Source organism: Actinoallomurus liliacearum (genome assembly GCF_039542035.1).
GTDB classification, from domain to species: Bacteria; Actinomycetota; Actinomycetes; order Streptosporangiales; family Streptosporangiaceae; genus Actinoallomurus; species Actinoallomurus liliacearum.
In genome coordinates this window covers 54,034-166,270 of the sequence record NZ_BAABHJ010000020.1, presented here as the reverse complement: position 1 = coordinate 166,270, position 112,237 = coordinate 54,034, and the positions used below count along the sequence as shown (strand labels likewise).

At 71.0% G+C, this 112,237-nt stretch carries 116 protein-coding genes, 1 tRNA gene and 1 pseudogene (1 of these 118 cut by a window edge); 69 read left to right on the top strand and 49 right to left on the bottom strand.

Translation table 11 applies throughout. From position 1 onward, the window contains the following. Positions 1-258, top strand: the final stretch of a protein-coding gene (locus ABD978_RS26615) for a PucR family transcriptional regulator (protein ID WP_345360137.1). It extends 1,317 nt beyond the left edge of the window; 258 of the gene's 1,575 nt are visible here — the last part of the coding sequence; the start codon falls outside the window, past its left edge; the stop codon is at positions 256-258. Positions 259-336: 78 nt separating this feature from the next. Here ABD978_RS26615 and ABD978_RS26610 read toward each other — a convergent pair whose 3' ends face one another. From ABD978_RS26610 to ABD978_RS26595, 4 genes are all read right to left on the bottom strand, one after another. Then, complete coding sequence (locus ABD978_RS26610) at positions 337-1,209, bottom strand: polysaccharide deacetylase family protein (RefSeq protein WP_345360134.1); 873 nt, start codon at positions 1,207-1,209, stop codon at positions 337-339. 35 nt (positions 1,210-1,244) lie between these two features. Beyond that, on the bottom strand, positions 1,245-2,387 hold the full coding sequence (locus ABD978_RS26605) for an oxidoreductase (RefSeq protein ID WP_345360131.1): 1,143 nt from the start codon (positions 2,385-2,387) through the stop codon (positions 1,245-1,247). Continuing rightward, a complete protein-coding gene (locus tag ABD978_RS26600) occupies positions 2,384-3,043 on the bottom strand; it encodes a DUF1989 domain-containing protein (protein WP_345360128.1) in 660 nt (219 codons plus the stop codon). Before ABD978_RS26600 ends, ABD978_RS26605 begins: the two co-directional genes overlap by 4 nt. 87 nt (positions 3,044-3,130) lie before the next feature. After that, complete coding sequence (locus ABD978_RS26595) at positions 3,131-4,078, bottom strand: RNA polymerase sigma-70 factor (RefSeq protein WP_345360125.1); 948 nt, start codon at positions 4,076-4,078, stop codon at positions 3,131-3,133. A 175-nt stretch (positions 4,079-4,253) separates the two neighbouring features. Here ABD978_RS26595 and ABD978_RS26590 point away from each other — a divergent pair, with 175 nt between their 5' ends. The 4 genes from ABD978_RS26590 to ABD978_RS26575 all read left to right on the top strand — a co-directional run bounded on the left by ABD978_RS26590 (position 4,254) and on the right by ABD978_RS26575 (position 9,909). Beyond that, entirely contained in the window at positions 4,254-5,306 is a 1,053-nt protein-coding gene (locus ABD978_RS26590) for a hypothetical protein (RefSeq protein ID WP_345360122.1), read from the top strand. 232 nt (positions 5,307-5,538) lie between these two features. Beyond that, complete coding sequence (locus ABD978_RS26585; RefSeq protein ID WP_345360119.1) at positions 5,539-5,910, top strand: effector-associated constant component EACC1; 372 nt, start codon at positions 5,539-5,541, stop codon at positions 5,908-5,910. Positions 5,911-5,916: 6 nt separating this feature from the next. After that, on the top strand, positions 5,917-7,872 hold the full coding sequence (locus ABD978_RS26580) for a caspase family protein (protein WP_345360116.1): 1,956 nt from the start codon (positions 5,917-5,919) through the stop codon (positions 7,870-7,872). Positions 7,873-7,881: 9 nt separating this feature from the next. Further along, complete coding sequence (locus tag ABD978_RS26575; protein WP_345360113.1) at positions 7,882-9,909, top strand: outer membrane protein assembly factor BamB family protein; 2,028 nt, start codon at positions 7,882-7,884, stop codon at positions 9,907-9,909. A 51-nt stretch (positions 9,910-9,960) separates the two neighbouring features. On the opposite strand, the gene rpsD is transcribed toward ABD978_RS26575, so the two are convergent. Next, the gene (gene rpsD, locus ABD978_RS26570) at positions 9,961-10,569 is read right to left on the bottom strand and encodes a 30S ribosomal protein S4 (RefSeq protein WP_345360110.1); all 609 of its coding nucleotides are present in this window, start codon (positions 10,567-10,569) and stop codon (positions 9,961-9,963) included. A 51-nt stretch (positions 10,570-10,620) separates the two neighbouring features. Between rpsD and ABD978_RS26565 the strand changes: the two genes are divergently transcribed. Beyond that, a complete protein-coding gene (locus ABD978_RS26565) occupies positions 10,621-11,343 on the top strand; it encodes a DUF2470 domain-containing protein (RefSeq protein WP_345360106.1) in 723 nt (240 codons plus the stop codon). A gap of 73 nt (positions 11,344-11,416) precedes the next feature. Here the strand turns inward: ABD978_RS26565 and ABD978_RS26560 are convergent, their stop codons facing one another. After that, positions 11,417-11,908, bottom strand: a complete 492-nt coding sequence (locus tag ABD978_RS26560) for an NUDIX hydrolase (RefSeq protein WP_345360103.1) — start codon at positions 11,906-11,908, stop codon at positions 11,417-11,419. Between the two features lie 208 nt (positions 11,909-12,116). Between ABD978_RS26560 and ABD978_RS26555 the strand changes: the two genes are divergently transcribed. Further along, on the top strand, positions 12,117-12,290 hold the full coding sequence (locus ABD978_RS26555; RefSeq protein ID WP_345360559.1) for a hypothetical protein: 174 nt from the start codon (positions 12,117-12,119) through the stop codon (positions 12,288-12,290). On the opposite strand, the pseudogene ABD978_RS26550 reads toward ABD978_RS26555, so the two are convergent. Next, positions 12,239-12,465: pseudogene (locus ABD978_RS26550) on the bottom strand (CoA transferase); the annotation flags it as partial. The gene ABD978_RS26555 and the pseudogene ABD978_RS26550 sit on opposite strands and share 52 nt — an antisense overlap. Positions 12,466-12,590: 125 nt before the next feature. Continuing rightward, a complete protein-coding gene (locus ABD978_RS26545) occupies positions 12,591-14,216 on the bottom strand; it encodes an APC family permease (protein ID WP_345360100.1) in 1,626 nt (541 codons plus the stop codon). A 202-nt stretch (positions 14,217-14,418) separates the two neighbouring features. On the opposite strand from ABD978_RS26545, the gene ABD978_RS26540 reads away from it, so the two are divergent. Both ABD978_RS26540 and ABD978_RS26535 read left to right on the top strand, forming a co-directional pair. After that, positions 14,419-15,186: a FadR/GntR family transcriptional regulator gene (locus ABD978_RS26540; protein ID WP_345360097.1), complete on the top strand. Its 768-nt coding sequence runs from the start codon at positions 14,419-14,421 to the stop codon at positions 15,184-15,186. After that, positions 15,183-15,896, top strand: coding sequence for a cache domain-containing protein (locus ABD978_RS26535; RefSeq protein ID WP_345360094.1), 714 nt, complete (start codon positions 15,183-15,185; stop codon positions 15,894-15,896). The genes ABD978_RS26540 and ABD978_RS26535 overlap by 4 nt, the downstream gene beginning before the upstream one ends. A 203-nt stretch (positions 15,897-16,099) precedes the next feature. Here ABD978_RS26535 and ABD978_RS26530 read toward each other — a convergent pair whose 3' ends face one another. After that, on the bottom strand, positions 16,100-16,693 hold the full coding sequence (locus ABD978_RS26530) for a dihydrofolate reductase family protein (protein WP_345360091.1): 594 nt from the start codon (positions 16,691-16,693) through the stop codon (positions 16,100-16,102). A 151-nt stretch (positions 16,694-16,844) separates the two neighbouring features. Between ABD978_RS26530 and ABD978_RS26525 the strand changes: the two genes are divergently transcribed. Further along, the gene (locus tag ABD978_RS26525) at positions 16,845-17,852 is read left to right on the top strand and encodes a sigma-70 family RNA polymerase sigma factor (protein ID WP_345360088.1); all 1,008 of its coding nucleotides are present in this window, start codon (positions 16,845-16,847) and stop codon (positions 17,850-17,852) included. A gap of 375 nt (positions 17,853-18,227) precedes the next feature. On the opposite strand, the gene ABD978_RS26520 is transcribed toward ABD978_RS26525, so the two are convergent. Further along, positions 18,228-18,302, bottom strand: a tRNA-Arg gene (locus ABD978_RS26520). 212 nt (positions 18,303-18,514) lie between these two features. Here ABD978_RS26520 and ABD978_RS26515 point away from each other — a divergent pair. The 5 genes from ABD978_RS26515 (at position 18,515) to ABD978_RS26495 (ending at position 23,788) form a co-directional block, all read left to right on the top strand. Further along, positions 18,515-18,892, top strand: a complete 378-nt coding sequence (locus ABD978_RS26515) for a response regulator transcription factor (RefSeq protein ID WP_345360544.1) — start codon at positions 18,515-18,517, stop codon at positions 18,890-18,892. Positions 18,893-19,001: 109 nt separating this feature from the next. Next, entirely contained in the window at positions 19,002-19,733 is a 732-nt protein-coding gene (locus ABD978_RS26510) for a DALR anticodon-binding domain-containing protein (RefSeq protein WP_345360085.1), read from the top strand. 22 nt (positions 19,734-19,755) lie between these two features. Further along, positions 19,756-21,135 carry a diaminopimelate decarboxylase gene (gene lysA / locus ABD978_RS26505; RefSeq protein WP_345360082.1) on the top strand — a complete coding sequence of 460 codons (1,380 nt, stop codon included), beginning with the start codon at positions 19,756-19,758 and terminating at the stop codon, positions 21,133-21,135. Between the two features lie 32 nt (positions 21,136-21,167). Then, on the top strand, positions 21,168-22,454 hold the full coding sequence (locus ABD978_RS26500) for a homoserine dehydrogenase (RefSeq protein ID WP_345360541.1): 1,287 nt from the start codon (positions 21,168-21,170) through the stop codon (positions 22,452-22,454). Positions 22,455-22,537: 83 nt separating this feature from the next. After that, positions 22,538-23,788, top strand: coding sequence for a hypothetical protein (locus ABD978_RS26495; RefSeq protein WP_345360079.1), 1,251 nt, complete (start codon positions 22,538-22,540; stop codon positions 23,786-23,788). On the opposite strand, the gene ABD978_RS26490 is transcribed toward ABD978_RS26495, so the two are convergent. Genes ABD978_RS26490 through ABD978_RS26480 form a run of 3 tightly spaced genes read right to left on the bottom strand, consistent with a single transcriptional unit; the run spans position 23,721 to position 25,608 of the window. Beyond that, the gene (locus ABD978_RS26490; protein ID WP_345360076.1) at positions 23,721-24,338 is read right to left on the bottom strand and encodes a hypothetical protein; all 618 of its coding nucleotides are present in this window, start codon (positions 24,336-24,338) and stop codon (positions 23,721-23,723) included. The genes ABD978_RS26495 and ABD978_RS26490 overlap by 68 nt on opposite strands. Next, positions 24,335-24,973 (bottom strand): hypothetical protein, encoded by a 639-nt coding sequence (locus ABD978_RS26485; protein WP_345360073.1) that lies wholly within the window; start codon positions 24,971-24,973, stop codon positions 24,335-24,337. Before ABD978_RS26485 ends, ABD978_RS26490 begins: the two co-directional genes overlap by 4 nt. Further along, positions 24,970-25,608: a hypothetical protein gene (locus tag ABD978_RS26480; protein WP_345360070.1), complete on the bottom strand. Its 639-nt coding sequence runs from the start codon at positions 25,606-25,608 to the stop codon at positions 24,970-24,972. The genes ABD978_RS26485 and ABD978_RS26480 overlap by 4 nt, the downstream gene beginning before the upstream one ends. A 110-nt stretch (positions 25,609-25,718) precedes the next feature. Between ABD978_RS26480 and thrC the strand changes: the two genes are divergently transcribed. From thrC to ABD978_RS26450, 6 genes are all read left to right on the top strand, one after another. Then, the gene (gene thrC, locus ABD978_RS26475) at positions 25,719-26,759 is read left to right on the top strand and encodes a threonine synthase (protein ID WP_345360067.1); all 1,041 of its coding nucleotides are present in this window, start codon (positions 25,719-25,721) and stop codon (positions 26,757-26,759) included. 64 nt (positions 26,760-26,823) lie between these two features. Further along, entirely contained in the window at positions 26,824-27,762 is a 939-nt protein-coding gene (thrB, locus tag ABD978_RS26470) for a homoserine kinase (RefSeq protein ID WP_345360064.1), read from the top strand. 336 nt (positions 27,763-28,098) lie between these two features. Continuing rightward, positions 28,099-30,054 carry a transcription termination factor Rho gene (gene rho, locus ABD978_RS26465; protein ID WP_345360061.1) on the top strand — a complete coding sequence of 652 codons (1,956 nt, stop codon included), beginning with the start codon at positions 28,099-28,101 and terminating at the stop codon, positions 30,052-30,054. A 166-nt stretch (positions 30,055-30,220) separates the two neighbouring features. Further along, a complete protein-coding gene (locus tag ABD978_RS26460) occupies positions 30,221-31,519 on the top strand; it encodes a sensor histidine kinase (RefSeq protein ID WP_345360058.1) in 1,299 nt (432 codons plus the stop codon). Between the two features lie 92 nt (positions 31,520-31,611). Beyond that, on the top strand, positions 31,612-32,259 hold the full coding sequence (locus ABD978_RS26455) for a response regulator (protein WP_345360055.1): 648 nt from the start codon (positions 31,612-31,614) through the stop codon (positions 32,257-32,259). 67 nt (positions 32,260-32,326) lie between these two features. Further along, positions 32,327-35,185, top strand: coding sequence for a DUF4429 domain-containing protein (locus tag ABD978_RS26450; protein WP_345360052.1), 2,859 nt, complete (start codon positions 32,327-32,329; stop codon positions 35,183-35,185). Between the two features lie 18 nt (positions 35,186-35,203). On the opposite strand, the gene ABD978_RS26445 is transcribed toward ABD978_RS26450, so the two are convergent. Together ABD978_RS26445 and ABD978_RS26440 are read right to left on the bottom strand one after the other, a co-directional pair. Next, entirely contained in the window at positions 35,204-35,851 is a 648-nt protein-coding gene (locus ABD978_RS26445; protein WP_345360049.1) for a LuxR C-terminal-related transcriptional regulator, read from the bottom strand. Between the two features lie 19 nt (positions 35,852-35,870). After that, positions 35,871-37,130 carry a sensor histidine kinase gene (locus ABD978_RS26440; protein ID WP_345360047.1) on the bottom strand — a complete coding sequence of 420 codons (1,260 nt, stop codon included), beginning with the start codon at positions 37,128-37,130 and terminating at the stop codon, positions 35,871-35,873. A gap of 224 nt (positions 37,131-37,354) precedes the next feature. Between ABD978_RS26440 and ABD978_RS26435 the strand changes: the two genes are divergently transcribed. From ABD978_RS26435 to ABD978_RS26415, 5 genes are all read left to right on the top strand, one after another. Then, complete coding sequence (locus ABD978_RS26435; protein WP_345360045.1) at positions 37,355-38,389, top strand: fatty acid desaturase family protein; 1,035 nt, start codon at positions 37,355-37,357, stop codon at positions 38,387-38,389. 140 nt (positions 38,390-38,529) lie between these two features. Further along, the gene (gene rpmE / locus ABD978_RS26430; protein ID WP_345360043.1) at positions 38,530-38,757 is read left to right on the top strand and encodes a 50S ribosomal protein L31; all 228 of its coding nucleotides are present in this window, start codon (positions 38,530-38,532) and stop codon (positions 38,755-38,757) included. 87 nt (positions 38,758-38,844) lie between these two features. After that, positions 38,845-39,900, top strand: a complete 1,056-nt coding sequence (prfA, locus tag ABD978_RS26425; protein WP_345360040.1) for a peptide chain release factor 1 — start codon at positions 38,845-38,847, stop codon at positions 39,898-39,900. Beyond that, positions 39,897-40,760 (top strand): peptide chain release factor N(5)-glutamine methyltransferase, encoded by an 864-nt coding sequence (prmC, locus tag ABD978_RS26420; RefSeq protein ID WP_345360037.1) that lies wholly within the window; start codon positions 39,897-39,899, stop codon positions 40,758-40,760. The genes prfA and prmC overlap by 4 nt, the downstream gene beginning before the upstream one ends. Positions 40,761-40,819: 59 nt before the next feature. After that, a complete protein-coding gene (locus ABD978_RS26415; RefSeq protein ID WP_345360034.1) occupies positions 40,820-41,629 on the top strand; it encodes an L-threonylcarbamoyladenylate synthase in 810 nt (269 codons plus the stop codon). A gap of 118 nt (positions 41,630-41,747) precedes the next feature. Here ABD978_RS26415 and ABD978_RS26410 read toward each other — a convergent pair whose 3' ends face one another. After that, entirely contained in the window at positions 41,748-42,158 is a 411-nt protein-coding gene (locus ABD978_RS26410) for a hypothetical protein (RefSeq protein ID WP_345360031.1), read from the bottom strand. 134 nt (positions 42,159-42,292) lie between these two features. Beyond that, positions 42,293-42,814 (bottom strand): hypothetical protein, encoded by a 522-nt coding sequence (locus ABD978_RS26405; RefSeq protein ID WP_345360028.1) that lies wholly within the window; start codon positions 42,812-42,814, stop codon positions 42,293-42,295. Between the two features lie 518 nt (positions 42,815-43,332). Here ABD978_RS26405 and ABD978_RS26400 point away from each other — a divergent pair. The 12 genes from ABD978_RS26400 (at position 43,333) to ABD978_RS26345 (ending at position 52,813) form a co-directional block, all read left to right on the top strand. After that, positions 43,333-44,481 carry a glycosyltransferase family 4 protein gene (locus ABD978_RS26400; protein WP_345360025.1) on the top strand — a complete coding sequence of 383 codons (1,149 nt, stop codon included), beginning with the start codon at positions 43,333-43,335 and terminating at the stop codon, positions 44,479-44,481. 107 nt (positions 44,482-44,588) lie between these two features. Further along, complete coding sequence (locus ABD978_RS26395) at positions 44,589-45,017, top strand: Cg1360 family ATP-synthase-associated protein (RefSeq protein ID WP_345360022.1); 429 nt, start codon at positions 44,589-44,591, stop codon at positions 45,015-45,017. Between the two features lie 117 nt (positions 45,018-45,134). Then, positions 45,135-45,296, top strand: a complete 162-nt coding sequence (locus tag ABD978_RS26390) for a hypothetical protein (RefSeq protein WP_345360019.1) — start codon at positions 45,135-45,137, stop codon at positions 45,294-45,296. Between the two features lie 82 nt (positions 45,297-45,378). Then, positions 45,379-46,173 carry a F0F1 ATP synthase subunit A gene (gene atpB / locus ABD978_RS26385; protein ID WP_345360016.1) on the top strand — a complete coding sequence of 265 codons (795 nt, stop codon included), beginning with the start codon at positions 45,379-45,381 and terminating at the stop codon, positions 46,171-46,173. A 68-nt stretch (positions 46,174-46,241) separates the two neighbouring features. After that, positions 46,242-46,475 carry an ATP synthase F0 subunit C gene (gene atpE, locus ABD978_RS26380; protein ID WP_345360013.1) on the top strand — a complete coding sequence of 78 codons (234 nt, stop codon included), beginning with the start codon at positions 46,242-46,244 and terminating at the stop codon, positions 46,473-46,475. Positions 46,476-46,506: 31 nt separating this feature from the next. Beyond that, positions 46,507-47,064, top strand: coding sequence for a F0F1 ATP synthase subunit B (locus tag ABD978_RS26375; protein ID WP_345360010.1), 558 nt, complete (start codon positions 46,507-46,509; stop codon positions 47,062-47,064). A 3-nt stretch (positions 47,065-47,067) separates the two neighbouring features. Continuing rightward, on the top strand, positions 47,068-47,886 hold the full coding sequence (locus ABD978_RS26370; RefSeq protein WP_345360007.1) for a F0F1 ATP synthase subunit delta: 819 nt from the start codon (positions 47,068-47,070) through the stop codon (positions 47,884-47,886). A gap of 37 nt (positions 47,887-47,923) precedes the next feature. Next, the gene (atpA, locus tag ABD978_RS26365) at positions 47,924-49,561 is read left to right on the top strand and encodes a F0F1 ATP synthase subunit alpha (RefSeq protein WP_345360004.1); all 1,638 of its coding nucleotides are present in this window, start codon (positions 47,924-47,926) and stop codon (positions 49,559-49,561) included. Positions 49,562-49,564: 3 nt separating this feature from the next. Next, a complete protein-coding gene (locus ABD978_RS26360) occupies positions 49,565-50,485 on the top strand; it encodes a F0F1 ATP synthase subunit gamma (RefSeq protein ID WP_345360001.1) in 921 nt (306 codons plus the stop codon). An 8-nt stretch (positions 50,486-50,493) separates the two neighbouring features. Continuing rightward, positions 50,494-51,924 carry a F0F1 ATP synthase subunit beta gene (gene atpD, locus ABD978_RS26355; RefSeq protein ID WP_345359998.1) on the top strand — a complete coding sequence of 477 codons (1,431 nt, stop codon included), beginning with the start codon at positions 50,494-50,496 and terminating at the stop codon, positions 51,922-51,924. A gap of 26 nt (positions 51,925-51,950) precedes the next feature. Continuing rightward, on the top strand, positions 51,951-52,340 hold the full coding sequence (locus ABD978_RS26350) for a F0F1 ATP synthase subunit epsilon (RefSeq protein ID WP_345359995.1): 390 nt from the start codon (positions 51,951-51,953) through the stop codon (positions 52,338-52,340). Positions 52,341-52,375: 35 nt separating this feature from the next. Then, positions 52,376-52,813: a DUF2550 domain-containing protein gene (locus ABD978_RS26345; protein WP_345359992.1), complete on the top strand. Its 438-nt coding sequence runs from the start codon at positions 52,376-52,378 to the stop codon at positions 52,811-52,813. An 84-nt stretch (positions 52,814-52,897) separates the two neighbouring features. Here the strand turns inward: ABD978_RS26345 and ABD978_RS26340 are convergent, their stop codons facing one another. After that, positions 52,898-53,491, bottom strand: a complete 594-nt coding sequence (locus tag ABD978_RS26340; protein ID WP_345359989.1) for a cob(I)yrinic acid a,c-diamide adenosyltransferase — start codon at positions 53,489-53,491, stop codon at positions 52,898-52,900. 87 nt (positions 53,492-53,578) lie between these two features. Next, positions 53,579-55,078 carry a M20/M25/M40 family metallo-hydrolase gene (locus ABD978_RS26335; RefSeq protein WP_345359986.1) on the bottom strand — a complete coding sequence of 500 codons (1,500 nt, stop codon included), beginning with the start codon at positions 55,076-55,078 and terminating at the stop codon, positions 53,579-53,581. A gap of 195 nt (positions 55,079-55,273) precedes the next feature. Here ABD978_RS26335 and ABD978_RS26330 point away from each other — a divergent pair, with 195 nt between their 5' ends. Then, positions 55,274-56,860: a GMC family oxidoreductase gene (locus ABD978_RS26330; RefSeq protein ID WP_425550769.1), complete on the top strand. Its 1,587-nt coding sequence runs from the start codon at positions 55,274-55,276 to the stop codon at positions 56,858-56,860. 467 nt (positions 56,861-57,327) lie between these two features. Continuing rightward, entirely contained in the window at positions 57,328-58,536 is a 1,209-nt protein-coding gene (manD, locus tag ABD978_RS26325; protein WP_345359980.1) for a D-mannonate dehydratase ManD, read from the top strand. Positions 58,537-58,593: 57 nt separating this feature from the next. On the opposite strand, the gene ABD978_RS26320 is transcribed toward manD, so the two are convergent. From ABD978_RS26320 to ABD978_RS26290, 7 genes are all read right to left on the bottom strand, one after another. Next, the gene (locus ABD978_RS26320; RefSeq protein ID WP_345359977.1) at positions 58,594-60,096 is read right to left on the bottom strand and encodes an aldehyde dehydrogenase family protein; all 1,503 of its coding nucleotides are present in this window, start codon (positions 60,094-60,096) and stop codon (positions 58,594-58,596) included. A gap of 50 nt (positions 60,097-60,146) precedes the next feature. Further along, positions 60,147-60,773, bottom strand: coding sequence for a response regulator (locus ABD978_RS26315; RefSeq protein WP_345359974.1), 627 nt, complete (start codon positions 60,771-60,773; stop codon positions 60,147-60,149). Then, the gene (locus ABD978_RS26310; RefSeq protein WP_345359971.1) at positions 60,770-61,969 is read right to left on the bottom strand and encodes a sensor histidine kinase; all 1,200 of its coding nucleotides are present in this window, start codon (positions 61,967-61,969) and stop codon (positions 60,770-60,772) included. Before ABD978_RS26310 ends, ABD978_RS26315 begins: the two co-directional genes overlap by 4 nt. Continuing rightward, positions 61,927-62,739 (bottom strand): ABC transporter permease, encoded by an 813-nt coding sequence (locus ABD978_RS26305; RefSeq protein WP_345359968.1) that lies wholly within the window; start codon positions 62,737-62,739, stop codon positions 61,927-61,929. The genes ABD978_RS26310 and ABD978_RS26305 overlap by 43 nt, the downstream gene beginning before the upstream one ends. Next, positions 62,736-63,581, bottom strand: coding sequence for an ABC transporter ATP-binding protein (locus ABD978_RS26300; RefSeq protein WP_345359965.1), 846 nt, complete (start codon positions 63,579-63,581; stop codon positions 62,736-62,738). The genes ABD978_RS26305 and ABD978_RS26300 overlap by 4 nt, the downstream gene beginning before the upstream one ends. A 92-nt stretch (positions 63,582-63,673) precedes the next feature. Further along, entirely contained in the window at positions 63,674-64,471 is a 798-nt protein-coding gene (locus ABD978_RS26295; protein ID WP_345359962.1) for a site-2 protease family protein, read from the bottom strand. A 3-nt stretch (positions 64,472-64,474) separates the two neighbouring features. Beyond that, complete coding sequence (locus ABD978_RS26290) at positions 64,475-65,050, bottom strand: TetR/AcrR family transcriptional regulator (RefSeq protein WP_345359959.1); 576 nt, start codon at positions 65,048-65,050, stop codon at positions 64,475-64,477. 106 nt (positions 65,051-65,156) lie between these two features. Here ABD978_RS26290 and ABD978_RS26285 point away from each other — a divergent pair, with 106 nt between their 5' ends. Both ABD978_RS26285 and ABD978_RS26280 read left to right on the top strand, forming a co-directional pair. Next, on the top strand, positions 65,157-66,041 hold the full coding sequence (locus ABD978_RS26285) for an oxygenase MpaB family protein (RefSeq protein WP_345359956.1): 885 nt from the start codon (positions 65,157-65,159) through the stop codon (positions 66,039-66,041). A 17-nt stretch (positions 66,042-66,058) separates the two neighbouring features. Beyond that, positions 66,059-66,850 (top strand): SDR family NAD(P)-dependent oxidoreductase, encoded by a 792-nt coding sequence (locus tag ABD978_RS26280; protein ID WP_345359953.1) that lies wholly within the window; start codon positions 66,059-66,061, stop codon positions 66,848-66,850. 9 nt (positions 66,851-66,859) lie between these two features. Here the strand turns inward: ABD978_RS26280 and ABD978_RS26275 are convergent, their stop codons facing one another. The 3 genes from ABD978_RS26275 to ABD978_RS26265 all read right to left on the bottom strand — a co-directional run bounded on the left by ABD978_RS26275 (position 66,860) and on the right by ABD978_RS26265 (position 69,400). After that, positions 66,860-67,258: a DUF3224 domain-containing protein gene (locus ABD978_RS26275; protein WP_345359950.1), complete on the bottom strand. Its 399-nt coding sequence runs from the start codon at positions 67,256-67,258 to the stop codon at positions 66,860-66,862. 43 nt (positions 67,259-67,301) lie between these two features. Further along, on the bottom strand, positions 67,302-67,961 hold the full coding sequence (nucS, locus tag ABD978_RS26270; RefSeq protein ID WP_345359947.1) for an endonuclease NucS: 660 nt from the start codon (positions 67,959-67,961) through the stop codon (positions 67,302-67,304). A gap of 71 nt (positions 67,962-68,032) precedes the next feature. Further along, positions 68,033-69,400: an aminotransferase class I/II-fold pyridoxal phosphate-dependent enzyme gene (locus ABD978_RS26265; RefSeq protein ID WP_345359944.1), complete on the bottom strand. Its 1,368-nt coding sequence runs from the start codon at positions 69,398-69,400 to the stop codon at positions 68,033-68,035. A gap of 188 nt (positions 69,401-69,588) precedes the next feature. Here ABD978_RS26265 and ABD978_RS26260 point away from each other — a divergent pair, with 188 nt between their 5' ends. The 5 genes from ABD978_RS26260 to ABD978_RS26240 are packed head-to-tail and all read left to right on the top strand — an operon-like array spanning position 69,589 to position 73,956. Then, positions 69,589-70,476, top strand: coding sequence for a TAXI family TRAP transporter solute-binding subunit (locus ABD978_RS26260; protein WP_345359941.1), 888 nt, complete (start codon positions 69,589-69,591; stop codon positions 70,474-70,476). After that, a complete protein-coding gene (locus ABD978_RS26255; protein ID WP_345359938.1) occupies positions 70,473-71,264 on the top strand; it encodes a nitrilase-related carbon-nitrogen hydrolase in 792 nt (263 codons plus the stop codon). Before ABD978_RS26260 ends, ABD978_RS26255 begins: the two co-directional genes overlap by 4 nt. A gap of 10 nt (positions 71,265-71,274) precedes the next feature. Further along, positions 71,275-72,216 (top strand): ABC transporter substrate-binding protein, encoded by a 942-nt coding sequence (locus ABD978_RS26250; protein WP_345359935.1) that lies wholly within the window; start codon positions 71,275-71,277, stop codon positions 72,214-72,216. Positions 72,217-72,223: 7 nt separating this feature from the next. Next, positions 72,224-73,174 (top strand): amino acid ABC transporter permease, encoded by a 951-nt coding sequence (locus ABD978_RS26245; RefSeq protein ID WP_345359932.1) that lies wholly within the window; start codon positions 72,224-72,226, stop codon positions 73,172-73,174. Between the two features lie 29 nt (positions 73,175-73,203). After that, positions 73,204-73,956, top strand: a complete 753-nt coding sequence (locus ABD978_RS26240) for an amino acid ABC transporter ATP-binding protein (protein ID WP_345360538.1) — start codon at positions 73,204-73,206, stop codon at positions 73,954-73,956. Here the strand turns inward: ABD978_RS26240 and ABD978_RS26235 are convergent. Both ABD978_RS26235 and ABD978_RS26230 read right to left on the bottom strand, forming a co-directional pair. Beyond that, entirely contained in the window at positions 73,940-75,190 is a 1,251-nt protein-coding gene (locus ABD978_RS26235) for an RNA polymerase sigma factor (protein ID WP_345359929.1), read from the bottom strand. The two genes, ABD978_RS26240 and ABD978_RS26235, sit on opposite strands and share 17 nt — an antisense overlap. A gap of 1 nt (position 75,191) precedes the next feature. Then, the gene (locus ABD978_RS26230; RefSeq protein WP_345359926.1) at positions 75,192-75,539 is read right to left on the bottom strand and encodes a YciI family protein; all 348 of its coding nucleotides are present in this window, start codon (positions 75,537-75,539) and stop codon (positions 75,192-75,194) included. Positions 75,540-75,739: 200 nt separating this feature from the next. On the opposite strand from ABD978_RS26230, the gene ABD978_RS26225 reads away from it, so the two are divergent. Further along, a complete protein-coding gene (locus ABD978_RS26225) occupies positions 75,740-76,630 on the top strand; it encodes an intradiol ring-cleavage dioxygenase (RefSeq protein ID WP_345359923.1) in 891 nt (296 codons plus the stop codon). A 170-nt stretch (positions 76,631-76,800) separates the two neighbouring features. Here ABD978_RS26225 and ABD978_RS26220 read toward each other — a convergent pair whose 3' ends face one another. Then, on the bottom strand, positions 76,801-77,550 hold the full coding sequence (locus ABD978_RS26220; RefSeq protein ID WP_345359920.1) for an SAM-dependent methyltransferase: 750 nt from the start codon (positions 77,548-77,550) through the stop codon (positions 76,801-76,803). 47 nt (positions 77,551-77,597) lie between these two features. Further along, positions 77,598-77,927, bottom strand: coding sequence for a putative quinol monooxygenase (locus ABD978_RS26215; RefSeq protein WP_345359917.1), 330 nt, complete (start codon positions 77,925-77,927; stop codon positions 77,598-77,600). 64 nt (positions 77,928-77,991) lie between these two features. Here ABD978_RS26215 and ABD978_RS26210 point away from each other — a divergent pair, with 64 nt between their 5' ends. Beyond that, entirely contained in the window at positions 77,992-78,345 is a 354-nt protein-coding gene (locus ABD978_RS26210) for a MerR family transcriptional regulator (protein ID WP_345359914.1), read from the top strand. Between the two features lie 61 nt (positions 78,346-78,406). Beyond that, positions 78,407-78,922, top strand: coding sequence for a hypothetical protein (locus ABD978_RS26205; protein ID WP_345359911.1), 516 nt, complete (start codon positions 78,407-78,409; stop codon positions 78,920-78,922). A 135-nt stretch (positions 78,923-79,057) separates the two neighbouring features. On the opposite strand, the gene sigJ is transcribed toward ABD978_RS26205, so the two are convergent. The 4 genes from sigJ to ABD978_RS26185 all read right to left on the bottom strand — a co-directional run bounded on the left by sigJ (position 79,058) and on the right by ABD978_RS26185 (position 83,250). Next, positions 79,058-79,993 (bottom strand): RNA polymerase sigma factor SigJ, encoded by a 936-nt coding sequence (gene sigJ, locus ABD978_RS26200; RefSeq protein WP_345359908.1) that lies wholly within the window; start codon positions 79,991-79,993, stop codon positions 79,058-79,060. 463 nt (positions 79,994-80,456) lie between these two features. Further along, positions 80,457-81,698: an MFS transporter gene (locus ABD978_RS26195; protein ID WP_345359905.1), complete on the bottom strand. Its 1,242-nt coding sequence runs from the start codon at positions 81,696-81,698 to the stop codon at positions 80,457-80,459. Positions 81,699-82,225: 527 nt separating this feature from the next. After that, complete coding sequence (locus tag ABD978_RS26190) at positions 82,226-82,399, bottom strand: DUF397 domain-containing protein (protein ID WP_345359902.1); 174 nt, start codon at positions 82,397-82,399, stop codon at positions 82,226-82,228. Beyond that, positions 82,396-83,250, bottom strand: coding sequence for a helix-turn-helix domain-containing protein (locus tag ABD978_RS26185; protein WP_345359899.1), 855 nt, complete (start codon positions 83,248-83,250; stop codon positions 82,396-82,398). The genes ABD978_RS26190 and ABD978_RS26185 overlap by 4 nt, the downstream gene beginning before the upstream one ends. 151 nt (positions 83,251-83,401) lie before the next feature. On the opposite strand from ABD978_RS26185, the gene ABD978_RS26180 reads away from it, so the two are divergent. From ABD978_RS26180 to ABD978_RS26165, 4 genes are all read left to right on the top strand, one after another. Next, positions 83,402-83,791, top strand: coding sequence for an ATP-binding protein (locus ABD978_RS26180; RefSeq protein ID WP_345359896.1), 390 nt, complete (start codon positions 83,402-83,404; stop codon positions 83,789-83,791). Positions 83,792-83,989: 198 nt separating this feature from the next. Then, entirely contained in the window at positions 83,990-84,571 is a 582-nt protein-coding gene (locus tag ABD978_RS26175) for an AAA family ATPase (RefSeq protein ID WP_345359893.1), read from the top strand. Continuing rightward, the gene (locus ABD978_RS26170) at positions 84,568-84,777 is read left to right on the top strand and encodes a hypothetical protein (protein WP_345359890.1); all 210 of its coding nucleotides are present in this window, start codon (positions 84,568-84,570) and stop codon (positions 84,775-84,777) included. Before ABD978_RS26175 ends, ABD978_RS26170 begins: the two co-directional genes overlap by 4 nt. Before the next feature lie 54 nt (positions 84,778-84,831). Then, positions 84,832-86,469, top strand: a complete 1,638-nt coding sequence (locus tag ABD978_RS26165; protein WP_345359887.1) for a 3-hydroxyacyl-CoA dehydrogenase family protein — start codon at positions 84,832-84,834, stop codon at positions 86,467-86,469. 139 nt (positions 86,470-86,608) lie between these two features. Here ABD978_RS26165 and ABD978_RS26160 read toward each other — a convergent pair whose 3' ends face one another. Then, positions 86,609-86,770 carry a hypothetical protein gene (locus tag ABD978_RS26160; protein ID WP_345359884.1) on the bottom strand — a complete coding sequence of 54 codons (162 nt, stop codon included), beginning with the start codon at positions 86,768-86,770 and terminating at the stop codon, positions 86,609-86,611. Between the two features lie 190 nt (positions 86,771-86,960). Between ABD978_RS26160 and ABD978_RS26155 the strand changes: the two genes are divergently transcribed. From ABD978_RS26155 to ABD978_RS26145, 3 genes are all read left to right on the top strand, one after another. Next, positions 86,961-87,272, top strand: a complete 312-nt coding sequence (locus ABD978_RS26155; protein ID WP_345359881.1) for an ATP/GTP-binding protein — start codon at positions 86,961-86,963, stop codon at positions 87,270-87,272. A gap of 12 nt (positions 87,273-87,284) precedes the next feature. Further along, a complete protein-coding gene (locus tag ABD978_RS26150; RefSeq protein ID WP_345359878.1) occupies positions 87,285-87,995 on the top strand; it encodes an alpha/beta hydrolase in 711 nt (236 codons plus the stop codon). 128 nt (positions 87,996-88,123) lie between these two features. After that, the gene (locus ABD978_RS26145; protein WP_345359875.1) at positions 88,124-88,909 is read left to right on the top strand and encodes an alpha/beta fold hydrolase; all 786 of its coding nucleotides are present in this window, start codon (positions 88,124-88,126) and stop codon (positions 88,907-88,909) included. A 16-nt stretch (positions 88,910-88,925) separates the two neighbouring features. On the opposite strand, the gene ABD978_RS26140 is transcribed toward ABD978_RS26145, so the two are convergent. From ABD978_RS26140 to mce, 3 genes are all read right to left on the bottom strand, one after another. Next, positions 88,926-90,137: an AI-2E family transporter gene (locus tag ABD978_RS26140; RefSeq protein ID WP_345359872.1), complete on the bottom strand. Its 1,212-nt coding sequence runs from the start codon at positions 90,135-90,137 to the stop codon at positions 88,926-88,928. Positions 90,138-90,230: 93 nt separating this feature from the next. Next, positions 90,231-91,535, bottom strand: coding sequence for a DivIVA domain-containing protein (locus tag ABD978_RS26135; protein WP_345359869.1), 1,305 nt, complete (start codon positions 91,533-91,535; stop codon positions 90,231-90,233). 238 nt (positions 91,536-91,773) lie between these two features. Continuing rightward, complete coding sequence (mce, locus tag ABD978_RS26130; RefSeq protein ID WP_345360535.1) at positions 91,774-92,202, bottom strand: methylmalonyl-CoA epimerase; 429 nt, start codon at positions 92,200-92,202, stop codon at positions 91,774-91,776. An 85-nt stretch (positions 92,203-92,287) separates the two neighbouring features. Here mce and ABD978_RS26125 point away from each other — a divergent pair, with 85 nt between their 5' ends. From ABD978_RS26125 to ABD978_RS26115, 3 genes are read left to right on the top strand one after another with little or no spacing between them, the layout of a single operon-like run. After that, positions 92,288-93,502 carry an acetyl-CoA C-acetyltransferase gene (locus ABD978_RS26125; RefSeq protein WP_345359866.1) on the top strand — a complete coding sequence of 405 codons (1,215 nt, stop codon included), beginning with the start codon at positions 92,288-92,290 and terminating at the stop codon, positions 93,500-93,502. Positions 93,503-93,511: 9 nt separating this feature from the next. After that, the gene (gene meaB, locus ABD978_RS26120; RefSeq protein ID WP_345359863.1) at positions 93,512-94,468 is read left to right on the top strand and encodes a methylmalonyl Co-A mutase-associated GTPase MeaB; all 957 of its coding nucleotides are present in this window, start codon (positions 93,512-93,514) and stop codon (positions 94,466-94,468) included. Between the two features lie 41 nt (positions 94,469-94,509). Next, complete coding sequence (locus ABD978_RS26115) at positions 94,510-94,692, top strand: type II toxin-antitoxin system VapB family antitoxin (RefSeq protein WP_345359860.1); 183 nt, start codon at positions 94,510-94,512, stop codon at positions 94,690-94,692. On the opposite strand, the gene ABD978_RS26110 is transcribed toward ABD978_RS26115, so the two are convergent. From ABD978_RS26110 to ABD978_RS26090, 5 genes are all read right to left on the bottom strand, one after another. After that, complete coding sequence (locus ABD978_RS26110) at positions 94,659-96,365, bottom strand: bifunctional lysylphosphatidylglycerol flippase/synthetase MprF (RefSeq protein WP_345359857.1); 1,707 nt, start codon at positions 96,363-96,365, stop codon at positions 94,659-94,661. The genes ABD978_RS26115 and ABD978_RS26110 overlap by 34 nt on opposite strands. Positions 96,366-96,468: 103 nt before the next feature. Continuing rightward, a complete protein-coding gene (locus ABD978_RS26105) occupies positions 96,469-97,155 on the bottom strand; it encodes a DUF4230 domain-containing protein (RefSeq protein ID WP_345359854.1) in 687 nt (228 codons plus the stop codon). A 122-nt stretch (positions 97,156-97,277) separates the two neighbouring features. Next, a complete protein-coding gene (locus ABD978_RS26100; protein WP_345359851.1) occupies positions 97,278-98,051 on the bottom strand; it encodes a DUF2127 domain-containing protein in 774 nt (257 codons plus the stop codon). Between the two features lie 55 nt (positions 98,052-98,106). Then, complete coding sequence (locus ABD978_RS26095) at positions 98,107-99,357, bottom strand: hypothetical protein (protein WP_345359848.1); 1,251 nt, start codon at positions 99,355-99,357, stop codon at positions 98,107-98,109. Beyond that, on the bottom strand, positions 99,350-99,946 hold the full coding sequence (locus ABD978_RS26090) for an ATP-binding cassette domain-containing protein (protein ID WP_425550764.1): 597 nt from the start codon (positions 99,944-99,946) through the stop codon (positions 99,350-99,352). Before ABD978_RS26090 ends, ABD978_RS26095 begins: the two co-directional genes overlap by 8 nt. Before the next feature lie 338 nt (positions 99,947-100,284). On the opposite strand from ABD978_RS26090, the gene ABD978_RS26085 reads away from it, so the two are divergent. The 5 genes from ABD978_RS26085 to ABD978_RS26065 all read left to right on the top strand — a co-directional run bounded on the left by ABD978_RS26085 (position 100,285) and on the right by ABD978_RS26065 (position 105,762). Beyond that, complete coding sequence (locus ABD978_RS26085) at positions 100,285-100,791, top strand: MarR family winged helix-turn-helix transcriptional regulator (protein ID WP_345359842.1); 507 nt, start codon at positions 100,285-100,287, stop codon at positions 100,789-100,791. Between the two features lie 94 nt (positions 100,792-100,885). Continuing rightward, complete coding sequence (icmA, locus tag ABD978_RS26080) at positions 100,886-102,589, top strand: coenzyme B12-dependent isobutyryl-CoA mutase large subunit (RefSeq protein WP_345359839.1); 1,704 nt, start codon at positions 100,886-100,888, stop codon at positions 102,587-102,589. A 122-nt stretch (positions 102,590-102,711) separates the two neighbouring features. Beyond that, on the top strand, positions 102,712-103,635 hold the full coding sequence (locus tag ABD978_RS26075) for a tetratricopeptide repeat protein (RefSeq protein ID WP_345359836.1): 924 nt from the start codon (positions 102,712-102,714) through the stop codon (positions 103,633-103,635). A gap of 25 nt (positions 103,636-103,660) precedes the next feature. Then, positions 103,661-104,296 carry a cytidylate kinase-like family protein gene (locus ABD978_RS26070; protein ID WP_345359833.1) on the top strand — a complete coding sequence of 212 codons (636 nt, stop codon included), beginning with the start codon at positions 103,661-103,663 and terminating at the stop codon, positions 104,294-104,296. Positions 104,297-104,370: 74 nt separating this feature from the next. Then, complete coding sequence (locus ABD978_RS26065) at positions 104,371-105,762, top strand: NAD-dependent malic enzyme (RefSeq protein ID WP_345359830.1); 1,392 nt, start codon at positions 104,371-104,373, stop codon at positions 105,760-105,762. Between the two features lie 146 nt (positions 105,763-105,908). Here the strand turns inward: ABD978_RS26065 and ABD978_RS26060 are convergent, their stop codons facing one another. Beyond that, entirely contained in the window at positions 105,909-106,598 is a 690-nt protein-coding gene (locus ABD978_RS26060) for a hypothetical protein (protein ID WP_345359827.1), read from the bottom strand. 125 nt (positions 106,599-106,723) lie between these two features. Between ABD978_RS26060 and ABD978_RS26055 the strand changes: the two genes are divergently transcribed. The 4 genes from ABD978_RS26055 to ABD978_RS26040 all read left to right on the top strand — a co-directional run bounded on the left by ABD978_RS26055 (position 106,724) and on the right by ABD978_RS26040 (position 110,723). Then, positions 106,724-107,299, top strand: coding sequence for a YqgE/AlgH family protein (locus ABD978_RS26055; RefSeq protein ID WP_345359824.1), 576 nt, complete (start codon positions 106,724-106,726; stop codon positions 107,297-107,299). Positions 107,300-107,303: 4 nt separating this feature from the next. Further along, positions 107,304-107,549 carry a DUF3039 domain-containing protein gene (locus ABD978_RS26050; RefSeq protein ID WP_345359821.1) on the top strand — a complete coding sequence of 82 codons (246 nt, stop codon included), beginning with the start codon at positions 107,304-107,306 and terminating at the stop codon, positions 107,547-107,549. Positions 107,550-107,919: 370 nt separating this feature from the next. Further along, positions 107,920-108,831, top strand: a complete 912-nt coding sequence (locus ABD978_RS26045; protein WP_345359818.1) for a zinc metalloprotease — start codon at positions 107,920-107,922, stop codon at positions 108,829-108,831. 122 nt (positions 108,832-108,953) lie between these two features. Then, positions 108,954-110,723, top strand: coding sequence for a DEAD/DEAH box helicase (locus tag ABD978_RS26040; protein WP_345359815.1), 1,770 nt, complete (start codon positions 108,954-108,956; stop codon positions 110,721-110,723). Between the two features lie 174 nt (positions 110,724-110,897). Here the strand turns inward: ABD978_RS26040 and ABD978_RS26035 are convergent, their stop codons facing one another. Together ABD978_RS26035 and ABD978_RS26030 are read right to left on the bottom strand one after the other, a co-directional pair. Next, on the bottom strand, positions 110,898-111,413 hold the full coding sequence (locus tag ABD978_RS26035) for a gluconokinase (protein WP_345359812.1): 516 nt from the start codon (positions 111,411-111,413) through the stop codon (positions 110,898-110,900). Positions 111,414-111,465: 52 nt separating this feature from the next. Beyond that, entirely contained in the window at positions 111,466-112,041 is a 576-nt protein-coding gene (locus tag ABD978_RS26030) for an isochorismatase family protein (RefSeq protein WP_345359809.1), read from the bottom strand. Positions 112,042-112,237 lie beyond the last annotated feature (196 nt).

The window sequence follows — 112,237 nt, the reverse complement described above, 5'->3', positions numbered from 1 at the left end:
TTCTCCTCGGCCGTACTGGGCCCGCTGCGGGCCCACGACGGCGCGCGCGGCGGGGGGCTCGAGACCAGTCTGCGAGCGTTCCTGGACAACGACCGCCACTGGGCGGCCACCGCCGCGGCGCTGCACGTGCACGTCAACACGCTGCGGAACCGCATGGCGCGGATCGCCGAGCTGACCGGACGGGACGTCAACCGGACCGAGGACATGGTCGACCTGTTCCTCGCACTACGGGCCGACACGCTCCGGCAGCTCCCCTGACCGGGGCGGCGAGCCGCGCCGAAAGCCCCAGGTGAAGAGCCACGGCGAAGGTCCCGCCGCCCCGGCCTGGATCCGGAGTCAGTCGACCGGGTAGACCGCCGGGTCGACGACGGGCGGCTCCGGGCCGCGGCGGGGCAGCGTCCGGTCCGCGCGAACGCGCTCGGCGACGTCCCGGCACCGGTCGAACCGGACGTCGCCGCACTCCAGCGCGTACTCCACCAGCGTGCGCAGCGCGACGGCCCGGCCGGGCCGGCCGGTCAGGAACGGGTGGTTGGTGAGGTTGAACAGGCACCCGTAGTGCCGCATGGCGTCCAGCTCCGCACGCCACATCTCCAGCGCCTTCGCCGGGGACTCGATGACCGAGCCGACGTGCGGGTCGGGCAGGAAGGCGTACTGCTCCCAGTCGTCCAGCGACCAGTGCACGGGCAGTTCCACGACGTCGGCGCCGGACGTCGTCAGCAGGTACGGACGGTCATCGCCCATCAGCGAGGAGTCGTACCGCAGCCCGTGCTCGGCGATCAGTTCGGGAGTGCGCCATGTCGCCTCCCAGCCTGCGGCGCGGTGCCCGGCGATCTCGATGCCCTGGTCGGCGAAGACCTCCAGCGCCCGCTCGAAGTCGGCGCGTTCCTCGGCCGCGCTCATTCCGGTCGGCGGACGGTGACTGTACGAGTGGTGCGCGACCTCGTGCCCGGCCTCCGCGATGACGGCCGCCAGGCCGGGCCGCCGCTCGGCGACCCAGCCCGGCACGAAGAACGTCGCCGGCACGCCGAGGTCGGCCAGCAGTTCCAGCAGCCGTGGCACGCCGACCTCCGGGCCGTACGCCTGGTGCGACATCGTCATCGCGTGGTCGGCGAACCGCCGTCCGTGCGCGAGGACGGCCGCCTCGGCGTCCACGTCGAACGTCAGGGTGAACACGCACCGGGCCCCGGCCCGCCAGCCCGACTCGTCCATCGCGTCATCCCCGTCCACTCCGGCCGGAGCCGGACTCACGACGCCGCGCCGGCCCGCTCACGGCGGTGGCGCTCGGCGTTGTCCAGCGTCGCCATCGGCTCCAGCAGCCGGCGGTCGAATTCTGCCAGCGCGGCTCCGCTCTCCAGCCGCCGGGGCAGGTCGGGGTTGGCGAGGGCGCCGTGCCCGAGGGACAGCAGGTCGGCGTGCCCGTCCTCGAGCACCTCCGCTGCCTGGGCGGGGTCGTGCATGCCGCCGTTGGCGATGACGGGGAGACCGGTCACCCTGCGCGCGAGCGCCGTGATGGTGGCCCCGCCGTCGAGCGTGGCGCTCTCGATCCAGGCGCGCCCCTCGCTCGCGATGTGCAGGTACGACGCCCCGGCCTCGGCGAGCGCACCGAAGACGACCTCGGCGTCGCGCGCGCCGCCGGGCCAGCGGTAGGTGAAGTCGTTCACCTTGCCCTGGGACAGGCGCACGCCGATGACCGCGTCCGGGCCCAGGCCGGCGCGGATGGCCGTGACCACGTCGGCGGTCAGCCGCAGACGGTCGATGAGCGCGCCGCCGTACCCGTCGGTCCGCCGGTTGGTGTAGTCGGTCAGGAACTGGTCGAGCAGGTAGCCGTTGGCGGCGTGAACCTCCACCCCGTCGAACCCGGCGCGCAGGGAGTTCCCGGCGGCGGCGACGAACCCGGCCACGGCCTCGTCGATGTCGGCGGCGGTCATCTCACGGGGGACGGGCCACGGCCCGCTCCCGCCGTACTCGGGCATCATCTCGCGCAGTGGCGCGACCGCCGACGGGCCGACGGTCCCCGGTCGGTACGGGTTGCCCTGGGACAGCGCTCCGGCGTGCATCAACTGCTGCACGGTGACCGCGCCGGCCGCGTGCACCCGTTCGGTGACCTCCCGCCAGGCCGCCACGTGCCCGTCCGTCACGATGCCCGGCTGGTTGAAGTACCCCTGGCTGTACCGGTCGTCGGTGTAGGTGCCCTCCGTGATCACGAGGCCGAAGCCGCCGCGGGCGAACGCGGCGTAGTACTCGGCCATCTGCCGGGTCGGCGTGCCGTCGGGCGCGGCGGAGACACGCGTCATCGGCGCGACCGCGAGCCGGTTCCGCAGGTCCAACCCGGCGGCGTGCAGGGGTTTCAGAGCCGGGTGGGCGGCTCCGGAGTCGATGGTGGTCACTGCTCATCTCCTGTGTCATGAAGAGCGGGGACCCGCTCGGCGGGCTCATGGGCGGGCAACAGGTCGAGGGCGAGTGCCGTCGGCTCGTTCCCCCCGTTGATGCCGACGACGTCCTGCGGGCAGGCGGAGACCACCAGCACGCAGTCCATCGCCGCCTCGAAGGTCACGCTGTCTCCTGGCAGGCTCAGCGCGGGCAGCCAGGTCAGACCGCCGTCCTCCTCGATCGAGATCCGCATGAAGACGTTGACCGGCTGGGGAACGACGGCGGTCCGCAGGCCCACCTCCCCGAGGGCACGGTGCAGGTTCTCCGCGCATGAGGCGTGCCGGCCCTCGACGCCGAGGGCCTGGTAGCGCGCCGGATCGCAGGCGGCGATGAGCATGTCGTGCACGCCGGGGGAGGTGTCGTCCACCAGCGTCAGGATCGGCCGCCGCCGGTCGGTGACGAACGACTCCCACAGCGCCGGGAACAGCCGGCCGAGCTGGGTCCGGGTATGCGCGGCGCTGAGGGCTTCGGATGGGTCCTCGGCGGCGAAGCAGAACACATCGCCCACCTGCCGGCCCTCGAGGTCGACCACACGGACACGGTCACCGGCCGCGAGCCGGACCGCGCGTGCGTCTCGGGCGGGCACCACGGTACGACGCCTCGTCGAATTCATGGGCGTCAGTCAACCCCGGTGGCGGCTCACCCTGCCATGGACCTTCGCACAGTGCTTCGGCGTCGGCACTGGATGATCCGCCAAGGTTCAGGGTCGAGGAGGATCCTCCGACGGGATGTCGCCGGCGCTCAGGCGGCCACGCGAGCGTGCGAACGCCTCGAGCTTCGCCGGGTTCATCACCCACAGCAGCGTGTTGATGCCCTGGGGCAGGGCGTCGATGCTCAGCAGTGCGACGACGGTGCCGCCGTGGGAGATCAGAAGGCCCGGGCGCCCGTTCGTCTGTACCCATTCCAGGTCCGCGCCCGGCCAGAAACGCGGACCGAAGGCGACGATGAATCTCGCCACGCGGGTGCGGCCGGCCACGGGGAATCTCGACGCGCCCCTGATGCCGTTGCCGTCGGTGTAGCTGACGACGTCCGTGGCGAAGAGGTCCTCGAGGGCGGCGACGTCGCCCGCCCGGGCGGCGGCGAGGAACGCGTCGAGGAGCCGCCGGTGCTGGGCGCTGTCGACGGGGCCGCGCCGCTCGGCGGACAGGCGCTTGCGGGCGCGGCTGACGATCTGGCGGGTGTTGACCGCGCTGAGCTGGAGAATGCCGGCGATCTCGCCGTAGGGGTAGTCGAAGGCCTCGCGGAGGATGTACGCCGCGCGTTCGGCCGGGCTGAGCTTCTCCAGGAGGAACAGGAGGGCCAACTCCAGTGCCTCTCCGCGTTCCGCGCCCACGGCCGGGTCGACGCTGGTGTCGACGGGTTCGGGCAGCCAGGGCCCGATGTACGTCTCACGTCGTGCTCTGGCGGACTGGGCGACGTTGATGGCCAAGCGGGTGGTGATCTGGGCGAGGAACGCGGGCGGGTCGACGACGACGGTGCGGTCGGTCCGCTGCCAGCGCAGCCAGACCTCCTGGAGGACGTCCTCGGCCTCGGCCACGCTTCCGAGCATGCGGTACGCGATGCCGAACAGACGCGGGCGTGACTCCAGGAAGGCGGACATCGCCTGCTCGAGCCCGCCGTCCGTTCCTGACCTTCGCTCCGCGTGCATGTACCGCCCGCCGACACCGTCCACTGCTGCGTGCCAGCCTACCGAGGGCGTGTTCAACGGTCCGAGGCGCGGCCTGCCCCGCTGCGAAGTGCACGTGGCTCCCGGAGCCGTGTGATCACCGCTGGTTCCCGGGCCGTTAACCGCCCGGCCGGGCCGGACTCCTACGGTGCCACGCATGAGCAACGAAAAACGATCACACGCCGCCGCGGTGTCGCGCCGGGCCGTGCTCGGAGGCATCGCCGGTGTCGGTGCCGCGGGGGTGGTCGGCCTGGGCGGCCCGGCGTGGGCCTCGCCACGGCCACGCCCGCTCCGCGTGCTGATCGCGACGAACGAACCGTGGGGGACCTATCACGTCAAACCGCTGCTGGCCGAGACCGCGCGGCGCGGCTGGCGGCTGACCCAACTGGTGCCGGACTTGTCGCAGATCGCGGCGGGCGACCCGGTGCCGGTCGCGACACCGGCCGACGCGCCGCCCGCCGACCTGCTCGTGGTGACCGGCGCGGGCGACTGGCCGCTGGAGTGCGCGGCGCGTTTCCGGCGGCTGCCGGCGGTCGCGAGTTCGCTGGCCTACCTCGGTCCCGCCGAGGCTCCCGGAGCCCGGCGGCTCCGAGGGCGGCTGCGCGCCATCACCTCGTCGTCTCCGGCGGAGGGCCGCGCGTTCGCCGGCTATCTCGGAACCCGGCGTCCCGTACGCGTCGTCGGCTCGCCGCAGACCGACGCGCTGCCGGTGCGCAGGCCGGAGCCGGGACTGGTGCTGGTCGTCACCAGCGTGACCCACCCCGACGGAACCGGCGGCGCGGCGCCCGGCACCGAGCTGCTGCTGGCGGCCGCGGAACGGCTGAAGGCGTCGGGGAAGTCGATCCTGGTCGGCCTCCACCCCCGGGAGGACCGCGGCCTCTGGGCGCAGTACGAGATCAGCGCGGTGCCGACGCTGGAGGCCTCGGCACGCGCCGAGGCGGCCGTCGGGATCCCCGGGACGGTGTTCCCGCTGATCACCGCCGTCGGGACCCCGGTCGTCGGGTGCGTCGATCCCGCGCTGACCGTGCCCGACTACCTGCTCTCGGTGTGCTCGTCCACGATCGAGGACGCCGCGGACGCGGTACCGGCGATCGAGGCGGCGCGTCTCCCGGACGCGGCCACCCTGGCCGACGCCGTCGGCCCGATCGGCGGTTCCACGGGCCGGCTGCTGGACGTCTGGGCCCACGCCGCACACGTGCGGGCTCACTAACGACCCGGGCCGCACAACTCCGACCACGGCGCCCCCGCGCGGCGCGACTTCATCCCCGAGCCCGAGACTCCGCCGGTGGTGTTCGGACCAACCGGAATCAGCGGACGTCGCGGGCTCGGGTCGTTTTCGGTGATGCTTTTCCTGCGCTTTATTCCGGGCCCGGAGTGGCCGCTCCTGGCCAGATGTCCCACAAGGTGACCGTGGTATTACTGATCCGACCTTAGGGGGCGAAGTGGATTTCGCGATCACGGCCCACTCTGAGCGGTTCGACGAGCAGGACAGGGTGTGGCTGAAGCACGAGGCCGAGCTGTTCGCGGCGCTCCGCGAGCGCGGTATCCCGCTGTGGAGCGGAAACGCCTTCGGATCCGGCGACAAGGGGCTGCCCGAGACCATCGTCATGGCCCTGACCTCGGCGGCGACGTTGAAGTCCGCCGTCGAGTGCTGGAAGCTCTGGCTCGAACGCGACCGCACCCGCCGCATGGAGATCACTCGCACGCATGACGGCGTCGACGAATCCCTCACCATTTCCGGACGGGATATCGAGGAAGGGCGATTCGATCGGATCGTCGACGAGTTCGCCGAGCGCTTCGAGAAGGATCTCTGACCCGCGATGGCAGGCCGCAACAGGGCACTGCTGATCGGCAACGGTTTCTATCCGAAGGATCCGATCACGCTGCCGCCCCTCAACGGTCCGCCGAACGACCTGAGCCATCTGAGCGGCGTTCTCACCCATCCGGCTTTCGGGGTCTTCCTGCCCGAGGACGTGACGCAACTGCCGGAGCGCGAGTCGCATGAGATTCTCGACGCGCTGCGCGCTCTCTGCGCTGGTACGGGCAACGACGACCTGCTGCTGATCTACTACAGCGGCCACGGCTACCGCGAACCCGGCACCGACTCCCTGCTCCTGTGCGCCCGCGACACCGTCGCGGCCGACGCCGCCACCGCCGTGAGCTTCGCCCAGATCAGCGAGATTCTGGACGACTGCCCGGCCGGTGCGCTGGTCATCATCCTGGACTGCTGCTACAGCGGTCTGGCCAAGGCCGTGCCCAGCGGGGAAGAGGTACGCGAGCTGGCAGGCCGGGGGCGCTTCATCCTCTCCGCCACGCGCACCCGCGGAGTCGCGCGCGACGCGGACGTCGTGGGAGGGCTCAGCGAGTTCACCGACCTGATCGTCGACGGCCTGTACGGGAAGGCCGTGCCGCCGAACGCGCCGGACGCCGAAGAGATCACCGTCGAGGACCTCTACTCCTACCTCGCGCGGCGGATGCGTGCGGGGAAGGGAACGGTGCCGCCCCGGAAGTTCGACGGGTACGGCTACCCGGTTCTCGCACGGTTTCCGGACTTCGTGCGTGAGAAGCAGCCGTCACCCGCTCGCACGACGACGGCGCCCGCGCCGCGAGCCGCCAAGGCGATCGGCCGATGGTCGCTGACACTCCTGCTGGGCGTGCTGCTCGTGGCGGGCTCCGGCGGTTTCGCGGTCGCCGTGGACGAGCTGGCCTACCGGGCGCAGTGGCGCCTGGCCGAGGCGGTCGAGAAACCCGTTGCCCTCGGCTCGCTCGGGCCCGCCTTCACCGAGGTCGCGATCCTCGTCTTCGGCCTGGCCACCGGGCTCTTCGTCTGCGCGGCGTTCCTGAGCCGCGCGCTGGGCGCGTGGTGGTGGATACCGCCGTCACTGCTCACGCTGTGGGCGGCGTCCGGTGCCTTCGACGGGCTGCTCTCCTACGGTTCGAACCGGGCGGTCGTGCTGGTGCCCGCCATGATCATGCTCCTGAGTGCCACGAGGCTCAGGACGCCCCATCGGGATCCCGGCAAGACCCGTGAGCTCGTCGTCGGCACGGCTCTCATCGCGTTGCCGTGCACCTATCTGGCCTACCGGTTCGGCGACTATGAGAGCAATCAGTGGACCGCGACGGGGTTTCGGACGTTCGCCGCACTGAAGAAGGGCATGGCGGTCGACCGTACGTTCTGGGTGACGGCGACAGAGGCCCTGGGGTTCGCGCTCGGCGCGCTGGCCGTGCACTGGACGATCCGCTGGATACCGGTGCTCGGCCGGGCTCGCGACCGGCGCCGCGTCAACCGCCCGTGGCTGAGGCGGACCATCCTGTGGTCGGTTCTGCTGACCCTGATACCGGGAGCGGTCACGCTCGGCGCGTTCGACTACATCGGGCGCCTCGACTACCGGTTCGGCGACCCGGGTGTCCGCGCGCTCGTACGGCCCTGGCTCCCCTATGCCGACCGGTGCGACGACACCGGCGAGTGCGTGCTCAACTACCTCGGCGGAACCTCGCGGGAGATCTCCCTGAGCGTCCTGCGATTCCGGTCCGGCACCGACGAGGCGGCGGACATCAGGCAGCTCTACTTCGACAGGCCGGCCCTCCAGAAGGGGACCGTCGGCGGATACACCTACTTCGTGAGCAGGTACGACGGCCACGACGGGGTCGCCGTCTGGACGCATTCGATGTGCAGCTGTCAGCTCGCGCTCAGCGTTCACAACAATCAGGACGCGTACCACTTCTTCCTCGAACGGTTCCGCGACTTCACCGGCATCCGGATATCCGGCATCTGATTCGTCCCGATGAGAGATCTGGCGGAGGACGACCCGGCGCGGATAGGGCCGTACCAGGTCGGCGCGCTGCTGGGCGAGAGCCCACGGGCGAAGACCTATCTCGGCTTCTCCCCACGGTGCCGGGCGGTCGCGATCAAGGTGGTGCGCATCGAGCACGCCGACGACGAGGAGCTCCGGCGCCGCCTGGTCGAGGCAGCGGACGGTCCGGCCTCCGAGGCGCGGCCGTTCACCACCGAGGTCGTCGGCGCCGGACCGCTGGATCCGGCGCCCTGGGTGGCCACCGGTTTCGAGCCCGGGATGACACTGGCGGAGATGGCCCGGCGGGGCTGGACGCTGCCCGAACCGGCGGTTCCGCTGCTCGCCGCCGCCCTGGCGACGGCGCTCGCCTCGGCGCACCGGACCGGCCTGGTACACGGCGCGCTACGGCCGTCCAACCTCCTGCTGACGGCCACGGGGCCGCGCGTCATGGACTTCGGAACCTCCTTCACCGGCGCCTCCGACCCGCCGCGGCGCGCCGACGACGTCCACGACCTGGGCGGCCTCGTGGCGCTGGCCGCGACCGGGAACGCCGAGGCGGCGGACGGCCTCCCGCCACCGTTGCGGGAACCGATTGCCAGGTGCCTGCAGCCGCGCCCGGAGAATCGCCCGCCCATCAGGGTCCTGGCCATGGAACTCGGTCTGCCCGAACCGAGCCCGGAGTCGTTCCACGGCTGGCTGTCCGCGGATCTCCTGTCGATCGTGCTCGACCGTGCGGCGAGCGCGCTCGCCGTGGAGACGAAGCCCGCGTGGCGCGCGCCGCCGGCCGCTCCGCGCACGCCGCCGGTCGTTCCTCCGCCGCAGCACCAGACGCCGCTGCCGGCCGCGTTGCGTTACCGCCTCCTCCGGCCTGAGCCGGAACCGGCGGGCGAGCCCGAGCCGTCCCGCCCGAGGATCACCCGGCGGGCGGCACTGGCCGCCGGAGCCGGAACGGCGGCGCTCGCCGCCGGCGCCGCGGCGAGCGCGGCGCTCCTCCACCATTCGCCCCGACCAGATCAGGCCCGATGGAGTTTCAAGACGACGTGGATCGTCGACTCGGCGCTGCTCGTCGTACCCGAGGCGGGCGTCGTGCTCGTCCCGGTGACGGAGAGCCACTACCCGGCGAGCGGCCGCCTCATCGCACTGGATCTCCGTTCGGGCGCCGTGCGCTGGCAGCGGGCGGTGAAGGGCGTCGTGAGCGAATGGCTCGCTCTCACCGGCGGGCGGGTCCTCGCCTGCATGGGCGAGTCGCTGCAGATGCTGGACTGCCGGACCGGGACTCCGCTGTGGAGCGTGCCCGGCCTCGGCCCGGGCACGGTGGCGACGGACGGGCGGACCGCGTACGTCGTGGGGAACCAGGTGCTGACGGCCGTCGACCTGGCGACCCGCGAGATCCGGTGGCGGTTGCGCGGCAGCCTGTCGCGCTCGGCCACCTACGCCGGCGGGCGCCTGCTGATCAGCATCGACGGTCAGATCAGCAGCGTTGATCCCCGCCGTGGCACGGTGCGGTGGAGCCACGAATCCGGCCAGTATCTCGGCGCCGCCCCGGTCCTGGGTGGGGGACTCGTCTGGGTCGGCAGCCGGGTCGGCGATCTGTTCGCGCTGGACGCGCGTACCGGTGCGCTCCGCCATCGGATCCTGACCTCGGGCGACGGCCAGGGCGACGCGAGCTCGAGGGTGGCCCTCGCCGATGGCCTCGCCGTCGTGGCGACCGCCGACTTCGACGCCTTCTGCGTCGACGTGTCCACGGGACGGGTCCGCTGGAAGTACCGGACCACCAGCGCGGATCCCACCGGGACGGATGGCCTCGACTCCTCGCCCGTCATCGACGCGGGAACCGTCTACATCGGCAGCGGCGTCGAGTACTTCCTGGCTCTGGATCTGGCGTCCGGCCGTCTCAAGTGGCGTTTCCGAACCGGCGGTGACGTCGACTCGTCGCCCGCCGTTCATGAGGATCTCGTGTACTTCGGCAGCGCGGATCGCCGCGTCTACGCGGTGAACAAGCACACCGGCCGGGCATGAGGGGGCCTGGGCGGCCGCCGCCCTCGGCGCCCTCGTGCCCGAGGTGCTCCGTCAGCGTGAGTAGTACTCGACCACGAGTTGGACGTCGCACCGGACCGGGATCTCGTGTCGCTGCGGCGGCCGTACGAGCCGCGCCACCAGGCCGGCGTGGTCGGCCCGCAGGTACTCCGGGACGCGCTCCGGCGCGTGCCCGCCGGCCGCGGCCTCGAGGAAGGGCGGCATCGTCCGGCTGCGCTCGGCGACGCTGATCACCGACCCCGGCCGTACACGGTAGGAGGGGACGTTGACGCGCGCGCCGTTCACCAGGATGTGCCGGTGGGAGACGAACTGGCGGGCCTGGTAGATCGTGCGGGCGAACCCGGCCCGCAGCACCAGGGCGTCCAGTCGCGTCTCCAGGTCGGCCAGCAGCGTGTCTCCGGTCCGGCCCTCGCCGCGCGTGGACCGTTCGAAGGCGCGGCGCAGCTGCTTCTCGCTCACGTTGTACTGGGCGCGCAGGCGCTGCTTCTCCAGCAGCCGCGTCTTGTAGTCCGACGTCTGCCTGCGTGCCCGTCCGTGTGGGCCGGGCGGGTACGGGCGGCGTTCGAAGTAGCGGACGCACTTGGGGGTGAGCGGGATCCCCAGGGCACGGGAGCGTTTGGCTTTCGGGCGCGAGCTGTTCACGAACATCCTCTCAGTGGCTAAGGTTAGCCTTACCTTACTTAGGGAGGCTGGATGTCCGCCACCGATCACCCCACGGCGCCGATCGCAGAACCGACCCCCGCCGAGCTCGTCCGTTCCGTACTCGTGGCGGCCCGGTCCCTGACCCTGAACACCGACGTGCACCGCGTCGACCTCGTCGGCCTGCACTCGCCGGAGGGGGCCGGCCGCCTGCTGCTCACGGTCCCGGCCGGCAGCCACGTGGGCGCGGAGGTGGCCTGGGCGCCGGGCGGCGATCTCGCGGCCTCGCTGGAGTTCACCGACGTCGCCCCGGTGCCGGTGCCCGACCGGGTCCGCGCCCGCGTCCTGCTGGGCGGCTGGCTGAGCTTCGACCGTCAGGGTGCGAGCGCGGAGGACCTGTCCTTCGAAACGGTGACCGCCGAGCTCCAGCACGAGGGGCGGTGGTTCGAGCTGGAGGTGGACGAGCTGGCCGCCGTCGAGCCCGATCCGCTCGCGGCGACCGAGGCGGAGCTGCTCACCCACCTGGCCGGCGCCCACGGGGACGCCGTCGAGCTGCTGGCCCAGCTGGTCGACCGCCGGATCCTGCTCGGCGTGACCCGCGTGGACCCGCTACGGCTGGACCGCTACGGCGTCGTCCTGCGCCTCCGCCGGCAGAGCGGATACCACGACGTACGCCTGCCCTTCGCGACCCCGCCGCGGAACCCGGCCCACGCCGTGCTGCAGATGCGCGCCCTGCTGGCGCGGGCGAAGGCCTGCCCCCGCCGCTCCCGGCGCTGACGTCCCGACAGATGTCCGACCGAACCATGGCTGCGCGGACCACAACCCGCTCTTGCCCCGACCGGTGGATGCGCTACCACGGTTCGGCGGCTCCGAACGTCTCTCCGTTGAGCAGGTTCGTCATCACGATGCCCACACGGCGCATCCGGTGATCGATCAACTCCCGAGGATAGGCCGCGGCCCCCGCGTCGTTGAGGATCGGCATGTCGGTCGGGTGCGGTTCGACGGCGTTCCACGGAACCTGCCGGACGCCGGTCACATGATGCCCCTGGAAGTCCCTCGGCACCTGGAGGACGTGCTTGCTGCGATGGGCCCAGACCACGAAGTGGTGATCCGGCCCGAGGATCTCGTACGCCCCGGTCAGCGAGAGATCCGTGACGCGGCAACCGGACTCCTCGAGGGCCTCACGCCGTGCCGCCTCGGAGATGGGCTCACCGAACTCCACTTTGCCGCCCGGCAGCAGCCAGAAGTCCGCGTACGGGCCGTGTTCCTGCCGAACGAACGTCACCGTCTCTCCCGGCCCCGGAATCACGACCAGCGCCGCGGTCACCACCTGTTCCGGCATCCCGACCCGTCCCGTCTCGGTTCCGCCCCCGCCGTGGCGCTTCAGCCTACGAGTACAGCGCACGGCCTCGCCGTGCAAAAGACTCGGTGAACGCCATGGCTCTCGCCTGAGAGAGGGGACGAAGCGGGACAGGCCGGGCCTCGCCGGGGCCGTTTCCCGAGACTTGCGCGCTCGCCCCGGTCATCGGCGTGAGGGCGGCCGCTGGTCGGTGCTGCTACCGGTGATCATCAGCCCGTTCGGGAACTACCTGAGCCGGGTGTACGCCGCCGCCGCGATCCCCACCGAGATGCTCGACGCCGCCCGGGTCGACGGCGCCGGTGAGACCAAGATCTTTAGGTCGAGCGCGACCAATCGCTTGTTGCGGTTGACGGAAAGGAAGTAGGTGGCCTCGCCGTGGGCGTGCGGCGGCCCCCACACGCGGGTGTCGTCCCCATGCTCCGGCGCTCGACCTTGATCACGTCGGCGCCGAGATCGGCGAGGAGCATGGTGGCGTACGGCGCGGCCAGCACCCGCCCGAAGTCGGCGACCAGGACCCCGGACAGCGGTAGCTCGGTCATCAGTACCGTCCTCCCCAGCGGAACCTCTGCCGGACCCGCGGGCGGAGACCTGGTGTCCGCGGGTCCGGCACGGCGGCGTCAGTCGCCGGAATCCGGCGTGCCGTCGATGACGGTCCGTACCGTCGTCACTGGGCGCCATCCCCGACCTGGGCGGCCTCGTCGGTCGCAGGGGCGCCGGACTGCCCGGTGACCGCCAGGCGCTGGTAGGGACGCGCGAGCACGAAGTACACCGCGCCGATGACCAGGAGCACGACGATCACCATCAGGGTGATCCAGTCGAAGTTGAACAGGCTGCCGCGCGGGCTGGACAGGCCGGACGGCCAGACGATGTTGACCAGCATCAGCGCCAGGTACGCCGCGGCCAGGATGCTGACCGGCCAGCCCCAGCGTCCGAGCCGGAACGTCCCGGCCGGCTGCCAGCCCCGGGCCCTGGCGATGATCGAACCCACCACGGTCAGCAGGAAGGACAGGTAGATGCCCGACACGCCGAAGGAGACGAGCAGGGTCAGCGCGTTGACGCCGGCGGGCAGCTCGAACCACAGGATGTGGACGTTGTGCGCCGGGTTGACATTGACCAGCAGGGTGAACAGCACAGGGACGACGCCGGCGACCAGCAGCGCGTTGACCGGGGTGTGGAACCGCGGGGACACCACGCTGAGCTTGTGGCTGAACGGGACGGCCTTGTCCCGGGCGTAGGAGTACATCAGCCGCGAGCCCGCGCCCTGGACCGCGGTGCCGCAGGAGAAGAAGGCGACGCACACGACCACCAGGAACAGGTTCTGCGACCAGGACGGGAGCTGGCCGAGGATGGCGGGCACCCCGCCGTCGAACGACGCGGCGTTGGCGTAGCCCTGCGGGTCGGACGGCATGGCCAGCAGCAGGCCGACGACGAGGACGGCCGAGGCCACCCCGCCGTACAGCAGCGCCGAGCGCATTGCCCGGGGCACGATACGCGACGCCGACTTGGTCTCCTCGGCGATGTCTCCGGCGGACTCGAAGCCGTAGAAGATGTAGGCGTGCGCGAGCACGGCGACGAGCGCGGCGCCGGTGAGCCAGTGGCCGCCGAAGTCGACCTTGAGCGGGTTGGCCGACGCGTGCTCGGCGCCCTTGCTGGAGAACAGGAAGCCGAACCCGTGGTGGAACCCGGCGATGCCCAGCGCGATGGCGACCCCGAAGGTACCGATGGTCTCGACGAACACGCCGAGCTGGGAGATCCGCCCCATCAGCTTGGCGCCCACCGTGTTCATCAGGGTCTGAATCGCGATGAGCAGCACCGTGACCACCAGGATGGTGCTGTGCGAGGTGCCGTTCAGATGCGTCCCGAACAGATTGTTCAGCAGCGCGGTCAGGTAGCTGACGATGCCGGTGTCGACGCTGGCGACGGTGACGAGCAGGGCGAGGCCGTAGATCCAGCCGATCCACCAGCCGTACCGCGGGCCGACACTCCATTTCCCGTACTGGTACAGCGCGCCGGCGATCGGGTAGTGGCTGGCCAGTTCCCCGAAGACCAGTGCCACCAGCAGCATGAAGCCGACCACCGGCACCATCAGCCACAGGTAGCGAGGTCCGGCGGTGCCCACACCGAGCACGAACAGCGAGTACACCCCGACCATCGGCGACAGATAGGAGAACGCCACGCTGAAGTTGTCGAACAGTCCCAGGACGCGGTGCAGTTCCTGTTTGTAACCGAGGCGCTCTAGATGGGCCGCGTCCTCGTCATGTTCGGTCGACAAGCCGGTGTTGTCGGTCATGATGGCCTCGTTGATCTGTCGGCCGGTCTGGGGACCGGGCGGGGGCTGGTGATCGTGCGCCGCGCGCCCACACTGGTCCAGGCCGGGGCACCTGCACCGACCGCGCTGCGCGACATGATCATTGCGTTGAGTTCGCAAATCATCTAGCTCTAAATGTTTTAGTGTCAAGGTCGGATACCAGGACTTAACCGAGGAAGGTGCGATGGCGCCGGCACCACCCGTTTCCGGTCTCACCACCGCCGCCGTCCGCGCGATCCAGGCACTGGGCAACGGCCAGGCCGGCCGGGCCGACCAGATCGCGGATCGGCTGGCAGAGGCCATCCGCCTCGGACTGATCGCTCCTGGCGAGCGCCTGCCCTCCGAAGCGACGCTGTCCGACCAGCTCGGTGTCGCCACCTTGACACTCCGGGAGGCGCTGGCGACCCTGCGCGAGCGCGGCCTCGTCGTGACCCGCCGGGGCAGGGCCGGCGGTAGCTTCGTCGCCCGGCCGGTCGGCGGCCTTCACAGCCGGCCGGGGCACGCCGACCTGACCGTCCGGCAACTCCGCGAACTCGGCGACCTGCGCCTGGCGGTCTTCGGCACCGCGGCGGCGCTCGCCGCCCGGCGCGCGACGGCCCCCGAGATCCAGACGTTGCGCCGGCGCGCCGCGCGGCTGGCAGCGGCGGATACCGCCGCCGAGCGCCGCCAGGCGGACGCCGAGTTCGGCGTCGCGGTCGCCCTGGCGGCCCAGTCGCCCCGGCTCACCCAGGAGGAAGCGAACCTGCGCGCCGAGTGGGGCGATCTGAGCTGGACCCTGCTCAACGACGCCGACCATGCCGAGGCGGTACGAGGCCGGCTCGCCCTCGTCGACGCCGTCGCCGCCGGGAACTCCGAACGAGCCCGGCGGCTGGCCGAACAGCAGGTCACGGACGAGGTGGAACTACTGATCCGGTGGCGCGTCGGCGTCTACCGCACCGAGGCGGAGCAGTGACGACACCATTCTCCGAACGGGCCTGGGCCTCTCTCGCCGACGACATCGAGCGGATCCTGCGGTCCCTGCGCGACACCGCCGCCGCCTTCGAGGCATCCTTCGCGGGCCGGCCCGACGTGTACACGCTCGGCGACATCGCCTCGCTGCGCCCGCGCATCCGCGAGACCTTGGACGCCTTCGCGGACCTGGCCATCGGCACCGGCATCGTGGCCGCCCCCGGCCTCCTGCGTGACGCCCCGTACTGGCTCGAATGGTGGTGGCGGCCGGGCGGCGGGACCCCCGAGCCGCTGCGCGTCAATCTCGACCCGGACGGACCCGACTTCTTCGACTATTTCAACGACGAATGGTTCGACGTGCCGGTCCGCTCCGGGGACCAGCACGTCACCGGGCCGTACGTCGACTACGCGTGCACGAACGAGTACACCTTCACGCTGTCCGTCCCCGTCTTCCACGGCACCCGGCCCCTTGGGGTGGCGGCCCTGGACGTCCCCTGCGACCACCTGGAACGCCGCATCATGCCCGCGCTGTGCGCCGAGCGGTCTCCCCGCGCGCTGGTGAACCCCGACGGCCGGGTCATCGCCGCCAATACGGCCGCAGCGGCGCCCGGCGACCGGCTGACCACAGGGCGCGCCCGGGCCGACGCGGCTCATTCCGGCGCGCTGGCCCGACTGTGCGCCTTGACGGGCTGGACAGTGACATCCCCGCAGTGAGAACGGGCCGGACCTGGTGAGACACCGATCCGGCCCGTTCTTCGATCGTTCACCCAGGTCAGCCGCTAGATCGCGCCGGCTACCGGCGCATCCTGAGTTGTGCCGCTTTCGGGCTTGCTTCAGTCCGGACGAAACCCCACATCGCGCGGACACTCGGTGGGGATGCGATTGCCCGACGTGAATGCATCGCCGCTGGTCCCCGCTCATTCGGCTGAATGCCGGGTTTCCGGGACGCATTGGTAGGTGAGGTAGGTGAGGCTCTTACCGACGGTGCGGGTGTCGACAAGGCGCAGGGGTTTGGGGCTGCTGGTCTGGTCGAAGATGCGGTTTCCCGCGCCCATTACGAGCGGGAAAACCGCCAGCCGGAGCTCGTCGACGAGATCGTGCGCCAGCAGCGTGTGCACGAGCTGGGAGCTGGCGTAGACGCGGATCTCGCCGTTGACCGTGCGCTTCAACGCCGTAATCTCGTCCACGATGTCACCGCAGAGTACCGTCGAGTTGTGCCATTCGGGGTCTGCGAGGGTGGCGGAGACAACGTATTTGGGCAGACTGTTGATCCTGTCCGCCAACTCGCCGCTGCGGGACGGGTACCGTGCGGCGAAGAACTCATAGCTACGTCGCCCCAGCAACAGGGCCTGCGCGCCCAGCGCGTCGTCCAGGATGAGTTTGTCCCATTCCGTGCGGTCGGTCGGGGCGAGCCCGGCGCGCCAGTCGAGGCGGCTGAAGCCCTCCTCGCCGGTCGGGTCCTGCGTGACCCCGTCGAGTGAGACGTTCTCGAAGACGACGATCGTTCCCATCCCGGTGCTCCCATGTTCATGGTCGGACTACCACCGATGTAGACACCGCGGGACCGGCAGAACTGGGCGCGCGTCGGCCGCCCAGTTCACCGGTCGGCCGGTGTCCATACCCGATGAAATTGGCCTGTGGTGCGGGAGAGGTGACTCGAGGATGGTGACCGGCGATCTGATGTCTGAGGCGCGGGCCGGGGACGGTGACGCGTTCCGCGCGTTGGTCCAGCCGTACCGCGCGGAGTTGCAGGTGCACTGCTATCGGATGCTCGGATCGTTGCAGGACGCCGAGGATGCCCTGCAGGACACGCTGCTGGCCGCCTGGCAGGGCATCGGCGGCTTCGAGGGGCGCGCGTCGATGCGCACCTGGCTGTACCGGATCGCCACCAACCGGTGCCTCAACGCGCGTCGCTCGGCGAGCCGGCGCCAGGCGAAGGAATGGAATGTGCCTCATGTCGAACCGCCGGAGCCAACTCGGCTCGGCGAAGTCGTCTGGCTGCAGCCGTATCCCGACGCCCTGCTCGAGGCGGTGATCGACGCGCCGCTCGGGCCGGAGGCCCGCTACGAGCAGACCGAATCGGTCTCCTTGGCGTTTGTCACGGCCTTGCAGGTGCTGCCGCCGCGTCAGGTCGCCGTTCTCGTCCTGCGTGACGTCCTCGGATTCCACGCGAACGAAGTGGCCGACATGCTCGACTCGACCGTCGACTCGGTCAACAGCGCCCTCAAGCGGGCCCGCGCCGCCCTGCAACGCCGCCAGCCGCCGGGCGCCGACCACCAATCGCCCGCCTCCGGCTCAGCCGTCGAGGACGCGATCGTGGCGAAGTTCGCCCGCGCGTGGGAATCCGCCGATCTCGACGCGCTGGTGGATCTGCTGACCGACGACGTCTTCTTCTCGATGCCGCCGATCCCCTTCGAGTACGTGGGCCGGGACCTCGCCGCCCGCTTCTGCGCCAGCATCTTCCGCGCCGGCCGGAGGTTCGACCTCGTGCCGACGCGAGCCAACGGTCAACCGGCATTCGGGGCGTATCTGCGCGCCCTCAACGGCATCAGCCACGGCACCGGCCTCTATGTCCTCACCGTCGCCGGCGACCACATCAGCGCCATGACCCGATTCGACAACAGCATGCTCCCGTGGTTCGGGCTGCCACGCTCACTCCCGAGCCGATAGACCACCCCCGACGACACGACTTCATGTCCGACAGGGCGGCCTGGACGTCCGGAACGCCCCCACGTGCGTGGGGAGGGCGGGACGGCCTGGCAGCCGCAGTGGTCGTGCCACGGAACACCCCCCACGTGGGGGTGATCCGCCGTGCTCGCACAAGTGCCGTCGCGGCCGGCAGTGGTCCCCACGCACGTAGGATGATCCGGCTCACGAGATCGCGTAGCGCAGTAACCTGCCGCACTTCCCGCACATCCAGCTGGTAGCGACTTCTCTCGAGGGGAGTGCGAAACAGCGAGAACGGGCCGGACGCGGTGAGAAATCGGTCCGACCCGTTCTTCGATCGTTCACCCAGGTCAGCGACTAGATCGTGCCGACTGCTGGTGGCGCCCCCTGCTGGATTCGAACCAGCGCACCCGGCTCCGGAGGCCGGTGCTCTATCCCCTGAGCTAAGGGGGCTCGGGACGGATAGAGACTACCAGCTCACCGACCACACTCGAACACGTTTTGGCGCCGCGTCGATCGATCGGGCCCGGATGAGCTGGGCGAACGTCGCTCTGCCGGGCGCGGGAAAAGATCGTCGAGGCGGCGGATCCGCGGGTGTGTGGCATGAGTGTGGCCGTTATCCGCGTGTCCGGACCGGGGAAGGCGTTAGCTTGGCGGTCGTGACCCTGGGACGTGTACTGGTCGTCGACGACGATGAGGTGATCAGGCAGCTGATCGCCGTGAACCTCCAGCTGGAGGGTTTCGAGGTGCTGACCGCCGTGGACGGGCAGGACTGCCTCGACCGGGTGCGGGACATCGCGCCGGACGTGATCACCCTTGACGTCATGATGCCCCGGCTCGACGGCTGGGTGACGGCCGTCAAGCTGCGCGACGACCCCCTGACGCGGGGCATCAAGGTCGTAATGATCACCGCGCGGGCCCAGGAGCACGACATCCGCCGCGGGCACGAGATCGGCGTGGACGCCTACGTGACCAAGCCGTTCGACCCCGCCGAGCTGATCCGTACGGTCCGCGAGCTGGCCGGCGCGGGCCCGGTGGTCTGACCAGGGAAGCGGCGAGATCGCTGTTGCCGGCGGCATGGGCCGGAGGATTTCGCGTGCCGACGGCCCGTGACGGCCGAATGTCCACATGCTGGTCGGTTAGTCTCATCCGGTGACCCTGGCCGAGTTGAACGCCGCCGTCGTGGCCGCCGTCCGTGGGGCGGTCGACGAGGGTGAGTTCGCCGTGCCCGTGCCCGACCGCGTTCCCGTCACGGTCACCGCGAGCGGTGAGTACGCGACGCCGCTTCCGCTGCGGCTCGCGCGCGCCGCCGGGCGGCCCGCCACGGAGATCGCGGGGCTGCTCGCCGCCCGGCTCGGCCGGATGCCCGGGGTGGGCGACGTACGGGTGACGGGGCCGGGTTTCCTGTCGATCGGCGTCGGCGCCTCGCTGATCGCGCGCATCGACGAGACGTACGGCGTCGTGGCGGTGCCGCGGGCTACCTGGCCGGAACGCCCGCTGACCTTCGAGAATCCGGGCTTCGTGGTGCGCTTCGCGTACGCGCGGGCGGCCGCGGCGCGCCGACACGCCGCCGAGCTGGGCGTCCGCGCGGCCGAGGGCCCGCTGACCGACCCGCGGGAGGCACGGCTGCTCGCGCTGCTCGCGGAGTTCCCGAGCCGGGCCGAGCAGGCGGCGCGGACGGACGACCCGCGGCCGTTCACCCGGCAGTTGGAGCTCATCGCCGACGCGTACCACGACGTTCACGAATGGTGTTCGCCCCTGCCCAAGGGCGACGAGCCCATCACCAGTCACCATCGCGCACGCCTTAGCCTGGCTGAAGCGGCGTACGTCGTCCTGGGCAACGCCCTCCGCATGCTCGGCGAGACCCCGAACGATCGTCTTTGAGCCCCTACAGAAAGAGCAGTCGATGAGTCGAGTTCACCCGGCCGGCCCTCGGCACGCGGACGTGCTACCCGAGGACCACCCCCTGCCTCCGCCGAGCGACCTGAACGCGCTCGTCCCCAGCGTGTGGCCGCGCGGCGCCCGCCGTGAGGACGGGGCGCTGACGGTGGGCGGCGTGGACGTCCGTGATCTCGCCACGGAGTTCGGCACGCCGCTGTACGTCTACGACGAGGAGGACTTCCGGTCCCGCTGCCGGGAGTTCGCGGCGGCCTTCAGCGACGGCGACGTCTACTACGCCGGCAAGGCCTTCCTGTGCGTCGAGGTCGCCCGGTGGGTGCGGGACGAGGGGCTGGGACTGGACGTCTGCAGCGGCGGAGAGCTCGCGATCGCGCTCCGGGCGGAGTTCCCGCCGGAGCGGATCACGTTCCACGGCAACAACAAGTCGACGGCCGAGCTGACGCGGGCGCTGGAGGTCGGCGTCGGCCATATCGTCGTCGACTCGTACGAGGAGATCGCCCGCCTGGGTCACCTCGCCCGTGAGCTGGGCGTCCGGCCCAAGGTCCTGGTCCGGGTGACGACGGGCGTCGAGGCGCACACGCACGAGTTCATCGCCACCGCGCACGACGACCAGAAGTTCGGCTTCGCCCGCGAGACGGCGCAGGAGGCCGCCCGCCGGGTCGTCGGCATCAAGGAGCTCGAGCTCGTCGGCCTGCACTCCCACATCGGCTCGCAGATCTTCGACACCGACGGCTTCGAGCTGGCCGCCCGGCGCGTCGTGGAGCTGCTGGTCGCCATCCGCGACGAGCACGGCGTCGAACTGCCCGAGCTGGACCTCGGCGGCGGGTACGGCATCGCCTACCTCGAGGGCGACGACCCGCTCGATCCGAAGCACATCGCCGACAACCTGCGGGGCATCGTCACCCGCGCCTGCGAGGAGAAGGGCCTGCCGGTCCCGCGCCTGACCGTCGAACCCGGTCGTACGATCTCCGGGCCCGGCGGCGTCACGCTGTACGAGGTCGGCACGGTCAAGCCCCTGGAGGGGCTGCGCACCTATGTCTCCGTCGACGGCGGCATGAGCGACAACATCCGCACCGCGCTGTACGGCGCCGAGTACACCGCCGCGCTGGCCTCCCGGCGCTCGGACGCCGACCCGATGCTGAGCCGCATGGTCGGCAAGCACTGCGAGAGCGGCGACATGGTGGTCCGCGACCTGTGGCTGCCGTCCGACCTCGCCCCCGGCGACCTGGTCGCGGTCGCGGCGACGGGGGCGTACTGCCGCTCGCTGGCCAACAACTACAACCACGTGCCCAAGCCGGCGGTCGTCGCCGTACGCGACGGCCGGGCGCGGCTGATCCTGCGCCGCGAGACCGAGGACGATCTGCTGCGCCTGGAGGTGTCGCCGTGAGCTCCGTCCAGCCCCTGAGACCACCGCTGAAGATCGCGCTGCTCGGCTGCGGTGTGGTCGGCACCGAGGTCGTGCGCCTCCTGCACGAGCAGGCGGACGACCTCGCCGCGCGGGTCGGCGCGCCGCTGGAGCTGGTCGGCATCGCGGTGCGCCGCAAGGACAAGCGGCGCGAGGGCGTGCCGCCGGAGCTGCTGACCACGGACGCGACCGGGCTGGTGACCCGCCCGGACGTCGACATCGTGATCGAGGTGATCGGCGGCATCGAGCCCGCGCGCGGCCTCCTGCTGGACGCGATGAAGTCCGGCAAGTCGGTCGTCACGGCCAACAAGGCGCTGCTCGCCGAGGACGGCGCGACGCTCTTCGGCGCGGCCCGGGAGCACGGCGTCGACCTCTACTACGAGGCGTCCGTGGCGGGCGCGATCCCGCTGCTGCGCCCGCTGCGCGAGTCGCTGGTCGGTGACCACGTGCACCGGGTGATGGGGATCGTCAACGGCACGACCAACTACATCCTCGACAAGATGGACAGCTCGGGGGCCGGTTTCACCGAGGCGCTGGAGCAGGCGCAGGCCCTCGGGTACGCCGAGGCCGACCCGACCGCCGACGTCGAGGGGTTCGACGCGGCGGCCAAGGCCGCGATCCTCGCCCAGCTCGCGTTCCACACCCGGGTCACCGCCGCGGACGTGCACCGGGAGGGCATCGCGGACGTCACCTCCGCCGACATGGCGAGCGCCCGGGCGATGGGCTGCGTCGTGAAGCTCCTGGCGATCTGCCAGCGGGTGCCGTCGGAGGACGGCCGGAACGGCCGCGGCGTGTCCGTCCGCGTGCACCCGGTGATGATCCCGCGCACGCACCCGCTGGCGAACGTCCGCGAGGCGTACAACGCGGTGTTCGTCGAGGCGCAGTCCGCCGGTTCGCTGATGTTCTACGGCGCGGGCGCCGGCGGAGCGCCGACCGCCAGCGCGGTGCTCGGCGACCTCGTCGCGGTGGCCCGCAACCGGGTGCACGGCACCCGCGGGCCCGCCGAGTCCACGTACGCCGACCTGCCGGTGCTGCCGATGGCGGACACGGTCACGCGCTACCACGTCTCCCTGGACGTGGCGGACCGGTCCGGCGTGCTGGCCCGCGTGGCGGACGTCTTCGCGGACCACGGCGTGTCGATCCAGGCCGTACGCCAGGAGGGCCACGGCGAGGAGGCGCAGCTCGTCATCGTCACCCACCGGGCTCCCGACGGCGCGCTCTCGGCCACCGTCGAGCACCTCCGCGACCAGGAGATCGTCCGCGAGGTCGCCAGCGTCATGCGCGTCGAAGGCGACGAGTAGAGACGACCGGAAGGGCGAGCGAGCGGCTGGTGCGCGTGCGAACGGCACGCTGAGGCGAGGCCGGGCCACTAGCATTCGGGGCGATGGCCGCCTCTGCCGCACCAGCCGCCGAATCCGCCGAGCCGGGCCGCTCCGCCGCCCGGCGTGACGGGGCGCTCGGCACGGCGCTGCTGCCGGTGTCGGCGCTCCGGCTCGCGGCGCGGTACTCCGTGCCGCTGGCGATGTGGTTCAGCGCCGGCACGATCATCCGCTACGTGCTGCTCCAGGGCATCTCCCACCTCGCGAGCGGCCGTCATCACGGCCTCCGGCAGGCCGTCATCCTGCTGCCGCTGAGCGTGGCCGTGCTGGCCTCGCTGGTCGTGACGATCGGGATGATGTTCACGCTGGGCCGGGGCCTGTCGGTGATCAAGGATCCCGACGAGCCGTACGTCACCGCGGTCGGCCGGACGCTGTTCCCATTCGTGCTCGTCTACCTCGGCTGGAACCTCTACACCACGGACCTGCGCGAGGTGCTGCGGGCCGACGCCCAGCGGCTGGTGAACAACGGCGACGTCATGAACGTCGGCAACGTCCTCGACGTGTCGATCCCGGTGTGCCTGCTGGTCGCCGCCGTGTCGTGGGCGCTGCGGGTGCTGTGCGAACGCCGGTACGAGGAGAAGCACGGCCGCACGATGGGGGTCCTGACCGCGTTCTTCGAGGTCAACGTGGCCCTCTACACCCTGTACTCGATCATGCAGGTCGTCATGGCGGCCAAGAGGTGGCTCGCCGACCGGGCGTTCTGGCACGCGATCACCCACGCCGTGCCGGTACCGATTCCGGGTCCCGGGCCGGTCAAGGACGCCCTCGTCCTGCCGCTGGTGTGGCTCGCCATCGCCGCGATCGTGTACGGGCTGGAGATGCGGGACCGGGAGGCGATCCGCGGCACGCCGCTGGAACGGCTGCCCGACCGCCTGGAGGGACGGCGGCGGCGCCTGGCGGAGGTGGCCAGCCGGAGCCTGCGCGAGAAGTACGTGCCGATCGTGCACGCGTTCCGGCTCGCGCACCGCGCGGGCGCGTACGTGTTCGCCTGGTTCTGCCTGTGTTACGTGGCGATCGAGGTGCTGCTCGACCCGGTGCAGCGCGGGGTCGTCGCGCTGATCGGCACGGACCACACCGTGCGGTTCTGGAACCTCGTCCTGGTGCCGGTCGAGTTCGGGCACCGCATGGTCGGTGAGATCCTCCGGCTGGCCCTGCTGGCGGCGACGTTCGACCTCGTGATGCGCCGGGTCAGCGACGGAACACCAGTTGCGGACCGCCCAGCGCCGGCGACAGATCCTGATGCTGGTGCCGCATGACCAGCTCGAACGTGCCGACCGCCCAGTCGGGGACGAGGCCCATCACGTAGGCGGGGTCCGTGCCGCCGGGGATGATCGTGGTGTGCCACTCGAACGCGCTCCAGCGGTGGCCGGTGTGGTCGCGCAGCGAGTAGTCGATGTCGAAGTCACGCGGGTTCCTGGTCAGCGGCTCGGCCCGCAGGGTGGCCGTCACCAGCGTCTCGCCGGGCCGGACCGGCCATCCGATCAGGTCGGGCGGCAGGTCGCCGGGCTTCAGCTCGGCCCTGCCGTAGCGGAGCAGCGTCCAGCGGATCTGCTGGAACACGGCCGGCCGTCCGGGCGGGACCGTCCGCGTGTGCGTGGCCGGCACGTCCTCGCGGTAGTACGCCCACTCCGGGCGGAACGGCAGGCAGATCGCCCCGCCCACCAGCACCAGCAGGGCGACGATCCGCGCCGGTCGCCGCAGCCGGGCCGCGCCGCGCCGTACGGCAGCCGCGCCCCGGCGCAGGCCGGCCGCGCCGCCCGGCGCGCCGGCCGTGGCCCGTCCCACGAGGGCTGCGGCGCGGCTCACGAGGGCTCCGGTACGGAGTATCCGGAGGGCGGTCTCGTGGTCAGGCGCGCGGCCTCGGCGGCGTCGAGGCCGAGGTCGACGTGGACCTCGGCGGCGAACCGCCGCGGGTCGTCGCGGTAGAAGCCGAACGGCGCGTCCTCGGCGTCGTGGTCGGAGACGTAGAGCCGGGCGCCGGCCACGGCCGCGGGCGGCACGTCGAAGACGTAGGCGCCCCGGCGCGGCATGCCCGGCTCGAACCGGACGTAGCCGAGCGTGGTGACGACGGGCTTGGACAGGCCGCCTCCGCCGCCGAACTCGTCCGTCGGGGAGTAGTCGCCGTACCGGGTGTGCAGCCGCGTCTGTCCGGCGTACACGAGGGAGTGCCGGGCCTCGATGGTGGCGAGGACGACGACGAAGACACCGGTCGCCGGGATCTCCTGCGCCTTGGCGTACTCCGTCGGCGGAACGTGGATCGTCCGGGCGCCGTCGACCCGGTCGACTTCGATGGTGAACCGCGGCTCCGTGACGGTCTGACCGATCCGCCCGTTCTTGACGAACGGGCCGTACGCCCGGGTGTAGCTCCAGCGCGCGGACTGCAGGGCCACCGCCGCGCACGCGAGGGCGACGGCGAGAACGATCGAGGCGATCCGTCTCATCGCTTCACCGGCAGGGTCACGTCGGCGACCAGGACCGGGATGATGTGCGTCACCCGGCCGGACTTGTGCGTCAACGGGTTCGTCTCGTACGCGGTCTCGTCGCGGCGAGCCTTCCATTCCCAGTAGCCGCGCGGGTCGAGGACGCCCGACTCGGTGTGCTCGTAGTCCGCCAGCGCGACGGTCACGTGGTCGGGCACACGGGTGCCGGCCGCCAACTGGTACTGCACGGCCACGTAGGTGGGCAGGCGCGGCTGCAGGGAGCGGAAGAGCGTGTCGCCGGCGATGGCCTGGGCGTCGATCTGCTCGGGGCGCGGGCCGTCCTCCGTTCTCCAGTGCAGGAACATGCCGTGCGCGAACACGTCGTTGTTGATGCCGTACGTCCCCTGCGTCTCGCGGGTCGGGTTGGTCACCCAGGCGTTGATCACCAGCATCCGGGTGGATTTGCCGAACTTCTTGATCGTGGTGACGTGGGCGCCGGCGAGCCTGGTCCGGAAGAGGTGCTGGTCGATCTCGCGCCCCGGGCCCGTCCGGACGGGGGCGTCCGCCGGGCCGAGGCCCCCCGTCGCCCAGAACGTCCCCACGGCGACCAGGACGGCGGCCGTGACGTATCCGGCGACGCGTGCTCGAGGGTGCACGGGCAATGATCCTAATCCGCAGGGGAACGTCCAGGATGTGAAACGACGTGAGACGCGCGGCCGGCTGGCCGTAGACTCGCTGGACGACAGCGCAGGTCAGGAGGAACATCGTGAGCAGGGCATGGCGTGGCGTCATTGAGGAGTACCGCGATCGGCTCCCCGTGACGGCCGGGACGCCGGTCGTCACCCTTCTGGAGGGTGGCACGCCCCTGCTGCCGGCGACCCGGGTCTCTCAGCTCACGGGTTGCGAGGTGTACCTCAAGGTCGAGGGGGCCAACCCGACCGGCTCGTTCAAGGACCGCGGCATGACGCTCGCGATCAGCAAGGCCGCCGAGGACGGCGCCAAGGCGGTGATCTGCGCCTCGACCGGTAACACCTCCGCGTCGGCGGCCGCGTACGCCGTGCGCGCCGGGATGGTCTGCGCGGTGCTCGTGCCGCGCGGCAAGATCGCGATGGGCAAGCTGGCGCAGGCGCTGGTGCACGGCGCCAAGCTGCTGCAGATCGACGGCAACTTCGACGACTGCCTCGAGCTCGCCCGCAAGCTCGCCGTCGACTATCCGGTGGCGCTCGTCAACTCGGTGAACAAGTTCCGGCTGCACGGCCAGAAGACCGCCGCCTTCGAGATCATCGACGCGCTCGGCGCGGCCCCGGACGTGCACTGCCTGCCCGTCGGCAACGCCGGGAACATCAGCGCCTACTGGATGGGCTACAAGGAGTCCGACGCGCGCCCGCGCATGCTGGGCTTCCAGGCTGCCGGCGCCGCGCCGATCGTCCGCGGGGAGCCGGTCACGGCGCCGCAGACCATCGCGACGGCGATCCGCATCGGCAACCCCGCCTCCTGGGACCTCGCGCTCAAGGCGCGGGACGAGTCCGGGGGCGCGATCGAGGCCGTCACCGACCGGCAGATCCTGGCCGCCTACCGGCTGCTCGCCCGCGAGGAGGGCGTGTTCGTCGAGCCGGCGTCGGCGGCGAGCGTCGCGGGGCTGCTGCAGGCCGCCGACGAGGGTCTCCTGCGCCGGGGCGAGCGCGTCGTGTGCACGGTGACCGGCAACGGTCTGAAGGATCCCGACTGGGCCATCTCGGGTGCCCCGGCGCCGATCACGGTGCCGGTCGACGCGCACGCCGCCGCGTCCGCCCTGGAACTCGCTTGACCGAGCGAAGCGAGGGAATCGGTAAGCGGAGCACCTTGGTCATGAGGCCGACGAAGGAGATCTCATGACCGCGCCGCACGACACGCCCGCGGCCGTCCACGTACGGGTCCCCGCGACCTGCGCGAACCTCGGTCCCGGGTTCGACGCGCTGGGGCTGGCGGTCACCCTGTACGACGACGTGGAGGTCGAGCTCGCCGACTCCGGCGTGTGGATCGACGTCACGGGCGAGGGCGAGGAGACCGCCAAGCGCGGCGAGCAGCACCTGATCGTGCGGACGTTCCGGGAGACGTACGCGCTCATCGGTCCGGCGCCCGCGCCCGGGCTGCGGCTCCGCTGCGTCAACCGGATCCCGCACGCGCGCGGGCTCGGCTCGTCCTCGGCCGCCACGGTCGCCGGGATCCTCGCCGCCCGGGCCCTGCATCCGGAGGGCGCGGGCCTCACCGACACGGACGTCCTCGCGCTGGCCACGAGGATCGAGGGACACCCGGACAACGTCGCGCCGTGTCTGGCGGGCGGCCTGACCATCGCCTGGGAGAGCACCGCCGGACCGCGTATGACCAGGCTCGACGTCGCCCCGGACGTGCGCCCCGTGGCGTTCGTGCCCGAGCACCGGCTCGCCACCGAGCGCGCCCGCGGCCTCCTGCCGGACGTCGTACCCCACGCCGACGCCGCGGCGAACTCCGGCCGCGCCGCGCTCCTGATCGCCGCGCTCACCGCCCGGCCGGAACTGCTCCTGGACGCCACCGAGGACCGGCTGCACCAGGCGTACCGCGCCCCGGCCATGCCGGAGTCGGTCGCGCTGGTGGACCGGTTGCGCGCGCGGGGCGTGCCCGCGGTGGTGTCGGGGGCCGGGCCGACGGTCCTTGCGCTGGTCTCCGGGGTCGATGTTGATTCGATCGGCTCGGAAGTGGGTACTTCGTGGCACATACACCCGCTGAACGTTGACCCCCACGGCGCATGCGTTCAGCCGATCAGTCAGGAAACGCGAGTCTCCGGGGAATAGCAGTGTGCCCAGGTGATGTTAGGCTAAGTGCCGCACCAGATGCCCCGTACGGGGGCGTGGGCTCGTCAGCCACTCCGACTTACGTCGGCCGTGTGACACGGATGTGGTTCCCCGGCAACGAAATCGCTCGTTGTTCAGCGTTCAGCCAAAACTACGGACGTATCGGAATCGGGGATCTCTCGCGAGAACCTGCCTCCACCATCTGGATGTGGCCAGAACTCTTCGCCGATCACCTGAAGATCAGCAGAGCTCGACTGATCCGGCGCCCCCGCCGGTTCGCACGACCGGGTTGCCTGGCCGACGGCGGCCACACCCGCTCCCTGGGAAGGACCCTTAGTGAGCGAATCCACCGAACTCCTCTCGGACGCAGCAGTCACCACGACTTCTGAGGCCGCGTCCGCCGAGAAGGCGACGACGGCTGCGCCGCGGCGCCGCCGCTCGGGCACCGGCCTGTCGGCGATGGTGCTGCCCGAGCTCAAGGCCCTGGCCTCGAGCCTCGGGATCAGCGGTACGGGCGGAATGCGGAAGAGCCAGCTCATCGCCGCCATCCAAGAGCGGCAGACGCAGAACGCCGGAGGCGCTGACCAGGCCCCCGCCGCGAAGAGCGACGCCGAGGCCCCTGCCGCGCAGGAGACCGCCGCGGCGCCCGCGGCCGCCGCGCCGAAGCGCGAGCGTGCCGCCAAGCGCGAAGAGGCGCCGGCGCAGGAGCAGCAGGAGATCAAGGTCGAGGCCGAGAAGGCCGAGTCCGCCGGCGACGGCGGAGCGCGCGACCACGCGGGCCGGGAGGGCGGTCAGCGGCAGCGTCAGCGCGGCAACCGTAACCGGGACGGCCAGGGTCAGCGTGAGGACAACCGCGGCCAGCGTGAGGACAATCGCGGCCAGCGTGAGGACAATCGCGGCCAGCGCGGCGAGGACAACCGCGGGCAGCGCGGCGAGGACAACCGCGGGCAGCGCAGCGACGACCGCGGGCAGCGTGGTGAGGACAGCCGCGGGCAGCGCAGCGACGACCGCGGCCAGGGCCAGCGCGGTCCGAACCAGCGTCAGCAGTCCGACTCCGACGACGAGGACGGCGGCGGCCGGCGTCGGCGCGGCCGGTTCCGCGAGCGCAACCGGGGCCGTGGCGGCCGCGAGCGTTTCGACTCCGAGCCCACGATCAGCGAGGACGACGTCCTCATCCCGGTCTCCGGCATCCTCGACATCCGCGATAACTACGCGTTCGTGCGCACGACCGGCTACCTGCCGGGCCCGCAGGACGTCTACGTCTCCCTCGCCCAGGTCCGCAAGAACGGCCTGCGCAAGGGTGACGTGATCACCGGCGCCGTGCGCCAGCCCCGCGAGGGCGAGCGCCGGGAGAAGTTCAACGCGCTGGTCCGCCTCGACACCGTCAACGGCATGGAGCCGGAGCAGGCCAAGGGCCGCGTCGACTTCTCCAAGCTGACCCCGCTGTACCCGCAGGAGCGGCTGCGCCTGGAGAGCGAGCCGGGCCAGCTCACCACGCGGATCATCGACCTGGTCAGCCCGATCGGCAAGGGCCAGCGTGGTCTGATCGTCTCGCCGCCCAAGGCCGGTAAGACGATGGTGCTGCAGGCGATCGCCAACGCGATCACCAAGAACAACCCCGAGTGCCACCTCATGGTCGTCCTCGTCGACGAGCGGCCAGAAGAGGTCACCGACATGCAGCGGTCGGTGAAGGGCGAGGTCATCCACTCGACCTTCGACCGGCCCGCAGACGACCACACGATGGTCGCCGAGCTGGCGATCGAGCGCGCCAAGCGGCTCGTCGAGCTGGGCCACGACGTCGTCGTGCTGCTCGACTCGATCACCCGTCTCGGCCGCGCGTACAACCTCGCCGCGCCCGCCAGCGGCCGGATCCTGTCCGGTGGTGTGGACTCCACGGCGCTGTACCCGCCGAAGCGGTTCTTCGGCGCCGCCCGCAACATCGAGAACGGCGGCTCGCTGACGATCCTGGCCACCGCGCTGATCGAGACCGGCTCGCGGATGGACGAGGTCATCTTCGAGGAGTTCAAGGGCACCGGCAACATGGAGGTCCGCCTCCGCCGCGAGCTCGCCGACAAGCGGGTGTTCCCGGCGATCGACGTCGACGCCTCCAGCACCCGTAAGGAAGAGATCCTGCTGGCTCCGGAGGAGCTGCGGATCGTCTGGCAGCTGCGCCGCGTGCTGCACGCGCTCGACACCCAGCAGGCGCTGGAGCTCCTCATCGAGAAGATGAAGGAGACCAAGTCGAACGCGGAGTTCCTCCTGCAGGTGCAGAAGACCACGCTCAACGACTGACCCGCGTGACACGACGCCCCGGAGCACGCCTCCGGGGCGTCGTCGTTTCCCGGGCCGGACGAGGTGGGGGTAGCCCTACCTGCCGAAGGCTGGAATGCTCCATGGCGGGACGCCCCGCCGTTCAGCAGGCTGGACCCGTACGCTCATACGGCAGGAAGGGACCCCGGTGAACGGCACCGTCGACACATCGACCTCCTCCAGGCGCGGCCCGCTGCGTCTGCTGAAGGATCCGCTCACCTGGCGGTCGGCCGCCTTCCTGCTGCTGCACTTCCCCTTCGGCCTGGCCTACTTCGTCGCGCTGACCGTGCTGCTCTCGGTCTCGGTCGGGACCCTCCTGATCTGGGTGGGCATCCTCGGCCTGGCGCTGACCATGGTGCTCTGGCGGTGCGCCGCCGTGCTGGAACGGCGGCTCGCGCGCCTGGCCTTCGGCGTGGACATCCCCAGCCCGTACCGGGCGCTGCCGGCCGGCAACAACCTGCTGCGCAAGTGGAAGGCGATGGCCGCCGACCCCGCGACCTGGAAGGACCTCGTCTACCTGCTCCTCGCCTTCCCCATCGGCATCGCGGAGTTCGTCATCTCGATGGTGCTGTGGACGGCGACGATGTCGCTGGTCACGATGCCGATCTGGATCACGCAGAATCGGGGCGGCTACATCGTCGTGACGCTCGCCGGGCACGACTTCTGGCTGGACGACCCGGTGAGCACGCTGCCCGCGGTGCCGCTGGGGATCGGCGTCCTCGTCCTCGCGATGTACGCCGTGCGGATCGTCGGGGCGGCGCACGGGGCGATCGCGCGGTACCTCCTGGGACCGAACGAGACCCAGGCGCTCCGGGCCCGTACGGCGCAGCTGCGGGCCAGCCGGGCGCGCGGGGTGGACGCCGCGGAGGCCGAGCGGCGGCGGATCGAGCGCGACCTGCACGACGGAGCCCAGCAGCAACTGCTGGCCGTCGCGATGGACCTCGGCCGCGCCCGGGCGAAGCTCGAGACCGATCCGGTCGCCGCCCAGGAACTGCTCCAGCAGGCCCACGCGGGCGCCAAGGAGGCCATCGCCGAGCTGCGCAACCTCGCGCGCGGGATCTACCCGGCGATCCTCACCGACCGCGGGCTGGACGCGGCGATCTCCGCAGTCGCGGCCCGGGCCCCGATGCCCGTCGAGGTGGAGATCGACCTGCCGACCAGACCGCCCGCCGCCGTGGAGAGCATCGCGTACTTCATCGTCTCCGAGGCGCTCACCAACGTGGCGAAGTACGCCCGGGCGACGCAGGCCGCCGTGCGCATCGCCCGGGACCAGACCTGGGTGGTCGTCGAGGTCTCCGACAACGGCGTCGGCGGGGCCGAGGCCACACCGGGCGGCGGACTGGCGGGCCTGGCGGACCGCGCGGCCGGCATCGACGGCATCCTGACGGTGAACAGCCCGCTCGGCGGACCGACCGTGATCCGCGCGGACCTGCCCTGCGTGTGGTGACCTTCCCCCAGGCCTGTCTCAAAGCCCCGCTGTCCTACTGCGCGGCCGCTCGCTACGGACGGGGGCTTTGAGACAGGCCTTAGTCTGGTGGCGTGCGGGTGGTGATCGCGGAAGACGCCGTAATGCTGCGCGAGGGGCTGATCCGCCTGCTCGCGGACGAGGACATCGAGACGGTCGCCACGTCCGGTGACGGCCCGGGGCTGGTCGACATCGTGGCGGAGCACCGCCCCGACCTCGCCATCGTGGACGTCCGGATGCCGCCGTCGTTCACCGACGAGGGTCTGCGGGCCGCCCTGGAGGCGCGCCGGCGGGTCCCGGGCACGCCGATCCTCGTCTTCTCCCAGTACGTCGAGGAGCGCTACGCCACCGACCTGATCGGGGACGGCGCGGAGGGCGTCGGTTACCTGCTGAAGGAGCGGGTCGCCGACCTCGCGGAGTTCACCGCCGCCGTGCGCCGGGTCGCCGCCGGCGGCACGGTCATCGACCCCGAGGTGATCGCCCAGTTGCTCGGGCGGCGGCGCCGGGGGGACCGGCTGGAGGCGCTGACCCCGCGCGAGCGGGAGGTCCTCGGCCTGATGGCCGAGGGCCTGTCGAACGCCGCCGTCGCCCGCCGCCTCTTCGTCACCGACGGCGCGGTGGAGAAGCACATCTCGAACATCTTCCTCAAGCTCGACCTACAGCACACCGACAGCACCCACCGGCGGGTCAAGGCCGTGCTCGCGTATCTCGGCCAGAGCTGATCCGGACGGCCCGTACGAGCGCGGGCCGGGCGCGTGAAATGTCGCGGATGTTGCTAATGTCCCGAATGTGACCACGGGGTTGACGGGGACGGACGCCCGGCTGGCGTTCGACGGGCGGCAGTGCCGCATGGACTACTCACCTTCTTCGGGCGGCTGGCTGCGCCGTCGGCTGGGCCGGATCGAATTCCCGGTGACCGCGCTGACGGGCGTCCAGCTGCTGCCGCCGGGCCGGCGGCGGGTCGGACGGCTGACCCTCTTCCTGCGCCAGGGCGCGGACCCGTTCTACGCGGTGGCCGGCGCGATGATCTCGGCAGACGACCACCCCTTCTTCGTCGAGTTCCCGGCGGAGCACGAGGCGGACGCGCGCCGGCTGGCGGAGACCCTGCACGCGGCCGTCGTCTCGGCGGACACGGCGCAGTCCACCGCCGCCGAGTTCATGATCGAGGCGCCATGGCCGTCGGCGGTCGAGACCTACGACGGGACCTGTCACTTCGACGGCCGCAACGTCCGCCTGGCCTGGCGGACCGGAGGCGAGGGACGGACCTTCCCACTGGCCGCCCTGGACGCGGTCACCTGCGTGGCCGGCCAGGGCAGGAGGGGCGACTTCCTCTGGTTCCGCGCCGTGGGGGAGCGGGCCGACCAGGTGCCCGACCCGCGGGACCGGGAGCGCTGCCTGCCGTTCGCGTCCGAGCGGGCCGAGGCGCTCCTGTTCGCCGCGGGCGTCGCGACCGCACTGCGCGGCCGGCAACTGGACCTGAACGCTCCGCCGGCCGAGGGCGGCCTGCCGCACGGACTGTCCGGGCCGGGCCGGCCCGGTGGCGTCGGCGGCGTCCTGCACGGGCTGCACGGACGAGCGGAGTTCGACGGCTCGGCCGTGCTCGTGACCAGCCAGGGCATGAGCCGCAGGATCCCGCTGGCCGCCATCGACCAGGTCGAGCTCGTCGAGGCGCAGGGCGGCGTCGGGCACGTTCGGGTCCGGCTCGCCGGCGCGCCCGACGAGCGGTCCGCGCCCGACCCCTCCCTGGACGTGGACGCGGTGCTGCACAACAACGACCCGGCGGCGCTGGAGTTCACGCTGCAGGTGACCCGGGCGCTGCAGGGCGTGACCCGCGTCCCCGACCCGGAACTGCTGCACACCGCCGGTCTGCGCCCGGACGTCGGTGAGGCGCTCGCCCGGGCCAGCGGACGCGTCCGTGCCATGGTGCGCGAGCTGGCCGCCCTGTCGGCCGCGCTGGAACCCGGCGAGACGGTACGGGAGATCGAGCTGGCCGTGGGCCGGCGCGTCCTGGTCTTCTTCCTCACCGACCGGCACCTGCTCAGCATCGGCCCCGACGACGCCCTCGGCGGCCACACGGCGGTACCGCTGGACATGTTCACCGACGTCCGCGCGACCTGGGATGAGACGCACGAGGGGAACCTGGTGTGGATCGACGTGGAGGGCGACGAGATCCCCTTCCACGGCATCTACCACCCGGTCCGCTTCCAGCAGACCTTCCGCGCCCTCCGCTTCGGCGCGTACGGCGGACAGGAGCCCGGCGCGCCGTCGCCCGCGTACGGAGCACAGACGCCCGGCGGCCCGTCACCCGCGTATGGCGGGCAGGCCCCCGGCGCGCCGTCGCCCGCGTACGGCGGACAGGCCTCCGGCGCGCCGTCGCCCGCGTACGCGGCCGCACCGGCGGCGGGGCCTCGGCAGGCGCCGGGCGCGCCGGCCCACCACCGGCCCGACGTCGCGGCCGCCCTGAGCCGGACGAGGAGCGACGTGGGCCCGTTCCAGCGCGAGCTGGCCGCGCTGCTCGACGTCCTCGACGCGGGCGAGCCCGTCAAGGAGGTGGAACCCGGACGGTGGAACGGCAAGGCGGGGCTGCTGGCGCTCACCGACCGGCGCGTCGTCTTCGCGGATCAGGAGGGCGGCCTGAACGGGCTCGCCTTCGCCGACATGGACTACGTCAGCTGTGACACCGACTATGACGACAGTCCGGGCAAGCTGAGCATCACGGACAACGACTACGACGACATCGAGTTCACCTGGCTGCGCGATCCCGAACGCTTCAGGTGCGCCATCGACGCCATGCGGCAGTGCCCGCCGGAGCAGGTCCCGGCGCCCGCCGGCGTGTCGCCCGACGACCTCCTGCGGCGACCCGACGTCGCGGCGGCGCTGTCCCGGTCCCGGGCCGGCGGCCGGCCCGACGCGCACCAGCTCCTCCTGCTCGCCGCCGGGTTCGGGCCCGGTGACCAGGTGCACGAGCTGGAACCGGCGCTGTTCGCCGGGGAGAGCGGTCTGCTCGCGCTGACCGGACGCGCGATGCTGTTCGCCGGTCCCGGCGGCCTGCGGCGCGTTCCCCTCACCGCGGTCGCCGGCGTGGACCACTACGAGTGGGATCGCCGGCCCGGTGGCGAGGACCTGCACCTGGAACTCGGGTCCGGCTGGGAGGACCTGGTCTTCCGGCTGCGCGGCGGTGAGCGGTTCGCGACGGCGATCGGCGCCATCCTCGCGGGTTCCCCCGTACGGCCGGCGCCGGCCGGTCCAGGGCGCCGGTACGCGGCGGAGCCGGAGATCGAGCTGTCCGACGTCTCCGACTGGCTCGGCGGGATCGCCGAGGCCGCCTCCCGGCTCACCCAGCTCGTCAACGCCCAGAAGAACGGGCTGCTGACCGAGGCGGAGCTGAGCGCCAAGTGCGCGGGGCCCCTCGCCGACGGCGAGCGGTTCGAGGCGGCGATCGACGCGTACCTCGCCGGAACGCCGGTGTGGCCCGACGCGGTACGCCACCCCGGACGCACGGCCGCGGGCAAGGACGAGGTACGCGCCTGGGTGGGCCGCATCGGCGACCTGGCCGTCAAGCTCGGCGACCTGGTCCAGCTCCGCCAGGAGGGACTGCTCAGCGCCGAGGAGTTCGCCGCCAAGTGCGCGGAGCTGCGGCGCCGCTAACGGGCCGACAGGCCCGGCTCAGCCGCGGTCGAGGAACGCCAGGACGGCCAGGACACGGCGGTTGTCGTCGTCGGAGGGCGGCAGGTTCAGCTTCGCGAAGATGTTGGACGTGTGCTTGGCGACGGCGCGTTCGGTGACGACGAGGCGCTGGGCGATCGCGGTGTTCGACCGGCCCTCGGCCATCAGCTCCAGCACTTCGCGCTCCCGTGGCGTCAGCGCGCCGAGCGGTTCGTTCCTGACGTTCCGGGCCAGCAGCTGGGAGATCACCTGCGGGTCCATCGCGGTCCCGCCCGCCGCGACCCGCCGCACCGCGTCGATGAACTGGTCGGCGTCGAACACCCGGTCCTTCAGCAGGTAACCGACGCCGCCGCTGCCGTCGGCGAGCAGCTCCCGGGCGTACAACTGCTCGACGTGCTGGGACAGCACGAGCACGGGCAGGCCGGGGATCTCCCGCCGGGCGTGCAGTGCCGCCTGCAGACCCTCGTCGGTGAAGGACGGCGGCAGGCGTACGTCGACGACGGCCACGTCGGGCTTCAGCGTCAGCAGCGACCGGGTCAGCTCGGGACCGTTGTCGACGGCCGCGGCGATCTCGAAGCCGTATGCCTCGAGTAGCCGGATCAGACCGTCGCGCAGGAGGAACAGGTCCTCCGCGAGGACGACGCGCATCACTCTCCATCTCGGGGGGTCAACGCCGGGGGGACGTCAGGACGCACGGCAGCTCCATCGTGACCATGGTCGGACCGCCCAGCGGACTGCTGAGGGCCAGGACACCGTCGAATGTACCGAGCCGCCGCTCGATCCCGTGCAGTCCCGTGCCACGGGACGCGTCGGCGCCGCCCCGGCCGTCATCGGTGATCACGATCCGCAGCCGGTCGTCCTCGTGCCGGATGTCGATCCAGACCCGCTGCGCGCCGGAGTGCTTGGCGGCATTGGTCAGCACCTCCGAGACCGCGAAGTAGGCCGCGGACTCGACCGGGGCCTCCAGCCGGCCGGGCAGCTCGACCGTGACCTCGGTCCGCAGCGGACTGGCCATCGCCAGCGCCCGTACGGCGTCGCCCAGGCCGCGCTCGGCCAGCACCGGGGGATGGATGCCGCGGACCAGGTCCCGCAGCTCGGTCAGCGCCTTGGACGACGACTCACGCGCCTCCGCGAGGAGTCGCCGGGCCTTCTCCGGGTCGCGGTCCATCAGCGCCTCGATCGTGCCCAGGCTCATGCCCATGGCGACCAGCCGCGCCTGCGCGCCGTCGTGCAGGTCGCGCTCGATGCGCCGCAGCTCGGCCGCCTGCGTGTCCAGCGCGTCGGAGCGGGACTCCGTCAGGTGCGCGACCCGCAGCTCCAGCTCCCGCTCCCGCGTCGGGGCGAGCAGTCCCTTCGTGACCACGGAGCTCGCCCGCATGAGCCGGGGCGCGAGCCAGAGGCCGAGTACGGCGTACACGAAGCCGAGCAGTGCCGCGTTGTCGGCCGTGTTCTGGCTGACGACGTGGATGAAGGTGTACCACTCGCCGCCGCCCGCGTCGTGGATCGGCTTCCAGACGCCCGCCGCCAGCACCCAGCCGTACGGGCCGTACATGGGGAGGACGAAGGCGATGATCCCCAGGACGAAGCCCACCGTCGCGTCCACGAACAGCCACAGCACGTCCCGCCAGGTCGCCGGATCGGCCACGGCCCACCGGTAGCGCTGGAAGACGCCGACCAACCCGCCCCGGAACCGCGGCTTCGGCTTGTACGGCTCGTTGATCTCCACGCCGAACCACTCGTGCGCCAGCCGCCGGCGCGCGTTGGCATAGCCGCGGACCAGGTGGGTCACCAGGGGGAACAGCACGATCCCGACGGGGAACGTCACAGCGAAGAACACGATGGACAAGACGAACAACACCAGCGACACCGGCAATGCCAGCAACGCCATCGCGAGCCCTCGTACGGCCGCGAGCGCACCGTTCTTCACTGTTCCCTCCGATTTCGGATCCCATCATTCACCGTCGAGCGTGCCGATTGTCGGCGTTACGGTCACTGGGTCTGAGAACCGGGCTATGGTGGTGCCAGCACCACTTTTAACCGGGGGTAAACCTACCGATCCCTAGGGTGCTCACCGGCTGGGCGCGTCACCGGCGCGTCCCTAGCGTCTCGTGACAGTCAGTACTCAATCCACGAACGCGAGGGGACTTCCGCATGTCCGAGACAGCCACCCTGCCCAGGAGCGACTTCGCCCCGCTGATCCAGGAGGTGCGCGCCGCCGGTCTGCTGGAGCGGCGCACCCGGCGCTACGCCGGAACGGTGGGTCTCGACCTGCTGCTGTACGGCGCCGTGTTCGCCCTGATCGCGTTCGTCGGCGACTCCTGGTGGCAGCTCGCCCTGGCCGTGCCCGCGGCGATCCTCACGACCCGTCTCTACTTCGTCGGGCACGACGCCGGCCACGGGCAGATCGCCGGGACCCGCCGCATGAACCGCCTCATGGGAATGCTGATCGGGAACCTGGCGGTCGGCCTGAGCTACGGCTGGTGGACCGACAAGCACAACCGGCACCACGCGAACCCGAACCACGTGGACAAGGACCCCGACGTCGGCGTCGGAGTCCTCGTCTGGACGGCCGAACAGGCCGCGGACCGGCGGGGCGCCGTCACCCGGTGGCTCACCCGCAACCAGGGCCGGCTGTTCTTCCCGCTGCTCCTCCTGGAGGGGTTCAACCTCAAGGTCTCCAGCGTCCGGTCGGTGATCTCGGCGGCGCGCGGCAAGACCGGCGCCCGGCAGCGGCGTACGGCGCTCGTCGAGGCGGCCTTCCTGGCCCTGCACTTCGCCGGCTACCTCGGCCTGGTGTTCAGCGTCATGTCGCCGGGCAAGGCGGTCCTCTTCATCCTGGTGCACCAGGCGGTGCTCGGCGTCCACCTGGGCTGCTCCTTCGCCCCGAACCACAAGGGCATGCCGATGCCGGGCCCGGACGAGCGCTGGGACCACCTCCGCAAGCAGGTCCTCACCTCCCGCAACGTCCGCGGCGGCCTCCTCACCGACTGGTTCCTGGGCGGGCTGAACTACCAGATCGAGCACCACCTGTTCCCCGGCATGCCGCGCCCGAACCTGCGCCGCGCCCAGCCCCTCGTACGGGCGCACTGCGAGCGGCTCGACCTCCCGTACACCGAGGAGGGCCTGATCGAGTCGTACGCCCACGCGCTCGGCCACCTGCACGCCGCGGGTGCTCCGCTGCGCTGAGCCCCGCGGGCCGGCGCGGGAATGCCCGGTGGCCTCGGCATGTTGTCGTGTCTGGCACACTGGAACACGCTGTGGTACCGGTTCACATCCCCGAACTTCCTCTGGGATGACCCGGCGACCACCCGGAGCGAGGAGAGATAGTGAAGCCTGAGATCCACCCCGACTACGTCGTCACCACGGTGACGTGCACGTGCGGGAACACCTTCCAGACCCGCAGCACCGCGCAGAACGGCGTCATCCACGCCGACGTGTGCTCGAGCTGCCACCCGTTCTACACGGGCAAGCAGAAGATCCTCGACACCGGTGGTCGTGTGGCGCGCTTCGAGAAGCGCTTCGGCAAGAAGGCCGCGGGCGGCAACAAGAAGTAGGTCGGACCGCTACGCCGGCCGGAGGCACGCCGCCCCGGCCGGCGTTCCGCCTGTCCGCCCACCTACCCGGCTGACCGAGGACCTGACGTGAATCTCGACGATCTCGTCGGCGAGTACGCCGACATCGAAACGCGGCTCGCCGATCCAGCCGTACATGCCGACCAGGCGACGGCGCGCCGGCTGGGCAAGCGCTACGCCGAGCTGCGGCCGATCGTCGAGACCGCCCGTGACCTGCGGGCCGCCCAGGACGACGCGGCCGCCGCGCGCGAACTGGCCGCCGAGGACCCCGTCTTCGCCCAGGAGGCGGCCGACCTCGACAAGCGCATCGACGAGCTCGAGGAGACGCTGCGGCGCCTGCTCGTGCCGCGCGACCCCAACGACGACAAGGACATCATCCTCGAGATCAAGGCGGGGGAGGGCGGCGAGGAGTCCGCGCTCTTCGCCGGCGATCTGCTGCGGATGTACCTCCGCTACGCCGAGCGCGCCGGCTGGAAGACCGAGATCATCGACGCCCAGCACTCCGACCTCGGCGGGTACAAGGACGTCACGGTCGCCGTGAAGTCCCGGGGCACCGAGGACGGCGTCTGGGCCCGCCTGAAGTACGAGGGCGGCGTGCACCGCGTCCAGCGCGTCCCGGCCACCGAGTCACAGGGCCGCATCCACACCAGCGCCGCCGGCGTGTTCGTCATGCCCGAGGCCGAGGACATCGACGTCCAGATCGATCCGAACGACCTGCGCATCGACGTCTTCCGCTCCAGCGGCCCCGGCGGCCAGAGCGTCAACACGACCGACTCGGCCGTCCGGATCACCCACCTGCCCACCGGCATCGTCGTGTCCTGCCAGAACGAGAAGAGCCAGCTCCAGAACAAGGAGCAGGCCCTGCGCATCCTGCGCGCCCGGATGCTGGCGGTCGCCCAGGAGGAGGCCGAGGCCGCCGCGTCGGCCGAGCGCAAGAGCCAGGTGCGCACCGTCGACCGTTCCGAGCGGGTTCGCACCTACAACTTTCCGGAGAATCGCATCTCCGACCACCGCGTGGGCTACAAGGCATATAACCTCGACCAGGTACTCGACGGAGACCTGCACAACGTCACGCAGGCCCTCGTCGACGCCGACATGGAGCAAAGACTCGCCGAAGCCACATGACCCACCTGCTGTCCGACGAGATCGCCCGTGCGACGGCGCGCCTGGCCGCCGCGGGGGTTCCGTCGCCGCGCGCCGACGCCGAGGAGCTGGCGGCATTCGTGCACGGCGTCAAGCGCGCCGAGCTGCACACCGTGCCCGACGCCGCCTTCGACGCGCGGTTCTGGGAGGGCATCGCGCGGCGTGAGGCGGGCGAGCCGCTGCAGCACATCACCGGCCGGGCGTTCTTCCGCTACCTCGAGCTGAAGGTCGGGCCGGGCGTGTTCGTGCCCCGCCCGGAGACCGAGGTCCTCGCCGGCTGGGCCATCGACACCCTCCACAAGATGGACGTCGGCGACCCTCTCGTGGTCGACCTCGGCACCGGCTCGGCCGCGATCGCGCTGTCGATCGCCCAGGAGGTCCCGCGCGCACGGGTGCACGGCGTGGAGAAGGACCCGAAGGCGTACGTCCACGCCACCCGCAACGTCGAGGACCTCGACGAGCGCGGCCGCGTCCGGCTGCACCTCGGCGACTTCGCCGACGCGCTGCACGAGTTCGACCACGGCGTCGACCTGGTCGTGAGCAACCCGCCGTACATCCCGATGTCGGAGTGGGAGTACGTCCCGGAGGACGTCCGCGACTTCGACCCGGCGGCGGCGCTGTGGGGCGGGGGAGACGACGGCCTCGACGCCGTCCGCGTCGTCGAGCATACGGCCCGGCGCCTGCTGCGCCCGGGCGGCTGGGTCGCCGTCGAGCACAGCGACCTCCAGGGCCACCCGGTCTACTGGATCTTCGCCGAGGAGCTCGGCTGGCGCGACGTCCGCAACCACAAGGACCTCACCGGCCGCGACCGCTTCGTCACCGCCCGCCTCGGCACCGACTGATCCTTCCCATGGCCCGATCCCTGTCCGGGCGGGTGCGCGGCGGTGGGAGAATGGCGGGCGTGAGCCGACGATACGACTGCTCGGAGCCGCTGGAGCGGACGAAGGGGATCGCGGACGCCGTCTCGGCCGTCCGCCGTGGTGAGCTGGTGGTCCTGCCCACCGACACGGTGTACGGGATCGGCGCCGACGCGTTCACACCCAGCGCGGTGACCGCGCTGCTCGACGCGAAGGGCCGCGGCCGCGACATGCCGTCCCCCGTACTGGTCGGCTCGGTGCGTGCCGCGCAGGCGCTGGTCGACGACCTCGGCACGTACGGCCAGGACCTGATCGACGAGTTCTGGCCCGGCGCGCTGACGATCGTGTGCCGCGCCAACACCACCCTCGCCTGGGACCTCGGTGACACCAAGGGCACCGTCGCGGTCCGGATGCCGCTGCACCAGCTCACCTTGGAGCTGCTGAAGGAGACCGGCCCGATGGCGGTCAGCAGCGCCAACCGGTCCGGCGCCGCCCCGTCGCGCACGGCCGAGGAGGCCGAGACCCAGCTCGGCGACTCCGTCTCGGTCTACCTGGACGACGGCCCGAGCGGCGACGAGATGCCCTCGTCGATCGTCGACCTGACGGGCGCGGTCCCGCGCCTGCTGCGGGCGGGCGCCATCTCCGAGGAGCGCCTCCGCGAGGTCTGCGGCGTCCTCCTCAGCGACGAGGACGACCCCGCCCCGGAGCCGCCGGCCGACGACGCCCCCAAGGATGCCGCGAAGCCCGCTGAGGACCCGCAGAACACCCGTTCGCCGCTGCCCGAGGCGGATGCGAAGACCCCTGCCCCCGCAGACCGCACGAACGCCGACAAGGACGCGCCCACCGACCGCTGACGCCCGATCTCGTCGAGGTCTCCGCGCCGAGGATTTGTGTCGTGATAGCGACAAAAATCCTCGGCGCCCGGAGTGATCCTGTCCGGCTCGAGCACGAGAGACCGGGTGCTGGGAAGGGTCAGTAGTGCTGGCGCCAGGCGCCGCACTTCTTGGTCGTGAACTTGCCCTTGCTCCAGGTGCCGCGGCACTCCTGGACGTACATGTGCTTGATCCGGGTCGATGTGACGGTCTGCCACTTGTCCTGGACCTGGTCGCCCGTGAGCGCGACGACCCGTACGTCGTCCTTCTGCTTCTTCGCGCCGGTGAAGGTGAAGCGGAGCGCGGCGCTGTAGCCGTCCTTCTTCGTGTCCTTGAGGTCGAAGGTCAGCGTCACCTTCGACGCCTCGGTGTTGTAGAAACCGAAGGCGTCGACACCGGACAGGCCGACGGTCCGCCAGAAGCCGACCGCCGCGTCCGCGGGCGTCGTGGTCAGGGCGAAGGTCGTGATGATGACGCCGGCTGCGAGAGTGGCCGTCGCGATTCGCCGCATTGATCTCTCCAAGATCGATTGGGCGGTACGAGCGATGATCTTAGCAGTTCGGCCGGTTTGCTCCACATAAAGAGAAGGGCCCTGCCGCGCCGCAGGGCCCTTCTCCGTCAGCTCAGAGTGAACCGATTATCGACTCAGATGGAGATCTTCTTGTACTTGCCGGCCTTCGTGACCGTGAAGGTCTTGGTCTTCGTGTTGCGGTGGCCCAGCACCTCGCGGATGTACGCGTACTTCGCGTTGACGTAGCCGCTGTCGGAGAAGGTCTTCTTCCCCGTCTTCGGGGTGATGACGAGCGGGTACTTCTCGCCCGGGATCTTGATCTCGAAGCCGGCCGCCAGGCCGTCGGCCTTGGTGTCCTTGCCGTAGACGGACAGCGCCAGCTTCGACTTGTAGTTCCAGTACTTCCCGTAGGTGTAGACACCGGCGATGTCGTACGGCGCGCTCCAGCGGGTGTAGCCGCTGCGCTTCGTGCCACCGATCTGCCAGTAGTGGTAGGTGGCCGTCGCGTGGACGCCGCCGGCCGGGGCGGACTGCAGGCTCCCGAGGGGGACGGTCTCCATGCTCTTGGTGTCGGCGCTCGCCGGTCCGGCGGCGAGGGCGATGGCGGCAGCGGCTGCGACGGCCCCCGTGGCGACAAGAGTCGCGATGCGACGCATTGATCCTCCGTGTTCGGAGATTGGATGAACGGGAAGGACCGTAGCACTTCCGAAGAATACGATGTGCCGGTTTTTCGGGTGATTTTGGTGGCCGCGAAAGGACGGAACCGATGGGAGACCGCCGACATCTAACGGGCATGCGTGACGCATGGCCTGACGCCGGTGGAGAGGAATGTCGGGGGCGGGGTCTAGGGTCCTTCTTTCGTGCTTTCCGGCCGTCGGTGAATCGCCGGGAGCCGAACCTTCGCGGGGTCTCGGGCGTCTGACCTCAGCGGGAGACGTCGCCGCGGTGGGGCGATGATCTTAGCGGAGCGGAGACGAACCTATCGGGGCGGCTCGGGCCGGTGTGTGATCATCGGCACACTCAGGGATGGATCACGCGGTCCTGCCATGGAACCTGCCCGGGCCGGGCCGACGTGCCTCGCCGGGACGGTGCGAGTGACCATCGCCGCTTGGTCATCGGGAATAGAGTTGGGTCCCGCACGGCGGGCTCGGTGGACGGTGGAGGGAGGCGGGCGGTGCGGGAGTACATCCTCACGTTCCTGACGGCGGCGATCGTCACCTACCTTCTCGTTCCCCTGGTGCGGAAGTTCGCGATCGCCTTCAAGGCGATGACGCCGGTGCGCGACCGGGACGTGCACGCCATCCCCACGCCGCGGATCGGCGGCCTGGCGATGTTCTTCGGGATGTGCGCCGCGCTCCTGATGGCCTCACGGTTGCCGCACATGCGCGACGTCTTCACCGAGAGCCCCACGTGGGTCGGCCTGTTGTCGGCCGGTGGGCTGCTGGTCGTGGTGGGCATCGCCGACGACCGCTGGGAGATCGACGCGCTGACCAAGATGGCCGGCCAGGTCGCGGCGGCCGGGCTGCTCATCATGAACGGCGTCCAGCTGCTGTGGATCCCGCTGCCCGGCGCGACCCTCGCGCTGCCGCCGTCGTACGGCGTGCCGGTCACGATCCTCGTCGTGGTCGCGACGATCAACGCGGTGAACTTCATCGACGGGCTCGACGGGCTGGCCGCGGGCATCGTGGGCGTCTCGGCGCTCGCCTTCTTCGTGTACGCCTATCTGGTCACCGTCGTCGCGCACCTCGATCACCAGAGCGCCCCGGCGCTGATCGCGGCGGTGCTGGCCGGGATGTGCGTCGGGTTCCTCCCGCACAACTTCAGCCCGGCGCGGATCTTCATGGGCGACACCGGGTCCATGTTGATCGGGTTGATGCTGGCCACATCCATGATCACCGTGTCGGGGTTCGACCCGGTGGCCCTGAAGGGGTCGATCAACCGGTTCCCGACGCTGCTGCCGCTGCTGCCGGTGGCGATCCTCGTCGTCCCCTACGCCGACATGCTGATGGCGGTGGTCCGCCGGACGTACGGCGGGCGGTCGCCGTTCGCGCCGGACAAGAAGCACATGCACCACCGGCTGCTGAACCTCGGTCACTCGCACCGGGGCGCCGCGCTGGTGATGTACCTCTGGACGGCGCTCTTCTCCTTCGGGGTGGTCGCGCTGTCCGCCGCCAAGTCGCCGCTGCTCGTGCTGGCCGCCGCGACCGTCGTCGCGATCGCCGCACTCGTGGTGATGGCGTTCCCGCAGCTACGCCCGCACGGACGGCGACACCGGACGGGCGAGGAAACTCCCTCGGACAAGCGTCCTCGGCAGGCCGCGTGAGCTGCGGACTTTACCATTACTTGGTAGGTCATTCCGAGCAGTGAGAAGCTTGTGATACCTTTCACGAGCGGGCAACCGAACACCCACCGTGAACACTCGGAGCACTCATGCACTCCAACGACGCCCGGATCCTCCGTGGCGCCGCGATCCCGACCGGCCTAGTCGGCCTGGTAGCGATCATCGCCGGCCTGCTCTTGGCCGGCGGTAAGGGAGCCCTGGGCTCCGCGCTCGGGACCGTCGTGGTGCTTGCATTCTTCACCCTCGGCGTGGTCGTCGTCAGCTATGTCACGAAAATTTCCGAACAGATGGTCCTGATGGCCGGCCTGTTCAGCTTCCTCGTGAAATTCATCGTGGTGCTGGGCCTGGTCATCGCGTTGAAAGACGTGACCCTGTGGAACGCGCGTGCCTTCGGCTGGACGGTGATCGCCCTCACGGTCGTCTGGCTCGCGGCCGAGACGAACGCGACCCTCAAGGTGAAGGCCCCGTATGTCGAACCCGCCCCCCGGTCGCAGAGCCAGGGCAAGTCGGGCGCATGATGACAATGGACTACTCCAATATGACTACGCGGGAGGTGGCCTGCTATCGTCCGAGACGCGATGACCGGGGATGGGCGTCAGCCCAGCGATGCAGACAACCGCAAGTTCGCCAACGACATGTCAGCGGCGCCCGCAACCCTGCTGGGCGGCATGCTGGTCTACGGCGGAGCGGGATGGCTGCTCGCACGCTGGCTCCACGTCCCGGCCCTGCTTCCCATCGGGCTGGTATTCGGCCTCGTCTTCGCGAGCTACCTGGTCTACGCCCGCTACGGCCGCTGAGTAGGGCCTGCGGAGCCGTAGCCCACCGAGACGACAGCAAGGTTGCCGCCTTGATGAGCTACGACTGCGAAAGGATCGCCGGGTGAGTGCGCCGCACCTCCTCGCCAAGGACTTCCAAGACGAGGCCCCGGGCCTCGGCCTCTTCCAGTGGAAGCCGCTCTTCCACATCGGCCCGTTCGCCGTGGCGAAGCCGATCGTCCTGTGCCTGATCGTGGCGATCATCATCGTCGCGTTCTTCTGGGCCGCGTTCGCCAAACCCAAGCTGGTGCCCCGCGGCGCGCAGAACGTCGGCGAGGTCCTCTACATGTTCGTCCGGGACGAGATCGCCCGGCCGTTCCTGGGCAAGGACGCCGAGAAGTGGATGCGGCTGCTGGTGCCGCTGTTCTTCTTCGTCTGGCTCGGCAACCTCATGTCGGTGATCCCGATCGCGCAGTTCCCGGTGAACTCGCGAATCGCGTTCCCCATGGTCCTCGCCCTGCTGGTCTACGGGACCTTCTGGGTCGTCGGCGTCAAGCACCAGGGCTTCTTCGGCCTGCTCAAGAACGCGACGATGCCGCCGGACCTGCCGTGGCCGCTCTACATCCTGGTCATCCCGATCGAGTTCGCCTCGACCTTCCTGCTGCGGCCGTTCACCCACGCGGTCCGGCTCTTCGCGAACATGTTCGCCGGCCATCTCCTGGTCGCGCTGTTCGCGACGGTAGGCTTCCACTTCCTCTTCGAGAAGCTGACCCCGCTGGGCGCCCCGGTCGGCATTCTCGGCGTCATCCTGACGATCTTCATGACGGCCTTCGAGCTGTTCGTGCAGGCGGTGCAAGCGTACGTCTTCGCACTGCTCGCGGCGTTCTACATCAGCGCCGGTCTGTACGCCGACCACTGATAGCAACCCGAATAACCCCAAGACCTGACCGGTGGGGAGCCCCACCGGCCGAGTGAAAAGGAAAAGGAATGACGAACCTCCTCGCCGCCGCCGTCGACATCAACCACGGTCTCAAGTCGATCGGGTACGGCCTCGCGGCCATCGGCCCGGGCATCGGCGTCGGCATCGTCTTCGGCCAGGGCGTACAGGCCATGGCCCGTCAGCCCGAGATGACCAACGTCATTCGCCAGAACATGATCCTGGGCTTCGCCTTTTCCGAGGCGCTCGCCCTGATCGGTCTGGTCATGCCGTTCGTCTACTGACCAAGACTTTTTACGGAAGGCTGTGCACGCCATGTACCTGGCGCAACACGCGGGGCTGCTAGCGGCGGAGAGCAAGAACCCCAACCCGCTGCTCCCCGACGCGGCCGAGATGATCGTCGGCATCTTCGCGTTCCTCGTCGTGCTGTTCTTCCTCGGCAAGGTTCTCATCCCGCGCATCCAGAAGGCGCTCGAGGAGCGTACTGACGCGATCGAGGGTGGGATCAAGCGGGCCGAGGAGGCGCAGGCCGAGGCTCAGCGGACGCTCGAGCAGTACCAGACGCAGCTGGCCGAGGCCCGGCAGGAGGCCGCACGGATCCGCGAGGAGGCGCGCGAGCAGGGGGCGCAGATCATCGCGGAGCTGCGCGACCAGGCGCAGGCCGAGGCACAGCGGCTCGTCGACCAGGCGCACACCCAGATCGACGCCGACCGGCAGCAGGCGTTCACCCAGCTCCGTACGGAGATCGGGGAGCTCGCGATCGAGCTGGCCGGCCGCATCGTCGGCGAGTCCCTTGAGGACGAGGCCCGGCGCCGCGGCACCGTCGACCGCTTCCTCGACGAGCTCGAGGACCGTGCGCGGGCGGGGGCGTAAGAAATGATCGGCGCGAGCAGGGCCTCGTTCGTCGAGGCCAGGGAGCGGCTCGAGGCCGTCCTGTCCACCGCTGGTGACCCGGCGGCGTTCGGCGACGAGCTGTTCGCCGTGGTGCACCTGCTCGACCGGGAGCACGTGCTGCGCCGGGCCCTGTCGGACCCGGCCCAGCCGGCCGACCGGCGGGCCGGGCTGGCCACGGCCGTGCTCGACGGCAACGTCGCCCCGGCGGTCCGTGACTTCATCGGCGACGTCGTGCGGCAGCGGTGGGCGCGGTCCACCGAGCTCGCCGACGCGATCGAGGAGCTCGCGGTGACCGCCGTCGCGGCCGCCGCCGAGGCGCAGTCGCGGATCGACGACGTGGAAGACGAGCTCTTCCGGTTCGGGCGGATCGTCGAGGGACAGCCGGAGCTGCGGGGCGCGCTGGTGGACCGGCGGGTACCGGCCGAGCGCAAGGTCGAGCTGGTCACCACGCTCCTGGAGGGCAAGACTGCGGCGGCGACGTTGCGGCTGGTCAGCGAGGCTGTGGCACATCCGCGAGGACGTAGTCTGGAGCGAGCGCTCGAGGGCTACGGACGGATCGTCGCCGAGCGCCGCAACCGGCTGGTCGCGGTGGTCCGCACGGCGGTCGAGCTCGACGAGGCGCGGAAGACGCGGCTGACGGCAGCGCTGTCGGCGCAGTACGGCCGCGACGTTCACTTGAACATTGAGGTCGACCCCTCCGTTTTGGGTGGTATTTCCGTCCAGATCGGGGACGAGGAAATCGACGGCACCATCGCTCGCCGGCTGGAAGACGTCCGCCGGCGAATCGAACGGTCGAGCTGAACCAAGCATCGGACTCACGGAGAGAGACGAAGAAGACATGGCGGAGCTGACGATCCGGCCGGAGGAGATCCGGGGCGCGCTCGAGCGCTTCGTCCAGGCCTACGAGCCGGAGACCGCCGCGCGCGAGGAGGTCGGGACCGTCGTCGAGTGCTTCGACGGCATCGCCTTCGTCGAGGGCCTGCCCTCGGCCATGGCGAACGAGCTCCTTGAGTTCGAGGACGGCACGCGCGGCATCGCGCTGAACCTGGACGTTCGCCAGATCGGTGTCGTCATCCTGGGCGACTTCTCCAAGATCGAGGAGGGCCAGCAGGTCCGCCGCACCGGCGAGGTCCTGTCGGTGCCGATCGGCGACGGCTACCTCGGCCGCGTCGTGGACTCGCTGGGGAACCCGATCGACGGCAAGGGCGCGATCGAGACGGCCGGCCGCCGCGAGCTGGAGCTGCAGGCGCCGGGCGTCATGCAGCGCCAGCCGGTGGGCGAGCCGCTGCAGACCGGTATCAAGGCGATCGACGCGCTGACGCCGATCGGCCGCGGTCAGCGACAGCTGATCATCGGTGACCGGCAGACCGGCAAGACCACCGTCGCGATCGACACGATCCTGAACCAGAAGCAGGCGTGGGAGAGCGGCGACCCGAGCAAGCAGGTCCGCTGCATCTACGTCGCGGTCGGCCAGAAGGGCTCGACGATCGCGCAGGTGCGGGCCACCCTCGAGGCGGCCGGCGCCCTGGAGTACACCACGATCGTGGCGGCTCCGGCGTCCGAACCCGCGGGCTACAAGTACATCGCCCCCTACACCGGCTCGGCCATCGGCCAGCACTGGATGTACGAGGGCAAGCACGTCCTGATCGTGTTCGACGACCTGTCCAAGCAGGCCGAGTCGTACCGCGCGATCTCGCTGCTGCTGCGCCGTCCGCCGGGCCGCGAGGCCTACCCCGGTGACGTGTTCTACCTGCACTCGCGGCTGCTGGAGCGGTGCGCGAAGCTGTCGGACGACATGGGCGCCGGCTCGATGACGGGTCTGCCGATCATCGAGACCAAGGGCAACGACGTCTCGGCGTACATCCCGACGAACGTCATCTCGATCACCGACGGCCAGGTCTTCCTGGAGACCGACCTGTTCAACCAGGGTGTCCGGCCGGCCATCAACGTCGGTATTTCGGTGTCCCGCGTCGGCGGCGCCGCGATGACCAAGGCTATGCGCAAGGCGACCAGCAACCTGAAGCTGTTCCTGTCGCAGTTCCGCGACCTGGAGGCGTTCGCCGCGTTCGCGTCCGACCTGGACGCCGCGTCGCGCGCCCAGCTGGACCGCGGCGCCCGCCTGGTCGAGCTGCTCAAGCAGCCGCAGAACAACCCGTTCCCGATGGAGCAGCAGGTCGTCTCCATCTGGTCGGGCACGAACGGCGAGCTCGACGACGTGCCGATCGAGGACATCCGCCGGTTCGAGGCCGAGCTGCTCGACTACGTGAAGCGCAACCAGTCGGGTCTGCTGGACGGCATCCGGGAGACCGGCCAGTTCGGCGACGACGCCCAGTCGACCCTGAAGGACGCCATCGCGGAGTTCAAGAAGGGCTTCGAGACCACGAACCACGGCCTGCTCGTCCAGGAGCAGCCGGTCGAGGCCATCGATGAGGGTGACGTCGAGCAGGAGAAGATCACCCGCGTAAGGAAGAAGTAAGGCATGGGTGCCCAGCTTCGGACGATCCGGCGCCGTATCGCCACGACGAGGTCGATGGCGAAGATCACGCGCGCGCAGGAGCTCATCGCCTCGTCGCGGATCGTCAAGGCACAGCAGCGGGTGCGGGAGTCGGGGCCGTACGCCCGGCAGATCACGCGCGCCATCTCCGCGCTGGTCAGCCACAACGTCGGTGTCGGCCACCCGCTGCTGACCGAGCGGACCGACAGCAAGCGCGCCGCGGTGCTGATCATCACGAGTGACCGCGGGTTCGCCGGCGGTTACAACGCCAACGTCATCCGCGAGGCGGAGGGCCTGATGACGATGCTGCGGGAGCAGGGCAAGGAGCCCATCCCGTACATCGTCGGGCGCAAGGGCGTCGGCTGGTACCGCTTCCGCGAGCGCGAGTTCGCCGGGGAGTGGACCGGCTTCAGTGACAACCCGCGGTTCGAGAACGCCGAGACCATCGGCCGTGCTCTCGTCCGTGAGTTCGAGAAGCCGGCCGACGAGGGCGGCGTCGCCGAGATCCACGTCGTCTACACCGAGTTCGTGTCGATGCTGACGCAGACGGCGCAGGTCCGCCGGCTGCTGCCGCTGGAGATCGAGGAGTCCGAGCAGGCCCCGGAGGAGCAGGCCCAGGGCGTGCTGCCGGCGTACGAGTTCGAGCCCTCCGCGGAGGCCGTGCTCGACGCCCTCCTGCCGAACTACATCGAGAGCCGGATCTGGCACATGCTGCTCCAGGCGGCCGCCTCCGAGCACGCGCAGCGGCGGCGGGCGATGAAGTCGGCGACCGACAACGCCAACGATGTGATCGAGAACCTGACGCGGGTCGCGAACCAGGCCCGTCAGGCCGAGATCACGCAGGAAATCAGCGAGATCGTCGGTGGCGCGAACGCGCTCGCCGAGAGCTCCGCGGGGAGTGAGTGAGAGTCACCATGACTGCTTCGGTAGAAACAGCCACGGCGACGGGCCGCGTCGCCCGCGTCACCGGCGCCGTCATCGACGTGGAGTTCTCCGTCGAGACGATGCCGGAAATCTACAACGCGCTGCAGATCGAGGTCACGATCGGCGGTGAGACCCGGACGCTGACCCTCGAGGTCGCCCAGCACATCGGCGACAACATGGTCCGCGCCATCTCGCTGCAGCCCACCGACGGCGTCGTCCGCGGCGCGCCGGTGGTCGACACCGGCGCCCCGATCTCGGTGCCGGTCGGCGACGGCGTCAAGGGCCACGTCTTCAACACCATCGGCGAGTCCCTCGACGTCCCGTCCTCGACGCTGGAGGTCACCGAGCGCTGGCCGATCCACCGGCACGCGCCGGCGTTCGACCAGCTCGAGAGCAAGACCGAGATCCTCGAGACCGGTATCAAGGTCATCGACCTGCTCACGCCGTACGTCAAGGGCGGCAAGATCGGCCTGTTCGGCGGCGCCGGTGTGGGCAAGACGGTGCTCATCCAGGAGATGATCACCCGTGTCGCCCGTAACCACCGCGGTACCTCGGTGTTCGCGGGCGTCGGCGAGCGTACCCGTGAGGGCACCGACCTGCTGCTGGAGATGAAGGAGGCCGACGTCCTCAAGGACACGGCGCTCGTCTTCGGCCAGATGGACGAGCCGCCGGGCACCCGTCTGCGGGTGGCCCTGTCCGCGCTGACCATGGCGGAGTACTTCCGCGATGTGCAGAACCAGGACGTGCTGCTGTTCATCGACAACATCTTCCGGTTCACCCAGGCGGGTTCGGAGGTCTCCACGCTGCTCGGCCGTATGCCGTCCGCCGTGGGTTACCAGCCGACCCTCGCCGACGAGATGGGCGAGCTGCAGGAGCGGATCACCTCGACCCGTGGTCACTCGATCACCTCGATGCAGGCGATCTACGTGCCCGCGGACGACATCACCGACCCCGCGCCGCACACCACGTTCGCGCACCTCGACGCCACGACGGTGCTCTCCCGTGCGATCACGGAGAAGGGCATCTACCCGGCGGTGGACCCGCTGGACTCGACGTCGCGGATCATGGACCCGGTCATCCTCGGCCGGGAGCACTACGACACCGCCCAGCACGTGAAGCAGATTCTGCAGCGCTACAAGGAGCTGCAGGACATCATCTCCCTCCTGGGCATCGACGAGCTCTCCGAAGAGGACAAGGTCACGGTCGAGCGCGCGCGCCGCATCGAGCGGTTCCTGTCGCACCCGATGTACATGGCCGAGGCCTTCACGGGCCAGCAGGGCGAGAACGTGTCGCTGAGCGACACGGTCGCGTCCTTCAAGGCCATCGCCGAGGGCAAGTACGACCACCTCCCGGAGCAGGCGTTCTTCATGGTCGGTGGCATTGAGCAGGCCGAGAAGAAGGCCCAGGAGCTGCAGAAGTAACGCCTCGCGCGTTCGGAGGAGAGCAAGTGGCAAAGCTGCACGTCGAGCTCGTCTCACCGGAGCGTGAGATCTGGGCCGGCGAAGCCGATATGGTCGTTGCCAAGACCATCGAGGGTGAGATGGGCATCATGCCCGGTCACGCGCCGGTCCTGGGCCTGCTGGTGGACGGCAGTGTCGTGCGGATCAAGCCCGCCGACGAGTCGGAGACCATCTCCGCGATGGTCTCCGGCGGTTTCTTCTCGGTCGCCTCCGACGAGGTGTCGGTGCTCGCCGAGTACGCCGAGCTGGGCGGCGAGATCGATCTCGACGCCGCCCGCGCGGAGTACGAGCGGGTCTCCGGCCTGGAGGGCGAGGAGGCCGCGGCCGCGCAGCGGCGGGCCCGCGCGCGCCTGCGGGCCGCCGGCCAAGAGGTCTGACACCGGCACCGGACTCGTGGGGGAAGCAGGGGGGAGTGGGCGAGTACCTGGCGTGGGACATCGGCGGGCTGCTCGCTGTCGTCCTGGTGGCGGTGCTCGCCGCGTTCGCCCTGCTGTCGCTGCGGCGTTGGCTGCTCGAACGCCGCGGCGGCACGGTCGAGTGCAGTCTCCGCGATCCCCACGGCCGTGGCGTATGGCGGCTCGGCATCGGCCGGTACAACGGTGACGAGCTGCTCTGGTTCGCGATTTTCGGCATTCGGCTGAGGCCCCGGCGGGTCGTACACCGCCGGGGCCTCGTCGTTTCCGGGCGCCGCAAGCCGGAGGCCGAGGAGGAGGCCGCCCTTCAGCCGGACGCCGGCATCCTCGAGATCCAGGACGGCAACGGCACCGTCGAGCTGGCGATGAGCGGAGCGGCGCTGACCGGCTTCCTCGCCTGGCTCGAGGCCGCCCCGCCGGGCACCCCGCTCGCCTGACGCGCCGCCCGGCCAGGCTTCCCGATCGCCTGACGCGCCGCTCTGCCGGGCTCGCCGATCACCTGGTGCCGGACGCCGACCGGCTCAACGCTCGCCGCCGGGCTTCCACAGCACGTCGCCGCGGTCGCCATTGGCCTTGCGGCCGAGGATGAACAGCAGGTCGGACAGCCGGTTGAGGTACTTCGCGGTCAGCGGGTTCATGTCCTCGTGGACCGTCAGCGCCGCCCAGGTGGTCCGCTCGGCGCGGCGCGCGACCGTGCGCGCGACGTGCAACAGCGCCGCTCCCGGAGTGCCGCCGGGCAGGATGAAGCTCCGCAGCGTGGCCAGGTCGGCGTTGTGCTCGTCGCACGCGGCCTCCAACCGGGTGATGTAGTCCTCGGTGACCCGCAGCGGCGGGAACTTCGGGTCGGGAACGATCGGGGTGCTCAGGTCCGCGCCGACGTCGAAGAGATCATTCTGGATCCGGGTGAGCAGCGTGGCGATGTCCTCCGGCAGGTCGCCCATGGCGAGCGCGACGCCGATCGCGCTGTTGGCCTCGTCGACGTCGGCGTACGCCGCGAGCCGAGGGTCGGTCTTGGCCGTACGGCTCATGTCGCCGAGGTTGGTCGTGCCGTCGTCGCCGGTCCGCGTGTAGATCTTCGACAGGACGACGGGCTGGTCGTCGCGCTCTTTCGCCATGCCCGTCACCCTATTGAGTCGTCGTGTGGGGCCGGGCGGCCACCCGGCCCCACACGACGACCAGAGCCCCTCCGGTGAACGAATTCCTCAGCTGAGCGCGCGGCCGGCGGGCGCGTGCTGAACGTGCGCGCGGGCCGTCTTGGGAGCGGCGACGCGGTTGCCGTTGACCGGCAGCGTGCTGCCCGCGAAGACCTGGGCGGCGTGGGCGGCGCCGTCCGCGAGCTGGTCGAGGATGGTGCTGTTGTTGTTGGTGTACGTGTCGCAGGCCTGGTGGTAGCACGGGTCGTACGCGACGCCCGCCTGACCGCCGTAGATCTGCGCCTCGGCCGCCGTCTTGATGCCCTCCGCGCCGGAGTCGAGGCCGCCCGCGGGGATGCCGTTCTCGATGAACGGCCCGTAGTCGGAGCGCCCGTTGAACTCGCTCGGCGACGTCGCCAGCTTCCGCTTGCCGTAGTAGTCGAGGAAGACCTTCTCGATCGCGCCGGAGCCGGCGGGCGGGTTGGTGCCCGCGCCCTGGGAGTCGTCGCCGTCGTACACGCCGCGGACGCCGTTGGGCGAGCCGAGCATGTCGAAGTTGAGGTTGAGGGCGATCCTGGCCTTCTCGGCGGCGGTCAGGTTGGCGACGTAGTACTCCGAGCCGAGCAGACCCTCCTCCTCGGCGCCCCAGAACGCGAACCGCACCTTGTTCTTGATGCCCTTGCCCAGCTTGTTGATCTGCTCGGCGATGGTGAGGATCGTGGCGGTGCCGCTGCCGTTGTCGTTGATGCCGGGGCCGGTGGTGACGCTGTCGAGGTGGGCGCCGAGGACGACGACGTTGTCGGCGCGGCCGCGCTTGGTCTCGGCGATGACGTTGTGCGCCGTGCGCCGCTCGCTGAAGGTGTCCGTCTTGATGTGCAGCGTCAGGGTGCCGGACGTGGCCGCCTGCACCAGGTCGGTGCCGAGCTGGTAGGTCGGGCCGATCACCGGAATCTTCCAGGGGGTGCTGGCGGTGCCCTCAACGGGGCCCATCCGGTCGGGCGAGGCGCCGTCGTTGTAGATGGCGATGGCGGCGGCGCCGGCGTTCTGGGCGTTGCCGGCCTTCACCGAGAAGTTGCAGCCGCCGCGCTTGACCAGGGCGATGTTCCCCTTCGGGAAGCCGGCGAAGTCGTCGGCCTCGCAGCCGCTGCCGACGCCGGCGCCCGCCGGGTCGACCGCCGTGGCGGTGGCGGTGACGTCACCGGAGCCGGAGAAGTCCAGGGTCGCGTAGTCGGTGCCGTAGACGTACTTGGCGCCGCCGGGCCGGTCGAAGACCGCGGGTGTCTTCTGCTTGTAGTAGTCGAAGGGGAAGTCCTGCACCGTCGGCCGGTAACCGGCCTTCTCGAGCTGCTTGACGACGTACTTGGTGGAGACCTCGAAGCCGGCTTCGCCCGCCGCGCGGGTGCCGCCGTTGTAGGTGGCGATCGTCTGGAGGTCCTTCTGGTGCCGGCGGATGTCCTTCAGTTTCACCAGCCGGTCGAGATGCGGCTGTGCGGCCGCGTCCGCGGGGGTCGCGGCCCCGATGGAGGCCGCGGCCAGGCCGATGAGGGTACCGATGGCGAGTTTTCGCAACGTCGTGCCCTTCCGATGGTAAAGCCGGGGTAATGCCGCGAATCCTGACATTTCGCGGTGCTCGACGGCCAGCCCTGAGACCGACTCGTTGCGCGGACGCCGGAAATCGTGGATTAGAACGTGATTCGGGCCACTGTTCGGGCTTGCCACTGATCGATAGTGTTTCGCCCAGGCTCTCGAGGCGTGGAGGCGGCCGTGTACGACTACGTCATCGTCGGCGCCGGTAGTGCGGGCTGCGTGCTCGCCGATCGGCTGACCGCGGACCCCGGCACGAAGGTCCTGATCCTGGAGGCCGGACCGCCCGATGACGCCCCCGAGATCCACATTCCGGCCGGGGTCGCGGCGCTGTTCAAGAGCCAGTACGACTGGGACTACACGACGACCCCGCAGCCGAACGCGGCCGGCCGTACCGTCTACTGGCCGCGCGGCCGCACTCTCGGCGGCAGCTCGTCGACCAACGCGATGATCTACATCCGTGGTCACCGGCACGACTTCGACACCTGGCGGGACGAGTACGGCTGCAAGGGCTGGGGGTACGCCGATCTGCTGCCGTACTTCATGCGCGCCGAGGACCAGCAGCGCGGCGCGTCCGACTACCACGGCACCGACGGGCCGCTCCGCGTCGAGGATCTGCGCTTCAAGCACCCGCTGGTCCGCGCCTGGATCGACTCGGCGACGGACTTCGGCCTGGCCGCCAACGACGACTTCAACGGCGCCGAGCAGGACGGGGTCGGGTTCTACCAGGTGACGCAGCGGCGGGGCCGCCGCTGGTCGACCGCGGACGGCTACCTGTCCCGCGCCGCGGAGCGGCCGAACCTCACCGTGGCGACCGACGCGCTCGTCACCCGCGTGGTCATCGAGGACGGGCGGGCCACCGGGGTCGCATACGTGCGCGGCGGGACCGAACAGCGGGCCGTCGCCCGGCGGGAGGTGATCCTGTCCGGGGGCGCGGTCAACTCGCCGCAGCTCCTCATGCTGTCCGGCGTGGGGCCGGCCGACCACCTGCGCTCGCTCGGCATCGACGTCGTCGTGGACCTGCCCGGCGTGGGCACCGGTCTGCAGGACCATCCGATGGTGCCCGTCATGTGGCACACCCCGGACAAGAAGGCGTTGTGGGAGGGCGTCAACCTGCGCAGCCTCATGCTGTACCAGACGCTGGGGCGCGGCCCGTACGCCTCGAACGTCGCCGAGGGCGGCGGCTTCGTACGGACCCGGCCGGACCTGCCCGCCCCGGACCTGCAGTACCACGTGCTCCCGACGCCGTACGTGGATCAGGGCCTCACCGACGCGAACAAGCGCGCCATGTCGGTGTTCGCCACGACCGTCGCCGTGGCCGGCCGGGGGAGCGTGCGGCTGCGGTCCGCCGACCCGCGGTGGAAGCCGCTCATCGACCCGAACTACCTGGGCGACGACGCGGATCTCGAGGTGCTCCTGGCGGGCGTCCGGCAGGCCCGGGAGATCGCGGCGACCGGCCCGCTGGCCCGGATCGTCGGCGGGGAGTACGCCCCCGGAGAGGACGGCGCTGACCTCGCCGAGTGGGTCCGCCGGCAGGTCGTCACGCTCTACCACCCCACGAGCACGTGCGCGATGGGCGGTGCCGACGACTCGGTCTGCGACCCCGAACTCCGGGTGCGCGGCGTCGACGGCCTGCGCGTCGTCGACGCGTCGGTCATGCCGGCGGTGCCCCGGGGCAACACCAACGCCCCGACGATCGCGGTGGCAGAACGGGCCGCCGACCTGATCGCCGGCGGCCCGCTGCTGCCTCCCACCGAATTCGCCTAGGGCGTGTCTGCCGGCGGAGCCGGCAGACACGCCCCGACCGCGGTCGCGCACACCGCCGGACCGGTGGCGCGCTCTCGCGGCGGCGGCCTGTGCGCCCGCGTCGAGCCCCGCCTGGATGGAGGGCGCCTGTTCAGGCGGGGCTCAGCGTGGGCGCACAGACTTCGGGAGGTTCACCGGGCGCGGCGGCGCAGCAGGCGGCGGGGCTGCTCGACCTCGCGCGCCTCACGGTCACGCTCGTCCATGAGGGCCTTGAGGATGTCCGGGTGCATCGTTCGTACTCCTTGCGGCGCGAGCCGGACGGTCCGGCCTCGCACTCATAAGGTTCGTCCTAAGGCGGTGGCCGGGGCATCGGAACAATGCCTCATCCCGGCCGCCGCCCGGGACTAAGTCCGCCCGCCCGCCGCCCGGGGCCGCCTAAGCCACCGCGGCGCGTCTAAGAACCTCACCGATCCGCTCCCGGAGGACGCATGAAGATCAGGGACGCCGAGGTCATCGTCACCGCTCCCGGCCGCAACTACGTCACGCTCAAGCTGACGACCGACGACGGCGTCGTCGGCTACGGCGACGCGACGCTGAACGGGCGCGAACTCGCCGTCGAGGCGTATCTCCGGGAGCACGTCCTGCCGCTGCTGGCCGGCCGGGACGCCGCCCGGATCGGCGACACGTGGCAGTACCTCTACCGGGGCGCGTACTGGCGGCGCGGGCCGGTGACGATGACGGCGATCTCAGCGGTCGACCAGGCGCTGTGGGACATCAAGGGCAAGGTCGCGGGTCTGCCGGTGTACGAGCTGCTCGGCGGCCGGGCGCGGGAGGCGGTGACCGTCTATGGGCACGCGAGCGGCGCGGACGTCGACGACCTCCTCGCCGACGTCGCGCGCCACCGTGAACTGGGCTACACCGCCGTGCGCGTGCAGGCGAAGATCCCCGGGATGGACTCGACGTACGGGGTGCACACCGGCCCGCACCTGTACGAGCCGGCGTCCGGCGCGCTGCCCACTGAGGAGGTCTGGAACACCGCCGCGTACCTCGACTTCATCCCCACCCTGATGAAGCGGGTCCGCGACGAGTTCGGATACGGCTTCCACCTGCTGCACGACGTGCACCACCGGCTCACCCCGATCGAGGCCGCGCGGCTCGGCGCGGCGCTGGAGCCGTACCGGATGTTCTGGATGGAGGACGCGACGCCCGCCGAGGACCAGACGGCGTTCCGCCTGATCCGCTCGCACACGGTCACGCCGCTGGCGGTGGGCGAGGTGTTCAACACGATCTGGGACTGCCAGCAATTGATCACCGAGCGGCTCATCGACTACATCCGCACGTCCGTGACGCACGCGGGCGGCATCTCCCACGTGCGCCGGATCATGGACCTCGCCGACCTGTACGGCGTGCGGTCCGGCTCGCACGGCCCCGGCGACATCTCGCCGATCGGACTGGCCGCGGGCCTCCACCTCGACCTGGCGATCCCGAACTTCGGGATCCAGGAGTACATGGGCCACCGGGACCCGGCCGGCGAGGTCTTCGACTGGGGCTACCGCTATGAGAACGGCATGCTGTGGCCGTCGGACCGGCCGGGGCTCGGCGTCGAGTTCGACGAGGAGGCCGCGCGGCGGCACCCGTACGACCCGAAGTACCTGCCGGTCGCACGGCTGGCCGACGGCGCCATGCACGACTGGTGAGCCGGTGGTCGGGCGGCGGCGGGCACGACCGGTGAGCCGCCGCCCGGCCATCCGGCGTCAGCGGTAGTGCTTGCCGTGCAGCAGGCTGACGAGCTGCAGCAACTTGGCCATGTCCTTGTCGGTGCGCTTGAACGACGTGAGGTTCATCGGCGCGGCGAAGCGCTGGCGGGTGATGGCCTTGGCGCGGGCGAACTCCCGCAGCCCGTCGGCCCCGTGGATGCGGCCGAAGCCGGAGTCGCCCACCCCGCCGAACGGCAGCGCCGGAACGGCCGCGAAAGCGATCACCGCGTTGACCGAGGTCATGCCGCTGCGCAGCCTCCGGGCCGCCTCCATGGCCGTCGAGCGGCTGCGGGAGAAGATCGCGCCGGCCAGGCCGTACGACGTGGCGTTGGCGCGCTGGACGGCCTCGTCCACGCTCTTGACCCGGTGCACGGTGATGGTCGGGCCGAACGTCTCCTCCTGGACCGCGGCGGAGTCGTCCGGAACGTCGACCAGCACGACCGGCTCGACGTACGGCTCCTTCACCGCGTCCGCGCCGCCGACGAGCGCCCGGCCGCCCCGGGCGAGGGCGTCGTCGACGTGCCGCTTGATGACGTCGAGCTGGCTCGGCATCGTGATCGGGCCGTACGCGGCGGTGCGGTCCTCGCCGGGCCGCAGCGCCCGCGCCTGCTCGGTCAGCTTGGCGACGAAGTCGTCGTAGACGCCGTCGACGACGTACACCCGCTCGACGCCGACGCAGGTCTGGCCCGCGTTCGACATCGCGCCCCACAGGGCGGCCTCGGCGGCCTGGTCGAGGTCGGCGTCGGCGGCCACGATGAACGCGTCCTTGCCGCCGCACTCGGCGACGATGGGGGTGAGGCGCTCGGCGCACGCCGCCATCACCTTGCGGGCGGTCGGCGCCGACCCGGTGAAGGCGATCTTGTCGACCGCGCCGCGGGCGAGCGCGGCGCCGGTGTCGCCGAGGCCGGTCACGACCTGGAACACCGGCTCCTCCGGGATGACCTCGGAGACGATCTCGGCGAGCAGCAGGCCGACGCCCGGCGTGTACTCCGAGGGCTTGAACACGACCGCGTTGCCGGCCGCCAGGGCGTACGCGAGCGAGCCGACGGGCGTGAACAGCGGGTAGTTCCACGGGCCGATCACGCCGACGACGCCGAGCGGCTGGTACTCCAGGACGCACTTCTGGTTGATGGAGACGAGGCCGGGGAACACGCTGCGCGGGCCCAGGACCTTCTGGGCGTGGCGCGCGGCCCAGTCCAGGTGCGTGATCGCCAGGACCGTCTCGAGCTGGGCGTCGGCCACCGGCTTGCCGGTCTCCTGGTGGATCAGGGTCGCCATGCGGTGCAGCGACCGGGCCAGGGCGCCCTTGATGTTGAGCAGCCGGACCCGGCGCTCCTTCCAGCCGAGTCCGGCCCACCACACCGCGGCGACGCGGGCACGCTCGATCGCGGCGTTCACCGCGGCCTCGTCGTGGATCGGGTGCTCACCGACGACCTCGCCGGTCGCCGGGTTCAGGGAGCGGAACGTCTCGGCGGTCTTCTCGCTCGCAGTCGCGGTCATCGGCGTCACCTTCGTCCCAACGAGGTAGCTGTAGTCCAGTAAGTTACCCGTTACCGACCGGGGGCGGGGAGTATGCCGCGTTCGATCGCCGCGGTTACGGCGGCGGTCCGGTCGGACACCCCCAGCTTGCCGAACGCCCGCAGCAGGTGCGTCTTGACCGTCGCCTCGCTGATCAGCAGTTCCCGGCCGATCTCCGCGTTCGTACGGCCCCGGGCGACCAGCCGCAGCACGTCGATCTCCCGGCGCGACAGCTCGACCGGCGAGCGCATCCGGGACACCAGCTTGGCCGCCACCGAGGGGGCCAGGACCGTCTCGCCGCGCGCCGCCGCGCGGACCGCCTGCGCGAGGTCGTGCCGCGAGGCGTCCTTGAGCAGGTAGCCGGCGGCGCCCGCCTCGACCGCGCGGAGGATGTCGGCGTCGGTGTCGTACGTCGTCAGCACCACGACCCGGGTCTGGGGGCGCTGCGCGAGCACGCGCGAGGTCGCCTCGACGCCGTCGCCGCCCGGCATGCGCAGGTCCATCAGCACGACGTCCGGCTCGTGGGCGCGGACGGCCGCGACCGCCTCGGCGGCGCCGCCGGCCTCGGCCACGACCGTCAGGTCGTCCTCCGCCGTCAGCATGCCGCGCAGCCCCTCGCGGACGACCGGGTGGTCGTCGACGAGCAACACCTTGATCACGCAGGTACCTCCACCGTGACGGTCGTTCCGGCTCCCGGCTCGCTGCGCACGTCGAACGCGCCGCCGACCTGGCCGACCCGCTCGCGCATGCCGTGCAGACCGAAGCCGCGGGCCGCGTCGGGACCGAACCCTACGCCGTCGTCGCGGATCTCCAGGCGCACCGACTCGGGGGCGTACGCCAGGCGCACCTCGACCAGGTCGGCCTTCGCGTGCCTGCGGACGTTGGCCAGGCCCTCCTGGGCGACCCGCAGCAGCACCACCTCCGCCCCGGCGGTCAGCCGTCGCGGCTCGCCGGTGAGCGTGTAGTCCGCCGTGACGCCCAGTTCCTCGCGCATCCGCCCGGTCAGGCGCGCGACGGCCTCGTCCAGGGAGGAGCCGCCGAGCGGCGCGGGCGGCTGGGCGGCGACCAGGGCGCGCGCCTCGGCGAGGTTCTCCCGCGCGGTGCGCGCCGCGAGGCCGAGCTGCCGCCGCGCCTCCTCCGGGTCGCGCCCGACGTACGCGTCGGCCGCCTGCAGCAGCATCAGGATGCTCGTGAATCCCTGCGCGAGCGTGTCGTGGATCTCCCCGGCCATCCGCTCCCGCTCGGCCATGACGCCGGCCTCCCGGCTCACCTCGGCCAGCTCCGCCCGTGTCGTCTCCAACTGGGCGATCAGCTCGCGGCGCTCCGTGCTCTGCGCGATGATCCGCTCGATCCAGAGGCCGAAGAAGGCGGAGAATCCGATCACCACGACGGTCCAGACCAGGAACGACACGACCGTCCCCGCGTCGGCGCCGCCACGGAAGAACCGGACGGCCGGGACCGCGTTGAGGAGCACGAGCGCGGCCACGCTCTCCCGCCAGCGCACCAGCATGAAGCACTGCGGGCAGGCCGCGAACAGCACGAGCGAGCTCTCCGGGGCCGTCAGCGCCGCCGCGCCGCACAGCACGATGAGCCCGCCGACGTACGCGTACGCCCCCCGGGCGGACGTGTCACGTCCGAGGAAACGACGGCCGAACAGGACGTACCACGGCACCGTGACGAGGAGGATCCCCGTCGCGACCAGACCGGTCCCCGTCGGGTGGTCGTTCAGGACGTACATGATCGTCGAGACGAGGACCAGGCCGAAGTACGTCTCCCAGCGGCCCAGTCCCCAGTCCCACGCGTCGTCGTCCTTCATCCGTCGCGGCGCCGCTTCCAGCGGAATGTCGTCAGGCACAGGACCAAGCCTGCGACACCCCAGGCCGCCAGCACCAGTGCGGTGCGCCCGTGCTCCCAGGCGTGCGCCGGCTCGGCCGCCAGCAGCGTGTCAGGCAGCAGCGCGGACCGCAGCCCCTGGCTGATCCACTTCAGCGGGAACAGCGCGCCGGCCTGCTGGACGCCGGAGGGCAGGTCGCCGAAGGTGAAGTACACGCCGGAGATGAACTGCAGGACCAGGTACGGCACGTTCAGCACGGCCGCCGCGCTGCGGCCCGAGCGCGGCACGCTGCTGATCGCGATGCCGAGCAGCGTGCAGACGGTCACCCCGCCGACGAAGACCCAGGCGAAGGTCAGCCAGCGCTCGGGCGTGCTCGGCGGCTTCAGCCCGAACAGCAGGTGCCCCAGCGCGAACAGAAGGACGGTCTCCAGCGCCGACAGGACCAGCGCCGCGATCGTCTTGCCGATGAAGTAGGCCGCCTTCGGCATCGGCGTGCCGTACAGCCGCTTGAGGGTGCCGTCGTCGCGCTCCTGCGCGATCGCCACGCCCAGGCTGACGAACGTCGTCGACATGATGCCGCTGGCGATGATCCCGGCCGCGAAGTACTGCCGGAAGTCCACGCCCGTGTGGCCGACCTCGCCCTTGAAGATCGTGCCGAAGATCAGGAGCAGGATGACCGGCATGCCCAGGGAGAAGACGACGGCCTCTCGTTCGCGGAAGAACGCCTTCAGTTCCAGCGACCCACGGGACAGCCCGATCCGTACGGGCGAGGGCATCGCGACGGCGGTCATCGGGCTTCTCCGATCATGGTGAGGTAGACGTCCTCGAGCGTGGGGCGGGTGACGGTCAGCTCCGGCACCTCGCCGTCGAACTTCTGGCTCAGCTCGGCCACCACCTGCGTGGGGGAGTCGGTCTCGATCGCCTGCCGGCCCTCCGGCCCGAGCCAGCCCACCCGCGCCGCGGCGGTCGCCCGGCCGCCGAGCTCCATCGGCGAGCCGACCTCGACGACGCGGCCGCCGGCGATGACGCCGACCCGGTCGGCGAGCGCCTCGGCCTCGTCCAGGTAGTGGGTGGTGAGCAGGATCGTCGTGCCGCCGTGCGCCAGCCCCTCGATCAGCCGCCAGAACCGCCGCCGCGCGTCCGGGTCGAACCCGGTCGTCGGCTCGTCGAGGAAGAGGAGTTCGGGGTCGCCGATGATGCCGAGCGCCACGTCGACCCGCCGCCGCTGGCCGCCGGACAGGTGCGCGAGGCGGGCCCCCGCCTTGTCGGTCAGCCCGACCGCCTCGATCACCTCGTCGACGTCCCGGGGCCGCGGGTGGTAGCCCGCGAAGTGCCGGACGATCTCGCGAACGCTCAGCTCCGGCTGCTCGTTCGAGGTCTGGAGCACGATCCCCAGGCGGGCGCGCCACTGCCGGGTCGGCTTGCCGGGATCGGTCCCCAGCACCGACACCTCACCGCCGGTCCGCCGCCGGTGCCCTTCGAGGATCTCCACCGTCGTACTTTTGCCGGCCCCGTTCGGGCCGAGGAGGGCGAAGACCTCGCCCCGGAAGATGTCGAGGTCCACGCCGTTCACCGCGTCGACGTCGCCGTATCGCTTGCGCAGGTCGCGCACCCGCACCGCCGTGTCGTTCATGCCTCCAGCGTCGCGGCGATCCGGCCGGTCCGGGATCGGCGGACCGGTGATTCCCGTGTCCACCGAACGGTGGACACGGGAGGCCGGCGGGCTCAGCCGGCCACGTCGAGGCTCTTCCAGAACTGGAACAGGCCGTGGCCGGCCGCGACGTAGTCCTGGTCGATCCCGAACAGGTCGGTGAGGTGGTAGACGAGGGAGAAGAACTGCTCGTTGACGGCCGGGATCCACAGCAGGGCGAGCAGCGCCATGAAGGCGTACCCGCCGATCTTGTTCGCCTGCGCGACCCAGGTGCGCGGCAGGTACGGCTCGACGATGCCGAAGCCGTCCAGGCCGGGCACCGGCAGCAGGTTGAGCACGGCCGCGGTGACCTGCAGGAACGCCAGGAACGCCATCCCCGTCCAGAACAGCAGGTGCGCCGGGTCCTTCGCCAGGTTGGTGATGACGACGCCGAGGACGATCGCGAAGACGAGGTTGGCGATCGGGCCGGCCGCCGAGATCAGGCTGTGCCGGATCCTCCCGCGAATCGCCCCCCGGTCGATGTAGACGGCGCCGCCCGGCAGGCCGATCCCGCCGAGCAGCACGAACAGCACCGGCAGCAGGAAGCTCAGCGTGATGTCGCCGTACTTGAGGGGGTTCAGCGTCAGGTAACCCTTGGTCGCGACGCTCCGGTCGCCGGACCGCCAGGCGAAGAAGGCGTGCCCGAACTCGTGCAGGCACAGCGACACGATCCAGCCGCTGACCACGAACAGGAACAGGAACAGCCGGGCGGTCCGCTCCGGGCTCATGCCGTACCGCCAGACCGCCAGGCCGGACAGGGCGAACAGGCCGAGGACGAACAGGAACGCGGGGCTGGGCCGCACGGCGGTCCGCACCGCGCTTACGTTGGACATCGATCAATCGCTCTCTGTGAGGGCGGGGACGACATAGGTGCGCAGGAAGTCTCGAGGATCGCCGTCGCCGGGGAGGACGATCATCGAGGAGATGATCCGGAAGAGGAACTCCACCGCGCCCTCCACCGTGATGTCCGCGCGCAGCAGACCCTCCCGCTGGGCGGCCGCGAAGTACGGCCGGACGCGGTCGGCGCACAGGCGCAGCACGCTCTGGGCGGCCCCGGCCACGGCCGTCTGCGTGTGGCCGGCGGCCTCGGGGGTGAGGAGGGCCGCCACCCTCGGCTCGCCGCGCACGAACGCGACGGCGTCGATCACGCCCTCGACGATGCCGTCGGGCACCGAACTCTGCGCGCCGAGCCGCCCGGCCAGCCGGTCGAGGAAGCGACGCAGGTCACGGAGGAGGACCTCGAGGATCACCTCGTCCCGCCCGCCGGCGAAGCTGCGGTAGACGGTCGCCCGGGACAGGCCCGCGGCCGCCGCGATGTCCTCGACGGTCGTCTTGGCGACGCCGTACCGCGCGAAACAGCGCTCGGCGGCGTTGACGACCCGCTCCCGGACGTCGGTGGTGGCCTGCGGCATGCCTCGCAGGGTACCGGTCTCGCCAGGTACGAAACGTGAGACAGATATTGCATCCTGTCGCAGATCGCGTACGGTGGTCGCCGTACCACCGAGCATCGGAGGACGGATGAGCCGGTTCGATCCGCGGACGTCCATCGACGAGGCGTTCTGGGCGATGATGGCCGCCGCGCACCTGCCGGGCGAGCAGTACACCGGCCCGCCCGGCGACCCGGGCCTGTTCGGGCCGGACTCGGCGATCTGGCACGTCCACGGCGACGTCTCAGCCGTCCTGGGCGGGGTCTCCGGGCTGATCCTCGGCACGCTGAACGAGCCGGTGACCCACGGCACCAACCGCTTCTCCGACTACCTGCGGGACCCGATCAAGCGGCTCGGCTTCACGGCGTCGTTCGTGCTCGGCATGACGTACGGCTCGACGCCCGTCGCCGAGCGGCTCGCCGGCACGGTCCGGGCGATGCACCAGCGCGTCCAGGGGACGATGCCCGACGGGCGCGCCTTCTCCGCGACCGATCCGGGCGACATCGTGTGGGTCGGGCTCACCCAGGCGTACTCCATCGCCCGCGCCCATGTGACCTACCACCCGCGCCCGCTCCGGGGCCGCGACCTCGACCGGTACTTCGCCGAGTACGCCGTGATCAACGAGATGCTCGGCGCGCCGGACTCGCCCCGCACGCTCGCCGAGGCGGAGGACTATTTCGCCGCGACGCGTCCTCGCCTGACCGTCAGCGAGGAGGTGCTGCAGGCCGTCGCGTTCCTGCGCAGGCCGAAGGGGGCGACCCCGGCCACCCGGATCTCCAGCGCGCTCCTCGCCCGGGTCGCCACCGACCTGCTGCCGGAGTGGGCGCTGGCCCTGCTCGGCGGGCGGCCGCCCCTCTCGCCCGCCACCCGGGTGGCCGGCCACGCCCTCATGCGCACGCTCCGGTACGGCGTGCGGTACCGCATGATCGACGAAGCGCGGACCCGCTGCGCGACGGGTCTTGCCGACACGGCCTGACATGTGAGGATGCCGGTATGAGGATCGCTGACGCGACCGCCCTCGTCACGGGGGCGACCGGGGGCATCGGCCAGGCCGTCGCACGGGAGCTGGTGGCGCGCGGCGCGTCGCTGGTGCTCACCGGCCGCCGCGCCGACGTGCTCGAATCCCTCGCCGCCGAGCTCGGCGCCCGGGCGCTCGTCGCCGACCTCTCCGACCGCGACGGCGCCGTACGCGTCCTGGAGCAGGCCGGCCCGGTCGACATCCTCGTCGCCAACGCCGGGCTGCCCGCGAGCGGGCCGCTCACCGACTTCACGCTCGAGGAGATCGACCGCGCGGTGAACGTCAACCTGCGCGTGCCGATCGTCATGGCCCGCCTGGCGGCCGAGCAGATGACCGCACGCGGGCGCGGTCACGTGGTCTTCGTGTCGTCGATCGCGGGCAAGGTCGCGGCGGGCGGCACCGCGCTGTACAACGCCACCAAGTTCGGGCTGCGCGGGCTCGCCCTCGGCCTCCGCGAGGACCTGCGGCCGGTCGGCGTCGGCGTCTCCGCGATCTATCCGGGGTTCATCCGGGACGCCGGGATGTTCGCCGACTCCGGGGTGAGCCTGCCGCCGGGCCTGGGCACCAACACGCCCGGCGACGTCGCCCGCGCGGTGACCCGCGCCATCGAGCGGGACCGCGCGGAGGTCGACGTCGCCCCGCTGTCCGTTCGCGCCGGGGTGGTGCTGGGCGGCCTGGCCCCCGGCCTGTTCGCCCGGATACAGCGGCGGGGCGGCGCGGACCGGCTCACCCGCGCGCTCGCCGAGGGCCAGCGCGACAAACGCTGACGAGGCGGATCAGTCGAGTTCGTAGTCGAGCGTGTAGGAGTGCCCGCCGTCCTCGGTGATGATGATCTGGCCCTCGCCGCGGAGGCCCGTGAGGTCGCCGGAGCCGCTCGTCTCGACGATCTTCCAGGTCAGCCAGGGCTTGCCGCGCTCGCCGCCCGCGTTGTGCTGGAGGAGGAACGCGCCCGTCCGGCCGTCGAGCGTGCCCTCGAACCGCTCGATCCCCACGTACGCGGCGGGCCCGGCCTCGGTGCCGACGGTGGTCAGCTCGGCGGCGCTGGTGCCGGTGAGGCCGCCGCTGAACGTCTTCTCGACGTGCACCCGTGTGCACGTGACCCCGTCCCGCTCGTCATACGGCTTGTCGGCGTCCCACGTGTCGAGGACGAACGTGCCTTCTACTCGCTTGCTCATGGAACCAGCATGGCGGCGAAGGCTGCCATCTTCTGTCAGGTATCTAGAAGAGCGTGCCGTCCCGCTCGATGCCCCGCAGCGCGTCGTAGTCGAGGGTGACGCAGTCGATGCCGCGGTCGGTGGCGAGCACCCGCGCCTGCGGCTTGATCTCCTGCGCGGCGAAGATCCCGCGGACCGGCGCGAGCAGCGGATCGCGGTTCAGCAGCTCCAGGTAGCGGGTGAGCTGCTCGACGCCGTCGATCTCGCCGCGCCGCTTGATCTCGACGGCCACCGTCGCGCTCATGTCGTCCCGGCACAGGATGTCGACCGGCCCGATCGCCGTGGGGTACTCCCGGCGGATCAGCTTCCACCCCTCGCCCAGCGTCGTGATGTGCTCGGCCAGCAGCTCCTGCAGGTGGGCCTCCACGCCGTCCTTCTGCAGGCCCGGATCGATGCCCAGCTCGTGGCTGGAGTCGTGCAGGATCTCCTCGATCGTCAGGATCAGCTGCTCACCGGACTTGCCGTGCGTGACCGTCCAGCGGCCCTCTTCCTCCTTGACGGTGCACGGCGGGTTCATCCAGTTCAGCGGCTTGAACGCGCGGTCGTCCGCGTGGATGGAGACGCTGCCGTCGGCTTTCATCAGGATGAGCCGCGGGGCCATGGGCAGGTGGGCGGTGAGCTTGCCGGCGTAGTCGACACTGCACCGGGCGATGACGAGGCGCACGGTCGCCCACCTTAGCCGCAGCGCCACATGGTCGTGTGCGACTTCGGCCGCGCTCCGCGGCGACGGGCCCGTCAGACATGGGCGTCGAACCCGCCGGGGGACGCCGCGGCGCGGGCGATGAGGTCGGCGATCTCGGTCTGCCGGACCGGATCGTCGGTGAGCTGACCGGTGGCGACGCGAAGGTGCGGCGCGGACGGGCGCACCTGGTAGCGGCTGCCCGGCACGGCCGCGACGCCGTGCGCGGCGAGCGTGACGAGGGCGGCGGACTCGTCGGCGACCGGCACCCACAGCATCAGCCCGTCCTCGTTCGCGGTGGGGATCCCGCGAGTGGTGAGCGCGGCGGCGAGGCCCTCGCGCCGCCGTGCGTACACGGTACGGGCGTGGTCGACGGCGGCGCGGGAACCGGGGTCCTCGAGCAGATGGGCCAGGGCGTCCTGCAGGATGCGGCTGGTCCATCCGGTGCCGAAGCTGCGCAGGACGCGGACGCGTTCGATCGTGTCGCCGGCTCCGCCGAGCACGGCGATGCGCAGGTCGGGGCCGTGGGACTTGGAAAAGGACCGGACGAGGACCGTCTGCGCGGGCAGGTGCTCGCCGACGCTCACCGGTGGCGTGGCCGCCGCCTCGCCGAGACCGTCGTCCTCGACGGCCAGGGTGCTGGTGGGGGCGAGGAGGGCGGCGAGCGCGGCCGCGCGTTCCCGGCTGAGGGAGTGGCCGCACGGGGTGTGCGCGCGCGGCTGGTAGACGAACGCCGCGGGGTTGGTGGCCAGGGCGCCGGCGAGGGAGGCGGGGATCGGGCCCTCCCGGTCGCAGGCGACGGGGATCACGTCGGCTCCCAGGGCTTCGAGGATGTCGAGCAGCCGCGCGCCCGTGGGGTCCTCGACGGCGATGCGGTCGCCGGGCAGGGCGGCGGTCTGGCAGACCAGTTGCACGCCTTCGTAGCCGCCGCCGGCGACGAGCCACCCTTCGGCGGGGAACGGCCAGGTCGGCTCGACCGCGCGGCGCAGGCGCGGGGTGATGGTCTCGCGGGCGTAGTCGTTGAGGCGTTCGGCGTGGGCGGCGGCGGCGAGCGCCTTCTCCAGCGGGGGGAGCAGCGCGGGATCGGGCGCGGCGATCGCGAGGTCGATCGCCGGACGGCCGCCGAAGTCGCCGATGCGTTCGTAGCGGACCGGGTGCGGCACGCTGGGCGGCCCGACGACGACGGTGCCGCGGCGGCGCTGGGCGCTGACGACGCGGTGCCGCCGGAGGGTCGACCAGGCGTCCGCGACCGTCGCGGGGCTGACCTCGAGGACGGCGGCGAGCGCGCGGACGGTGGGCAGGCGGATGCCGGCGGGGATGTCGCCGCGCCGGATGAGGTCGGTCATGGCCGAGGCGATGCCCCGGGCGCTGCGGTCACCGATGCGCTCGGCGAGCCAGGCGGCGTCGATCGAGGGCTCGGGCATGGGCTCCCACCTGCCGTTCTATCGATTTCATTGCGGTAAATCTTTGTGCGATAACAAAACGAGTATTGTACTCGCTCTTTGCTGAACATATTGTCGGTCGCCATCGAGGGATGTCGAGCGAATGGAGCGTTGTGTCGGTTCCACGGATTCGCCTGGCCCTGCGCGATTGGGATCATCTGGTTCCACTCGTGACCGGCCGAGTGCGATCCCGAGACTTCGAGCTGGAGATCGAGTCACGGGCGGTGACGCCGGACGTGCTCGCCGAGCCCGAACTGGACGGGGGCGAGACGTCGTTCAGCCGGTACGCGCTGGGGCGCGGCGGCGGTGACGACCGGCTGGTGGGTCTTCCGGTGTTCGTCATGCGCGGTTTCCGGCACCGGTGCGTGCTGGTGCGGCGCGACAGCGAGCTGACGTCGCCCAAGGACCTGGCCGAGGCCCGGATCGGGCTGACCGGCTGGCCGGACTCGGGGAACACCTGGACGCGGGCGCTGCTGCGCTCGGCGGGAGTCGACCTGGGCGGCATCGCGTGGACGGTCGGGCCGCTGGTGGCGGGGGAGACCGGCAAGGACCGGGTCGGCCCGCGTCCGCTGCCGCCCAACGTCGAGGTTGCCGGTGACGGCGAGTCCCTGGTGGAGGGCCTGGCCGACGGGCGGTTCGACGCGATCTTCACGCCGTTCATGCCGGATGAGCTGTTCGGCCCCGGCAGCCGGTTCCGTCATCTGTACGACGATCACCGCGGCGCGGAGCTGGACTACTTCCGCCAGACCGGGTTCGTGCCCGGCATCCACCTCCTCGCGGTCAAGCGGACGGTCGTGGACCGGTATCTGTGGCTGCCTTCGGCCCTGGAGGAGCTGTTCACCGAGTCGAAGCGGCTGTGGACGGAGCGGCGCCGCATGCTCACCGACACCGCGCCGTGGCTGCTGGCGGAGCTGGAGGCGAGCGCGGAGATCTTCGGCCCGGACTGGATGCCGTACGGCAGGGCCGCCAACGCCGCGATGACCGCGGCGTTCTGCGAGGAGCTGCACGCGCAGGGCATCGCCCCGCACCCGATCGACGCCGAGGAGTTGTTCGCATGAGGATCGCTGTCGGGCAGTACGCCGTCGCCGAGGACTGGACGAGCAATCTCAAGTCCTGCCAGGCGCTGATCGACGAGGCCGTCGGCGGGGGAGCGGACCTGCTGGTGCTGCCCGAGGACGCCATGGCGCTGTTCATCGACGAGCCGCTGCGGATCGTCGACGCGGCCCAGCCGCTGACCGGCCCGTTCCTGACCGGCCTGCGGGAGCACACCGCGGGCACGGCCACGACGGTCGTGGTGGGGATGCACGAATCGGCCGGCGGCGGGAAGGTGCACAACACGCTCGTGGCCGTCCGGGACGGCGAGATCGTGGCGACCTACCGCAAGGTCCACCTGTACGACGCGTTCGGAGCCCGGGAGTCGGATCGGGTGCGCCCGGGCGACGGCGAGCCGGTGGTGTTCGACTGCGCCGGATGGCAGGTCGGCCTGATGACCTGCTACGACGTAAGATTTCCGGAGATGGCGCGGCTTCTGGTCGACCGGGGTGCGGAGCTGCTGGTGCTGCCGGCGGCCTGGGTGCGCGGGCCGGCCAAGGAGTGGCACTGGGAGGTCATGGTGACCGCCCGAGCCCTGGAGAACACCTGTTACGTCGCGGCGTCCGGCGAGTGCGGCCGCCGCAACATCGGCGCGAGCATGGTCGTGGACCCGCTCGGGATCGTCCGCGGCCGCCTGGGCGATGGGCCGGGGCTGCTGTGGGCCGAGGCCGACCGCGAGGAGCTGGAGGCCGCCCGCCGCAAGCTGCCGGTGCTCGCCAATCGGCGTTTCTTCGTCGACCCGTCAATTCGTTAGGAGCATTACCGTGTCGAAACGGATCGTCGCCGCGCTCGCCGTCGCGGGTGCCCTCGTGGTGAGCGGCTGCGGCAAGAACCCGTCGGAGGTCGACGGGGGCGGCAGCGGGTCCAAGGCGTCGGGCGTCGGCGCCGCCGATCTGAAGCAGACCCTGGACCAGAAGCTGAACGACCGCCTGCCGGCGAAGGTGAAGTCCGCGGGCAAGCTGATCTCGGTGAACAACGGCTCGTTCCCGCCGTACGAGATCGCCGGTTCGGACGGCAGGTCGCTGACCGGAGCCGCCGCCGACATGGCGACGGCGCTGTCGCAGCTCATCGGCGTGAAGATCGAGCATGTGACGGTCGACGGGCTGCCGAGTGAGCTCAGCGGGATCAAGGCGGGCCGGTACGACTTCGCGATCGGTCCGATCGGCGACTTCCCCGAGCGGGAGACCGCCAACGACTTCGTCGACTGGGTCCGGGAGTTCGTGGTGTTCGCGGTGCCGAAGGGCAACCCGAAGCACATCTCCTCCATCGCCGACACGTGCGGGCTGAAGATCTCGGTGATGGCCGGTGGCTCCGCCGAAGACGTGATCAAGAAGCAGGCGCAGACCTGCGTCCAGCAGAAGAAGCCGGCCGTGCAGGTCCAGTCGTACAAGGACCAGCCGACGTCGATCCTCGCGGTGCGGTCGGGCCGGGCGGACGCGTTCTTCTCCTCCCAGGCGCCGTTGACTTACTTCGTAAAGGAGGCGGGCAACGCGCTGGAGCTGGCCGGGACGGGTAAGGCCAACGGGTTCGACGACCTGTTCCAGGGGGCCGTGGTCGCCAAGGGATCGCCGCTGCGGGACGTGCTGGTGGACGCTTTCAAGGAACTGATCGCCAACGGCACCTACGGCAAGGTCATGACGAAGTGGGGACTGTCGGCGAACTCCCTGGACAAGCCCGGCGTGAACCTCGCGCCCAGGAAGGGGTGAACCTTTCGTGGCAGTGACGGAGAAGACCTCCCGCGACACCGACCCGCAGGTCGATGTCGCCGGCGCGGCGCGCACCCGGCATCCGCTGCGGTGGGTGGCCTCGCTGATCCTGATGGTGCTGGCGGCACAGCTCGTCCACCTGCTGGTGACCAACGACAACTTCGAGTGGGACGTCGTCGGGCGCTACTTCAACGCCCAGATCATCGGCCAGGGGATCGTGACGACGCTGGAGCTCACGGTGATCGCGATGGCGGTCGGCATCGTGGGCGGGGTGCTGCTGGCGGTGGGGCGGCTGTCGGACAACCCCCTGCTGCGGGCGTCGTGCGGGGCGTACGTCTGGTTCTTCCGCGGCATCCCGGTGCTCGTGCAACTGGTGTTCTGGTACAACCTGTCGGCGCTGCTGCCGCGGGTGTCGGTCGGAGTGCCGTTCGGGCCGGAGTTCGCGAGCGGGTCGACGAATCATCTGATCACGCCGTTGCTGGCGGCGATCCTCGGCCTGGGGCTGAACGAGGCGGCGTACATGGCGGAGATCATCCGCGGTGGGCTGCTGGCGGTCGACCCGGGGCAGATGGAGGCGGCGCACGCGCTGGGCATGAGCGACGCGCGGACGCTGCGGCGGATCGTCCTGCCGCAGGCGATGCGGTTCATCGTGCCGCCGACGGGCAGCCAGGTGATCAACATGCTGAAGGCGACGTCGCTGGTCAGCGTGATCGCGCTGGCCGACCTGCTCTACACCGTTCAGTCAATCTACAACCGGACGTTCCAGACGATCCCGCTGCTGATCGTCGCCTGCCTCTGGTACCTGGTGATCACCTCGGTGCTGTACGTGGGGCAGTCGTTCATCGAGCGGCACTACGCCCGCGGCGCGACCCGTAACGCGCCGCAGGGTTTCTGGAGCTTCGTTCTCATGCGCCGCCGCGCTCAGGCCGCCCCGACGACTCCGGAGGTGCCATCGTGACCGCAGAACCGTTGGTCGACACGCCGCCGATGGTGCGGGCCTGGCAGGTCCGCAAGCGGTTCGGGCACCTGGAGGTGCTCAAGGGGATCGACCTGGACGTGCACGCGGGAGAGGTCGTCGTGGTGCTGGGCCCGTCCGGGTCGGGCAAGTCGACGTTCCTGCGGTGCATCAACCACCTGGAGACGATCGACGGCGGGTCCATCCACGTCGACGGCGAGCTGATCGGGTTCCGCGCGGACGGCGGCCGGGTGCGGCATCTGCGCAAGCGCGAGGTCACCCGGCAGCGCCGTGAGATCGGCATGGTGTTTCAGCAGTTCAACCTGTTTCCGCACCTGACGGTCCTGCAGAACGTGATCGAGGCGCCGACGGGCGTACGCGGCGAGCCGCGCGCGCAGGCCCGGGAGCGTGCGCGGGAACTGCTGCGGAAGGTCGGCCTGGAGGACCGGGCCGGAGCGTACCCGCGGCAGTTGTCGGGCGGGCAGCAGCAGCGGGTCGCGATCGCCCGTGCGCTGGCGATGCGGCCGAAGCTGATGCTGTTCGACGAGCCGACCAGTGCGCTGGACCCCGAGCTGGTCGGCGAGGTCCTGGCCACCATGAAGGCGCTGGCCGAGGAGGGCCTGACGATGGTGGTGGTGACGCACGAGATCGGGTTCGCGCGGGAGGTCGCCGACCGGGTCGTGTTCATGGACGGCGGTGTGATCGTCGAGTCGGGTCCGCCCGCGCAGGTGCTGGACGCCCCGTCCAACCCGCGGACGCGGGCGTTCCTCAGCCGGGTGCTGTGACCTCCGGCCCCTCGCCGGTGAGCGCCTGAAGGCGAAGGCGCAGGAAGTCGCGTTCGACGGTGTTCTCGGTGCGGGCGATCGCCGCCTCGTACGCCGGCTCGGCCTCAATGGTGCGGCCGAGGCGGCGCAGCAGGTCGGCCCGTACGGCGTGGTACACGTGGTGGCGGTCGAGGTCCAGAGCGTCGACGAGCGCGAGCGCCGCCTCGGGGCCCGCCACCTCGGCCACCGCGACGGCGCGGTTCAGCGCCACGATCGGGCTCGGGGCGAGGGCGAGCTGCAGGTCGTACAGCCGCAGGATCTGTCCCCAGTCCGTGGCGGCGGCGTCCGGCGCGTCACTGTGCACCGCGTTGATCGCCGCCTGGATCTGGTACGGCCCCGGCCGATCACGCCGTAGACACCGGCGGACGAGGTCCTGTCCCTCGGCGATCAGGTCCCGGTCCCAGAGGCTCCGGTCCTGCTCGGGCAGCGGGACCAGGGACCCGTCGGGCCCGGTGCGGGCCGCCCGGCGCGACTCCAGCAGGAGCATCAGTGCGAGCAGGCCCGCGACCTCCGGTTCGTCGGGCATCAGCTCGGCCAGGAGCCGGCCGAGGCGGATCGCCTCCGCGCACAGCTCCTCCCGGACCAGCCGATCACCGGAGCCGGCCACGTAGCCCTCGTTGAAGATCAGGTAGACGACGGCCAGCACGGCTCGCAGCCGGTCGGGCAGGTCCGCCTCGTCGGGGATCCGGTACGGGATCCCGGCGTCGCGGATCTTCCCCTTCGCCCGGACGAGCCGCTGAGCCATCGTCGGCTCGGGCACCAGGAACGCGCGGGCGATCTCCGCGGTGGTCAGGCCGCCCAGGAGCCGGAGTGTCAGCGCGACCCGCGCGGCCGGTGCCAGTGCCGGATGGCAGCAGGTGAAGATCAAACGGAGCCGGTCGTCGCGCACCGGACCCTCCTCGGGTGGCTCGTCGGCGGCGTACAGCAGGGCGGCCTGGGCGTGCCGGTCCGCGCGTGAGGCCTCCCGCCGCAGCCGGTCGATCACGCGGTTGCGGGCGGTGGTGATGATCCATCCCGCCGGGCTCGGCGGCGGCCCGGCGGACGGCCAGCGCCGCAGCGCCTCGGCGAAGGCGTCCTGGACCGCCTCCTCGGCGATCCCGATGTCGCCGAAGACGCGGACCAGGACGGCCACCGCGCGGCCGTATTCCGCACGGAACACCTGCTCGACCCGCGCGGTGGCGGAAGACGCGGACACGTCAGTCGTCGGCCGGCATCGGACGCACCTCGACGGGCAGCGTCGTGATGCGGGTGAACTCCTCCGCCCACTTCAGCGCGGCGTCCAGATCGGCCACCCGGATGATCGTGAAGCCGCCGATGTGCTCCTTGCCCTCGGTGTACGGGCCGTCGGTGATCAGCGTCTCGCCGTCCCGGAGCCGTACGACCGTGGCCGTGCCGGCGGGGTACAGCCCTCCCGTGAAGACCCAGGCGTCGGCGGCCTTGAGCTCCTCGTCCCAGGCCTCGACCTTCCGCATGATCTTCTCCAGCTCGGCGGCGGGCGGCGTGCCCTCGTCGGGCTGGTAGACGGTGAGCATGTACTGCTTCATCGGAGCTCCTCTCCTCGGTGCCGGCGCTCTGCCGCGTCTCACTTCCTGTACGAACCGCGCTCCGTCGGATCGACGGACGGCGGCGAAATCTCACGGTTCTCAGTTCGGTCTCATCTGAATCTCACGCGCCACGCCTAGCGTCCTCCACGCGGGGGACGACTGACCGTCATAGCCGTTGTCAACCGAGGGTGGGCGAGCGCATGACCGACCACGAACAGCAGGAGCAGTCCCCGAGAGCCGGCGGCGTGAACCGCCGCGCGGCACTCACCGTCCTCGGCGGGGCGGGTCTCGGCGCCGCCGGAGTCGTCGCGCTGGGCCGCGCGGCGGCCGGCGCCTCCACCACCCGCACGCCAGGCGGCCCGAGCCCGGCGTGCGTGCTCGCGCCGGAGATGGTCGAGGGCCCCTACTACCTCGACTACGAACTCTTCCGCCGCGACATCACCGAGCGCAAGGAGGGCGTGCCCCTCATCCTGCGCGCCACCGTCGTCAACGCGGCCACCTGCGCGGCCATCCCGAGGGCCGCACTGGACGTCTGGCACTGCGACGCGCTCGGCGAGTACTCCGGGTACACCGCCATGGGCGTCGGCGGCGCGAACGGCGGCGGCCCCGGTGGCGGGCCACCGCCGACCGGCACGCCGACGGCGCCGCCGCCGGGCTCACCGCCGCCGGGCGGCGGTGGAGGGCACGCCGAGCCGACCGACAAGCTCACCTTCCTGCGGGGCGTCCAGCTCACCGACCGGCACGGCGTCGTGGAGTTCCGCACGCTGTACCCGGGCTGGTACATCGGCCGGGCGATCCACATCCACGCCAAGGTCCACCTCGGCGGCAGGATCGTCGGCCGGAAGTACACCGGCGGCCACGTGGCCCACACCGGCCAGTTCTTCTTCGACGAGAACGTCACCGAGCGGATCGCCGGGCTCCAGCCGTACGCCGTCAACACCACCCGGCGCACGACGCTGGAGGAGGACGGCATCTACCAGAGCGGCGGATCGGCCGGCCTCCTGACCCTGCGCCCGCTCCGCAAGGGCCCGATCACCCACGGCCTGCTCGCCACGATCGTCGTCGGCGTGAACCCCGACGCCACCCCGTGAACCCCCGGGCGACCCGCCTGAAGTTGCGCCGGGCGGGTCGCCCGGTCCCCGCCCGGCATGCCGCCGTGGCCGCCAGAGACGAGCGGCGTACGAAGGGGCCGGCGCGGAGAACCGCGCCGGCCCCTTTAGCGGCGGCGGCAGGCGACGCCGCTCGGGAGCCTGCGAACGGCTCAGCGGTCATGCGCGCGGCGCAGGCAGAGGGTGAGGAATCCGAAAGTGCCGCGATAGCCGTGCAGCCAGTCGGTACGGTGCTCGGCCGCGGCCCTGAGGGCCTGATCACTGTCCGGATGCTCGGGGTGTTCGAGAGCCCAGCGAGACAGGGTGCCGGTCCAGGACCATTCGTAGTCGTCCCACTCCTGCCGTGTGCTGACGTGCCCGTAGATCGGCACCCACCCGCGGTCCGTGATCCGGTCGACGGTCGTGGCGAGATCGTCGTACTCCTCGGCCTCGAACCCGGCGTCGAGAGTCGCCCGGCCCGGCGGACGTTCCCAGAAGCCGTCACCGACGAGCAGCCCGCCGTCGGACGCGAGATGACCAGCGGCCGCGTCGAGGGTCGGCAGGAGCCCGCCGAAGGCATGGGCGGCGCCCACGCTGAGCACCAGATCGAATCGGTTCGGTGCGGTGAAGTCCTTGGCATCCATCGCGTGGAAGACGACCCGGTCGGCCACTCCTGCGGCGGTCGCGGCCTTCTCCGCGCGAGCGATCGCCGAGGCGTCGGTGTCGACGCCCACCGCCCGCAGCCCGGGACGGTCGGCCAGCGCACGTATCAACCAGGTCCCCGCTCCACAGCCGAGATCGAGGACCCGTTCGTCGCTCCGCCGGAGAGCGCGATCGAGCAGGACCCCCACCGATTCGTCCGAGATCGGAGCCGCGATGGGATGGTCGCCGTGGGCGATGGCGCTGATTTCCTGACGGTCCATGGCTGCATCTTGCGGTCTGCTCCGCCCGAAGTCCTCCGATTTTCCGCTCAGGCCCCAACGGTCGGATAGGGACTTCTCAGCACGCCGAAGTACGCCTCGGGGGTCCCTTCCAGGTGCGCCGGCAGTTCGTCCATGAAGGCGCGCAGCAGCGGGGTCGCGTTGTGCCGGTCGAGGCCCTCCCGCGAACGCCAGATCTCGTACAGGAAGAACCGGCCGTCCTCCTGCTCGTGGAGGTGGTACTGAAGGCTGCCCTCGTGCCCTCGGGACGGCTCGACCAGGTCCATCAGCAACCGCCGGAGTTCGTCGGCGTGGCCGGGCCTGGGGGTCAGGAATCCGTAGAGGGAAACGGGGATCTGTGCCGTCGATGTCGTCGTCATGCGCCCAACGCTAAGATCTCATATCGATGTGAGGTTCAAGTCGCTTTCCTGTGGGGTGCGTCACATGAAGATCGGGGAGCTGTCCCGCGAGACGGGGGTGGCCGTCCACCTTCTCCGCTATTACGAGGCGCAGGGGCTGCTGACCTGCCATCGCAGCGAGGGCGGCCACCGCCATTACGGTCCCGAGGCCCCCGCCACCGTCGCCCGCATCCGCGCCCTGCTCGCCGCCGGGCTCCCCACCAGGGTCATCCGCGAGCTCATGCCGTGTTTCGCCGGCGACGGCACCGAGCTCCAGGCGTGCGTGCTCGACCACCTCAGAACCCAGATGGCCGACCTGGACTCCCGCATCGCCGACCTCACCCAGGCGCGTACGGCGCTCGGCGACATCCTCGAAGCCTCCACCCGCGCCCTCGCCTGAACCGGCCTGACCCGCCGCGCGCTCGGCCGACCACCAGCGGCGCAGCGGTTAGCTTGATCGGGTGACCGTGCGGCACTACCGATACGTCGGTCCCGTCGATCTGCTCTCGACGGTCAAGCCGGGCGAGGAGGGATACGGGATCGGCTCTCCCGGCGACCTCATAGCCTGGCTCACCGGCCGAGACGCCGCCGAACTCGATGAGCCCTTCACCTTTGTCGTCGACCTGACCGGGACGCTGCGGCTGGCGCCACGGCGAAGCGAGCACGTCGCCTGTGCGGGCGGAGCGCCCGTTCTGGGCGCCGGAGAGTTGTCCTTCCACCACCGGCAGGGCCGCTGGATCGTGCACGAGATCAGCAACCAGTCCACCGGCTACTGCCCGGACGTCACGACCTGGCCCGTGGTCCGCGACGCTCTCGACCGCGCCGGCCTCGAGCACCCGGACGCCTTCACCCACCCGGTCGTCTTCCGCCGCTGCCCGGCCTGCGCGGAGCGGAACGTCGTCCGAGACGACGACTACCACTGCGCCTTCTGCGACACGGAGCTTCCCACCACCTGGAATGTCGACCCACGCGCCTGACCGGGCCGGGCCGCACTCGACCGCTCATGCCTACGGCCGAGCGGAACGCTCGGCGAAGCGACGCAGGAGCGCGGCGAACCGCCAGAAAGCGCGGCCGGAGAGCCGCTTCCGCCGAGCGTTCGGTACGGGCTCCCGTCAGCCCGTCGTCCAGGGCCCGAGCTTGTCGGGGTTGCGTACCGCCCAGATGCGCTTGATCCGGTCGTCGGCGACCTCGAACGCGAACACCGTCACGGTGACGCCGTCCTGCTGGATCACCAGACCTGGCTGACCGTTGACCGTACGCTCCAGGAGCGTCACGTCGTCGAGTGCCCGGCCGGCGAGGTCGATGACGTAGCGCGCGATCTGCTCGCCGCCTTCGATCGGGTGGAGCGTGGCGGCGACGAGGCCGCCGCCGTCGGCGATCACCGTGGCGTCGGGGTCGAGGAGGCCCATGAGGCCGTCCAGGTCCTTGGCCTCCCACGCCTGTTTGAAATCCCTGACGATCCCGGCCTGCCGGCCTGCGGGAGTCGCGGGAGCCTGCGAGGTGCGGATGCGGCGACGGGCCGAGGAGGCCAGTTGGCGGCATGCCGCCGGCGTACGGCCGACGATGTCGGCCACTTCGGCGAAGGAGTAGCGGAAGACGTCGTGCAGGACGAACGCGACACGCTCGGCCGGCGTCATCGATTCGAGCACGACGAGAAAGGCCATGCTGACCGACTCGTCGAGAGTGACCCGGTCCGCCGGATCGCCCGTGGTGTCCGACCGCCCGTTGATCCACTCGGTGGGTTCGGGCAGCGGCTCGGGGACCCATTCGCCCACGTAGCGCTCCCGCCTGGCGCGTGCCGAGCCGAGCAGGTCCAGGCAGATGCGACCGGCGACCTTCGTCAGCCAGGCGCCGGGGGATTCGATGGCCTGCTGTTGCCGCGGCGACATGGCGTACCAGCGGGTGTAGGTCTCTTGCACGACGTCCTCGGCGTCGGCCAGGGAGCCGAGCAGGCGGTACGCGAGATTGATCAGCTGCCGCCGCTCGCTCATGATCGCGTTCAGGCCCGGATCGGGCCGACCGTGCCCTGACTCGGACTGGGTGCTCATGGTGTCGCCGACTCCCTCGGTCGCAGTTGCCGTCACCGATTCGACGAGACAGCGCACCGAAGTGTGAGGTCGGCGCACCGCCTCACACCCAGGGCGGCCGTGTCGTCGTACGGCCCGGAAGAGCACACCATCCGGCGAACAGGAATGCCAACGGGAGAAGAACGATGCCCGAGATCGGCATCACCCTCGGCAGCATCCGTCCCGAGCGCAGGGCGAACAGGTCGCCAAGTGGGTTCAGGACGTGGCATCACGCCGCGCAGCGCAGGGCGTCGTCCTGCCGGATCGGGTGCGGGCCAAGGGCTCGGCAAACCCTGGCGCAGATGTGGCGAACCAGGGCAAAGCGCGGCTGGCCGGAGCGCTTCACCGAGCATTCGGTACGCCCCCCGAAGGCCGGCAGCCTCGACCCGGCCGCGGCTTCGCGCGATCCGTTCGGAAGGGCCGCCATCGCCTGATCGGACCGGGGCTAAGAGTTCCTAACAAGATGGTCTTCAGCGCGACCTGTGGAAGCGGATCGAACCGAGCGATCGTTCCCGCCCAGCGTGATCACCGCGGCGATGGCGATGGCGGCCGAGGCGATCGCCGTTGTCGCAGGCCAGCCGAACCGTTCGACCGCCGTGGCGCCGAATGCCGTCCCGAGGCTTCCGCCGACGAAGTAGACGAGCATGTAGGCGCTGTTGAACCGCGCGGGCGCCGCGGGGTCGATCGCGAGAATGGTGCTTTGATTCGCGACTTGTGCGGCGAACAGTCCTGCGTCGAACAGCGCCAGACAGGCCAAGGCCGCGGCGGCGTTCGGGAGGACGAACCCGACGGTCGCCGCCGCGGCTCCGGCGATCACCAGGCCTACGAGGATCACGCGGCGCGCGCCCACACGATCGGTGCACATGCCCGAGATCCGGGTGGCGAGAATGCCGAGGAGGCCGGCAAGCGCGTACATGCCGATACGTTCTGCCGAGTACGAGTAAGGGGGCTTCGAGAGTGCCACCGCCAACCCGGCCCACAGCGCACAGAACGCGAAGAACCACAGGGCGCCACGGGCGGCGGCCGACCGCAACGCGGTGTACCGGACGAACAGGCCCGGAATCGACCTCAGCGTGGCAAGATAACCACGCTCGGCTCCTCCCCGGGTGCCCGGGACCACCAGCAGCAAGCCCACCGCGACGGCCGCGCAGGCCGCAGCGAACACCATGAGCATGCCACGCCAGCCGATCACCTCGGCGAGCCAGCCGCCGACGATCCGGCCGACGAGAATCCCCGCCGATATCCCGGCCGTCACGATCCCCAGCGTCGCCGCTCGCCGATGCGGGGACGCGAGCCGGCCGACCACCGAACTGAGGCCCGCGCCGACTGCCGAGCAGGCCCCGGTCACGCCGATCGCCGCGCCCAACGCCCATACATCGCCGACGACGGCACTCAAGAACAGGGCGGCCGCCAGGACGCCGACCTGCGCCGACAGCACCCGCCCCGGAGGAAATCGGTCGACCAGGGGGACGAGCAGACCGAGTCCGACCATGTATCCCATCGGCCCGCACGCAAGCGCCACCCCGACCGCGGCGAGCGAGGCGTCCAACGAGTTCGCCACCTCGGCGATCGCCGGCTGCAACGGGTAGATCGTCGCTGTCCCGAGCGCAGCCGCAAGCGACATGAACCAGACGACAGGGCTGGGCAATCGGCGGTGCTGATCGACATCGGCAACATCGGTTTTCACGCGCCAACCGTAGGAAGCGTCGGCGCCACGATGCTGGCAGGAAACAGACATTGACGTCACCACGGATGAGGCGGTGCCGAGTCCCGCCGGCGCCGTTCCCCGCGATGGGCGTCAGCCGTTCACCGTCGGCCAGGTGCACCTGATCCACCGGATCGTCGCGCGTCAGGGACGAAGTCAGGCCGAAATCCGCCGAACGGGAGGGACCGGACCCGTCTGCGAGGAATGCATTTTCTGGAGTGTCTACTGGGAGGCGATATTTTCTACTCCCAGTAGACGGCGCAGAAAGACCAGAGGCGCCCCGGCGGACGACGATCCTGCATCGAGCGGCCGCCGGCGGTCCGGCCGCATCTGGTGATCCACTGCCGGATCAGCCGCAGGCCAAAGGCTCGGCGAAACTCTGGCGCAGACGTGGCGAACCAGGTCAGAGCGCGGCCGGTCGGACTGCTTCACCGAGCATCCGGTACGCCCACCGAAGGCCAACAGCGCTCGACCCGGCTACGGCTTGGCGCGATCCGTCCGAAAAATCCCTATCGCCCGCTGAGGCCAGGACGCACGACGGCGACTTCGACGCACTCGCCGCCCTGGTTTCCGCTGTGGCTGCTCGTCCGCCAAAGGGCGGCCACCTGTACGCACGTGCCGCCCTGGTTTGCGCTGTGGCTGCTGGTACGCCAAGACGCCTTAGAGAGACTGACAATCGTCATAGTTCCGACAGTACCCGCTGCATGAATTTTTGGCTGTCGCGATCGGAGAGAGCGGTCGCGTGCAGGTGTTCGAAAGCTGCTGAATAAGCCCTGACCTGGGTGTTCTCTTCTCGATAGGACATCTCGGTCAGTGAGTCGACTGTCGCGACTTGAAGGTCACCGCGACTGCCGACGTGCATGACGCCAAATGCGCTGGCCACGCCCAAGTGTGCGCCTGCACTGAACGGGATCACCTGAATAGTTACATGAGGTAGAACCGAAACGTCGAGCAGAATCTGGAGTTGGGCTCGCATGAGCTTGCGGCCGCCGACCTCACGCCGCAGCGCGGCCTCGTCCAGGATCGTCCGCAGCCTGGGTGGGTCAGCTTCGTGCAGCAGTTCCTGGCGGCGCATTCGCACGGCGACGAGCCGATCGACACGCTCGGGATCGTCCGCGAACGGGCCTGTCTCCATGAGGGCGCGGGCGTACGCCTCGGTCTGAAGCAGCCCAGGGACCAGGATCAGTTCGAACAGTCCGATGAAGGTGGCGTCGGCTTCTAGGCCGATGAAGTCCATCATCTCGGGGGAGAGGTCGGTGGCGTAGCGCTGCCACCAGCCCTTCTTGCGGCCGTTGCGGCACCAGTCGAAGAGGCGGTCCCGTACGGCGGGGTCGGTGACGCCGTACTTGCCGAGGATGTACTCCAGGTCCCGTACCGGGACGTGGTGCAGGCCCTTCTCGATGCGGCTCAGTGAGGACGGCGAGCGCATCAGGACGCGGGCCGCCTCATCTAAGGCGAGGCCGGCCGCTTCGCGGTGGTCGCGAAGGGCCATGCCCAGCCTGCGCAGCCGGATCGTCGGCGTGATGGTGGCCATGGCGGCATCTTGGCCGGTCAGCGGCCGTCTCGCCACGGGAACCGGCAATGTGCAAATCGGCTCCTCGCCGTCACGCTAGTTTGACGAAGCGTATTGAACGCGTTACTCGGTGCGACGATGCTTGCGGCGGTATCAGGCGAGAGGAGTCGTCATGGGGGCGATGATCGTGCTGGGGACGCTGACACTTCCGGGCAGCGAGCGGTGCGTGGCGCACGCCCGCCGCTTCGTCCGGGACCTGGTGGGGGAGGACCACCCGGCCGTCGACGACGCCGAGTTGTGCGCCAGTGAGCTGGTGACCAACGCGGTCGTGCACACCGAGTCCGGCAACGGCGGCCACGTCACCATCACGGTCGCGCGGGACGGCGACGTGCTGGAGGTCTGCGTCGCGGACGACGGCGCGGGCGGCGAGATGCCGCACGTACGGGACGATCCGTTCGCGGAGAGTGGCCGGGGCATCGTCATCGTGACCGCGCTCGCCGCCGAATGGGGTGCCGAGGCCGAACGCGACGGCACCACGACCTGGTTCCGCCTGCGCGGCTGAGACCCCGGCCGGCCGCGCCAGGGCTCCCAGCGCCTGATCGCTACCCTGGAAGCTCCCGCGCGCCCCTCGCGCGCCATCTCCCGCGCGCCACTTCTCCTACGGCCGCGCGCCTCTCCCATCTCGCCGCAGTGCGCCACCGGCGATCTCCCGCTCGTCCCGAGCGTGTTCCCGCATTCCCCGTACCGAGGAGGATCTCGCATGTCCGTTCAGCCGCAGAGCCGGTTCGTCGTGGTCACCGGAGGGCCCGGGGCCGGGAAGACGACACTGATCGAGCAGTTGCGCCGCGAGCGGTTCGCGTGCGCGCCGGAGGGCGGTCGCGCCATCATCCAGGACCAGGTGGCCATCGGCGGTGAGGCGCTGCCGTGGCGCGACGCCGGGCTGTTCGCCGAACTCATGCTCGGCTGGGACCTGCGCTCCTACCGGCACACGACGGAGTACGGGGCGGCCGGGAACACCCCGGTCTTCTTCGATCGCGGCGTCGTCGACGTCATCGGCTATCTCCGGCTCATGCGGCTGCCCGTCCCACCGCACCTGCACGCCGCCGCGCAGCGGTTCCGGTACGACCGCCGGGTGTTCGTCGCCCCGCACTGGCCGGAGATCTACCGGCGGGACGACGACCGTCGGCAGACCCCCGAGGAGGCGGAGCGGACCTTCCACGCCTGCGTCGCGGCCTACACCGACTATGGCTACGAACCGGTCCTTCTTCCCCGCGCCGGGGTCGCGGAACGTGCGCGGTTCGTCCTCGACGCCATCGGCCACGGCACGCAAAAGACTCGGTGAACGCGGCCGAATTCTCCGGTTCAAGATTCATCCCGGGCTACAGCGGTGGACCCTGGTTCTACCGGACGGGCACCGGCACGACCGTCTTCGCCGTGACCTCGGCGGACGCGTTCCTGCCCGACGGCACTTTCGCGGCACCGCTCCGCCCCGACACCTTCGGTGAGATCTTCGCCACCGCCGACCGCTGGAGCCGTACGCACGGCTGATCGTCCACGCGCCCTTCCCTTGGGGGAGCAAGCGGGCTCTGGAAGACTGCGAACATGGCTGCTTCGCTGAACAAGGTCGGGGTCGTGGGGCTCGGGACGATGGGGGCCGGGATCGCCGAGGTGCTGGCCCGCAGCGGGCTGGACGTCATCGGGGTCGAGGTGGGCGACGAGGCGCTGAAGCGCGGCCGTGGTCACCTGGAGAACTCCACCGGCCGGGCGGTCAAGCGCGGGAAGCTGTCCGCCGAGGAGCAGCAGGCGATCCTCGACCGGATCACGCTGTCCACGTCGTTCGGCGCGCTCAGCGACTGTGACCTGGTCATCGAGGCCGTGCCGGAGCAGCTCCAGCTCAAGCGCCGCGTGTTCGAGCAGCTCGACGAGGTCTGCCGGGCCGACGCCGTGCTCGCCACCAACACCTCGTCCCTGTCGGTCACCGAGATCGCCGTCAGCACGAACCGGCCGGAGCAGGTCGTCGGGGTGCACTTCTTCAACCCCGCGCCGGTGATGAAACTCGTCGAGATCATCCACAGCGTGCTGACCCGGCCGGAGGCCCTGTCCGTCGTTCAGGGGCTGGTCGAGCGGCTCGGCAAGGTCGGCGTGACGGTCGGCGACCGGGCCGGGTTCATCGCGAACCGGCTGTTGTTCGGCTACCTCAACCAGGCGGCGGCGATGTACGACGCCGGGCACGCGAGCCGTGAGGACATCGACGCGGCGATGAAGGCGACCGGCCTGCCGATGGGCCCGCTGACGCTGATGGACCTCATCGGGCTGGACGTCTCGCTGGAGGTCTGCGAGGCGATCTACCGGGAGACGCGGGACCGGCGGCACGCGCCCGCGCCGATCCTCCGGCAGATGGTCACCGCCGGCCTGCTGGGCCGCAAGACCGGCCGCGGCTTCTACTCCTACGACGAGCCGGCCGCCGCGGCCGAGGCCGAACCGGCCGGGGCGCCGCCGCGGGTGGGCGTCGTCGGGTCGGGGCCGCTCGCCGTCGCCCTCATCAGCGGGTGCCTGCGGGCCGGGGCCGACGTCCGGTTCGTCGCGGGGGACCCGGAGAAGGCCGACGCCGTCCGTACGGCGCTGGAGCAGCCCGTCGAGGGCGGCACCGAGCTGGGGCTGCTCGCCGACTGCGACCTCATCGTCGAGGCGGTGGCCGAGGACACGTCGGTGAAGCGGTCGCTGTTCGCCGCCGTCGACGACGTGGCCAAGCCGGGCGCCGTCCTCGCCACGACGACGACCACGGTGCCGGTGATCGAGGTGGCGGCCGCGACCGACCGGCCGCAGGACGTCATCGGGCTGAACCTTCCCGACCCGGCGGGTGAGCTCGTGGAGATCGCCGCGACCGTGGTGACCGCTCCGGAGGTCGTGCGCCGGGCCGCCGAGTACGTCGCCGCGCTCGGCAGGCGTCCGGTGCACTGCCGCGACCGGGCCGGGTTCATCGTCGACGCGCTGCGCGTCCCGTACCTCAACGACGCCGTCCGCATGCTCGAGACGGGGTACGCCGACGCGGACTCCATCGACGCCGCGATGCGCTACGGCTGCGGGTACCCGATCGGGCCGGTCGCCGACCTCGACCGGCTCGGCCTCGGCCACGCGGTCGAGGTGCTGCGCGCCCTCTACACCGAGTACCGCGAGCCGGCCTACGCCCCGGCGCCGCTGCTGGAGGAGCTGTTCACCGCGGGCCGCACGTTCCGCTGAGAAGCGAGCCGGTCCCACGGACCGGACCGGTCACGATTCCGGAGACTCGGCGCACTCCGCCGACCGGACCCCAAAAGAGAAGAGCGGCCCCCGCGAGGGGGCCGCTCCTGTGGGCCGCGGTCGCCTGAGTCGGCTACCGCTACTGCCCGCGGTCCGTCTTCGGCGAGCGCGCCGCCCGTCCCGGCTGGCTCTGCCAGCTGGTCGTCGCCCGGAGACCCGGGGTGTTCGTGACGTCCATGCCACGGTACGGGCCCGGCGTGGACGACGTCGTCTCGGTGGTCTTGTTGTCCTTCGCGGTCATGTCCGACCCACCTTCTTCTGAGTTAGGTCCGCTGTTGACGCGGACTGCTTTGAAAGGGACCGTTCGGGACCGAGGCCGACCGGCCACTCCGGTGAGCAAGAAATCTCGCGCTCGTAGGTCGGCCGGGCGACGGTGCGGTGGCGGGTGGGTGGTTCGTCCCGTACGACCCGGTCCCCGTACCCTGATCGGCATGAGTCCGCGCAAGAACCGCCGTGACCGCGACACCGTCCGGGAGACCGGGGCGAGCGCGTTCGGCGGTCCGCAGCGGATCGAGGAGGGGCCGGACGGCGACTGGATCGTACGGCCGGTGGCCGGCGGGACCAAGGCGTACCGCTGTCCGGGCTGCGACCAGGAGATCACACCAGGCGTCGGGCATCTCGTGGCCTGGCCCGCCGAGGCCGGTGGGCCCGACGACCGGCGGCACTGGCACCGGCCGTGCTGGAACCACCGGCTGAACCGGCTGCCGAACATTCAACGGTCCCGTCGGGGACCGCGCTACTGAGAAGGGACCGCGATGGGGGAGATCCGGGCGAGCACGGTGCTGCCCGCGCGTCGTACGGACATCGAGCTGCGGACCGCCGACGGCCTCACCCTCGTCGGCGAGCTGGCCGTGCCCGAGGACCGGCCGCCGGTCGCCACCCTCATCTGCCTGCACCCGCTGCCGACGCACGGCGGCATGATGGACAGCCACGTGCTGCGCAAGGCGTCCTACCGCCTGCCGGCCCTCGCCGGGCTCGCCGTGCTGCGGTTCAACACGCGCGGGACGACCAGCGAACGCGGGACGAGCGAGGGGGAGTTCGGCGGCGGTGACTCCGAGCGGTACGACGTGGCCGCGGCGCTCGAGTACGCCGAGTACCACGACCTGCCGCGGGCGTGGCTGCTCGGCTGGTCGTTCGGCACCGAGCTGGCCCTCAAGTGGGGCCACGACCCGCTCGTGGAGGGCGCGATCCTGCTGTCCCCGCCGCTGCACCGGGCGACCGACGCCGACCTCGACGCCTGGGCGGAGTTCGGCCGCCCGCTCGTCGCGCTCGTCCCGGAACGCGACGACTACCTGCAGCCGGCGGAGGCCCGCGAACGCTTCAAGCGGGTGCCGCAGGCGGAGGTCGTCGGCGTCGATGACGCCAAGCACCTGTGGGTGGGCGAGCCGTACGTCCGGATCGTGCTGAACGAGATCGTGCGCCGCGTCGCGCCGGAGGCGTATCCGCTGCCTACCGAGGTCGGGTAGAAGGAACTTCTAAACCTCCGAGACCGAACACGGCCACCCTCTCGGCGGATCGATCCGCAGCGGTCAGGATGAGCTGGGTCCGGGCGTTCGCCGGGCTGAGCCGGATTCTTCCCGATGAGGTGATAGCCGTGCAGCTGTACAGCCGTGACGTCGGAGACGGGACACCGCTGGTGCTGCTGCACGCGTTCCCGCTGTCGTCCGCCATGTGGCTGGCCCAGCGGGAGGCACTGTCCGCGCGGTTCCGGGTGGTGACACCGGACCTGCGCGGCTTCGGCGGGTCCCCGCTCGGCACCGCGGAACCCTCGGTCGACGCGATGGCGGACGACATCGCGGCGCTGCTCGACGCGAAGGGCATCGACCGGGCCGTCGTCGGCGGCCTGTCGATGGGCGGCTACGTCACGCTCGCGTTCTGCCGCCGGCACGCGGACCGCGTCCTCGGCCTGGTGCTCGCCGGCGCGAAGGCCACGGCCGACACCGAGACGGCGCGGGCCGGTCGGCTGCGCATGGCGGGGCGGCTGGAGGAGGACAAGACCGTGGACGTCCTCCTCGAGGATTTATTGCCACGGCTGGTCGGGCCGACGACGATGCGGCAGCGCGCGCTGATCTACGGGCGGGTGCGCGGACTCGTGCAGTCGGCGCCCCCGGCGGCCGCGGCGTGGGCGCAGCGGGCGATGGCGGCCCGCCCGGACGCCCTGGAGTCCCTCGCCGAGCTGCGGTCCCCGGCGCTCGTCATCCACGGCGCGGAGGACGAGATCACGACGGAGGAGGACGCGCGGGCGATGGCCGACGCCCTGCCGAACGCGGAGCTCACCCTCGTGCCCGGATCCGGCCACCTCACCGCCGTCGAGCAGCCGCAGCTGTTCAACGACGCGGTGGCGGAGTTCGCGACGGCACTCGGCCGTACGACCCGCTGACCCGGTGGCCGTACGGTCAGGAGCTCTCCTGCCGGGGCATGACGACCTCGCGGAGGATCAACGCGACCGCGGCCGCGGTGGGGATGGCCAGCAGCGCGCCGATCACGCCGAGGAGCGCGCCGCCGAGCAGGGCCGCGATGACCGTGACGGCCGGCTGGACGTCGACGGACCTCTTCATCACCCTCGGCTGGACCACGTAGTTCTCGACCTGCTGGTAGATCAGGAAGAAGATCGCGGTAGCGATGCCGGTCCAGAAGCCGTTGAAGAACGCGATGGCCGTGACGAGGACGGCCCCGATCGTCGCTCCGATCAGGGGGATCAGGTCGGTGATGGCCACCAGCATGGCCAGCGCGATGGCGTACGGGACGTTGACGATCAGCAGGTAGATGTAGGACACGATCCCGGCGATGACCGAGATGAGGACGTTGCCGGCGACGTACCCGCCGATGCGGGAGAGGATCTCGTCGCCCAGCAGCGCGACGCGGGCGCGCCGGGACCGGGGCGCGAGGCGGTACATGAAGCCGGTGATGTTCGGCAGCGAGCCGAGGAAGTAGAGCGTGAGGATCAGCACGGTGAACGTGCTGAACACGCCACTGATCACCACCTGGCCGACGCCGAGGATCCCGTTGGCGGCCTGCTTGCCCAGGTCCTTGCTCTGCAGCGCCGTCTGGGCGCGTTCGAGCAGGTGGTAGCGGTGGTCCCAGTCCTGCAGCTTCGGGTTGTGCGCCAACTGCTCGAGGTAGCCGTTGCCGCTGGTGAGGTTGTTGATGAAGGCGGTGATCTGTTCGGTCATCGGCGGCACGATGGCGAAGCCGAAGCCGACGAAGAACCCGACCAGGCACAGGAAGACGATGAGCACGCCCCACCGGCGGGACACCCCCATCCGCGTCAGCGCCTCGACCGCCGGGTTGAGGCCCACGGCGAGGAACAGCGCGACGACGATCAGGACGATCACCTGCCGGGCGTCGGTGACCGCCTTGACCAGCATGTAGGCGGCCAGCACCCCGAGAGCGCCGTAGAAGCCGAAGATGAACGGGTGACTGCGGGTCAGCGGACGGCCCGGGCGGCCGAACGGGAACAGCGCGTCGACGCCCGCCTCACGCTCCCGGGCCGCGATGTCGGTGACCGGGTCGAGCGCGGTGACCTCGCCCGCCGGCTGCCGGGCACTGTCCGCGAGGGTCCCGACCTCCTCGCGCTGTTCGCCGTCGTGGGGGGTTTCCGCCGGCACGCACGTCTCCTTGAGCTAGATACCGACAAGAGCCTAGGGGATTACGGCCCCTAGGCTCTTGTCCGGCTCAGTGCGGTTGAACAGCGGACGACGTTACTCCTGCCACCAGTCGTCGTCGTCGTCCTTCTTCTTGGCCTCCGGCGCGGGCGTGGCCGGGGCGGGCGCCGGCTTCGGCGCGGGCTTGGGCTCGGCCGGGGCGATCGCGGGCTTCTCCGGCGGCGCGGAGATGGCCTCCTCGGTCGGTCCGCCCATCGGCGCGGACACGCCGCCGATGAGCTGACGCAGCTGGTTGAGGTGGCTGGTGATGCTGTCCCGCTGGCGCGTGAGCTCGTCCACCTGGCGCTGGGCCGTGGTGCGCATCCGCTCGGCCTCGCTCTTGGTCTCGCTGAGCAGGTGCTCGGCCTGGGACTTCGCCTCGGCGATGATCTGCTCGGAGTTCTTGCGAGCGTTGGCGACGAGCTGCTTGGCGTGGCTGTCGGCCTCGCGGCGCGTCTGCTCGGCCTGCTGGGTCGCCTTGGTGGCGCGCTGCTCGGCGGACGCCGCGCGCTGCTCGGCCTCGGCCACGAGCTTCTGCGTGGCGCTCTGTGCGGCCGCGTGCCGCTCGGCGTCCTGCCGCTCGGCCTCTTCGCGCCGGGCGGCCAGCTGGATCTCGAACTCGGCTTCGGCCTGGGCCCGCTGCGCCTCGCTCTCCTCGAGGATGCGGTTGGCCTGCGCCCGCATCTCGTCGGCCTGGCGCTTGGCGGTGGTGAGGATCTCGTCGCGCTCGCGCTTGGTGGACGCCCGCAGCTGGGCGACCTCGCGCTCGGTCGTGGTCCGGAGCTTGGCGATCTCCCGCTCGGCGGCGGCGCGCTTCTCGGCGACCTCGTGGTCGGCGGTGGCGCGCAGCTTGGCGACCTCGCGCTCGGTGGTGGAGGTCAGCTCGTCGGCGTGCCGGCGGGCCGCCGTGCGCACCTCCTCCGCCTCGCGCTCCGCCGTGTTGCGCATGTCGTCGCCCTCGCGCTTGGCGGTGGCGCGGACGTCGGACGCTTCGCTCTCCGCGGCCGCGCGCAACTCCGCGGCGTCGACCTTCGCGGCGGCCTTGATCTCATTGGCCTCCGTGCGGGCGGCCTGCACGAGCTCGGTCGCCTGCTCCTCGGCGAGGCGCAGCAGCTGCTCGATGCGCGCGCCGAGGCCGGAATAGGTGGGTCGCTCCTGTTCCTGGAGCTGACGATGTGCGTCGGAGAGCTCCCGTTGCAACGCCTGAGTCTGCTCGCGGCTCTGGCGGACCTCGGTGTCGAGCTGCTTGATGTGCTCTTCGACCTGGTGCCGGTCGTAGCCGCGCAGCACCACGTCGAACTCGCGTGGGGGCGTGCTGTCTTCGAAGAAGTTGCTGAGCTGGGCGTCGATGTCGGACTGCATGAGGCTCAATCCTGCTGTGACGAGACGGCTACAAGTGGTGGAGGTACCAGACGATGGCCGCGCGAGTACTGCGTGTTACGGGGTACGGCACGTGCGGGACCACTTTCCGGCGACAGCAGAGTACTCCCGACACTGCCGTGTTGGGGGCTCAACTTTACGACCTGGGCAGTTTGTCGCGATTGTCAGCGCCCATGTAGCGACCTGGTAAGGCGTCGGGTTCTGCCCGGGTGACAATGAGTCAGTGCGCGCGCGGCCTCGCCTGGACAAGTTCGGTCAGGACGCCGCCGACATCCTTGGGGTGCAGGAACGCGATCGAAGCGCCCATCGATCCGTGCCGCGGACGCTCGTCCAGCAGGCGTACGCCCTTACCGCCGATGCTCTCCAGCGCGGCCACCACGTCCTCGACGCCGTATCCGATGTGGTGCACGCCTTCTCCCCGTTTCGCCAGGAACTTCCCGACCGGCGTATCGGGGTGCAACGGCTCCAGCAACTGGACGTACGACGCGCCCGCAGGGCCGTCCGCCACGTGGAGCATCGCCTCCTTCACCCCTTGCTGCTCATTGACCTCCCGGGACGCCACGATCAGACCGAACGTGCCCTCGTAGAAAGCGATCTTCTCTTCAAGATCATGGCATGCGATCCCGACGTGATCGATTCGGGTGAGCATGGCGGTGGCCTCCCTGGAAAGTCTCGGCTCTCTTGTGGGTATGTTGGCAAACGTCGCCCCCACCATTCGTCGGAGGTCTCGTTTCATGGCCGGTTCCGTCATCGTCGCCGGAGCGCGGACGCCCATCGGGCGCCTGCTCGGCTCTCTCAAGGACTTCGCAGCGGTGGACCTCGGCGCGATCGCCATCCGCGCCGCCCTGGAGCGCGCCGGACTCACCGGCGACCAGGTCGACTACGTCATCATGGGCCACGTGCTGCAGGCGGGCGCGGGACAGATCCCGTCCCGCCAGGCCGCCGTCAAGGCCGGCATCCCGATGAACGTCCCCTCGCTGACGATCAACAAGGTCTGCCTCTCCGGCCTGGACGCCATCGCCCTCGCCGACCAGCTCATCCGCGCCGGCGAGTTCGACGTCGTGGTGGCGGGCGGCATGGAGTCGATGACCAACGCGCCGCACCTGCTGCCGAAGGCGCGCCAGGGCTACAAGTACGGTTCGATCGAGGTGCTCGACGCCACCGCCCACGACGGTCTCACCGACGCCTTCGACGGCGTCTCGATGGGCGAGTCGACCGAGCGTTACAACGCCAAGCTCGGCATCTCCCGCGAGGAGCAGGACGAGTTCGCCGCCCGCTCGCACCAGCGGGCCGCCGACGCCATCAAGAACCAGCTGTTCGACGACGAGATCGTCCCGGTGGAGATTCCGCAGCGTCCGGGGGCGGCGGGGCGTAGCCAAGGGGGTGGAAAGCAGGGCGACCCGGTCGTCTTCGCGGCGGACGAGGGCGTCCGCGCCGACACGACGGCCGAGTCGCTGGCCCGCCTCCGGCCCGCGTTCAGCAAGGACGGCACGATCACCGCCGGCACGTCCTCGCAGATCTCCGACGGCGCGTGCGCGGTCGTCGTCATGTCCAAGGCCAAGGCCGAGGAGCTCGGGCTGACCTGGCTGGCCGAGATCGGCGCGCACGGCAACGTCGCCGGCCCGGACAACTCGCTGCAGTCCCAGCCGGCCAACGCCATCAAGCACGCCCTGGGCAAGCAGGGGCTGACCGTCGGCGACCTCGACCTGATCGAGATCAACGAGGCGTTCGCGTCGGTGGGCATCCAGTCGATGCGCGACCTCGGTGTGGACGCCGGCAAGGTGAACGTCAACGGCGGGGCCATCGCGCTTGGCCACCCGATCGGCATGTCCGGCGCGCGGATCGTCCTGCACCTGGCGTACGAGCTGCGCCGCCGGGGCGGCGGCGTCGGCGTCGCGGGGCTGTGCGGGGGCGGCGGCCAGGGCGACGCCCTGATCCTGAAGGTCTGAGGGCCCGGGGTGGCGCGGAACGTCGACGTCGAGGATCTGGTCGAGCGGGCGAGGAAGGGACAGCCGCGCGCACTGGCGCGGCTGATCTCCCTCGTCGAGAACGCCTCGCCGCAGTTGCGGCCCATCATGGCCGCGCTGAACCCGCTCGCCGGCCGGGCACGGGTCATCGGCCTGACCGGCGCCCCGGGCGTCGGGAAGTCCACGTCCACCGGCGCGCTGGTGACGGCGTTCCGGGAACGCGGGCTGCGCGTCGGCGTGCTGGCGGTCGACCCGTCCTCGCCGTTCACCGGCGGGGCGCTGCTCGGCGACCGGGTGCGCATGCAGGACCACGCGAGCGACTCCGGCGTCTTCATCCGCTCGATGGCCAGCCGCGGCCACCTGGGCGGCCTGTCCTGGGCGGCGCCCCAGGCCATCCGCGTGCTCGACGCGGCCGGCTGTGACGTCGTGCTGGTCGAGACCGTCGGGGTCGGCCAGGCGGAGGTGGAGATCGCCTCGCTGGCGGACTCGACGATCGTGCTGGTCTCGCCGGGCATGGGCGACTCGATCCAGGCCGCCAAGGCGGGGATCCTGGAGATCGCCGACGTCTTCGTCGTCAACAAGGCCGACCGGGACGGCGCCCAGCAGACCGTACGCGATCTGCGCAACATGATCGCGCTCGCCGGCGACGTCGGCTGGAAGCCGCCGATCGTGCCGACGGTCGCGGTCAAGGGCGAGGGCGTCGACGACGTCATCCGGCGGCTCGACGAGCATCACGCCTGGATGGAGGAGTCCGGCGAGCTCCGCCGGCGCCGGCTGGCCCGGGTCCGCGACGAGGTGGAGGCCATCGCCGTGACCGCGCTCCGCGAGCGGATGGGCGACCTGCACGGCCACCAGCGCCTCGACGTGCTCGCCGCCAAGGTCCTGTCCGGCGACTGCGACCCCTACTCCGCCGCCGACGAACTCATCGCCGCCCTCACCAGCGACTGAACGCGTACATTCGGTTACCCCGACATGCGTGGAGGCGCCGAATGACGAAGATCCTCGTAGATGTGGACGACGACGCGCTTGCCGCAGCGGCAAAGGTTCTGGGCACCAGAACGAAACGCGACACGGTGAACACCGCTCTTAGAGCGACGGTCGCGGCGCTGCGCAGCGCTCGTAAGACCGGTGTTCCGCGTCACCCGGCGGATTGCCAAGGCGAAGAGGGGTAGCCGTCCTCGGGGACGTGGTCGGCGGCAGCGGCGGCGGCGGGTTCGGGGCGGGGTGCGCGGCGGTGGCCGAACTCGAGGGTGAGCAGGGCCACGCCGACGGGCACGAGGCTCGCCCACGACGGGAAGGCCACAGCCCTCCTCACGTAGCGCGGCCGGAACTTCCGGTTGAACAGGTACAGCGACTCGACCTTGATGAGCGGGTCGAGCAGGTGGATCAGGCGGTAGCCCCCCTGCTCCAGCGGCCCGCGCTCGGCGGTGTCGAACAGCTCCCGGAACGCCGCGAAGTTGAGCGAGACCTCGTCGATGCCGCGGTCGCGGGCGTACTCCATGACGTCGACGATCATCCGCTCGTTGAGACCGTTCGGGGCGCCGGGGACGCGGCGCATCGCGTCGAGGGAGAGCCGCCGTCCGCAGGCGCTGGGCAGGTACCGCTGGAAGCCGATCGGCGCGCCCTCGGCGTCGCGGACGATCACGACGACCGAGGAGGCGTGCCGGCCGGTCAGCAGGTCGTCCATGTTCATGGAGAACCCGCGCTCCTCGGTGCCGCCCATCGCCTCGGCGGCCACCGTCTGCAGCCGGGCGAGCTCGTCGGCGGTCAGGTCGCCCTCGCGCGCGACCCGCGTGGTGACGCCCGCGTTGCGGGTGCGCTGCACCGCCTGCCGTACGTTGCGCATGCTCCGGCCGCTCAGGCCGAACTCGTTCGGCGACAGCAGCACCTCGTCGCCGATCTCGATGGAGCGCAGGCCGTACGGGCGCCACAGGTCGAGCAGGTCGGCGCGGGCCCCGAGCACGGCCATCCGCCACCCGGAGCGCTCCGCGAGCGCGGCGAACTCGGCGACGGCGGCCGGGTAGGAGCGCGGGTCGCCGGCCGGGTCGCCGCCCGCCACGGCGACGCCGAACAGCACGCGGTACCCGATGACGGCCCGCCGGTCGGGGCTGAAGACGTACGACTTGTCGCTGCGCAGGACGAACGGGGCGAGGGTGTCGGAGCCCTGGTCGTCGACCAGGCGTGCCGCCTCGGCGCGCTCCCGGTCGGTGCCCGCCGGGGGCGGCGGCGCGGGCGTGAGCATCGTGACCAGCATGGCGAGCAGCCCGCCCCCGCCGATGACGCCCAGGCTGGCCTCGAACCAGTGGTCGGCCGAGCCGCTGAAGTGGATGGGGCCGGGGCCTGAGGCGGTGAGGCCGGTGAGGATCTCGCGGCCGGCGTCGGCCGGGCTCGGGCCGGGCGTCATCTGGTGCCACTGCAGGATCATCACCGCCAGGCCGTACGCGATCGCGAGGCCGTACGTGATGAGGCCGGCGCGGACGGCGGTGCGCACCCGGCTGGGGGAGGCGGTGAACTCCCCCCGGTACCGGACGAACGCGCCGATGGCGGCGGTGAGGAGGACGAGCCGGCCGAGCTGCCAGGTGCTCAGGGCGTCGAGGGCCGACAGGCCGGTGAGCAGCAGGATGACGTAGTACGCGACCCGGCGGCGCAGGAGCACGCCGCGCGCGGTCGCCAGGAGGATCAGCGCGAGCAGGAGTTCCTGGCCGTTCGGGAACAGGTCGCCGATGACGAGGTTGGCCGGCCGCTCGGGCGTCGAGCCGCTCAGAGCGGGGAGCGCGACGGCCACCGCGGCCGCCGCGATGGGCAGCGCGAGCGGCCAGGTCGGCCGGCGATGGAGAGCGGACATGCGGTGAAGAGCGGACGCGCCTGCCACGGACACAACGATCACCCCGGTTTATCCGTAACCGGCCCTTTGTTAGTGCTATTCCCCGCGGGCCGTCTCGGTAAGATCACGGTGATGTGGCGTAAGTCACCGTAACGGTTTTGAAGCCCAAACCGCGCAGTAGGTTCATGATCATCTGTTTGGTGTTCGTATCGGCCCGTTCGGCCAGGCCACTGGAGCCCGCGGCATCCTGGATCTTCTGGGCGGCGAGCACGTAGAGCTGCTGCTGCTGATTCGGGTTCGAGCTGAAGAACTGGCCAATTCGGTCGAACAGTCCGCGCTGTTGCGCGAACACATAACTGCGTTTCGAGTCCAAATTGGTCTTCTCGAGCTTGGCGTGCGGCAGCCGGATCGTCACCGACGTGCGGTCCTTGTCGGTCGTGACGGCTCCGTTGCCCAGGCCGGAGAAGTCGACGTACGCGTCGACGCTCCCGGTGCCCACGAACAGCGTCCGCTGACCGCGGATCGCGCCGGGCAGGAACCGCGCGTCCTTCTCCAGGTCCACGATGACCTGGAAGTTGCCGGTCGCGGCCTCGTACCGGGAGAGGTTCTGGATCGACCGCAGGACGGCGGGGCCGCTGCGGTCCTTGGTCTTCTCGCTGAACGGGTCGAGCCAGTGCGGAAGGGCGTTCACGGCCTGCAGGACGGCGTACACCAGCGCGAGGAGCACGACGATGAACGCGATCCAGCGAACGCCCGGCCGGCGCGGCCGCGGGGATGCCGGTTCGTCCTCGGGGGCTTCCGGTCGCACCATTCTCGTCTCACCTCTAGGGGTCTCGGCTAAGACCGGGATTACCCCGGAAGAGGCCCACTCATCCCCCGGGACGTACGGCCCCGGTGGCACTGGTGGTTGACCTGGTCGTTCGCGCGAATTCGTTATCCGGCGGCCTCTGCGTGCGGGGCCACGGCCGCCTGCTCGACCTCGATCAGCGACTCGCCGCGCCGGTGCGCCTCGAACGCCTCCTTGCCGCCGCGGACGCCGAACAGCCTCTTGGAGATGACGAGGTACAGGACCAGGCCGACGTTGATCACGAGCGCGCCGATGCGGACCGCGGTGACACGGTCCGTGAGCTCGTAGATCTCAACCGGCAGGCCGAACGACGTCGCGACCACGGCGAAGTACTCGCCCCAGCGCTTGCCGAGCCACAGGCCGACCGCCTCGACGAGCTCGATCACGGCGTACGCCAGCAGCCCGACCGCGAACCAGGTCAGCGTCTCCGACTTGAGCGCGAAGACGTGCCGGATCTCCTCGATGATGCGCGAGTGGTCCAGGTCCCAGCCGATCTGCCGGGCGAGCGGCCGCAGCAGCGGGATGTCCTTCTCGAAGACCCGCTGGATCGACCCGCGGTTGGCCGAGAACCGCCACACGCCGTACGCGGCGGCGACGATCAGCAGGCCGCGGATCACGCGCTCGATGGCGAAGAAGCGCATGATCAGCTCGTCCCGCAGCTCCCGGCCGCGCGCGACGAGCGGGGCGCGGTCGGCGGGGCCGCGCCCGTGCGCCTCGCCGTGGACGTAGGTGCCGCAGCGCAGGCAGCGCCAGGCCTCCCCGGCGGGGGTGGGCACGTGCAGCCGGTCCCGGAGGGCCGGTTCGTCGGGGGCATAGGTGACGTGCCCCGAGCGGGCACACTTCAGCAGGCTCCAGTCCACGGCCCGACGATAGTGAATACCGGCAGATAGAGCACGTCGTTCGTGGATTGTGTGGTCAGCGTTCGCGGAAGTCCCTGCCGTGGAGGGCGCAGGAGTGGTACCGGGCGTAGTGCGCGCGCAGCCATCTCCGGCGCCGCTGCTCGTCCCAGCGGGCGAAGTTCCGCGCGGCGACGGCGTCGGTGAGCCGCGGCGGCGCCTCGTCGAGCAGCCACGCCGACACGAGGGCGCTGTAGTGCGCGCCGGCCGCGTGCCCGGGGTCGCCGCAGGTGCGCGCGTCCAGCAGGCTGATGTCGATCTCCTGCTCGGCGCGGTGGGCGTATCCCGGGGACAGGTCGCTGAGGTGGATGTAGACGACGCCGCGGCCGGGCCGGGGGAAGTCGTTGTCCGGCCGGTGCTCGACCCGGACGAACCGCCCGGGGGTGCCGCTCAGGCGGGTGGCGAGGGGGGTCAGCCCGGCCTCCAGTGACGGCAGCGCCGCGCGCAGCGCCGGGTGCACGCAGACGGTGAGCGGCCACTGGCGGCAGGCGTACGAGAACGCGCGCGGCACGACCGGCGGAGTGCGCTGCTGGCCGTGCAGCCACACGGTGGTGCCCGCGACGACGCCCGCCGCCGCGACCGCCGGGAGCGCGAGCCAGAGGCGCCGGGTCAGCACCCACAGGTAGCCGGTGACCAGCACGGTGCCCAGCCCCAGCGCCCACAGCGCCTGGCCCGCGAGCAGTTCGGTGCGCAGCGCGGCGAACAGCCCGATGTGCCCGATGCCCGGCGGCGGCAGCAGGTCCGCCCAGGCACCGGGGCGGGCGGCGCCCCACAGGTAGGTGAGGACCGCGACGGCCGGGACGGCAGGCAGCCGCGGGACCATGCGGCCGCCGAGATAGCCGATGACGGTGTAGACCAGCAGCGTGAGGGCCCCGGCGAGCGGCCCGATCGGCTTCGGGTGGCCCGCCTCCACATGGATCATCGTCTTGGCGGCGACGACCAGGGCCACGACGGTGTACGCGCAGAGCGTGACGATCCCCAGCAGGAGCAGGTCGAGCAGCGGGCCCAGGGCGGGGGAGCGGGCGGTCAGCCCCCGGAGGTAGTCGAGACGGTGCTCGCGCAGGGCGACCCAGGCGGCGAACCCCGCCGAGGCCGGACCGAGCAGGCACACCGAGGAGAACAGCGCCGCGACGGCGTCGTCCCAGTACGCGACGCCCGGCAGCAGTGCCCGCCACGCCGCGACGGCGCCGAGGAACGCGAGCGCCGGCACGGCCAGGAACAAGGCCGTACGGCGAGCGTCGATCCGCAGCACCCGCCCGAGGTCAGACACCGGCAGGCACCCGAAGCCGGGGACGGGGGGCGCACGGCACCTCGACGAGGCGGCCCCGGACCATGCTGAAACCCCGATCGCACCACCCCGTCAGCTCCGCCGGATCGGCGGCCGTGGCCACGACCGTCGGAGCCAGGCTCCGCAGCAGCGGGATCAGATCCTCCCGCTCGGAATCACCGATGCCGGCGAGCGGCTCGTCCAGAAAGACGAGCTCCGGCTCGTGCACACAGGTCGCGGCCAGCCCGGCGCGCAATCGCAGATCTTGCGGAAGCATGTCCATTTCGAGCGCCGCGGCGTCGCTCAGCCCGAATCGCTCCAGAATCGCGTCGACCGCCCGGCGGGGTGTGCATTTGTAGTAGGACGCGTAGGCGACGAAGTCGCGGGTCGACAAGCCGGACGTCCAGGCGAATCGCGCGGGCAACAGGCCGATCCGGGCGCGCGCCGCCCGCCGCCCGGCTCGCCGGGTCACGTCGTGGCCCAGCACCTCGAGGTCGCCCACGGACGGGCGGCGCAGGGTCGTCAGCGCCTGCAGCACCGCCGATCTGCCCGGACCCGCCGGACCGGCCAGGCCCACGACACCGTGTGTCACGTCGAACGTGGTGGGACGCAGGATCCACCGCCGGCTGCGGCGGATGCCCAGGCCCCGTGCCACGATCGCGGAAGAATTCCCGATCATAATTACCCCCCGAATTGGCGACGCGTGCGGAGGGCCGGGGCGATCACTGCGTTGAACCGCTGCGCGACGCCCCTCTTTGCCGTCGTCCGCACGCGTCGACAATGGAACTATAACTTGCCTTGATGATGAGTGTCAGCGTTCCTTAGGCGGCCGCCGGGATTGCGGCTGATTCGCGGGATTCACAGGTCGATCGCGGCTATATCAAGCTTGATTCGGCCGATGTCGGGCCGGGCAGGCGATAACGTATGTGAGTGGCCAAGCCGCTCAACCTGCCTTTCGACCCGATCGCCCGCGCCGGAGATCTCTGGGAGCGCCGCTGGGGGCGGTCGCCCGCCATGCTGGCGGTGACCTCGATCATGCGGGCGCAGGCCATCCTGATCGCCGAGCTCGACGCCCTGCTGAAGCCGTACGGCCTGACGTTCGCCCGGTACGAGGCGCTCGTGCTGCTGACCTTCAGCCGGAAGGGCGCGCTGCCGCTGTCGAGGATGGGCGAGCGGCTGATGGTGCACCCGACGAGCGTCACCAACATCATCGACCGGCTGGAACGCCAGGGGTACGTCCGGCGCCGTCCCAACCCCCGCGACGGCCGCGGCGTGCTCGCCGAGATCACCGACAGCGGCCGGGAGACCGTCGAGCGCGCGACCGCCGACCTCCTCGCCGCGGACTTCGGGATGGGCGCGTACGGCGCCGAGGACCTGGAGCTGATGTTCGAGACGCTGCGCGGCCTCCGCGTCGCCGCCGGCGACTTCGAGGAGTAGAGGTCCCGCCGAGTCACCCTGGAGGAGGATGGTTGGCGCCGAGATACTAGGACATCCTAGTATCTAGGGAGAGCCACCGGCCTGAGGAGCGCTCATGGACATGCGGGACATCGAAGAGGGTCGTCGTCGCTGGCAGGCGAGGTACGACTCTTCCCCGACCAACCGACCCCGACCGACCTCCCGGGGCTCCCGCCGACGCGACGCCGACTTCACCACGCTCTCCGGCCTCGAGGTCGATCCGGTGTACGGGCCGCCGGCCGCGGATCCCCGGTTCGAGCGCATCGGCTGGCCGGGGGAGTTCCCCTTCACGCGCGGCCTGTACGCCACGGGCTACCGCGGCCGCACCTGGACCATCCGGCAGTTCGCGGGCTTCGGCAACGCCCGGCAGACCAACGAGCGGTACAAGATGATCCTCGGCGCGGGCGGCGGCGGCCTGTCCGTCGCCTTCGACATGCCGACGCTCATGGGCCGTGACTCCGACGACCCCCGGTCGCTCGGCGAGGTCGGGCACTGCGGCGTCGCCATCGACTCCGCCGCCGACATGGACGTGCTGTTCGACGGCATCCCGCTGGGCGACATCACGACCTCGATGACCATCTCCGGTCCGGCGGTGCCGATCTTCTGCATGTACCTCGTCGCGGCCGAACGCCAGGGCGTCGACGTCCACGGGCTCGACGGCACCCTGCAGACCGACATCTTCAAGGAGTACATCGCGCAGAAGGAGTGGCTCTTCGCGCCGGAGCCGCACCTGCGCCTCATCGGCGACCTGATGGAGTTCTGCGCCCGCGACATCCCGGCGTACAAGCCGCTCAGCGTCTCCGGCTACCACATCCGGGAGGCCGGCTCGACGGCCGCGCAGGAGCTGGCGTTCACGCTCGCGGACGGCTTCGGCTACGTCGAGCTCGGCCTGTCCCGCGGCCTCGACGTCAACCGGTTCGCGCCCGGCCTGTCGTTCTTCTTCGACTCCCACGTCGACTTCTTCGAGGAGATCGCCAAGTTCCGCGCCGCGCGCCGCATCTGGGCGCGCTGGATGCGCGACGTGTACGGCGCCACGTCGGAGAAGGCGCAGTGGCTGCGGTTCCACACCCAGACCGCCGGCGTCTCGCTGACCGCCCAGCAGCCCGACAACAACGTCGTGCGCACCGCCGTCGAGGCGCTCGCCGCCGTGCTCGGCGGCACGAACTCCCTGCACACCAACGCCCTCGACGAGGTCCTGGCACTGCCGAGCGAGAAGGCCGCCGAGATCGCCCTGCGCACCCAGCAGGTGATCATGGAGGAGACCGGCGTCGTCAACGTCGTCGACCCGCTCGGCGGCTCCTGGTACGTCGAGGCGCTGACCGACCGCCTCGAGGAGGAGGCCGAGCGGATCTTCGCCCGGATCAAGGACATGAGCCCGGACGATTCCATCACCGGCGGCATCCTGCGCGGCATCGAGGACGGCTGGTTCATGGCCGAGATCGCCGACGCCGCGTTCACCTACCAGCAGCAGTTGGAGAAGGGCGAGAAGAAGATCGTCGGGGTGAACTGCCACACCCAGTCGATCGAGGAGCCGCTGGAGATCCTGCGGGTCGGGCACGAGGTCGAGCGCGAGCAGAACCGTCTCCTGGCCGAACGGCGTGGGACGCGGGACCAGGCGGCCGTCGACGCCGCGCTGCGCCGGATGACCGAGGTGGCCCGGACCGAGGACAACCTGATCCCCGCCATGCTGGACGCGGTACGGGTCGAGGCCACCCTCGGCGAGATCTGCGGCGCACTGCGCGAGGAGTGGGGCGACTACTCCGAGCCCGCCCGATTCTGACGCCGCCGGATCACCCCGGAGCGGCGGCCACGCAACGTATTCGGGTGATCATCGAGGGTGCTTGATCGATTACGTGACGGCCGCGCGTATTCGTTCGGCGGTGCATGCGGCAGGATGGACACATGACGTCATCGGACTTCTCGTTGCACGGCGCGATCGACCTCGGCGCGCGGCGTGCCGCGGCCCAGAGACAGCAGCAGCGCCCGGCCTCGGGAGCCTCGGACGACTCCTCGCAACACGTCATCGACGTGACCGACGCGACGTTCAACACCGAGGTCGTCGAGCGGTCGCGCAACGTGCCGGTGCTCGTGGACTTCTGGGCCGACTGGTGCCAGCCGTGCAAGCAGCTCGGCCCCATCCTGGAGAAGCTCGCCAACGAGGCGGACGGCCGCTGGGTGCTCGCCAAGGTCGACATCGACGCGAACCCCGCGCTCGGCCAGCAGCTCGCCCGGATGGGCGTGCAGGGCATCCCGTTCGTCGCGGCCGTGGTCGCGGGCCAGATGCTCCCCGTTCTCAACGGCGCAGCCCCCGAGCCGCAGGTACGCCAGGTGCTGGACCAGCTCTTCGCGGCGCTCCGTCAGCAGGGACTGCTGCCCGAGGACGACGGCGCGGACGCCGTCCAGCAGCCGGCCGCCGATCCGCTGGAGATCGAGGCGGAGGCCGCCCTGCAGCGGGGCGACCTCGACGGCGCCGCCACGGCGTTCGGGCGGATCCTGGAGACCGCGCCGAACGACCCCGTCGCCAAGAGCGGTCTCGCGCTGGTCGACCTGCAGCGCCGCGCCCAGTCGTACGACCCGGCGGCGGTGCGCAAGGACGCCGCCGACCGACCCGACGACGCGGCCGCCCAGGTCAAGGCGGCCGACCTCGAGCTGGTGGAGGGCCGGATCGACGACGCGTTCGACCGCCTCATCGGCACGGTGCGCCGGACCGCGGGCGACGAGCGGGAGGCGGCCCGCAAGCACCTGCTCGCGCTGTTCGACGTGCTGCCGCCGGACGACCCGCGCGTGACCCGTGCCCGGCGGAAGCTCGCCTCGGCGCTCTTCTGACCTTCCTCGACGGGAGGGGCGGGTGATGACCGGAGTCATCACGATCTCCGCGACGTTCGGGGCGGGTGGCAGCGCCATCGGCCCCGCGGTCGCCGAGCACCTCGGCGTGCCGTTCATCGACCGCGCCATCCCGTACACCGTGGCCGCCGACATCGGCTGCTCGCTCGAGGAGGCGCTCGCCCACGACGACCGCACCGAGCACGGGCTCGGCCGCCTCCTGGCCGACGCCGCGCGCCTGCCGAACGTCACGCTCGGCGGCATGGACGTCCACCTTCCGCAGCGCGGCATCGTGCCCGAAGAGGAGTTCGTCCACCACACCGAGCAGGTGATCAAGGAGGTCGCCGGCCGGGGCGAGGGAGCGGTGATCCTCGGCCGCGCCGCGCAGGTCATCCTCGCCGACCATCCCACCGCGCTGCACGTCCGCCTCGACGGCCCACGGCGACGGCGGATCGCCCGCGTCCAGGAGTCGATGGAGCTGTCCGCGCAGGAGGCCGAGCGCCTCCTCACCGAGAACGACCGGGCACGAACCGCGTACGTCAAACATTTCTACCGGGCGGACCCGGCCGATCCCGGCCTTTATCATCTGGTCATCGACAGTACGCGGCTGGCCGCGGCTGCCTGTGTCGACATGATCGTGACGGCGGCGCACGCGGTGAGCTGACCTTCGTCGTCGCCCCGTACGCAGGGATGACACCATTGGCGTGCGGACTCTCGCCTCACAAAGGAGCAGTTGACGTGGCCACCGTGCCGAGCGTGTCCTATTCGATCACCGTTCGCCTCGAGGTGCCGGCGGGCGGCAAGGCCGTAAGCCAGCTCACCGGAGCGGTCGAGGGCGCGGGCGGCATCGTCACCGCGCTCGACCTGACCCCCGCGGGCCACGACCGGCTCCGCATCGACGTCACCTGCGCCACCCGCGACACCGAGCACGCCCAGGAGATCGTCGACGCGCTCGAGGGCCTCGACGGCGTCTCCATCCACAAGGTCAGCGACCGTACCTTCCTCATGCACCTCGGCGGAAAGATCGAGATGCAGTCGAAGGTGCCGCTGCGCAACCGTGACGAGCTGTCCATGGCGTACACCCCGGGCGTCGCCCGGGTCTCGCTCGCCATCGCCCGCAACCCGGAGGACGTCCGGCGGCTGACCGTCAAGCGGAACAGCGTCGCGGTGGTCACCGACGGGTCGGCGGTCCTCGGCCTGGGCAACATCGGGCCGGAGGCGGCCCTGCCGGTGATGGAGGGCAAGGCGGCGCTGTTCAAGCGCTTCGCCGGGATCGACGCCTGGCCGATCTGCCTCGACACGCAGGACACCGACGAGATCGTCCGTACGGTGCAGATCCTCGCCCCGGCGTTCGGCGGGATCAACCTGGAGGACATCTCCGCGCCGCGGTGCTTCGAGGTCGAGCGGCGGCTCCGTGACCTGCTCGACATCCCGGTCTTCCACGACGACCAGCACGGCACGGCCATCGTCGTGGTGTCGGCCCTGACCAACGCCCTGCGGGTCGTCGGCAAGGACCTCGCCGACGTGCGCATCGCCCTGGCCGGCGCGGGCGCGGCCGGCAACGCCGTGCTCAAGCTGCTGATGCACGCCGGCGCCAAGCACCTGGTCGTGTGCGACTACCACGGCGCGGTCCACACCGGCCGCGACGACCTGGACGACTCGCTCCGCTGGATCGCCGAGAACACCAACCCCGAGGGCTACACCGGCGACCTGCGCGGCGCCGTCCGCGGCGCCGACGTGTTCATCGGCGTCTCGGCCCCGGGGATCCTGAGCGGCGACGACATCGCGACGATGAACAAGGACGCCGTGGTGTTCGCGCTGGCCAACCCCGACCCGGAGGTCGACCCGGCCGCCGCCCGCGAGCACGCCGCCGTGGTCGCCACCGGCCGCAGCGACTACCCCAACCAGATCAACAACGTGCTCGCCTTCCCCGGCGTCTTCCGGGGGCTGCTCGACGCGCAGAGCCGCACGGTCACGCAGGACATGCTCCTGGCGGCCGCGCGCGCCCTGGCCGACGTGGTCACCGACGAGGAGCTGGGCCCGAACTACATCGTGCCGAGCGTCTTCCACGCGGACGTCGCCCACGCCGTCGCCGCCGCAGTGCAGAAGGCCGCCGGCGGCGCCAAGTGACCTGACCGCGAGGTGGGCGGGCGCGGCGAGACGCCCGTCCACCCGGCGGCGGCCTTCGAAGGCGCCCGCCCGCTCTGGACGGGCCGGCAGGGGCCCGGGCGCCACTCCGCCGGCGCGGCGGTGGCTCGCCGACGGCGCGGGGCCGCTCAGCGGTCGAACATCTTGCCCCGGCGGCGCGGCCACTGGCGGCCGTACCAGAAGATGATGACGCCGGTCAGCATGGCGGCGACGCCGGTGGCGACCCGCGCGACGATCATCCCGCTGTCGGGGCCGGTGTGCGGCAGCGTCTGGTCCGACGTCTTCCGCACGCAGTTCGCGTGCCGGTCGACGCTCTGCACCGGCAGGTTGCGCCAGGTCACGGCGACGGTCGTGGTGCGATCCTCTCCGACGTTGACGGTGGACCTGCGGGTCGCGCCCGCCGGGATGCGGTCCGCCACCGAGATCGCCCCGTCGGTCAGGATGGCGTAGTCCTCGGCCTGCGCGCTGCTGTTGACGACCGACACCTGGACCGTACGCCCGGGGCAGCGGACCTTGCCGATCTGGACCTTGAGCGGCGCGGACGACCCGGCGGAGGGCAACGGCTCCCCGATCGAACCGTGCGTCGGCGAGTGCGTGGGCGACGCCTTGTGGGTGGGCGACCCCTTGCGGGTCGGAGACGCCTTGTGCGTGGGCCGGGAGCTCTTGGTCGGGCTCGGGCTCGTGGTCGCGGAGACGCTGACGCCGGGGGTGCTGCCGGCCGCCCGGGAGGGCGGCGAGGAGTCGGTGAGCATCGGGAACACGATCAGCGCCCCCACGATGAAGAAGACGGCCGCGATCGCGACCCTCGACAGCGGCATCGCATCCTCCGGGGGGTGATGATCTACGCCGGTATTCTGCCGATTACCCACGCTCCTCGCGCGCGTAACCGACCGACCCGACCGTCCTGTGTTCCCTCCGCTCCAGAGCAAAGCATGATGAAGGCATGGACGACGGCATTTCCACCGGTCGGCTGCTCGTAGCGACGCCGCAGTTGGCCGACCCGAACTTCCGGCGCAGTGTGGTCCTGATCGTGGAGCACGAGCCGGAGGGCGGCACGCTCGGCGTCGTGTTGAACCGGCCGACCGAGGTGCCGGTCGACCAGGTCCTTCCGCCCTGGTCGGAGCTGGTGACCGGCCCGTCGGTGGTGTTCCAGGGCGGACCGGTCGCGCTCGACAGCGCGCTCGCCCTCGCGCACGTCCCGGGCACCGACGAGCCGCTCGGCTGGCGGGCGCTGAACGGCAGCCCGGCCGTGGCCAGAGTCGGCCTCGTGGATCTGGACGTGCCACCGGAGATCCTCGCCCCGGAGGTCGCCCGGTTGCGGGTCTTCGCGGGCTACGCCGGCTGGGGGACCGGTCAGCTTCAGTCGGAGATCGACGAGGGCGCGTGGTACGTGCTCTCGGCGGAGTCCGGGGACGTGTTCGCGGAGGAGCCGGACGGGCTGTGGCCCGCCGTTCTGCGCCGCCAGGGCGGTGAACTCGCCTTCGTCGCGACGTTTCCCGAGGATCCGTCACTAAACTGAGCACGTGAGTACGAAGATCCTTCCGGAGAGCGACACCAGGCCTGATCTCTCCCACGGCGACGGTGATCACGAGCGGTTCGCGCACTACGTGCAGAAGGACAAGATCATGGAGAGCGCCGTCAGCGGCACTCCCGTGATCGCGCTGTGCGGCAAGGTCTGGGTGCCCAACCGTGACCCGAAGAAGTACCCGGTATGCCCGGAGTGCAAGGAGATCTACGAGTCGATGGACGTCGGCGGCGGCGAAGAGTGACCGTCAAATCGGCGTGAAGGACCCGCGCGTCGGGCGGTGACCGCGACCGCCGGAGTCTAGCCTCTCCGTCTCGGGGGGGATCGTGATGAGGCGGAGAGGTCTGAGCGGGCTCTTCGGAGTCGTGCTCGCGTCGTGCGCCGCCGTACCCGGCGGCGCACGTGTCCAGCCGGCGCACGGGACGACGGCGGCCTGCGCGCGCCCGACATCGGTGGCACCGCCGGCGCGCTCTGCGCCGGCGGCCCGATCGGTGGACTCGGCGTCGGCGGCCCGATCGGTGCGTCCGGCGTCGGCACGTCCGGCGGGCTCGGTGTGGGCGGACTCGGTGTCGGCGGACTCGGCGGTGGTGGCCCGGTCGGTACGTCCGGCGGTGGTGGCTCGGCCGGCGGACTCGGGGGCGGCCCGTACGGCGCGTCCGGCGGACGGCGACTCCCTCGCCCCCGGCGAGATGCAGGCGATGCTGGGCGACTTCACCGGCACGCTGCGCGCCCGGTACGGCGTGGCCGACGAGCGCGCCCTCGTAGCCGCGCACCGGATCCCCGATCGGATCGTGGTCCCGCTGCGGTTCCACGTGCTCACCGACGGCCGGTACGGCCGGCTCTCCCGCGCCGCCGTGGACCAGCAGGTCGCGGTCCTCAACGCGGCGTACGGCGGGCGGCTCGCCGGTCCCGGCGGCACGGTGCGGTCGGCCGTGCGGACGCCGCAGGGCGCCGACACCGGGGTGTCCTTCCGGCTCGACGGCGTCGACGTCACGACCAACACCCGGTGGTTCGGCAAGCCCCATGACCACCGGGCCGAGATCGAGGCGGCGCTCAGCCGGGGCGGGTACGGCACGCTGAACCTGTACACCGGCGCGGTCGGCTTCGAGATGCTCGGATTCTCGACGTTCCCCAAGTGGGCGCGGGAACGACCGGGCGTCGGCGGCGTCGTGGTCGACTACCGCAGTCTCCCCGGCGGCACGTTCCCGCACTTCAACCGCGGCCTCACCGCGGTGCACGAGATCGGGCACTGGCTGGGGCTGTTCCACACCTTCGAGAACGGCTGCTGGCCGCCGGGCGACGGCATCGACGACACGCCGGACGAGTCGGTGCCCACGGTCGGCTGCCCGGCCTCGAAGGACACCTGCCCGGCGCCCGGCACCGACCCGGTGCACAACTTCATGGACTACGGCTTCGACAGTTGCATGCGGGAGTTCACCCCGGACCAGGGCCTGCGGATCCGGGCCATGTGGGCCGCCTACCGCCTCGGCGCCACGGCGTCCGGTGGCCAGGCGCGATACCGGTGACGCACGAGGCGGACAGCGGCGACGAGCAGGCCGGAACGCCGGTAACAGGAGCGCCAAACGTCCCGGACACCTCGGGAGGGTGGGCCCGTCCTGTCGGCAGGTCAAGGTAGCCTTCTTTCACCGTGAGCACGTTCGCCGCATCAGACACCCCACCCGCGCTGCCCAACCGGGCACCCTGGGGCACCGCGACCGCGCTGCGTGCCTGGCAGCAGGGGGCCCTGGAGGAATACTTCCGCACCGGTCCGCGCGACTTCCTCGCCGTCGCCACGCCCGGCGCCGGTAAGACCACCTTCGCGCTCCGGCTCGCGGCCGAGTTGCTGCACCGCAAGATCGTCGCCCGCATCACCGTGGTCTGCCCGACCGAGCACCTGAAGCGGCAGTGGGCCGACTCCGCCGCCCGCGTCGGCATCAAGATCGACCCGGAGTTCAAGAACTCCCAGGGCCGTACGGCCAAGGACTTCCAGGGCGTGGCGGTGACGTACGCCCAGGTCGCCGCGCACCCCGCCCTGCACCGCAACCGCACCGAGACGCTGAAGACGCTGGTCATCCTCGACGAGGTCCACCACGCGGGCGACGGCCGGTCCTGGGGCGACGCGATCCGGGAGGCGTTCGAGCCGGCCGCCCGGCGGCTGTCGCTCAGCGGCACGCCGTTCCGCACCGACATCAACCCGATCCCCTTCGTGCTGTACGAGGAGGGGCCCGACGGCATCCGGCGCAGCCGTGCCGACTACACCTACGGCTATGGCCCGGCGCTCGCCGACGGGGTCGTCCGGCCGGTCATCTTCCTGGCGTACGCCGGGGACATGCGCTGGCGCACCCGCGCCGGCGACGAGATCACCGCCAGCCTGAGCGACCCGCTCACCCAGGACCAGACCTCCCAGGCGTGGCGCGCCGCGCTCGACCCGAAGGGCGACTGGATCAAGCAGGTGATCGCCGCTGCCGACCGGCGGCTCACCGAGGTGCGCCGGGGCGTCCCCGACGGGGGCGGGCTGGTGATCGCCTCGGACCACGAGTCCGCGCGGGCGTACGCCAAGATGATCCGGGAGATCACGAACACCAAGGCGACCGTCGTGCTGTCCGACGACCCGGCGGCGAGCAGGAAGATCAAGCAGTTCAGCGCGTCGGAGGACCGCTGGATGGTCGCGGTCCGCATGGTCTCCGAAGGCGTCGACATCCCGCGCCTCTGCGTCGGCGTCTACGCCACCTCGACCTCGACCCCGCTGTTCTTCGCGCAGGCGATCGGCCGCTTCGTCCGGGCCCGCAAGCGCGGTGAGACGGCGTCGGTGTTCCTGCCGTCGGTGCCCACGCTGATGGGGCACGCGGCCGAGATGGAGACCGAGCGCGACCACGTCCTGGATCGGCCGGTCCGTGAGGACGGCCTCGACGACGACCTGATCGCCGAGGCGAACCGGCAGCGCGACAACCCCGACGTGGGGGAGGAGTTGGCGTTCGAGACGGTCGAGGCGTCGGCGACGTTCGACCGGGTCGTGTTCGACGGCGGTGAGTTCGGCATGACCGCCGCGCCGGGCTCACCCGAGGAGGAGGACTTCCTCGGCATCCCCGGCCTCCTGGAGCCGGACCAGGTCGCGCAGCTGCTGAAGCAGCGGCAGGCCGAGCAGCTGGCCGCGCAGCGCAGGAGCAAGAAGGGCGAGGCGCCGACCGAGGAGGATCACACCGCCGCCGAGGACCTGCACGCGCTGCGCAAGGAGCTCAACAACCTCGTCGGCGCGTGGCACCACCGCACCGGCCAGCCGCACGGCGTGATCCACGCCGAGCTCCGCAAGGTCTGCGGCGGGCCGCCCAGCGCGCAGGCCAGCAGCGACGACGTCCGCAAGCGCATCGCCAAGATCCGGGAGTGGGCCGCCCGCCCGATGCCCCGCGTCCGCGACTGACCCGCGGCGCGCCGACGAGCGACCGCGAGGCCGGCGGCGCGCCCCGATAGGGCAGGCGGCGATACGTGGTCGGCGAGGGAGGAGCGGGTGCGGAGGCGACCGCGGCGCGGACGCTCACGCTGACCTCCGAGGCGGACGCGGCCGGGGCCGCGCCGCCCCGGCGATCATGCCGTATTACCGGCCGGTGGGCCCGGGCGGGAGGTCGAGCCGCCGGTGGATCTCCTCGACGATCGTCTCGATCGACTGGTCGATCGAGACGATCAGCGCGTTCTCGTCCGGCGCCGGTGTCTCCAGGTCGGCGAACTGGCTGTCCAGGAGCTGCCGGGGGAAGAAGTGCCCGTGCCGGGCGGCGAGCCGCCCGCCGATCAGCTCCTTGGAACCGTCCAGGTACACCAGGTGCAGGTCCGGCCGGCTCTCCCGCAGCACGTCCCGGTACTTACGCTTCAGCGCCGAACAGGTGACCACCGCCGGGGCGTCCTGTTCGTGCATCCACGCGCCGATGGCCCGCAGCCACGGCCAGCGGTCCTCGTCCGTCAGCGGCACACCGGCGTGCATCTTCTCGACGTTCGCAGGCGGGTGGAAGTCGTCGGCCTCGGCGTACTTCCAGCCGAGCCGACCGGCCAGCATCGCGCCGATCGTCGTCTTTCCGCTGCCGGAGACGCCCATGATGAGGACTATCGGGTGGTGCATACCTGGCAACGTATCGGGTGATCCAGAAGCACGGCGTACGGGCCGGAGGCCGTCAGCGGAGGAGCGGCTGGCCGGACAGCTCCACGCCCGCCGCGCCCATCTCGTCCAGCGCCCGCTCGACGGTCTCCCCGGCCACCCCGGCCGTCATGCCCAGCAGCACCCTCGTGGCGATCCCGGACCGTACGGCGTCCAGGGCGGTCGCGCGGACGCAGTGGTCGGTGGCGATGCCCACGATGTCCACCGAGTCGACCTCGTGCTTGCGCAGCCAGTCGCCCAGCGGCGTGCCGTCGTCGGTGGCGCCCTCGAAGCCGCTGTAGGCGGCCTTGTGCTCGCCCTTGCTGAACACCGCCTCGATCGGCGCGAGGTCGAGGTTCGGGTGGAAGTCGGCGCCCGGTGTGCCGATCACGCAGTGCGCCGGCCAGGTGTCGACGAAGTCGGGATTCTCCGAGAAGTGGTCGCCCGGATCCAGATGGAAGTCCCGGGTCGCCACCACGTGCGCGTACGCCCGCCGGTTGTCCTGCAGGTAGGTGGAGATCGCCGTCGCAACGTTGGCCCCACCGGTCACGGGCAGTGATCCGCCCTCGCAGAAGTCGTTCTGCACATCAACAATGATGAACGCCGTGCTCACGGCAGCCTCCCCGGCCAGATCTCCAGCACAGGAAAAGCTACCCCGCCGGGACCGGAAACATCATCGGACGAGCGCCAGGATTTCCCGGGAAGACGATCTCGGCGTGCGGCGAAGCATGGGTGACCACGATCCCTCACCCAGGAGGCACCGCATGACGGAGGCAGGGCCATGACCGAGCGGAGCGAGGGAATCAACG

Bases quoted from the DNA above. Each gene is read 5' to 3' on its own strand.
- mce (WP_345360535.1), bottom strand. From the start codon at position 92,202: ATGCTCACCCGAATCGATCACGTCGGGATCGCATGCCATGATCTTGAA.
- ABD978_RS26135 (WP_345359869.1), bottom strand. From the start codon at position 91,535: ATGCAGTCCGACATCGACGCCCAGCTCAGCAACTTCTTCGAAGACAGC.
- ABD978_RS26290 (WP_345359959.1), bottom strand. From the start codon at position 65,050: ATGCCGCAGGCCACCACCGACGTCCGGGAGCGGGTCGTCAACGCCGCC.
- ABD978_RS26255 (WP_345359938.1), top strand. From the start codon at position 70,473: ATGAGGATCGCTGTCGGGCAGTACGCCGTCGCCGAGGACTGGACGAGC.
- ABD978_RS26215 (WP_345359917.1), bottom strand. From the start codon at position 77,927: ATGACGACGACATCGACGGCACAGATCCCCGTTTCCCTCTACGGATTC.
- ABD978_RS26495 (WP_345360079.1), top strand. From the start codon at position 22,538: ATGGCCGCCTCTGCCGCACCAGCCGCCGAATCCGCCGAGCCGGGCCGC.
- ABD978_RS26225 (WP_345359923.1), top strand. From the start codon at position 75,740: ATGACCGACCACGAACAGCAGGAGCAGTCCCCGAGAGCCGGCGGCGTG.
- ABD978_RS26565 (WP_345360106.1), top strand. From the start codon at position 10,621: ATGTCCGCCACCGATCACCCCACGGCGCCGATCGCAGAACCGACCCCC.
- sigJ (WP_345359908.1), bottom strand. From the start codon at position 79,993: ATGAGCACCCAGTCCGAGTCAGGGCACGGTCGGCCCGATCCGGGCCTG.
- ABD978_RS26280 (WP_345359953.1), top strand. From the start codon at position 66,059: ATGAGGATCGCTGACGCGACCGCCCTCGTCACGGGGGCGACCGGGGGC.
- ABD978_RS26580 (WP_345360116.1), top strand. From the start codon at position 5,917: ATGGCAGGCCGCAACAGGGCACTGCTGATCGGCAACGGTTTCTATCCG.
- ABD978_RS26060 (WP_345359827.1), bottom strand. From the start codon at position 106,598: ATGCCGCTGTCGAGGGTCGCGATCGCGGCCGTCTTCTTCATCGTGGGG.
- ABD978_RS26590 (WP_345360122.1), top strand. From the start codon at position 4,254: ATGAGCAACGAAAAACGATCACACGCCGCCGCGGTGTCGCGCCGGGCC.
- ABD978_RS26175 (WP_345359893.1), top strand. From the start codon at position 83,990: ATGTCCGTTCAGCCGCAGAGCCGGTTCGTCGTGGTCACCGGAGGGCCC.
- ABD978_RS26545 (WP_345360100.1), bottom strand. From the start codon at position 14,216: ATGACCGACAACACCGGCTTGTCGACCGAACATGACGAGGACGCGGCC.
- ABD978_RS26150 (WP_345359878.1), top strand. From the start codon at position 87,285: ATGGGGGAGATCCGGGCGAGCACGGTGCTGCCCGCGCGTCGTACGGAC.
- ABD978_RS26055 (WP_345359824.1), top strand. From the start codon at position 106,724: ATGGACGACGGCATTTCCACCGGTCGGCTGCTCGTAGCGACGCCGCAG.
- ABD978_RS26595 (WP_345360125.1), bottom strand. From the start codon at position 4,078: ATGCACGCGGAGCGAAGGTCAGGAACGGACGGCGGGCTCGAGCAGGCG.
- atpA (WP_345360004.1), top strand. From the start codon at position 47,924: ATGGCGGAGCTGACGATCCGGCCGGAGGAGATCCGGGGCGCGCTCGAG.
- ABD978_RS26410 (WP_345360031.1), bottom strand. From the start codon at position 42,158: ATGCGGCGAATCGCGACGGCCACTCTCGCAGCCGGCGTCATCATCACG.
- ABD978_RS26110 (WP_345359857.1), bottom strand. From the start codon at position 96,365: ATGTCCGCTCTCCATCGCCGGCCGACCTGGCCGCTCGCGCTGCCCATC.
- ABD978_RS26105 (WP_345359854.1), bottom strand. From the start codon at position 97,155: ATGGTGCGACCGGAAGCCCCCGAGGACGAACCGGCATCCCCGCGGCCG.
- ABD978_RS26285 (WP_345359956.1), top strand. From the start codon at position 65,157: ATGAGCCGGTTCGATCCGCGGACGTCCATCGACGAGGCGTTCTGGGCG.
- ABD978_RS26405 (WP_345360028.1), bottom strand. From the start codon at position 42,814: ATGCGTCGCATCGCGACTCTTGTCGCCACGGGGGCCGTCGCAGCCGCT.
- ABD978_RS26275 (WP_345359950.1), bottom strand. From the start codon at position 67,258: ATGAGCAAGCGAGTAGAAGGCACGTTCGTCCTCGACACGTGGGACGCC.
- atpD (WP_345359998.1), top strand. From the start codon at position 50,494: ATGACTGCTTCGGTAGAAACAGCCACGGCGACGGGCCGCGTCGCCCGC.
- ABD978_RS26165 (WP_345359887.1), top strand. From the start codon at position 84,832: ATGGCTGCTTCGCTGAACAAGGTCGGGGTCGTGGGGCTCGGGACGATG.
- ABD978_RS26125 (WP_345359866.1), top strand. From the start codon at position 92,288: ATGGCCGGTTCCGTCATCGTCGCCGGAGCGCGGACGCCCATCGGGCGC.
- prmC (WP_345360037.1), top strand. From the start codon at position 39,897: ATGACCCACCTGCTGTCCGACGAGATCGCCCGTGCGACGGCGCGCCTG.
- atpE (WP_345360013.1), top strand. From the start codon at position 46,242: ATGACGAACCTCCTCGCCGCCGCCGTCGACATCAACCACGGTCTCAAG.
- ABD978_RS26320 (WP_345359977.1), bottom strand. From the start codon at position 60,096: ATGACCGCGACTGCGAGCGAGAAGACCGCCGAGACGTTCCGCTCCCTG.
- ABD978_RS26265 (WP_345359944.1), bottom strand. From the start codon at position 69,400: ATGCCCGAGCCCTCGATCGACGCCGCCTGGCTCGCCGAGCGCATCGGT.
- ABD978_RS26210 (WP_345359914.1), top strand. From the start codon at position 77,992: ATGAAGATCGGGGAGCTGTCCCGCGAGACGGGGGTGGCCGTCCACCTT.
- ABD978_RS26300 (WP_345359965.1), bottom strand. From the start codon at position 63,581: ATGAACGACACGGCGGTGCGGGTGCGCGACCTGCGCAAGCGATACGGC.
- ABD978_RS26340 (WP_345359989.1), bottom strand. From the start codon at position 53,491: ATGGCGAAAGAGCGCGACGACCAGCCCGTCGTCCTGTCGAAGATCTAC.
- ABD978_RS26610 (WP_345360134.1), bottom strand. From the start codon at position 1,209: ATGGACGAGTCGGGCTGGCGGGCCGGGGCCCGGTGCGTGTTCACCCTG.
- ABD978_RS26540 (WP_345360097.1), top strand. From the start codon at position 14,419: ATGGCGCCGGCACCACCCGTTTCCGGTCTCACCACCGCCGCCGTCCGC.
- ABD978_RS26035 (WP_345359812.1), bottom strand. From the start codon at position 111,413: ATGCACCACCCGATAGTCCTCATCATGGGCGTCTCCGGCAGCGGAAAG.
- ABD978_RS26575 (WP_345360113.1), top strand. From the start codon at position 7,882: ATGAGAGATCTGGCGGAGGACGACCCGGCGCGGATAGGGCCGTACCAG.
- ABD978_RS26160 (WP_345359884.1), bottom strand. From the start codon at position 86,770: ATGACCGCGAAGGACAACAAGACCACCGAGACGACGTCGTCCACGCCG.
- ABD978_RS26360 (WP_345360001.1), top strand. From the start codon at position 49,565: ATGGGTGCCCAGCTTCGGACGATCCGGCGCCGTATCGCCACGACGAGG.
- ABD978_RS26220 (WP_345359920.1), bottom strand. From the start codon at position 77,550: ATGGACCGTCAGGAAATCAGCGCCATCGCCCACGGCGACCATCCCATC.
- ABD978_RS26485 (WP_345360073.1), bottom strand. From the start codon at position 24,973: ATGAGACGGATCGCCTCGATCGTTCTCGCCGTCGCCCTCGCGTGCGCG.
- ABD978_RS26375 (WP_345360010.1), top strand. From the start codon at position 46,507: ATGTACCTGGCGCAACACGCGGGGCTGCTAGCGGCGGAGAGCAAGAAC.
- ABD978_RS26390 (WP_345360019.1), top strand. From the start codon at position 45,135: ATGTCAGCGGCGCCCGCAACCCTGCTGGGCGGCATGCTGGTCTACGGC.
- ABD978_RS26075 (WP_345359836.1), top strand. From the start codon at position 102,712: ATGACGTCATCGGACTTCTCGTTGCACGGCGCGATCGACCTCGGCGCG.
- ABD978_RS26190 (WP_345359902.1), bottom strand. From the start codon at position 82,399: ATGACGATTGTCAGTCTCTCTAAGGCGTCTTGGCGTACCAGCAGCCAC.
- ABD978_RS26180 (WP_345359896.1), top strand. From the start codon at position 83,402: ATGGGGGCGATGATCGTGCTGGGGACGCTGACACTTCCGGGCAGCGAG.
- thrB (WP_345360064.1), top strand. From the start codon at position 26,824: ATGACCGCGCCGCACGACACGCCCGCGGCCGTCCACGTACGGGTCCCC.
- ABD978_RS26530 (WP_345360091.1), bottom strand. From the start codon at position 16,693: ATGGGAACGATCGTCGTCTTCGAGAACGTCTCACTCGACGGGGTCACG.
- icmA (WP_345359839.1), top strand. From the start codon at position 100,886: ATGGACATGCGGGACATCGAAGAGGGTCGTCGTCGCTGGCAGGCGAGG.
- ABD978_RS26560 (WP_345360103.1), bottom strand. From the start codon at position 11,908: ATGCCGGAACAGGTGGTGACCGCGGCGCTGGTCGTGATTCCGGGGCCG.
- ABD978_RS26185 (WP_345359899.1), bottom strand. From the start codon at position 83,250: ATGGCCACCATCACGCCGACGATCCGGCTGCGCAGGCTGGGCATGGCC.
- ABD978_RS26395 (WP_345360022.1), top strand. From the start codon at position 44,589: ATGCACTCCAACGACGCCCGGATCCTCCGTGGCGCCGCGATCCCGACC.
- ABD978_RS26155 (WP_345359881.1), top strand. From the start codon at position 86,961: ATGAGTCCGCGCAAGAACCGCCGTGACCGCGACACCGTCCGGGAGACC.
- ABD978_RS26295 (WP_345359962.1), bottom strand. From the start codon at position 64,471: ATGTCCAACGTAAGCGCGGTGCGGACCGCCGTGCGGCCCAGCCCCGCG.
- ABD978_RS26240 (WP_345360538.1), top strand. From the start codon at position 73,204: ATGGTGCGGGCCTGGCAGGTCCGCAAGCGGTTCGGGCACCTGGAGGTG.
- manD (WP_345359980.1), top strand. From the start codon at position 57,328: ATGAAGATCAGGGACGCCGAGGTCATCGTCACCGCTCCCGGCCGCAAC.
- ABD978_RS26305 (WP_345359968.1), bottom strand. From the start codon at position 62,739: ATGACCGCCGTCGCGATGCCCTCGCCCGTACGGATCGGGCTGTCCCGT.
- ABD978_RS26445 (WP_345360049.1), bottom strand. From the start codon at position 35,851: ATGCGCGTCGTCCTCGCGGAGGACCTGTTCCTCCTGCGCGACGGTCTG.
- ABD978_RS26230 (WP_345359926.1), bottom strand. From the start codon at position 75,539: ATGAAGCAGTACATGCTCACCGTCTACCAGCCCGACGAGGGCACGCCG.
- ABD978_RS26600 (WP_345360128.1), bottom strand. From the start codon at position 3,043: ATGAATTCGACGAGGCGTCGTACCGTGGTGCCCGCCCGAGACGCACGC.
- ABD978_RS26435 (WP_345360045.1), top strand. From the start codon at position 37,355: ATGTCCGAGACAGCCACCCTGCCCAGGAGCGACTTCGCCCCGCTGATC.
- lysA (WP_345360082.1), top strand. From the start codon at position 19,756: ATGAGTCGAGTTCACCCGGCCGGCCCTCGGCACGCGGACGTGCTACCC.
- ABD978_RS26070 (WP_345359833.1), top strand. From the start codon at position 103,661: ATGACCGGAGTCATCACGATCTCCGCGACGTTCGGGGCGGGTGGCAGC.
- ABD978_RS26115 (WP_345359860.1), top strand. From the start codon at position 94,510: ATGACGAAGATCCTCGTAGATGTGGACGACGACGCGCTTGCCGCAGCG.
- ABD978_RS26525 (WP_345360088.1), top strand. From the start codon at position 16,845: ATGGTGACCGGCGATCTGATGTCTGAGGCGCGGGCCGGGGACGGTGAC.
- ABD978_RS26370 (WP_345360007.1), top strand. From the start codon at position 47,068: ATGATCGGCGCGAGCAGGGCCTCGTTCGTCGAGGCCAGGGAGCGGCTC.